Origin of the sequence: Caballeronia sp. BCC1704 (genome assembly GCF_902833455.1) — a bacterium.
Lineage (GTDB): Bacteria > Pseudomonadota > Gammaproteobacteria > Burkholderiales > Burkholderiaceae > Caballeronia.
This window is the reverse complement of sequence record NZ_CADFFT010000001.1, coordinates 1,877,978-1,992,722: the sequence shown is the minus strand read 5'-3', so window position 1 is coordinate 1,992,722 and position 114,745 is coordinate 1,877,978. Positions and strand designations below refer to the sequence as shown.

Annotated in this window: 104 protein-coding genes, 1 other RNA gene and 1 pseudogene (2 of these 106 cut by a window edge); 77 read left to right on the top strand and 29 right to left on the bottom strand. The window is 64.5% G+C overall.

All coding sequences use genetic code 11. The features are described 5' to 3' along the window. From HWX53_RS09305 to trxA, 3 genes are all read right to left on the bottom strand, one after another. Positions 1–633, bottom strand: the 5' portion of a protein-coding gene (locus tag HWX53_RS09305) for a M90 family metallopeptidase (RefSeq protein WP_175940458.1). The gene continues 195 nt to the left of window position 1, outside the view; only the first 633 of its 828 coding nucleotides appear in the window; it begins with the start codon at positions 631–633; the stop codon falls past the left edge of the window. Positions 634–786: 153 nt separating this feature from the next. Next, positions 787–2,052, bottom strand: coding sequence for a transcription termination factor Rho (gene rho, locus HWX53_RS09300; RefSeq protein WP_159836362.1), 1,266 nt, complete (start codon positions 2,050–2,052; stop codon positions 787–789). A 281-nt stretch (positions 2,053–2,333) separates the two neighbouring features. Then, positions 2,334–2,660 carry a thioredoxin TrxA gene (gene trxA, locus HWX53_RS09295; protein ID WP_008349330.1) on the bottom strand — a complete coding sequence of 109 codons (327 nt, stop codon included), beginning with the start codon at positions 2,658–2,660 and terminating at the stop codon, positions 2,334–2,336. A gap of 332 nt (positions 2,661–2,992) precedes the next feature. On the opposite strand from trxA, the gene ffs reads away from it, so the two are divergent. The 9 genes from ffs (at position 2,993) to HWX53_RS09250 (ending at position 11,414) form a co-directional block, all read left to right on the top strand. Next, positions 2,993–3,091, top strand: an RNA gene (ffs, locus tag HWX53_RS09290) — signal recognition particle sRNA small type. Positions 3,092–3,219: 128 nt separating this feature from the next. Beyond that, complete coding sequence (gene dnaX / locus HWX53_RS09285) at positions 3,220–6,024, top strand: DNA polymerase III subunit gamma/tau (RefSeq protein WP_175940457.1); 2,805 nt, start codon at positions 3,220–3,222, stop codon at positions 6,022–6,024. A gap of 135 nt (positions 6,025–6,159) precedes the next feature. Continuing rightward, positions 6,160–6,486 (top strand): YbaB/EbfC family nucleoid-associated protein, encoded by a 327-nt coding sequence (locus HWX53_RS09280; protein ID WP_159836360.1) that lies wholly within the window; start codon positions 6,160–6,162, stop codon positions 6,484–6,486. A 50-nt stretch (positions 6,487–6,536) separates the two neighbouring features. After that, positions 6,537–7,133 carry a recombination mediator RecR gene (gene recR, locus HWX53_RS09275; RefSeq protein WP_175940456.1) on the top strand — a complete coding sequence of 199 codons (597 nt, stop codon included), beginning with the start codon at positions 6,537–6,539 and terminating at the stop codon, positions 7,131–7,133. A 10-nt stretch (positions 7,134–7,143) separates the two neighbouring features. Then, positions 7,144–7,368 (top strand): DUF1653 domain-containing protein, encoded by a 225-nt coding sequence (locus HWX53_RS09270; protein ID WP_175940455.1) that lies wholly within the window; start codon positions 7,144–7,146, stop codon positions 7,366–7,368. Positions 7,369–7,399: 31 nt separating this feature from the next. Next, complete coding sequence (locus HWX53_RS09265; protein WP_175940454.1) at positions 7,400–8,605, top strand: CaiB/BaiF CoA-transferase family protein; 1,206 nt, start codon at positions 7,400–7,402, stop codon at positions 8,603–8,605. A gap of 94 nt (positions 8,606–8,699) precedes the next feature. Further along, positions 8,700–9,737 carry an ABC transporter substrate-binding protein gene (locus HWX53_RS09260; protein WP_175940453.1) on the top strand — a complete coding sequence of 346 codons (1,038 nt, stop codon included), beginning with the start codon at positions 8,700–8,702 and terminating at the stop codon, positions 9,735–9,737. 2 nt (positions 9,738–9,739) lie between these two features. Next, the gene (locus HWX53_RS09255; RefSeq protein WP_175940452.1) at positions 9,740–10,570 is read left to right on the top strand and encodes an ABC transporter ATP-binding protein; all 831 of its coding nucleotides are present in this window, start codon (positions 9,740–9,742) and stop codon (positions 10,568–10,570) included. A 10-nt stretch (positions 10,571–10,580) separates the two neighbouring features. Beyond that, positions 10,581–11,414, top strand: a complete 834-nt coding sequence (locus HWX53_RS09250) for an ABC transporter permease (protein WP_175940451.1) — start codon at positions 10,581–10,583, stop codon at positions 11,412–11,414. A gap of 12 nt (positions 11,415–11,426) precedes the next feature. On the opposite strand, the gene HWX53_RS09245 is transcribed toward HWX53_RS09250, so the two are convergent. Beyond that, positions 11,427–12,401 carry an NADPH:quinone oxidoreductase family protein gene (locus HWX53_RS09245; protein WP_175940450.1) on the bottom strand — a complete coding sequence of 325 codons (975 nt, stop codon included), beginning with the start codon at positions 12,399–12,401 and terminating at the stop codon, positions 11,427–11,429. Between the two features lie 103 nt (positions 12,402–12,504). Between HWX53_RS09245 and surE the strand changes: the two genes are divergently transcribed. From surE to rlmD, 6 genes are all read left to right on the top strand, one after another. Further along, positions 12,505–13,263: a 5'/3'-nucleotidase SurE gene (gene surE, locus HWX53_RS09240; RefSeq protein ID WP_175940449.1), complete on the top strand. Its 759-nt coding sequence runs from the start codon at positions 12,505–12,507 to the stop codon at positions 13,261–13,263. Further along, positions 13,260–14,258, top strand: a complete 999-nt coding sequence (locus tag HWX53_RS09235) for a protein-L-isoaspartate(D-aspartate) O-methyltransferase (RefSeq protein WP_175940448.1) — start codon at positions 13,260–13,262, stop codon at positions 14,256–14,258. Before surE ends, HWX53_RS09235 begins: the two co-directional genes overlap by 4 nt. Positions 14,259–14,263: 5 nt before the next feature. Further along, positions 14,264–15,205 carry a peptidoglycan DD-metalloendopeptidase family protein gene (locus HWX53_RS09230; protein WP_175940662.1) on the top strand — a complete coding sequence of 314 codons (942 nt, stop codon included), beginning with the start codon at positions 14,264–14,266 and terminating at the stop codon, positions 15,203–15,205. 13 nt (positions 15,206–15,218) lie between these two features. Next, positions 15,219–16,325: an RNA polymerase sigma factor RpoS gene (gene rpoS / locus HWX53_RS09225; RefSeq protein ID WP_175940447.1), complete on the top strand. Its 1,107-nt coding sequence runs from the start codon at positions 15,219–15,221 to the stop codon at positions 16,323–16,325. A gap of 60 nt (positions 16,326–16,385) precedes the next feature. Then, the gene (locus HWX53_RS09220) at positions 16,386–17,162 is read left to right on the top strand and encodes a 3'-5' exonuclease (RefSeq protein WP_175940446.1); all 777 of its coding nucleotides are present in this window, start codon (positions 16,386–16,388) and stop codon (positions 17,160–17,162) included. 150 nt (positions 17,163–17,312) lie between these two features. Then, a complete protein-coding gene (rlmD, locus tag HWX53_RS09215) occupies positions 17,313–18,641 on the top strand; it encodes a 23S rRNA (uracil(1939)-C(5))-methyltransferase RlmD (protein ID WP_279612488.1) in 1,329 nt (442 codons plus the stop codon). An 86-nt stretch (positions 18,642–18,727) separates the two neighbouring features. Here the strand turns inward: rlmD and HWX53_RS09210 are convergent, their stop codons facing one another. Next, positions 18,728–19,426 carry a Bax inhibitor-1/YccA family protein gene (locus tag HWX53_RS09210; RefSeq protein ID WP_175940444.1) on the bottom strand — a complete coding sequence of 233 codons (699 nt, stop codon included), beginning with the start codon at positions 19,424–19,426 and terminating at the stop codon, positions 18,728–18,730. A gap of 326 nt (positions 19,427–19,752) precedes the next feature. On the opposite strand from HWX53_RS09210, the gene ndk reads away from it, so the two are divergent. From ndk to HWX53_RS09125, 17 genes and pseudogenes are all read left to right on the top strand, one after another. Beyond that, positions 19,753–20,178, top strand: a complete 426-nt coding sequence (ndk, locus tag HWX53_RS09205; RefSeq protein ID WP_175940443.1) for a nucleoside-diphosphate kinase — start codon at positions 19,753–19,755, stop codon at positions 20,176–20,178. 155 nt (positions 20,179–20,333) lie between these two features. Continuing rightward, a complete protein-coding gene (rlmN, locus tag HWX53_RS09200) occupies positions 20,334–21,476 on the top strand; it encodes a 23S rRNA (adenine(2503)-C(2))-methyltransferase RlmN (protein WP_175940442.1) in 1,143 nt (380 codons plus the stop codon). A gap of 185 nt (positions 21,477–21,661) precedes the next feature. Further along, complete coding sequence (locus HWX53_RS09195; protein ID WP_175940441.1) at positions 21,662–22,774, top strand: helix-turn-helix domain-containing protein; 1,113 nt, start codon at positions 21,662–21,664, stop codon at positions 22,772–22,774. Between the two features lie 146 nt (positions 22,775–22,920). After that, a complete protein-coding gene (ispG, locus tag HWX53_RS09190) occupies positions 22,921–24,237 on the top strand; it encodes a flavodoxin-dependent (E)-4-hydroxy-3-methylbut-2-enyl-diphosphate synthase (RefSeq protein ID WP_175940440.1) in 1,317 nt (438 codons plus the stop codon). Between the two features lie 6 nt (positions 24,238–24,243). Beyond that, the gene (gene hisS, locus HWX53_RS09185; protein ID WP_175940439.1) at positions 24,244–25,593 is read left to right on the top strand and encodes a histidine--tRNA ligase; all 1,350 of its coding nucleotides are present in this window, start codon (positions 24,244–24,246) and stop codon (positions 25,591–25,593) included. Between the two features lie 124 nt (positions 25,594–25,717). Beyond that, positions 25,718–26,347, top strand: a complete 630-nt coding sequence (locus HWX53_RS09180; RefSeq protein WP_175940438.1) for a tetratricopeptide repeat protein — start codon at positions 25,718–25,720, stop codon at positions 26,345–26,347. 136 nt (positions 26,348–26,483) lie between these two features. Beyond that, positions 26,484–27,626: an outer membrane protein assembly factor BamB gene (gene bamB, locus HWX53_RS09175; RefSeq protein ID WP_175940661.1), complete on the top strand. Its 1,143-nt coding sequence runs from the start codon at positions 26,484–26,486 to the stop codon at positions 27,624–27,626. Positions 27,627–27,987: 361 nt separating this feature from the next. Next, entirely contained in the window at positions 27,988–29,328 is a 1,341-nt protein-coding gene (gene der / locus HWX53_RS09170; RefSeq protein WP_175940437.1) for a ribosome biogenesis GTPase Der, read from the top strand. Positions 29,329–29,477: 149 nt separating this feature from the next. Next, positions 29,478–29,714 (top strand): RNA chaperone Hfq, encoded by a 237-nt coding sequence (hfq, locus tag HWX53_RS09165; protein WP_006999489.1) that lies wholly within the window; start codon positions 29,478–29,480, stop codon positions 29,712–29,714. Positions 29,715–29,787: 73 nt separating this feature from the next. Beyond that, positions 29,788–30,870: pseudogene (gene hflX / locus HWX53_RS09160) on the top strand (GTPase HflX); the annotation flags it as partial. 314 nt (positions 30,871–31,184) lie between these two features. Continuing rightward, positions 31,185–32,573, top strand: a complete 1,389-nt coding sequence (gene hflK / locus HWX53_RS09155; protein WP_175940435.1) for an FtsH protease activity modulator HflK — start codon at positions 31,185–31,187, stop codon at positions 32,571–32,573. Between the two features lie 12 nt (positions 32,574–32,585). Further along, a complete protein-coding gene (gene hflC, locus HWX53_RS09150) occupies positions 32,586–33,485 on the top strand; it encodes a protease modulator HflC (protein WP_175940434.1) in 900 nt (299 codons plus the stop codon). A 54-nt stretch (positions 33,486–33,539) separates the two neighbouring features. Beyond that, positions 33,540–33,725 (top strand): DUF2065 domain-containing protein, encoded by a 186-nt coding sequence (locus HWX53_RS09145; protein WP_175940433.1) that lies wholly within the window; start codon positions 33,540–33,542, stop codon positions 33,723–33,725. Between the two features lie 90 nt (positions 33,726–33,815). After that, positions 33,816–34,988 carry an ATP phosphoribosyltransferase regulatory subunit gene (locus HWX53_RS09140; RefSeq protein WP_175940432.1) on the top strand — a complete coding sequence of 391 codons (1,173 nt, stop codon included), beginning with the start codon at positions 33,816–33,818 and terminating at the stop codon, positions 34,986–34,988. 129 nt (positions 34,989–35,117) lie between these two features. Then, on the top strand, positions 35,118–36,464 hold the full coding sequence (locus tag HWX53_RS09135; protein ID WP_175940431.1) for an adenylosuccinate synthase: 1,347 nt from the start codon (positions 35,118–35,120) through the stop codon (positions 36,462–36,464). A 104-nt stretch (positions 36,465–36,568) separates the two neighbouring features. After that, positions 36,569–37,129 carry a phosphoribosyltransferase gene (locus HWX53_RS09130; RefSeq protein WP_175940430.1) on the top strand — a complete coding sequence of 187 codons (561 nt, stop codon included), beginning with the start codon at positions 36,569–36,571 and terminating at the stop codon, positions 37,127–37,129. Between the two features lie 285 nt (positions 37,130–37,414). Next, complete coding sequence (locus tag HWX53_RS09125) at positions 37,415–39,307, top strand: potassium transporter Kup (RefSeq protein ID WP_175940429.1); 1,893 nt, start codon at positions 37,415–37,417, stop codon at positions 39,305–39,307. Positions 39,308–39,384: 77 nt separating this feature from the next. On the opposite strand, the gene HWX53_RS09120 is transcribed toward HWX53_RS09125, so the two are convergent. Beyond that, complete coding sequence (locus HWX53_RS09120; RefSeq protein WP_175940428.1) at positions 39,385–41,727, bottom strand: Tex family protein; 2,343 nt, start codon at positions 41,725–41,727, stop codon at positions 39,385–39,387. A gap of 273 nt (positions 41,728–42,000) precedes the next feature. Here HWX53_RS09120 and HWX53_RS09110 point away from each other — a divergent pair, with 273 nt between their 5' ends. The 3 genes from HWX53_RS09110 to HWX53_RS09100 all read left to right on the top strand — a co-directional run bounded on the left by HWX53_RS09110 (position 42,001) and on the right by HWX53_RS09100 (position 45,424). Next, positions 42,001–42,813, top strand: coding sequence for a colicin transporter (locus HWX53_RS09110; RefSeq protein WP_175940426.1), 813 nt, complete (start codon positions 42,001–42,003; stop codon positions 42,811–42,813). A 64-nt stretch (positions 42,814–42,877) separates the two neighbouring features. Continuing rightward, positions 42,878–43,099 carry a DUF465 domain-containing protein gene (locus HWX53_RS09105; protein ID WP_175940425.1) on the top strand — a complete coding sequence of 74 codons (222 nt, stop codon included), beginning with the start codon at positions 42,878–42,880 and terminating at the stop codon, positions 43,097–43,099. A 96-nt stretch (positions 43,100–43,195) separates the two neighbouring features. Then, positions 43,196–45,424, top strand: a complete 2,229-nt coding sequence (locus tag HWX53_RS09100; protein ID WP_175940424.1) for an ATP-dependent DNA helicase — start codon at positions 43,196–43,198, stop codon at positions 45,422–45,424. On the opposite strand, the gene HWX53_RS09095 is transcribed toward HWX53_RS09100, so the two are convergent. Then, the gene (locus HWX53_RS09095) at positions 45,421–46,014 is read right to left on the bottom strand and encodes a transposase (RefSeq protein ID WP_175940423.1); all 594 of its coding nucleotides are present in this window, start codon (positions 46,012–46,014) and stop codon (positions 45,421–45,423) included. The two genes, HWX53_RS09100 and HWX53_RS09095, sit on opposite strands and share 4 nt — an antisense overlap. Before the next feature lie 204 nt (positions 46,015–46,218). Then, entirely contained in the window at positions 46,219–47,052 is an 834-nt protein-coding gene (locus HWX53_RS09090; RefSeq protein WP_175940422.1) for an outer membrane protein assembly factor BamD, read from the bottom strand. A gap of 231 nt (positions 47,053–47,283) precedes the next feature. Here HWX53_RS09090 and HWX53_RS09085 point away from each other — a divergent pair, with 231 nt between their 5' ends. The 11 genes from HWX53_RS09085 (at position 47,284) to HWX53_RS09035 (ending at position 60,086) form a co-directional block, all read left to right on the top strand. Beyond that, positions 47,284–48,474 carry an RluA family pseudouridine synthase gene (locus HWX53_RS09085; protein WP_175940421.1) on the top strand — a complete coding sequence of 397 codons (1,191 nt, stop codon included), beginning with the start codon at positions 47,284–47,286 and terminating at the stop codon, positions 48,472–48,474. Beyond that, the gene (gene pgeF / locus HWX53_RS09080; protein WP_175940420.1) at positions 48,471–49,313 is read left to right on the top strand and encodes a peptidoglycan editing factor PgeF; all 843 of its coding nucleotides are present in this window, start codon (positions 48,471–48,473) and stop codon (positions 49,311–49,313) included. The genes HWX53_RS09085 and pgeF overlap by 4 nt, the downstream gene beginning before the upstream one ends. A 300-nt stretch (positions 49,314–49,613) precedes the next feature. Next, entirely contained in the window at positions 49,614–51,677 is a 2,064-nt protein-coding gene (phaC, locus tag HWX53_RS09075) for a class I poly(R)-hydroxyalkanoic acid synthase (protein ID WP_175940419.1), read from the top strand. 62 nt (positions 51,678–51,739) lie between these two features. Further along, the gene (locus HWX53_RS09070) at positions 51,740–52,921 is read left to right on the top strand and encodes an acetyl-CoA C-acetyltransferase (protein ID WP_175940418.1); all 1,182 of its coding nucleotides are present in this window, start codon (positions 51,740–51,742) and stop codon (positions 52,919–52,921) included. A gap of 94 nt (positions 52,922–53,015) precedes the next feature. Then, on the top strand, positions 53,016–53,756 hold the full coding sequence (locus HWX53_RS09065; protein ID WP_175940417.1) for a 3-ketoacyl-ACP reductase: 741 nt from the start codon (positions 53,016–53,018) through the stop codon (positions 53,754–53,756). A gap of 161 nt (positions 53,757–53,917) precedes the next feature. Continuing rightward, positions 53,918–54,493: a polyhydroxyalkanoate synthesis repressor PhaR gene (gene phaR / locus HWX53_RS09060; RefSeq protein ID WP_175940416.1), complete on the top strand. Its 576-nt coding sequence runs from the start codon at positions 53,918–53,920 to the stop codon at positions 54,491–54,493. A 174-nt stretch (positions 54,494–54,667) separates the two neighbouring features. After that, on the top strand, positions 54,668–56,005 hold the full coding sequence (gene rimO / locus HWX53_RS09055; RefSeq protein ID WP_206468240.1) for a 30S ribosomal protein S12 methylthiotransferase RimO: 1,338 nt from the start codon (positions 54,668–54,670) through the stop codon (positions 56,003–56,005). A 3-nt stretch (positions 56,006–56,008) separates the two neighbouring features. Then, a complete protein-coding gene (locus HWX53_RS09050) occupies positions 56,009–56,941 on the top strand; it encodes a sugar kinase (protein ID WP_175940414.1) in 933 nt (310 codons plus the stop codon). A 37-nt stretch (positions 56,942–56,978) separates the two neighbouring features. Next, the gene (gene bktB, locus HWX53_RS09045) at positions 56,979–58,163 is read left to right on the top strand and encodes a beta-ketothiolase BktB (RefSeq protein WP_175940413.1); all 1,185 of its coding nucleotides are present in this window, start codon (positions 56,979–56,981) and stop codon (positions 58,161–58,163) included. Positions 58,164–58,230: 67 nt separating this feature from the next. Further along, a complete protein-coding gene (locus HWX53_RS09040) occupies positions 58,231–58,860 on the top strand; it encodes a hypothetical protein (RefSeq protein ID WP_175940660.1) in 630 nt (209 codons plus the stop codon). A gap of 32 nt (positions 58,861–58,892) precedes the next feature. Continuing rightward, positions 58,893–60,086 carry a cystathionine beta-lyase gene (locus tag HWX53_RS09035; protein WP_175940412.1) on the top strand — a complete coding sequence of 398 codons (1,194 nt, stop codon included), beginning with the start codon at positions 58,893–58,895 and terminating at the stop codon, positions 60,084–60,086. Here HWX53_RS09035 and serB read toward each other — a convergent pair whose 3' ends face one another. Continuing rightward, the gene (gene serB, locus HWX53_RS09030) at positions 60,087–60,926 is read right to left on the bottom strand and encodes a phosphoserine phosphatase SerB (protein WP_175940411.1); all 840 of its coding nucleotides are present in this window, start codon (positions 60,924–60,926) and stop codon (positions 60,087–60,089) included. A gap of 772 nt (positions 60,927–61,698) precedes the next feature. Next, a complete protein-coding gene (locus HWX53_RS09025; RefSeq protein ID WP_175940410.1) occupies positions 61,699–62,655 on the bottom strand; it encodes a LysR family transcriptional regulator in 957 nt (318 codons plus the stop codon). Positions 62,656–62,775: 120 nt separating this feature from the next. Here HWX53_RS09025 and HWX53_RS09020 point away from each other — a divergent pair, with 120 nt between their 5' ends. The 11 genes from HWX53_RS09020 (at position 62,776) to HWX53_RS08970 (ending at position 75,480) form a co-directional block, all read left to right on the top strand. After that, positions 62,776–63,792 (top strand): zinc-binding alcohol dehydrogenase family protein, encoded by a 1,017-nt coding sequence (locus HWX53_RS09020; RefSeq protein ID WP_175940409.1) that lies wholly within the window; start codon positions 62,776–62,778, stop codon positions 63,790–63,792. Between the two features lie 148 nt (positions 63,793–63,940). Continuing rightward, positions 63,941–64,495: a DUF6013 family protein gene (locus HWX53_RS09015; protein ID WP_175940408.1), complete on the top strand. Its 555-nt coding sequence runs from the start codon at positions 63,941–63,943 to the stop codon at positions 64,493–64,495. A 199-nt stretch (positions 64,496–64,694) separates the two neighbouring features. Next, the gene (locus HWX53_RS09010; protein ID WP_175940407.1) at positions 64,695–65,612 is read left to right on the top strand and encodes a Ku protein; all 918 of its coding nucleotides are present in this window, start codon (positions 64,695–64,697) and stop codon (positions 65,610–65,612) included. Between the two features lie 42 nt (positions 65,613–65,654). Continuing rightward, the gene (gene ligD, locus HWX53_RS09005; protein WP_175940406.1) at positions 65,655–68,453 is read left to right on the top strand and encodes a DNA ligase D; all 2,799 of its coding nucleotides are present in this window, start codon (positions 65,655–65,657) and stop codon (positions 68,451–68,453) included. A 21-nt stretch (positions 68,454–68,474) separates the two neighbouring features. Beyond that, positions 68,475–68,696, top strand: a complete 222-nt coding sequence (locus HWX53_RS09000; RefSeq protein WP_244140021.1) for a hypothetical protein — start codon at positions 68,475–68,477, stop codon at positions 68,694–68,696. Positions 68,697–68,903: 207 nt separating this feature from the next. Beyond that, a complete protein-coding gene (locus HWX53_RS08995) occupies positions 68,904–69,521 on the top strand; it encodes a biliverdin-producing heme oxygenase (RefSeq protein ID WP_175940405.1) in 618 nt (205 codons plus the stop codon). Then, entirely contained in the window at positions 69,518–71,896 is a 2,379-nt protein-coding gene (locus tag HWX53_RS08990; RefSeq protein WP_175940404.1) for an ATP-binding protein, read from the top strand. The genes HWX53_RS08995 and HWX53_RS08990 overlap by 4 nt, the downstream gene beginning before the upstream one ends. After that, entirely contained in the window at positions 71,889–72,353 is a 465-nt protein-coding gene (locus tag HWX53_RS08985) for a response regulator (RefSeq protein ID WP_175940403.1), read from the top strand. The genes HWX53_RS08990 and HWX53_RS08985 overlap by 8 nt, the downstream gene beginning before the upstream one ends. Positions 72,354–72,427: 74 nt before the next feature. Further along, positions 72,428–74,365 (top strand): response regulator, encoded by a 1,938-nt coding sequence (locus HWX53_RS08980; RefSeq protein ID WP_175940402.1) that lies wholly within the window; start codon positions 72,428–72,430, stop codon positions 74,363–74,365. Between the two features lie 135 nt (positions 74,366–74,500). Beyond that, on the top strand, positions 74,501–74,968 hold the full coding sequence (locus tag HWX53_RS08975; RefSeq protein WP_175940401.1) for a VOC family protein: 468 nt from the start codon (positions 74,501–74,503) through the stop codon (positions 74,966–74,968). Positions 74,969–75,003: 35 nt separating this feature from the next. After that, positions 75,004–75,480, top strand: a complete 477-nt coding sequence (locus HWX53_RS08970) for a VOC family protein (RefSeq protein WP_175940400.1) — start codon at positions 75,004–75,006, stop codon at positions 75,478–75,480. On the opposite strand, the gene fetB is transcribed toward HWX53_RS08970, so the two are convergent. Both fetB and HWX53_RS08960 read right to left on the bottom strand, forming a co-directional pair. Next, on the bottom strand, positions 75,481–76,296 hold the full coding sequence (gene fetB, locus HWX53_RS08965; protein ID WP_175940399.1) for an iron export ABC transporter permease subunit FetB: 816 nt from the start codon (positions 76,294–76,296) through the stop codon (positions 75,481–75,483). Beyond that, positions 76,293–76,991, bottom strand: coding sequence for an ATP-binding cassette domain-containing protein (locus HWX53_RS08960; protein WP_175940398.1), 699 nt, complete (start codon positions 76,989–76,991; stop codon positions 76,293–76,295). Before HWX53_RS08960 ends, fetB begins: the two co-directional genes overlap by 4 nt. Positions 76,992–77,105: 114 nt before the next feature. On the opposite strand from HWX53_RS08960, the gene HWX53_RS08955 reads away from it, so the two are divergent. Next, a complete protein-coding gene (locus HWX53_RS08955) occupies positions 77,106–79,493 on the top strand; it encodes an AsmA family protein (protein WP_175940397.1) in 2,388 nt (795 codons plus the stop codon). Between the two features lie 524 nt (positions 79,494–80,017). Here the strand turns inward: HWX53_RS08955 and HWX53_RS08950 are convergent. The 5 genes from HWX53_RS08950 to HWX53_RS08930 form a co-directional block, all read right to left on the bottom strand. Then, positions 80,018–80,263: a DUF2795 domain-containing protein gene (locus tag HWX53_RS08950; RefSeq protein ID WP_175940396.1), complete on the bottom strand. Its 246-nt coding sequence runs from the start codon at positions 80,261–80,263 to the stop codon at positions 80,018–80,020. Positions 80,264–80,295: 32 nt separating this feature from the next. Continuing rightward, complete coding sequence (locus HWX53_RS08945; protein WP_175940395.1) at positions 80,296–80,556, bottom strand: hypothetical protein; 261 nt, start codon at positions 80,554–80,556, stop codon at positions 80,296–80,298. A gap of 228 nt (positions 80,557–80,784) precedes the next feature. Further along, a complete protein-coding gene (locus HWX53_RS08940; RefSeq protein ID WP_175940394.1) occupies positions 80,785–82,521 on the bottom strand; it encodes a ClcB-like voltage-gated chloride channel protein in 1,737 nt (578 codons plus the stop codon). 148 nt (positions 82,522–82,669) lie between these two features. After that, positions 82,670–83,371 (bottom strand): aldo/keto reductase, encoded by a 702-nt coding sequence (locus tag HWX53_RS08935; protein ID WP_279612487.1) that lies wholly within the window; start codon positions 83,369–83,371, stop codon positions 82,670–82,672. A gap of 142 nt (positions 83,372–83,513) precedes the next feature. After that, on the bottom strand, positions 83,514–84,251 hold the full coding sequence (locus HWX53_RS08930; protein ID WP_175940393.1) for a glutathione S-transferase: 738 nt from the start codon (positions 84,249–84,251) through the stop codon (positions 83,514–83,516). A gap of 221 nt (positions 84,252–84,472) precedes the next feature. Here HWX53_RS08930 and HWX53_RS08925 point away from each other — a divergent pair, with 221 nt between their 5' ends. Beyond that, positions 84,473–85,711, top strand: a complete 1,239-nt coding sequence (locus tag HWX53_RS08925; protein WP_175940392.1) for a cystathionine gamma-synthase family protein — start codon at positions 84,473–84,475, stop codon at positions 85,709–85,711. 216 nt (positions 85,712–85,927) lie between these two features. Here the strand turns inward: HWX53_RS08925 and HWX53_RS08920 are convergent, their stop codons facing one another. Together HWX53_RS08920 and HWX53_RS08915 are read right to left on the bottom strand one after the other, a co-directional pair. After that, positions 85,928–86,182, bottom strand: a complete 255-nt coding sequence (locus tag HWX53_RS08920; protein ID WP_175940391.1) for a hypothetical protein — start codon at positions 86,180–86,182, stop codon at positions 85,928–85,930. A gap of 300 nt (positions 86,183–86,482) precedes the next feature. Further along, a complete protein-coding gene (locus tag HWX53_RS08915; protein ID WP_175940390.1) occupies positions 86,483–87,547 on the bottom strand; it encodes a YeiH family protein in 1,065 nt (354 codons plus the stop codon). A 115-nt stretch (positions 87,548–87,662) separates the two neighbouring features. Between HWX53_RS08915 and HWX53_RS08910 the strand changes: the two genes are divergently transcribed. The 8 genes from HWX53_RS08910 to HWX53_RS08875 all read left to right on the top strand — a co-directional run bounded on the left by HWX53_RS08910 (position 87,663) and on the right by HWX53_RS08875 (position 95,375). After that, entirely contained in the window at positions 87,663–88,553 is an 891-nt protein-coding gene (locus tag HWX53_RS08910; RefSeq protein WP_175940389.1) for a LysR family transcriptional regulator, read from the top strand. Positions 88,554–88,652: 99 nt separating this feature from the next. Then, positions 88,653–89,429, top strand: a complete 777-nt coding sequence (locus tag HWX53_RS08905) for a TIM barrel protein (protein ID WP_175940388.1) — start codon at positions 88,653–88,655, stop codon at positions 89,427–89,429. Between the two features lie 34 nt (positions 89,430–89,463). Then, positions 89,464–90,480 (top strand): sugar kinase, encoded by a 1,017-nt coding sequence (locus HWX53_RS08900; RefSeq protein WP_175940387.1) that lies wholly within the window; start codon positions 89,464–89,466, stop codon positions 90,478–90,480. 76 nt (positions 90,481–90,556) lie between these two features. Continuing rightward, on the top strand, positions 90,557–91,840 hold the full coding sequence (locus HWX53_RS08895; RefSeq protein ID WP_175940386.1) for an MFS transporter: 1,284 nt from the start codon (positions 90,557–90,559) through the stop codon (positions 91,838–91,840). A gap of 135 nt (positions 91,841–91,975) precedes the next feature. Continuing rightward, positions 91,976–92,947, top strand: a complete 972-nt coding sequence (locus tag HWX53_RS08890; protein ID WP_175940385.1) for a D-glycerate dehydrogenase — start codon at positions 91,976–91,978, stop codon at positions 92,945–92,947. Between the two features lie 124 nt (positions 92,948–93,071). Continuing rightward, positions 93,072–94,166, top strand: coding sequence for a LacI family DNA-binding transcriptional regulator (locus HWX53_RS08885; RefSeq protein ID WP_175940384.1), 1,095 nt, complete (start codon positions 93,072–93,074; stop codon positions 94,164–94,166). A 10-nt stretch (positions 94,167–94,176) separates the two neighbouring features. Continuing rightward, positions 94,177–94,995, top strand: coding sequence for a YhfC family intramembrane metalloprotease (locus HWX53_RS08880; protein ID WP_175940383.1), 819 nt, complete (start codon positions 94,177–94,179; stop codon positions 94,993–94,995). 14 nt (positions 94,996–95,009) lie between these two features. Next, positions 95,010–95,375 carry a DUF3022 domain-containing protein gene (locus HWX53_RS08875; protein ID WP_175940382.1) on the top strand — a complete coding sequence of 122 codons (366 nt, stop codon included), beginning with the start codon at positions 95,010–95,012 and terminating at the stop codon, positions 95,373–95,375. A gap of 235 nt (positions 95,376–95,610) precedes the next feature. Here the strand turns inward: HWX53_RS08875 and HWX53_RS08870 are convergent, their stop codons facing one another. Further along, positions 95,611–96,039 carry a PGDYG domain-containing protein gene (locus HWX53_RS08870; RefSeq protein WP_175940381.1) on the bottom strand — a complete coding sequence of 143 codons (429 nt, stop codon included), beginning with the start codon at positions 96,037–96,039 and terminating at the stop codon, positions 95,611–95,613. A gap of 161 nt (positions 96,040–96,200) precedes the next feature. Continuing rightward, a complete protein-coding gene (locus HWX53_RS08865) occupies positions 96,201–96,734 on the bottom strand; it encodes a Spy/CpxP family protein refolding chaperone (protein WP_175940380.1) in 534 nt (177 codons plus the stop codon). Positions 96,735–96,969: 235 nt separating this feature from the next. Here HWX53_RS08865 and HWX53_RS08860 point away from each other — a divergent pair, with 235 nt between their 5' ends. Both HWX53_RS08860 and HWX53_RS08855 read left to right on the top strand, forming a co-directional pair. Beyond that, positions 96,970–97,425 (top strand): Lrp/AsnC family transcriptional regulator, encoded by a 456-nt coding sequence (locus HWX53_RS08860; RefSeq protein ID WP_175940379.1) that lies wholly within the window; start codon positions 96,970–96,972, stop codon positions 97,423–97,425. A 136-nt stretch (positions 97,426–97,561) separates the two neighbouring features. Further along, positions 97,562–98,677 (top strand): saccharopine dehydrogenase C-terminal domain-containing protein, encoded by a 1,116-nt coding sequence (locus HWX53_RS08855; RefSeq protein ID WP_175940378.1) that lies wholly within the window; start codon positions 97,562–97,564, stop codon positions 98,675–98,677. Positions 98,678–98,686: 9 nt separating this feature from the next. Here the strand turns inward: HWX53_RS08855 and HWX53_RS08850 are convergent, their stop codons facing one another. Together HWX53_RS08850 and HWX53_RS08845 are read right to left on the bottom strand one after the other, a co-directional pair. Then, complete coding sequence (locus HWX53_RS08850) at positions 98,687–99,271, bottom strand: ATP-binding protein (protein ID WP_175940377.1); 585 nt, start codon at positions 99,269–99,271, stop codon at positions 98,687–98,689. 392 nt (positions 99,272–99,663) lie between these two features. Beyond that, a complete protein-coding gene (locus tag HWX53_RS08845; protein ID WP_175940376.1) occupies positions 99,664–100,977 on the bottom strand; it encodes a cation:proton antiporter in 1,314 nt (437 codons plus the stop codon). 161 nt (positions 100,978–101,138) lie between these two features. Here HWX53_RS08845 and HWX53_RS08840 point away from each other — a divergent pair, with 161 nt between their 5' ends. Then, the gene (locus HWX53_RS08840; RefSeq protein WP_175940375.1) at positions 101,139–102,521 is read left to right on the top strand and encodes an FAD-containing oxidoreductase; all 1,383 of its coding nucleotides are present in this window, start codon (positions 101,139–101,141) and stop codon (positions 102,519–102,521) included. 223 nt (positions 102,522–102,744) lie between these two features. Here HWX53_RS08840 and HWX53_RS27890 read toward each other — a convergent pair whose 3' ends face one another. The 4 genes from HWX53_RS27890 to HWX53_RS08825 all read right to left on the bottom strand — a co-directional run bounded on the left by HWX53_RS27890 (position 102,745) and on the right by HWX53_RS08825 (position 107,084). After that, on the bottom strand, positions 102,745–102,873 hold the full coding sequence (locus HWX53_RS27890; RefSeq protein WP_279612486.1) for a hypothetical protein: 129 nt from the start codon (positions 102,871–102,873) through the stop codon (positions 102,745–102,747). A 1,098-nt stretch (positions 102,874–103,971) separates the two neighbouring features. Then, positions 103,972–105,210, bottom strand: a complete 1,239-nt coding sequence (locus HWX53_RS08835) for an MFS transporter (protein ID WP_175940374.1) — start codon at positions 105,208–105,210, stop codon at positions 103,972–103,974. A 31-nt stretch (positions 105,211–105,241) separates the two neighbouring features. Continuing rightward, on the bottom strand, positions 105,242–106,411 hold the full coding sequence (locus HWX53_RS08830; RefSeq protein ID WP_175940373.1) for a hypothetical protein: 1,170 nt from the start codon (positions 106,409–106,411) through the stop codon (positions 105,242–105,244). Between the two features lie 91 nt (positions 106,412–106,502). Beyond that, the gene (locus HWX53_RS08825; RefSeq protein ID WP_175940372.1) at positions 106,503–107,084 is read right to left on the bottom strand and encodes an ankyrin repeat domain-containing protein; all 582 of its coding nucleotides are present in this window, start codon (positions 107,082–107,084) and stop codon (positions 106,503–106,505) included. A gap of 301 nt (positions 107,085–107,385) precedes the next feature. Here HWX53_RS08825 and HWX53_RS08820 point away from each other — a divergent pair, with 301 nt between their 5' ends. From HWX53_RS08820 to HWX53_RS08805, 4 genes are all read left to right on the top strand, one after another. Continuing rightward, a complete protein-coding gene (locus tag HWX53_RS08820; RefSeq protein ID WP_175940371.1) occupies positions 107,386–108,018 on the top strand; it encodes a DUF938 domain-containing protein in 633 nt (210 codons plus the stop codon). Between the two features lie 135 nt (positions 108,019–108,153). Further along, positions 108,154–109,311, top strand: coding sequence for an aromatic ring-hydroxylating dioxygenase subunit alpha (locus HWX53_RS08815; protein WP_175940370.1), 1,158 nt, complete (start codon positions 108,154–108,156; stop codon positions 109,309–109,311). Between the two features lie 101 nt (positions 109,312–109,412). Then, on the top strand, positions 109,413–109,685 hold the full coding sequence (locus HWX53_RS08810; protein WP_175940369.1) for a hypothetical protein: 273 nt from the start codon (positions 109,413–109,415) through the stop codon (positions 109,683–109,685). 402 nt (positions 109,686–110,087) lie between these two features. Next, on the top strand, positions 110,088–111,335 hold the full coding sequence (locus HWX53_RS08805; RefSeq protein WP_175940368.1) for a porin: 1,248 nt from the start codon (positions 110,088–110,090) through the stop codon (positions 111,333–111,335). 77 nt (positions 111,336–111,412) lie between these two features. Here the strand turns inward: HWX53_RS08805 and HWX53_RS08800 are convergent, their stop codons facing one another. Next, positions 111,413–112,171: an SDR family oxidoreductase gene (locus tag HWX53_RS08800; protein ID WP_175940367.1), complete on the bottom strand. Its 759-nt coding sequence runs from the start codon at positions 112,169–112,171 to the stop codon at positions 111,413–111,415. Positions 112,172–112,375: 204 nt separating this feature from the next. Here HWX53_RS08800 and HWX53_RS08795 point away from each other — a divergent pair, with 204 nt between their 5' ends. Continuing rightward, entirely contained in the window at positions 112,376–112,786 is a 411-nt protein-coding gene (locus HWX53_RS08795; RefSeq protein ID WP_244140019.1) for a hypothetical protein, read from the top strand. 184 nt (positions 112,787–112,970) lie between these two features. On the opposite strand, the gene HWX53_RS08790 is transcribed toward HWX53_RS08795, so the two are convergent. Further along, complete coding sequence (locus tag HWX53_RS08790; protein ID WP_175940366.1) at positions 112,971–114,014, bottom strand: DUF2235 domain-containing protein; 1,044 nt, start codon at positions 114,012–114,014, stop codon at positions 112,971–112,973. 183 nt (positions 114,015–114,197) lie between these two features. Here HWX53_RS08790 and HWX53_RS08785 point away from each other — a divergent pair, with 183 nt between their 5' ends. Both HWX53_RS08785 and HWX53_RS08780 read left to right on the top strand, forming a co-directional pair. Then, positions 114,198–114,413, top strand: coding sequence for a hypothetical protein (locus tag HWX53_RS08785; protein WP_244140018.1), 216 nt, complete (start codon positions 114,198–114,200; stop codon positions 114,411–114,413). Between the two features lie 164 nt (positions 114,414–114,577). Continuing rightward, a protein-coding gene (locus HWX53_RS08780) for a hypothetical protein (RefSeq protein WP_175940364.1) crosses the window boundary here: on the top strand, positions 114,578–114,745 show its 5' portion. 924 nt of this gene lie beyond the right edge of the window; the window shows 168 of its 1,092 coding nt (coding positions 1–168); the start codon lies at positions 114,578–114,580; the stop codon falls past the right edge of the window.

Genomic DNA, 114,745 nt, shown 5'->3' with positions numbered 1-114,745 from the left:
GCGCTTCGGCACCGCGTCCACGCGCGCGCAGAACTGGTCGTAGGCGTTGTCGAACACGTCGGACCACGCGGCATGGTCGAGCGGCGCGTGCCAGCGTCGAAAGAGCGGCGGATGCCCGTTAGCCTCGCCGTTCACCATGTCGATCTTGTGCGCGAACTCGTGAATCACGACGTTGTACGCGTCCGAGCCGTCCGCCATCTGCGCGTCCTCCCACGACAGCACGACCGGGCCGCCTTCCCACGCCTCGCCGCTCGCGTCGTGCTCGATCTCATGCACCACGCCCGCTTCGTCCTCCACGGTCTTCTTGATCACGAACTCGCCCGGATAGACGATCACGCCGACCCAGCCGTCGTACAGATCGAGGCTCAGGTTGAGCACCGGCAGGCACGCCTGCGCGGCGATCGCGACGATCATGTCGTCGGTCAGTTCCAGTTCGTGCGCGGTGGAAAACGACTTCTGCGCGATGAACAGGCTCGTCAGCTCGCGCAGGCGGTCGCGGTCGGGCGCGCTCAAGTGGCCGAAAAACGGGAAGGCGTCGAGCGTGCGCTGCCAGAGGGCGTCGTCGATGGCGTACTTGCGCAGCGCGCGCTCGCGGCGTTGCGCGCCGAACCAGCGGGTGAAGAGGTTGGGCATCGGTCGGTCGAGTGGTGCACGGGATCGCGCAGGAACAGACGGGATTGTACGGATGCGAGCCCGACGGCATCGTGACCGGGCGCCCACGCGCCAATGAAAAAAACCGCCTGACGATGCAGGCGGTTCCTTGAAAGCGCGAAACAGGACGGAGAATCAACCCCCGCCGCGACGCATCAGGTCGAAGAACTCGGAGTTGCTCTTCGTCTGACGGATCTTGTCGAGCAGAAATTCCATGGCTTCGACTTCGTCCATGTCGTGAATGAACTTGCGCAGCACCCAGACCTTTTGCAGCAGATCCGGCTTGATGAGCAGTTCTTCGCGGCGCGTGCCCGACTTGTTCAGGTTGATCGACGGATACACGCGCTTTTCCGCGAGACGGCGCTCGAGGTGCACTTCCATGTTGCCGGTGCCCTTGAACTCTTCGTAGATCACGTCGTCCATGCGGCTGCCGGTTTCGATCAGCGCCGTGCCAATGATGGTGAGCGACCCGCCTTCTTCGATATTGCGCGCCGCGCCGAAGAAACGCTTCGGACGCTGCAGCGCGTTGGCATCGACACCGCCCGTCAGCACCTTGCCCGATGCCGGCACGACCGTGTTGTAGGCGCGCGCGAGACGCGTGATGGAGTCGAGCAGAATCACGACGTCATGCTTCATTTCGACGAGGCGCTTCGCCTTCTCGATGACCATCTCGGCCACCTGCACGTGACGCGCGGCGGGTTCGTCGAAGGTCGAGGCGATCACTTCGCCCGCGACCGAGCGCTGCATTTCGGTGACTTCTTCGGGACGCTCGTCGATCAGGAGCACGAACAGGACGACATCCGGATGATTGGCCTTCACCGCATGCGCGATGTGCTGAAGCATCACGGTCTTGCCCGACTTCGGCGACGCGACGAGCAGGCCGCGTTGGCCCTTGCCGATCGGCGCGATCATGTCGATGATGCGGCCGGTCACGTTCTCTTCGCCGCGCATTTCGCGTTCGAGCGGCAGCGGCTTATTCGGATGCAGCGGCGTGAGGTTCTCGAACATGATCTTGTGTTTCGAGGCCTCGGGCGGCTGCCCGTTGACTTTGTCGACCTTCACCAGCGCGAAATAGCGCTCGCCGTCTTTCGGCGTACGGACTTCGCCTTCGATGGTGTCGCCGGTATGCAGGTTGAAACGGCGGATCTGCGACGGGCTGATATAGATATCGTCCGTACTCGCGAGATACGAAGTCTCGGGCGAGCGCAGAAACCCGAAGCCGTCGGGCAGCACTTCGAGCGTGCCGTCGCCGAAAATCGTGTCGCCAGCCTTGGCGCGCTTTTTAAGAATCGCGAACATCAATTCCTGCTTGCGCAGGCGGTTCGCGTTTTCGATCTCCAGGCCATTGGCCATCTCGATCAGTGCAGACACGTGCTGAGACTTGAGCTCGGATAAATGCATACGGATTTCCCGCCGGGGAGAAGAGGTGCGACAGAAAGATTTGGGGAAGAGGTGAGCGGAACCGCTCTAGACTTAATACTGCTAGTTAATACTTCTTGAAGTCTTGTGATTCTAGCATAGCACACGCCGCGCAAGCCTCGGATAGGCCGGGGACGGGGCTTTTCGGCCGATGTTGTCGTGCGACAACATCGGCTCTCGCGCTTTTCATTCGAATCGCGCGGAATCGCGCAAAACCGCGCAGAGCGGGCGTCGATGAAAGCCGACGCCCGCCTGTGGTGCAGTTACAGGTTGCTGTCGAGAAATGCGGTCAGTTGCGACTTCGACAAGGCGCCGACCTTTTGCGCGGCGACCGCGCCGTTCTTGAACAGGATCAGCGTGGGAATGCCGCGCACGCCGAACTTGACCGGCGTCGACTGGTGCTCGTCCACATTGATCTTCGCAATCTGCAGGCGATCGCCGTAATCCTTCGCGACTTCGTCGAGGATCGGGGCAATCATCTTGCACGGACCGCACCACTCGGCCCAGAAGTCGAGCAGGACAGGTTTATCCGACTTGACGACGTCCTGTTCGAAAGAAGCGTCGCTGATGTGCTTGATTGATTCGCTCATTGTCTGAATACCTCTATTGATTCGAGGCCCGCGTTGGAATGCTCGCCACGATACACGAAAACTGGAAAAGGATTTCGCCGCTCATTTTGCCGCTGAATCGACAGCTCATGAGCGAACGAATGTCCCGCCACCGCGCCCGCCGATTCGAGCTCGAGCACGCACGGTCACAGGTAAGTCACATGCCATCTTAGCCTACTTTGCTATCCGTTGCCCGTGCCCGATAGCGACGATCTGAGGGCGAAAGCACGAAGCACAAGAGCACGGTCGCGCTTTGCAGCGAGGTTCGCGGCGAGCCTTCCGGGCGGCGCGCGGTGCGTGATACAATTCGTCGTGACGGGCCTCCTCGCATGGTGGCGCGGTCAACCTGGTCAGGTCGGGAACGAAGCAGCCACAGCCGCTTTCCACCAGTGCCGAGGGTCGGGCTCGTCACCTTCCGCTTTTCTTCTTGTCTTCTCCCCAGATTTCCCGGTTTTTCCAGTGCGGCGACAGCCTCGCTGGACGCTTGCCGCGTCCCGCTCTCGCGCGTTTGCCGCAAGTCGTTGCTGATACAATTTCGCGCATGACCTATCAAGTTCTCGCACGCAAATGGCGGCCGAAATCGTTCGAGTCGCTCGTCGGCCAGGAGCATGTCGTTCGCGCGCTCACGCACGCGCTCGACGGCGGCCGTCTGCATCACGCTTATCTGTTCACGGGCACGCGCGGCGTCGGCAAGACGACGCTTTCGCGCATCTTCGCGAAGGCGCTCAATTGCGAGACCGGCGTGAGCTCGAAGCCGTGCGGCGTGTGCCGCGCGTGCCGGGAAATCGACGAAGGCCGCTTTGTCGACTATGTGGAGATGGATGCGGCGAGCAATCGCGGCGTCGATGAAATGGCCGCGCTTCTGGAGCGCGCGGTGTATGCGCCGGTCGATGCGCGCTTCAAGGTCTATATGATCGACGAAGTGCACATGCTCACCAACCACGCGTTCAACGCCATGCTGAAGACGCTGGAAGAGCCGCCGCCGCACGTCAAGTTCATTCTTGCCACCACCGATCCGCAGAAGATTCCGGTGACGGTGCTCTCGCGCTGCCTTCAGTTCAACCTGAAACAGATGCCGGCGGGGCATATCGTCTCGCATCTCGAGCACATTCTCGGCGAAGAGCACATCGCGTTCGAGCCGCAGGCGCTGCGGCTATTGTCGCGCGCGGCGGACGGCAGCATGCGCGACGCGCTTTCGCTGACCGATCAGGCTATCGCCTATTCGGCGAATCAGGTGACCGAGGAAGCCGTGCGCGGCATGCTCGGCGCGCTCGATCAAAGCTATCTGATCCGTCTGATCGACGCGCTCGCCGCCGGCGACGGCGCGGGGGTGCTCGCCATCGCGGACGAAATGGCGCTGCGCAGCCTGTCGTTTTCGACCGCGCTGCAGGATCTGGCGAGCCTGCTCCACAGAATCGCGTGGGCGCAGTTCGCGCCGTCGTCGGTGTTGGACGAGTGGCCCGAAGCCGAAGATATCCGCCGCTTCGCGGACGCGCTGTCCGCTGAGCAGGTGCAGTTGTTCTATCAGATCGCGACGGTAGGCCGAAGCGAGTTGGGCCTCGCGCCGGACGAATACGCGGGCTTCACCATGACGCTGCTGCGCATGCTGGCGTTCGAGCCCGCGGGCGGGCCGGGCGGTGGTGGCGGCGGCCTCGCGGTGAACGCGCCGCAAGCGACGAAGCCGCAGCGCAGCGCGGCGCTCGCCGGCGCGATGGCCGAACGCGCGGTGGCGCCCGCGCCGGTTGCCGCGAAAGCGGCGAGCGGGGCATCTGCGGCGACGGACGAGCCGCACGCGCAGGGCCGTGATCGGAGCGGTGTTTCTCCGGCGCACGCGTCGACTTCTAGTGACGAGGCGTCCGCGACGAACGTCGAACGCGCGGGTGCGTCGCGCGTTGCCGCGACTCGCCCGGAAGACAAAGCCGCCGATGTCGGCAACGCTCCGGCAGCCGCGTCGCTCGTGTCTGCGATTCGGCCGAAAGACGAAGCTGCCGATGTGGGCGATGCGCCACCAGCAGCATCGACCGTGTCGGCGACTCGCTCGGAAGCCAAAGCCGGCGAGAGAGAGAGAGCACTGCCAGCCGCGTCGCGCGTCTTTGCGAATCGGCTGGAAAACAAAGCTGCCGATGCGGGCGATGCGGCACCAGCAGCGTCGACCGTGTCCGCCACTCGCTTGGAAGACAAGCCCGGCGAGAGAGACAGCGCACTGCCAGCCGCGTCGCGCGTCTCCGCGATTCGGCCGGAAGACAAAGCCACCGATGTGGGCGATGCGCCACCAGCAGCGTCGCGCGCTTCCGGGAGTGAGCCAGAAGGCGAAGCTACCGATGTGGGCAATGCGCCACTAGCCGCGTCGCTGACGTCGGCAACGCGGCCGGAAGACAAAGCCGCCAACGAGCCGCCAGCCGCGCCCGCGCCGCTTACCGCGGCCGCGCGACAGACGGTGGACGCTGCTGCATCCGTGGAATCTCCCGCAAATTCCCGCGCCGGAAGCGGAGCTAGCGCCGCGCTCGAGGTGCTGCGCAGCGCAGGCATGCGGCTGTCGTCGGATCGTCCGGGGCGCGGATCGGCGGTGCAGGCGACCGCGCCGGCCGCTGTGCCCAAGCCCGTTGCCAAGCCCACTGTGAAAGTCCAAGTTCCGGAGCCGCGCCGTCCGGCGGTTCAAGCGGCATCCGCGTCGACACCGGCGTCGGCACCGGTAGCCACGTCCGAGCCGCAAGCCAAACCCGCCGCGAAAGTCATCCCGCCGTGGGAGGATATGCCGCCGGACGACTACGCGCCGGCATCGTCGGAAGATGCGTATTTCATGCCGCCCGACGACGGTTATATTCCCGCGTTCGACAACGGCCCCGACGACATGCGCTTTGGCAGCGAACCCGCGCCGAAGCCAGTCCCGAAGGCCGACACCGCGCCGTTGCCGCCCGCCGTGCCGCTCGATGCGCTCGGCGTCGACATGGAATGGCCCGCGCTCGCTGTCGATCTGCCGCTCAAAGGCGTCGCGTATCAGCTCGCGTTCAACAGCGAACTGACCGCTTGCGACGCCAATTCGGTCACGCTCACCGTCGCCGTGCCGATGTACAAGGACGCGGGCCACGTCGCGAAGCTCAAGAGCGCGCTCGCGGAGAAGCTCGGCCGCGCCGTCGAAGTCAATGTGAGCGTCGGTCCCGCGCGCCGCACGGCCGCCGCGCTCGACGCAGCCGAACGCGCGAAGAAGCAGCAGGAGGCCGAGCAGGAAATCCAGCGCGATCCGTTCGTGCAGTCGCTCATCCGCGATTTCGGCGCGAGCATCGTGCAAGGCTCGATCAGACCGCTGGCCGCATCGGGCGGACATACGCCGGGCGCATCCGCCTGACGGGCACGGTACAGTAAGCAGCAAGACACGCCGCACATTCGCCGCATGTGCGGCTTGAATCCCGAAGCGCGCCGCCGCACGTCGCGGCGCGCTCGCCGCCATCCGCATATCCGCTTTTCAGGAAGGAGCCGCACCATGATGAAGAACCAACTCGCCGGGCTGATGAAGCAAGCTCAGCAGATGCAGGAAAACATGAAGAAGATGCAGGATCAGCTCGCGCTGATCGAGGTCGAGGGCCAGTCGGGCGCCGGTCTCGTGAAAGTGACGATGACCTGCAAGAACGACGTGAAGCGCGTGCAGATCGACCCGAGCCTGCTCGCGGACGACAAGGACATGCTCGAAGACCTCGTCGCCGCCGCGTTCAACGACGCCGTGCGCAAGGCCGAAGCCACCACGCAAGAAAAGATGAGCGGCATGACCGCCGGCATGCCGATGCCGCCGGGCTTCAAGCTGCCGTTCTGATCGCGCGCGCCGAAGCGTATTCGGCGCGTTTCGATGCCAACGAAGGACACATGAAACAACCTTCCGCCCTCTCGGCGCTCGTCGAGGCGCTGCGCGCGCTGCCGGGCGTCGGCCCGAAATCCGCGCAGCGCATGGCGTATCACCTGATGCAGCATGACCGCGCAGGCGCCGAGAAGCTCGGCAATTCGCTGCTGTTCGCGACCGAGCACCTGCGTCACTGCGAGAAGTGCAACACCTTCACCGAGGCGCCGGTCTGCGAAGTCTGTCTCGATCCGGAGCGCGATCCGGCTCTGCTGTGCGTCGTCGAGACGCCCGCCGACCAGATCATGCTCGAACAGACGCTCACGTATCGCGGGCTGTATTTCGTGCTGATGGGCAGGTTGAGTCCGCTCGACGGCATCGGGCCGAAGGAGATTCACTTCGAGCGCCTGATCAACCGCGCGCTGGATGGCGTCGTGCAAGAGGTCGTGCTCGCGACGAACTTCACCAACGAAGGCGAAGCCACCGCGCATTACCTCGCGCAGACGCTCAAGTCGAAAGGGCTGAAGGTCACGCGGCTCGCGCGCGGCGTGCCGGTGGGCGGCGAGCTCGAATATGTCGATGCAGGCACCATCGCGCGCGCGATGCTCGACCGGCGCTCCGTATAAGGAAGACTTCATGACAGAAAGCGAAGCTCTCGCGCTCGCCACGCATCGGCATTACAAGGGCGGGCTGTATCGCGTGATCGGCGTGGCGCGTCACTCCGAAACGGAAGAGGCGATGATCGTCTACGAACACCTGTGGCCGCACGAGCGTGGCTTGTGGGTGCGGCCCGCCGCGATGTTCAACGAGACGCTCGCCGACGGCACGCCGCGCTTCAAGCCGCTGGATCTGCCGCTCTGAAAGCCCGTACAAAAACAAAGGAGACGAAAACATGAGCGCAACCGCGGGGCCGCTCGCCGGCGTCAAGGTGCTCGAATTGGGCACGCTCATCGCGGGGCCGTTCGCGGCCCGCTTCATGGGCGAGTTCGGCGCGGACGTGATCAAGATAGAAGACCCGAACGGCGGCGATCCGCTGCGCAAGTGGCGCAAGCTCTATCCGGAAGTCGGCGGGACGTCGCTCTGGTGGGCGGTGCAGGCGCGCAACAAGAAGTCCGTGACCGTGAACCTGAAGGCCGAAGAGGGCAAGGAAATCGTGCGGCGGCTCGCGAAGGAAGCGGACATCGTCATCGAGAACTTCCGGCCCGGCTTGCTCGAAAAGCTCAGTCTCGGCTATGAAACGCTCTCTGCCGAGAACCCCGGCCTCGTGATGGTGCGGCTTTCCGGCTACGGCCAGACCGGGCCGTATCGTGACCGTCCGGGCTTCGGCGCGATTGCCGAATCGATGGGCGGCCTGCGGCACATCACCGGCTACCCGGACTTGCCGCCGCCGCGCATCGGCATTTCCATCGGCGATTCGATTGCCGCGCTGCACGGCGTGATCGGCGCGCTGATGGCGCTGCATCATCGGCAGGTGAACGGCGGCAAAGGGCAGGTGGTCGATGTCGCGCTCTACGAAGCCGTCTTCAACATGATGGAAAGCGTGGTGCCGGAATACGGCGTCTACGGTCTCGTGCGCGAGCGCACGGGCGCGTCGCTGCCGGGCATCGTGCCGTCGAACACGTATCCGTGCCGCGATGGCAGCATCGTCATCGGCGGCAATAGCGATCCCATCTTCAAGCGGCTGATGACCGCCATCGACCGCGCGGATCTCGCGAACGATCCGGCGCTCGCCTCGAACGACGGCCGTGTGCCGCGCACGCAGGAAATCGACGACGCCATCGCCGCGTGGCTTTCGACGCGCAGCATCGACGAGGCGCTCGCCGTGCTGAATGCGGCGGACGTGCCGGCCGGGCGCATCTACAGCGTCGCCGACATGTTCACGGACCCGCAGTACATCGCGCGGCAAATGCTGCAACGCTTCCCCTGGCAGGACGGCCGCGAGATCACGCTGCCGAACGTCACGCCGAAGCTCTCCGAAACGCCCGGCGAGACGCGCTGGCTCGGGCCGCAACTCGGTGAACACACCGATGAAGTCCTTACAACGCTCGGGTATCATCCTGACGATATCGCGCGACTGCGGGCGGCCAAGGTGATCTGAGCGAATCGCGTCACCCGGGCCGGCAGCGCAGACCAGAATGACAAGCAACCGGAGCGCGCTTCATGCGACATCCGGTGGACAGGAGACAACAACGATGAAACGCAGGACGTTCATCGCGAGCGGCGCCGTGCTCGCGGGTAGCGCAGTGACGGGCATGCCGCTCGCGTTCGCGCAAGGCAAGCCGGAACAGACGAAGGTGTCGATCGCCGTCGGCGGCAAAAACCTTTTCTACTATCTGCCGCTCACCATCGCGGAGCGCCGCAACTACTTCAAGGACGAAGGACTCGATATCGAGATCGCCGATTTCGCCGGCGGCGCGAAGGCGTTGCAGGCGGCGGTCGGCGGCAGCGCGGATGTCGTGTCCGGCGCGTTCGAGCACACGTTGCTGCTCCAGGCGAAGAACCAGTATTTCCGCGAATTCGTGCTGCAAGGTCGCGCGCCGCAGATCGTGCTCGCCGTATCCAAGAAAGCGATGCCGAACTACAAGTCCGTCGCGGACCTGAAGGGCAAGAAGATCGGCGTCACGGCGCCGGGTTCGTCGACGTCGATCATGGCGAGCTTCGTGCTCGCGAAGGCCGGTCTCAAGGCGACGGACGTGTCGTTTATCGGCGTCGGCGCGGGAGCGGGCGCAATCGCGGCGCTGGAGTCCGGCCAGATCGACGCGATGGCGAACCTCGATCCCGTGATGACCAAGCTCGACCGCGCGGGCGAAATTCGCATCGTCTCGGACACACGCACGCTCGCGGATACGCGCACCGTGTTCGGCGGCAACATGCCCGCGGGGTGTCTGTACGCCTCGCAGAGCTTCATCAGCAAGAATCCGAACACGACGCAGGCGCTCACCAACGCAATGGTGCGCGCGCTCAAGTGGCTGCAATCGGCATCGGGCAAGGAACTGATCGCGACGGTGCCGGAAGGCTATCTGCTCGGCGACCGCGCGCTGTATCTCGATTCGTGGCAGCACGTGAAGGAAGCCATGTCGCCCGATGGCCTTATGCCGGAAGACGGCCCCGCGACGTCGCTGAAAACGCTTCAGGCGTTCGACGAAACCGTGAAGGGCAAGCCGATCGACTTGTCAAAGACCTGGACGAACGACTTCGTGAAGAAGGCGCTCGCCTCGGTCAAGGCGTGATCGTGGCGACACCCGTAGAAGCCGCGCTCGCATTGCAGGACGTCACCTGCACGTTCGCGTCGCGTGAGAATCGCCGCGACCGCTATACCGCCGTTCGCAATACCACTTTGTCGATTGCGCCGGGCGAGTTCGTGTCCGTCGTCGGCCCGACGGGATGCGGCAAGTCCACGCTGCTCAACATCTCGGCGGGCTTGCTGCAGCCGTCGTCGGGCACGGTGAGCGTGTTCGGCGAACCGCTCAAGGGCATCAATCGCCGCGCCGGCTACATGTTTCAGGCCGACGCGCTGATGCCCTGGCGCTCCGCGCTCGACAACGTGACCGCCGGCCTCGCGTTCGACGGCGTGCCGAAGGACGAAGCGCGCTCGCGCGGCGAGGCGTGGCTGAAGCGCGTGGGGCTGTCAGGCTTCGGCGATCGCTATCCGCATCAACTGTCGGGCGGCATGCGCAAGCGCGTCGCGATGGCGCAGACGCTGATTCTCGATCCCGACATCATCCTGATGGACGAGCCGTTCTCCGCGCTCGACATCCAGACGCGGCAGTTGATGGAAAACGAACTGCTCGAACTCTGGGCCGCGAAGCGCAAGGCGGTGCTCTTCATCACGCATGATCTGGACGAAGCCATCTCCATGTCCGATCGCGTCGTCGTGCTGTCGGCGGGGCCGGGCACGCATCCTATCGGCGAGTTCGCGATCGACTTGCCGCGTCCGCGCGATGTCGCCGAGATTCGCTCGCATCCCCGCTTCGTCGAATTGCACGCGCAGATCTGGGGCGTGCTGCGCGAGGAAGTGCTCAAGGGTTATCAGCAGCAATTGAAGCCCGCCGTCGCAAATTAAGAATACGAACATGTGGAACAAGCTGCGCCCCAATCGTTCAAATCGGGCCAATCTCGCGCTGTGGCAGTGGCTGCTGCTCGTCGCGTGCTTCGTCGTGTGGTACGTGCTCACCAGCCCGACGCTCTTGCCGCCTTTGTATTTCGACGACGCCAACAAGGCCGCGTTCTTCTTCGGCGAGCCGCAGAAGGTGCTCTTGCGCATCTGGGAGTGGTTTAGCGGCGGCGAGATTTATATCCACCTTTGGGTGACTCTGATCGAGACGGTGCTCGCGTTCGTCATCGGCACGGTGTCGGGGCTCGCGGTCGGCCTCTGGCTCGCGCTCGCGCCCACGACGAGCGCGCTGCTCGACCCCTACATCAAGGCGGCCAACTCGATGCCGCGCGTGATTCTCGCGCCGATCTTCGCGGTTTGGTTCGGGCTCGGCATCTGGTCGAAGGTCGCGCTCGGCGTGACGCTCGTTTTTTTTATCGTGTTCTTCAACGTTTATCAGGGCGTGAAGGAAGTGAGCCCGGTCGTGCTCGCAAACGCGCGCATGCTCGGCGCGAACCGCAAGCAACTGCTGCGTCATGTGTATCTGCCGAGCGCGACGAGCTGGGTGTTTTCGAGCCTGCATACGTCGGTCGGGCTCGCGTTCGTCGGCTCGGTAGTGGGCGAGTATCTCGGCTCGGCGCGCGGCGTCGGCTATCTGATTCTGCAGGCGGAAGGCACGTTCGACATCAACACCGTGTTCGCCGGCATTCTCGTGCTGACCGCGTTCGCGCTGGTGCTCGACGGGCTCGTTGCGCTCGTCGAGCGGCGGCTCATGAAATGGCAGCCGAAAACCGGCGATACAGAAAAGCTCTGAGACAGCCGCGATTTACGGCTCGATCACGACCTTGCCCGTCACTCGGCGATTCATCATGTCGTCGAGTGCTTGCGGCGTCTCTTCGAGCGTGTAGCGTTTCGTGACGACGGGGCGCAGCTTGCCCGCTTCGATCCACTGGACCATCGTCGCGAATTCGCGATCCGCAAGCGCGTGCTCGCGGCGCATGTGATCGCCCCAGAACACGCCGACGATGCTCGCGCCTTTCAGGAGCGCGAGGTTGAGAGGCAGCTTCGGAATCTCGCCGTTCGCAAAGCCGACGACGAGATATCGCCCGCGCCACGCGATGCTGCGAAACGCCGGTTCCGCATACGCGCCGCCGACGGGATCAAATATGACATCCGGACCGTTGCCGCCGGTCAGCGCCTTGATGCGCTCGCGCAAGTCTTCCTTCGTGTAGTCGATGACATCGTCCGCGCCGTGCTCGCGGCAAAACGCGAGCTTCTCCGCGCTCGATGCCGCCGCGATCACCCGCGCGCCGACGATCTTGCCGATCTGCACCGCCGCCAGCCCGACGCCGCCCGCCGCGCCGAGCACGAGGAGCGTCTCGCCGGCCTTCAGTTCACCGCGATCCACGAGCGCGTGATACGACGTGCCGTAGGCGAGCGTGAACGCGGCGGCCTGCGCGAGATCGACGTGATCGGGCAGCGCGATGCACGCAGTCTCGCTCGCGCGCGCCTGCTCGGCGAACGCGCCGTGCGCCGTGTACGCGGCCACGCGCATGCCCGGCGCGAAGTGCGTCACGCCCGCGCCCACTTCGCGCACCACGCCCGCCAACTCCGCGCCCGGCGTGAACGGCAGCGGCGGCTTGAGCTGATACTTGTTTTGGATGATGAGCACGTCCGGAAAATTGACGCTCGCCGCCTTCACGTCGATGATGATTTCCCCGGCTCCGGGGTGCAGGTCCGGCAGCGTTTCGATGGTGAGCGTATCGGGTAATCCGTATTGATTGCAGCGAACGGCGCGCATGTCGTCTCCTCGTTGTCGAGGCGGTCAGTGTAGGGCAGCGCGGCGCTCCGGACGAGCCCGCGCGCGCGTTCGCGCGTCATCTTTCCTCGGTTACAATCGTCAGATGCGAATCCTACTCAGCAACGACGACGGCTATCTGGCGCGCGGCATCAACGTGCTGCACGACGCTTTGCAGCCGCTCGGCGACGTGACCGTGATGGCGCCCGAGCAGAACTGCAGCGGCTCGTCGAACTCGCTCACGTTGTCGCGGCCGTTGAGCATCCATCGCGCGCCGAACGGTTTCAACTTCGTGAACGGCACGCCGACCGACTCCGTGCATATCGCGCTCACCGGCATGCTGGACGAGCAGCCGGACCTCGTGGTGTCGGGTATCAACAACGGCCAGAACGTCGGCGAGGACACGCTTTATTCGGGCACGGTCGCCGCCGCCACCGAAGGCTTCATGTTCGGAATTCCGGCCATCGCGTTTTCGCTGGTCGGCCGCGACTGGCTTCATCTGGAGGATGCGGCGCGCGTCGCGGCGGAAATCGTCGCGCATTTTCTCGAGCATCCGATGCCGGGTCATCCGTTGCTGAACGTCAATATTCCAAGCCTGCCGTACGACCAGCTCGGCGAATGGCGCGTGACGCGCCTCGGCAAGCGGCATCCTTCGCAGCCGGTCATCCGGCAGACGGACCCGCGCGGCAATCCGATCTACTGGATCGGGCCGTCGGGCGATGCGCTCGATGCCAGCGAAGGCACCGATTTCCACGCCGTGGCGAACGGTTATGTCTCCATCACGCCGCTGCAACTCGACCTGACGCACACGAAGCTCATGGCCGAGACGCGCGAATGGGCCGCCGCCGGGAGCCGCCGCTCATGACGGACGAGCGCGCCAAGCGCTTTCCGCTGGCGCTCGCGGACCTGGTACGCGAGCCGCGCAAACCCGCCGGCCGCGCGGATGCGTCGCGCGTGAAGCCTGCCGCCGCGCCCGGCGCGTTGCGTTCGGCGGGCGGCGCTCAGAAAGCGGCGTCCGCTTTCGCTGTCAAAACGGCGAACGGGAAGCCGGTTCCCGCAGCGACTTCTCCTTTAGCGCGCAGTCCGGCGCAGGCGCCGCATCCACGAACGAGCGCGTTGCGCACCACGCAGCGTCCCGCTGAGCGCGACCCGAACGCGAACACCAACGCCGCGACGAAGAAGGGCGCGCCGAACGTCGCCCTGACGAGCACGCAGACGCTAACCTCCGAACGCGTGCGCGAGCGCATGGTCGAGCGGCTGCGCGGAAACGGCATCACCGATCCGCGCGTGCTCAACGCCATGTCGGTCGTGCCGCGCCACATGTTCGTCGATCCCGGCCTCGCCGCGCAGGCGTACGAAGACGCGGCGCTGCCGATCGGTCACCATCAGACCATCTCGAAGCCTTCCGTGGTCGCGCGCATGATCGAACTGGTCGCGGCCGGCCGCACGCTCGACAAGGTGCTCGAGATCGGGACCGGCTGCGGTTATCAGGCGGCGGTGCTGTCGCAGGTCGCGACCGAGGTTTATTCGATCGAGCGCGTGCGGCCGCTGTCCGAGCGCGCGAAGCTCAATCTTCGGCCGCTGCGCGTGCCGAACATCCGGCTGCACTATGGCGACGGCCGTCTCGGCCTGCCCGCGGCCGCGCCGTTCGATGCGATCGTCATCGCGTGCGCGGGGCTCGACGTCCCGCAAGCCTTGCTGGATCAACTGGCGGTCGGCGGCAGGCTCGTCGCGCCGGTCGGATCGCAGGCCGCGCAGTCGCAGGTGCTGACGCTCGTCACGCGCGTTTCGGCGACGCAGTGGCGCGAGTCGCAGCTGGATCGCGTTTTCTTTGTACCTTTGAAATCCGGAGTGATTTGACACCGATGAGTATCTTGCGTGCTTGGCGAGTAGGGAGTGCGAACGTTCGCCTGACGGCGGCGCAGCGCAGCGTGTGCGTCGTTGCGCTAACCGTGCTGGCGGCGTGTTCGACGCGCATGGACATGGCGCCGGTGGTGGATAGGACCGGCGCGCCCATCGGGACGGATGCCGCCCAGGCCGCCGCGTCCAACGGTCCGCCGCCGCCGGGCTTCTACCGCGTGAAACCGGGCGACACCCTATATCGAATCGCACTGGAAAACGGTCAGAATTATCACGACATCGCTGCCTGGAACAATCTGACCAACCCGAATCAGATCGAGGTCGGTCAGCTGGTGCGCGTCGCGCCACCGGGAGCGAATGTCGCCGCGGCGACGCCGGGCGTGTCGACCGCGCCGATCGCGGGTGGCGCAGTCGAAGCGCAGCCGCTCAACGGCGGCGCGCAGCAGCCGGGCACGACAACGGGCACGGCTCAGCCGCCGTACTACGGGCCGAGTTCCGGCATGGGAACCGCGCCGGGCGCGGCGGCAGGCGCGGCACCGGGCGTGGCGGCGGGCGTCGACAACAGCGCAGCGGCGGCAGCGCAGCCGGCGTTCATCTGGCCGACGCGCGGCCCGATTCTCGGCACGTTCGACGACGCGAAGAACAAGGGTTTGAACATCGGCGGGGCGGCCGGAGATCCGGTCAACGCATCGGCGGACGGGCGGGTCGTTTATTCCGGAAACGGGCTGCGCGGCTACGGCAATCTCATTATCATCAAGCACGATGCGACTTTTCTCACGGCATATGCACATAACCGCGCTTTGATGGTAAAAGAGGGAGACGCGGTGACTAAAGGGCAGAAAATCGCTGAGATGGGGAACAGCGATTCGGACCGTGTGATGTTGCATTTCGAAGTTCGCCGGCAGGGTAAACCTGTTGACCCACTGAAGTATTTGCCGCCGCAATAAAAGCGGAGCCATCATGCCGAAAACGAAGCGCCGCCTGCCGCAAGCCGAGACTGAGACGATCAGCCGACCTTTGCAAGTGTCGGCGGAAGAGGGCGCTTCTACCCGCGACGAGGACGCCGAGAACATCGACGTCGATGTCGATTCCGACGAAGACGGCGCGGGCCGCGGCAAGCGCGCGGAAGACGGCGCTGAAACCGCCGACGGCGCAAACGATTCCCCGCCCGACGCGGACGACTTCCGCTCGCTGCTTCAGGCCGAACTCACGGCCGACACTATTCAGCATTACCTGAATCGCATCAGCGTGAAGCCGCTGCTCACCGTCGAGGAGGAGCAGCGGTATTCGCGTCTCGCGAAGGCCGGCGAGTTCGAGGCGCGGCAGGTCATGATCGAGCGCAATTTGCGGCTGGTCGTCAGTATCGCGAAGGGTTATTTGAATCGCGGCGTGCCGCTCCTGGATCTGATCGAGGAAGGCAACCTCGGCCTCATGCACGCGATTGAGAAATTCGATCCGACGCGCGGTTTCCGCTTCTCGACGTACGCGACCTGGTGGATACGTCAAAGCATCGAGCGCGCCATCATGAATCAGGCTCGCACGGTGCGGCTGCCGGTCCACGTGATTCGCGAACTGAATCAGGTGCTGCGCGCGAAGCGCCATCTGGAGAAGAATTCCGCCAACGCGAACGATCCCGTGGCGCCGGAGCGCCGCGACGCCAGCATCGACGACATCGCGTATCTCACCGGCAAGACGCCCGAGGAAGTCACCGACATTCTCGCGTTGAACGAACACACCGCTTCGCTCGACGCGCCGCTCGACCTCGATCCGGGCAGCAGCCTGCTCGACCTGCTTTCCGACGATCAAAGCCAGTCGCCGGATGCCGAAGTGCAGCACCGCGAACTCGAAACGCTAACGCGCTTGTGGCTCTCGCGGCTGTCGGACAAGCATCGGCATGTGATCGAGCGACGTTTCGGACTCAATCACATCGAGCCGGCCACGCTGGAAGAGCTGGCCGATGAAATGGGCCTCACGCGCGAGCGCGTGCGCCAGATTCAGCAGGAGGCGCTCGTGAGGCTCAAGCGTTTCTTCGCGTCCAACGGCGTTCGCAAGGACGCCGTGCTTTAGCGCTTACCTGGCGCCCGCGAGGGCGTCGTCGCACTTGTTCTGCCGCATTCCCAGGATTCAATGACACCGATTCTCGTATTCGACATCGAGACGATCCCCGATGTCGACGGCATTCGCCGTCTCGAAGATTTGCCCGCCGATCTTTCGGATCGCGAAGTCGCCGACTATGCGTTCCAGATGCGCCGCGAGCGCGTCGGCAACGACTTTCTGCCGCACCATTTGCAACGCGTCGCGGCTATTTCATGCGTGTTTCGCGACAACAACGGCTTTCGCGTGCGCTCGCTCGGCGCGCCCGGCGACGGCGAAGCGGCGCTGATTCAGTCGTTTTATCGCGTGATCGAGAAATACACGCCGCAACTTGTTTCATGGAACGGCGGCGGATTCGACCTGCCGGTGCTGCATTACCGCGCGCTCGTGCACGGCATCGCCGCGCCGCGGTATTGGGACCTCGGCCAGGACGACCGCGAATTCAAATTCAATAACTACATCAGTCGCTATCACATGCGGCATATCGACCTCATGGACGTCCTCGCGATGTATCAGGCGCGCGCCAACGCTCCGCTCGACGCGCTCGCGAAGCTCTGCGGCTTTCCCGGCAAGCTCGGGATGGACGGCGGCAAGGTGTGGGATGCCTTCTGCGACGGCCAGCTCGACGAGATCCGCAACTATTGCGAGACGGATGTCGTCAATACGTACCTGATGTATTGCCGCTTCCAGCTGATGCGCGGCGGCTTCTCGGCCGATGAATACAGCGACGAAGTCAACTTCGTGAAGAACGCGCTCGCGCAGGAAACGTCGCCGCACTGGGCCGAGTATCTCGCCGCGTTCGGCCGATGAGTTCTTGACGGTTCGTCTACAATCTCGCCTTTGCTATCACGTCAGTCAGGAAGTACGCAGGTGTCTGAAGCCGCTCGAAAAAATCCGCATCGCCGCCGCGCGGCGCCCGCGAAGTCCGTCACGCCCGATCCGTCGTTCGTCGCGCCTGAAATCGAAATCGACGCGCTCGATATGGACGCGCGCGGCGTCGGCCGCACCGTCAACGAGGACGGCGAGCCGGGCAAAGTCATCTTCGTGGAAGGCGCGCTGCCGGGCGAACGCGTGAGTTATTCGAGCTATCGCAAGAAGCCGAGCTTCGAGCAGGCGCAGGTGGTGAAGGTGCTGCGCGAAGCGGTGATCCGCACGAAGCCGAAGTGCCAGTTCTTCGGCACGTGCGGCGGCTGCTCGATGCAGCATCTCGACGTGCGCGCGCAGATCGCGGTCAAGCAGCGCGTGCTGGAAGACAATCTCCAGCATCTGGCCAAATTGCGCGCGGAAACCATGTTCCGGCCGATTCACGGTCCGTCATGGGGATACCGCTATAGGGCGCGGCTGACCGTGCGCCATGTCGAAAAGAAGGGCGGCGTGCTGGTCGGCTTTCACGAGCGCAAAAGCAGCTACGTCGCCGACATGACGAGCTGCGAAGTGCTGCCGCCGCACGTTTCCGCAATGCTCGTGCCGCTGCGTCATCTCGTAGCGGGCCTGTCGATCCGCGATCGCATGCCGCAGATCGAGCTGGCGGTGGGCTCGGACGTGACGGCGCTCGTTCTGCGCATTCTGGAACCCCTGACCGAAGCCGACGAAGCGCTCCTGCGCGCGTTCGCCGACGAGCACAACGTGCAGTTCTGGCTGCAGCCGAAGGGTCCGGACACCGTCTATCCGTTCTATCCGCTCGACCGCGAACTGGCGTACACGCTGCCGGAATTCGACATCCGCATGCCGTTCAAGCCGACCGACTTCACGCAGGTCAATCATCAGATCAACCGCGTGCTCGTGTCCCGCGCGTTGAGCCTGCTCGCGGCGGAACGCACCGATCGCGTGCTCGATCTGTTCTGCGGCATCGGCAATTTCACGCTGCCGCTCGCGCGAGTGTCGCGCGAAGTGGTGGGCATCGAGGGCAGCGAGGCGCTGACGGCTCGCGCGCTCGAGAATGCGAAGGCGAACGGCGTCGATGGACACACGTCCTTCGCGTGCCGGAATCTGTTCGAAGTCACCGCCGACGACATGCGCGCGCTCGGCCGCTTCGACAAGTTCCTGATCGATCCGCCGCGCGAAGGGGCGCTCGCGGTGTCGAAGGCGCTCGCGGACATCGCGCAAAGCGGCGACGACGCGATTCTTCCCAAGCGCATCGTCTATGTGTCCTGCAATCCGGCGACGCTTGCGCGCGATGCCGGCCTGCTCGTGCACGAGGCCGGCTACCGGATGAAGGGCGCGGGCGTCGTGAACATGTTCCCGCATACATCGCACGTCGAATCGATCGCCCTGTTCGAGCGGGACTGATTCGACTGCTCCTCGCGCGTTTTCAGCAGGCAAAGAAAAACCGGCCCGAAGGCCGGTTTTTTCGTCTCAGCGAAGCGTTGCCGCGATCAGTTGCGATTGCCGCCGAAGATGCCGAGCAGCGCCAGCAGGTTCGTGAAGACGTTGTACAGGTCGAGGTAGATGGCGAGCGTCGCGCTGATGTAATTCGTCTCGCCGCCGTTCACGACGCGCTGCACGTCGAACAGCATGTATGCCGAGAAAATCACGATGGCCAGCACGGAGATCGTCATCATCAGCGCCGGCAGTTGCAGGAAGATGTTCGCGAATGCGGCGAGCAGAATGACGATCACGCCCATGAACAGGAACTTGCCCAGCCCCGAGAAATCACGCTTGCTGACCGTCGCGATGGTGGCCATGGCCGCGAAAATCACGCCCGTGCCGCCGAACGCCATCATGATGAGCTGCGGCCCGTTCGAGAAGCCGAGAATGAAGCTCAAGAGGCGCGAGAGCATCAGCCCCATGAAGAACGTGAAGCCGAGCAGGACGACGACGCCCATGCCGCTGTTCTTCGTCTTCTCGATCGCGAACATGAAGCCGAACGCGATGGCCAAGAACGCGATGAAGCTCATTGCCGGGCTCGTGGCCGCGAACAGCGAAAAGCCTGTCGCGACGCCGATGTACGCGCCGAGAACCGTCGGCACCATCGAAAGCGCCAGCAGCCAGTAAGTATTGCGCAGCACCTTGTTGCGCACGTCGACCGAGGTGACGGCGCCAGTGCGGCCGAAGCCGTAGGGTGATTCGTTCATGGTTTCTCCTTGCTCCAATTGTCCGTCGTTCAGTTTTACCGCTACGTTCTGATTACACGGGATCCTAACGTCGCTGCCTTAAGCCAGTATTAGTATCGCAATGGTGCACGGCTGGTCCATTGAGATACCGCGTTTTGCTCCAATATGGCTGCGGCGCGCGCAGAATTCAATGCTTGCCCGCTCTATTTCACAGCCCGCTTGCAGCCAGCCCACGCATGCTTTGATCCTTACGGCGCCGTAAGGTTTCAATCGCAATCATACCTTGCTTCGTGCTACAATTGTCGATTCGTTTTAATCCGTAAACCGTTCATTTTTTGGAGTTTTTCATGGCGATCGAGCGCACCCTGTCGATTATCAAGCCGGACGCAGTGGCAAAGAACGTTATCGGCCAGATCTACAGCCGTTTCGAGAACGCTGGTCTGAAGATCATCGCGTCGCGCATGGTTCACCTGTCGCGCGCCGACGCAGAGAAGTTCTACGCGGTGCACGCCGCGCGTCCGTTCTTCAAGGACCTCGTGGAATTCATGGTGTCGGGTCCGGTCATGATCCAGGTGCTGGAAGGCGAAAACGCAATCGCCAAGAACCGCGACCTGATGGGCGCCACCGACCCGAAGAAGGCTGACAAGGGCACGATCCGCGCCGACTTTGCCGACAGCATCGACGCGAACGCCGTGCACGGTTCCGACGCTCCGGAAACGGCGCGCCAGGAAATCGCGTTCTTCTTCCCGGAAGTGAACGTCTACTCGCGTTAATTCGTGTGCTGGTCGCCGCGCCTGGTTAAGGCGCGGTCAAACGCGCCTCAGCACAAGAATAGCTGCAAAAAATAGTTGTGAATAAGCAGGAATTTGGCGCGAACGGTCCCGGGCAAGCGCCCGGGCTTCGCAATCTGGAAATGGCAGAACTCGACATGACGAGCAGCAGCACCGTCAATCTTCTCGATCTCGACGCCGCCGGGCTGGTCGCTTACTGCGGCAGTCTCGGCGAAAAGCCGTTTCGCGCCAAGCAGTTGCAACGCTGGATCCATCAGTTTGGCGCCGACGACTTCGACGGCATGACGGATCTCGCGAAATCTTTGCGCGAAAAACTCAAGGGCCGCGCCACGCTGGCGATGCCCGACATCATTCGCGACCACGTTTCCACCGACGGCACGCGCAAGTGGCTGATCGACGTCGGCAACGGCAACGCGGTCGAAACCGTGTTCATCCCCGAAGAGACGCGCGGCACGCTTTGCGTGTCGTCGCAGGCGGGATGCGCGGTCAACTGCCGGTTTTGCTCCACCGGTAAGCAAGGCTTCTCCCGGAATCTGACGACCGGCGAGATCATCGGCCAGCTGCGCATGGCGGAGTTCGCGCTGCGCAAGTCGCTCGGGCGCGACGTCGGCGGGCCGGGCAAGGGCGAGCGCGTCGTCACCAACGTCGTGATGATGGGCATGGGCGAGCCGATGCTGAACTACGACGCCGTCGTGCCGGCCATGCGCCTGATGCTCGACGACAACGCCTACGGCCTGTCGCGCCGCCGCGTCACGCTGTCCACGTCCGGCGTCGTGCCGATGATGGACCGGCTCGCGGCCGATCTTCCCGTGGCCCTCGCGGTGTCGCTGCACGCGCCGAACGATCCGCTGCGCGACATGCTCGTGCCGCTCAACAAGAAGTATCCGTTGCGCGAACTGATGGCGGCGTGCCAGCGGTATCTGAAGGTCGCGCCGCGCGACTTCATCACGTTCGAATACTGCATGCTGGACGGCGTGAACGACAGCGAGGCTCACGCCCGCGAATTGCTCGCGGTCACGCGCGACGTGCCGTGCAAGTTCAACCTCATTCCGTTCAATCCGTTCCCGGAATCCGGCCTCACGCGCTCGAAAAACGAGCAGATCAAACGGTTCGCGCAGGTACTGATCGACGCGGGCGTCGTCACGACGGTGCGCAAGACGCGTGGCGACGACATCGACGCGGCATGCGGTCAGCTCGCGGGCGCGGTGCAGGATCGCACGCGGCTCGCCGAGCGCACGAACCGCGCGGGAAGCAAGGTGATCGAGGTGCGCGCGGTCTGACGGCTTCGCGGCTGCGCCCACGCTCCGACATGGCGAGACGGCAACGACCACGAGGCAAGCGCCGCGCGAAGGCGAACATTTTGTTATAAAGCGGTCTGCAACGGCGCCGGAGTTGTATCGTTCAGTGCTTTTGAACCTGACGGCGCAGCAGCGCAATATAAAAGAATCGATGCGAGGAATTTGGGATGAGTGAGCCGCAACACCCGACGCCTTTCGGCAGTCATACCGACGAAATGTCCGGCGATCAGCATGATGCCCGGACGCGGGTCGGAGGGGCGGCATCGCGCGAGGGCCAGCCGGAGACGCTGGACTCGTTGCAGGCAGTCGGCGCGCGTCTCGTGCAGCTTCGGCACGCCAAGGGATGGTCGATCGACGACGTTTCCGCCCGGCTCAAGGTGTCGCCGCAGAAGCTCGCCGCGCTCGAAGAGGGCGATATCAGCCAGTTGCCGGACCGGACGTTCGCGGCGGGCATCGTGCGCAGCTACGCGAAAGTGCTCGGCGCCGATCCGGCGCCGTTCACGCAGGCGTTCCGGCGTGACGGCGTGCCCGTCGAGCACAATCTGAAGGTGCCGGCGTCGTCGGGCGCGGGCTTGCCGCGCGGCCGCGTCTCGGTGCCGCTCGGCAATTCGTCGGGCCGCAAGCGTTCGTGGCTGTGGGGCGTCGCGGCGATCGTCGCGGTGCTCGCGGCGCTGGTGATGTGGCATACCGGCGGCGATTCGTCGGCGTGGCTCGCGCGGCTCAAGTCGACCACCGGCGCGGGACTCGCGTCGACATCCGGCGACAAGCCCGCCGCGTCGCAAGTCGCTACGCCCGACGAAGCCGCCGCCGCGAACACCGGCGAAGCATCGCTGCCGGAAGTGGCGGCCGCGCCCGGCGAGCAGCCGATGCCGCGCCCGCTCGGCACGAACGCGCTGCCGGCGTCGTCGTCCACCATCACGGCGGTGCAGAGCGCGAGCGCGCCGGCAGTCGCCGCGCCGGCGGCGAAGGCGGCATCGGCGGCCGTCGCGACGGCACCGGCTTCGGCCGCGACCGTGGCAACGACGGGCAAGGGCACGAACGCCGTCGAATTGAAAGTGAAGGAAGATAGCTGGTTCAGCGTGCGCGGCAAGGACGGCAAGGAAGTGTTCTCCGGACTGGTGCGCGCGGGCAGCACGCAGCGGGTTCAAGGAGAAGCGCCGTTCAAGGTGACGGTCGGAAACGCGAGGGGCGTCGAGTCGCTGTCCGTGGACGACGAGCCCGTCGACGCCAAGAAGTATTCTTCCGCCCGCGGAAACGTCGCGCGCTTCTCGCTGCCGTAAGGACATCACGCGGGCGGCTTGAGGCTCCGCGCGACGCGCGCGGACAAGTCAGGGGCGCCACGGTCTTTGCCGTGACGCCCATTCGAGGTTCTCATTCAAGCAACTCCGGCTGCCTGTCGGCGCCCCGGTTGCCAAAGGGTTTTTCGATGCAATCCGAAGCTCAATCCCTGATTAGCAGCAAAATCTGTTCGACGGAGCCGGTCTTCGGCGGTCCGTTGCCGCGGCGGTCGTCGCATGCGGTGGACGTGCGCTGGGGCGGCCAGCTCGTGACCATCGGCGGGGATGCGCCCGTGCGCGTCCAGTCGATGACCAACACCGATACGGCCGACGCCATCGGCACGGCGATCCAGATCAAGGAACTCGCGCAAGCCGGATCGGAACTCGTGCGCATCACGGTGAATACGCCGGAAGCGGCCGCAGCCGTGCCGCATATCCGCGAGCAACTTGACCGCATGGGCGTGACCGTGCCGCTCGTCGGCGACTTCCATTACAACGGCCACTTGCTGCTGCGCGATCATCCGGCGTGCGCCGAGGCGTTGTCGAAGTATCGGATCAACCCCGGCAACGTCGGACAAGGCGCGAAGCGCGACACGCAATTCGCGCAGATGATCGAAGCGGCGATCCAGTACGACAAGCCGGTGCGCATCGGCGTGAACTGGGGCAGTCTCGATCAGGACCTGCTCGCGCGCATGATGGACGAGAATGCCGCCCGCGCGACGCCGTGGGAACTGCAAAGCGTGATGTACGAGGCGCTGATCCAGTCGGCGATCGGCTCGGCGGAGCGCGCCGTGGAGCTGGGGCTCGGACGCGACAAGATCATCCTGTCGTGCAAGGTGAGCGGCGTGCAGGATCTGATCGCGGTTTATCGCGAGCTGGCCAAACGCTGCAGCTTCGCGCTGCATCTCGGCCTAACCGAGGCGGGCATGGGCTCGAAGGGCATCGTGGCGTCCACGGCGGCGCTGTCGGTGCTGCTGCAAGAGGGCATCGGCGACACTATCCGCATTTCGCTCACACCCGAGCCGGGCGGCGCGCGCACCGGCGAAGTGGTCGTCGGACAAGAGATTCTGCAGACCATGGGCCTGCGCTCGTTCACGCCGATGGTCATTGCGTGTCCCGGCTGCGGGCGCACGACGAGCACGCTATTCCAGGAACTCGCGTCGCAGATTCAGACCTACCTGCGCAACTCGATGCCCGTCTGGCGCGACCAGTACCCCGGCGTCGAAAAGATGCACGTCGCCGTGATGGGCTGCATCGTCAACGGGCCTGGCGAGTCGAAGCACGCGAACATCGGCATCAGCCTGCCGGGTTCGGGCGAAAATCCGGCCGCGCCCGTGTTCGTCGACGGCGTGAAGGTGAAGACGCTGCGCGGCGAGCGCATTGCCGAAGAATTCCAGCAAATCGTTAGCGACTACGTCGAGCGCACTTACGGCAAGCGCGTCGAAACGTCCGCGGCATCAATCTAAAGACAGATGACTGAACAGAAGAAACGGCTCGCGAAGCTGACGGGCGTGAAGGGCATGAACGACATCCTCCCGCAGGATGCCGCGTTGTGGGACTTCTTCGAAACCACCGTGAAGTCGATGCTGCGCGCATACGGCTATCAGAACATTCGCACGCCGATCGTTGAGCATACGCAGCTTTTCACGCGCGGTATCGGTGAAGTGACCGATATCGTCGAGAAGGAGATGTACAGCTTCACCGACGCGCTGAACGGCGAGCATCTCACCATGCGCCCGGAAAATACGGCGGCCGTCGTGCGCGCGACCATCGAGCACAACCTGCTGTACGACGGCCCGAAGCGCCTGTGGTACATCGGCCCGATGTTCCGGCACGAGCGTCCGCAGCGCGGGCGGTATCGCCAGTTCCATCAGGTCGGCGTCGAGGCGCTCGGCTTCGCGGGTCCGGACACGGACGCGGAAATCATCATGATGTGTCAGCGCCTGTGGGACGACCTCGGGCTGACGGGCATCCGCCTCGAACTCAATTCGCTCGGCCAGGCGCACGAACGCGCGGCGCACCGCGAGAAGCTGATCGCGTATCTGGAACAGCACGTCGATGTACTCGACGAGGAAGCGAAGCGCCGTCTCTACACGAACCCGCTGCGCGTGCTCGACACGAAGAATCCGGCGATGCAGGAGATCGCGCAGAACGCGCCGAAGCTCGTCGACTTTTTGGGCGATGAGTCGCGCAAGCACTTCGAAGGCGTGCAGCGGCTCCTGAAGGCCAACAATATTCCGTTCACGATCAACCCGCGTCTCGTGCGCGGCCTCGATTACTACAACCTCACCGTCTTCGAGTGGGTGACCGACAAGCTCGGCGCGCAGGGCACGGTGGCGGGCGGCGGGCGGTACGATCCGCTGATCGAGCAACTCGGCGGCAAGCCGACCGCCGCATGCGGCTGGGCGATGGGCGTCGAGCGCATTCTCGAACTGCTGAAGGAAGAAAATCTGGTGCCGGAAGCCGAGGGCACGGACGTCTACGTCGTGCATCAGGGCGAGCAGGCGGCAGAGCAGGCGTTCATCGTGGCCGAGCGTTTGCGCGACACGGGACTCGACGTCATTCTGCATTGCAGCCCGGACGGCGCGTCTTCCAGCTTCAAGTCGCAGATGAAGAAGGCCGATGCAAGCGGCGCGGCCTTCGCGGTGGTGCTCGGCGAGGACGAACTCGCGCAGGGCATGATCGGCGTGAAGCCGCTGCGCCGCTCGGGCGACGAAACGTCCGATGCGCAAAAGAACGAGCAGGTGAACGTTCCGGCGGAAGACTTGACCGAATACCTAATCAATGCGATGGTTGCAACCGCCGCGGACGAGGATGCCTAAAGCATAGGCATCGAAGCGAAGCCGTGCGCATCCGGCGGAATCGAGTGCAAGCGCGTGCAAGCGCGTTCCGCCATCGCGCCACGCGAACGAAGGGCCATGAAACGCAGGAAGGAATAGCTGGACGATGAGTTACCACGACGAACAAGAATCGCTGGAAAGTGTCAAGGCCTGGTGGGCCAAATGGGGTAACACCACGACGTGGATCGTGCTCGTGGCGCTCGTCGTTGCGGCCGCTTTCAACGGCTGGAATTACTGGCAGCGGCGTCAGGCTGCCGAGGCTTCGGTGCTGTACGACCAGCTTCAGCAGGCGGTCAACGGCAGCGATCAGAAGCTCGTGGCGCGGGTCGCATCGGACATGGAAGACAAGTTTGGCCGCACCGCTTACGCCGAGATGAGCGCGCTTCTGGCCGCCAAGTCGCTGTACATGGCAGGCGATACGGCCGGCGCGAAGGCGCAGTTGCAGTGGGCCGTCGATCACGCGAAGGACGACGAGTACAAGCAGATCGCCAAGCTGCGCCTCGCGCTCGTGCTCTCTGACGAGAAGAATTACGACGCGGGCCTCAAGCTCCTCGCCGACGCGCCGCTCGATGCGTTTAAGGGCGTGATCGCGGACCGCCGGGGCGATCTGCTCGCTGCGCAAGGCAAGCGCGACGATGCGCGCGCCGCGTACCAGACGGCCCTCGCAGCGCTGCCGGCGAACGACACGTCCGCGCGGCAACTGGTCCAGTTCAAGCTCGATGCGCTCGGCGGCTGATCCGCATCGCTTCCGACGTTCGGCGCTCCGCTAGCGCCGAAGCCGATTCGCCAATCAAGCCGCCGCGCCGCGTGTCGCCCTAAGCGATTCGCGGCCGCGCCGGTCAACCGAATTCACATTCATGTTGCGTCCTCCGATGATCCAATTGAAACGCTACGCAGTGCCGCTCGCCTGCGCGATGACCGTGCTTCTGGCCGCCTGTTCGTCGACCAAGGACGAGCGCCGCGTGCCGACGCCGCTCGTCGAGTTCAAGCCGGTGCTGAACGTCAGCCAGGCGTGGAAGGCCAGCGTCGGCAAGGCCGGCCGCTATCTGTTCTCGCCGGTCGCGGTGGGCGACGCCGTCTACGCCGCGGGCGAGAACGGCACCGTCGCGAAGATCGACGCGAAGACGGGTCAGGACGTCTGGCGCACGAAGCTGAAGGACGACCTGTCCGCAGGCGTCGGCAGCGACGGCAATCTGACGGCGGTTGGCGGCCTGAAGGGCGCGGTCTACGTGCTCGGACCCGACGGCAAGCAGTTGTGGACGGCGACCGCGCCGGGCGAAATCATCTCGCCGCCGCTCGTCGGCAACGACCTCGTGATCGTGCGCACCATCGACGGCAAGGTGGTCGCGTTCAACGCCCAAACCGGCGAGCAGAAGTGGATCTTCCAGTTGCGCGCCGTGCCGTTGAATCTGCGCGTGGCCGCCGGCATGACGTTCGCCGGCAGTCAGGCGGTGCTCGCGGGCTTCCCGGGCGGCAACTTCGCCGCGATCAACCTGCAAACGGGCGATGCCTACTGGCAAGCGCCGGTGTCGTACCCGAAGGGCGTGACCGAAGTCGAGCGCATCAACGACGTCACGGGCGCGCCCGGTCTCGTCGGCGCGCAGACCTGCGCGGTCACGTTCCAGGGCAAGATCGGCTGCTTCGACGCCAATTCGGGCCGTGCGGTGTGGGAGAAGAACTTCTCGAGCGACAGCGGCCTTGCGCAAGACGAGCAGATCGTCGCGGCGGGCGACGACTGGTCGGTCGTCAATGCGTTCCGTGCCGCCGACGGTTCGCCCGTCTGGAAGAACGACAAGCTCAAGAACCGCCAGGTGAGCGTGCCGTTCATCCTCGGGCGCGCGGTCGTTCTCGGCGACTACAAGGGCTTCGTGCATTTCCTGAGCACGGACAACGGCGAACTCGTGGGCCGCATGCCGACCGACGGCAGCGCGATCACCGCCGCGCCGGTGCTGGCGGGCAATACGCTCGTCGTGCAGACGCATGACGGCGATCTCTACGGCTTCCGTCCGCAGTAAGTCTCGAAACGGCGCGTCGGCTCGCCCGAGGCGAAGCGCCGTGGAAAGCCGCGCTGGCGGGTTCGTCCGCGCGGCATGCAAGAAAGAGGGCGCGTCCACCGTACGCGCCCGGCAACAACACTCAGTACGCAGGGCGTGACAGAACAAAGCGCGTCGCGCGGTGACGCGGCGCGAGAATAGCCCTCGGACAGACAGAACAACGGCGCACGGCGCCGGCGCTCGATCGCCACGCACCCTCGCGTGGCTCGGGCCGAATCCATGCTAATTTTCGACAAGCGCAGCCATTGCGCGGCGTAGGCGGGACTGACGTTCGCACCGCACGTTTCGCGTTCGCCTTGCGTTCAACCGTGAACAACATCTGATGAAACCCGTGATTGCCCTCGTCGGGCGCCCCAATGTGGGGAAATCGACTCTCTTCAACCGGCTGACGCGTTCGCGCGATGCGCTCGTCGCCGACCTGCCCGGCCTGACGCGCGACCGCCATTACGGCGAAGGTCGCGTCGGCGGCGAACGGCCGTATCTCGTCGTGGATACGGGCGGCTTCGAGCCGGTGGCGAAAGACGGCATCCTCCACGAAATGGCGCGGCAGACGCGGCAGGCCGTGGAAGAAGCGGACGTCGTCGTGTTCATCGTCGATGGACGCAACGGGCTCGCGCCACAGGACAAGTCCATCGCGGACTATTTGCGCAAGACCGGCCGGCCGCTCTTTCTCGTCGTGAACAAGGCCGAGGGCATGAAGTACACGGCGGTCGCGTCCGACTTCTACGAGCTCGGTCTCGGCGATCCCCGGGCGATCTCGGCCGCGCACGGCGACGGCGTGACCGAGATGATCAACGATGCGCTCGACATCGCTTATGCCGGTCACGCGGAAGAGAGCGAGGAAGAAAAGGCGCAGCACGGCGTGAAGATCGCTATCGTCGGGAGACCGAACGTCGGCAAGTCGACGCTCGTGAACACGCTGATCGGCGAGGAGCGCGTGATCGCGTTCGACATGCCGGGCACCACGCGCGATTCGATCTATGTTGATTTTGAGCGACAAGGCCGCAAATACACGTTGATCGACACGGCCGGCCTGCGTCGACGCGGCAAGGTGTTCGAGGCGATCGAGAAGTTCTCGGTCGTGAAGACGCTGCAGTCGATCTCGGATGCGAACGTCGTGATCCTGCTGCTCGACGCGCAGCAGGACATCTCGGATCAGGACGCGCATATCGCGGGCTTCGTCGTCGAACAGGGACGCGCGCTCGTGGTGGGCGTGAACAAGTGGGACGGTCTGGATTCGCATGTGCGCGAGCGCACCAAGGCCGATCTCACGCGCAAGCTCAAGTTTTTGGACTTTGCTAAATTTCACTACGTCTCGGCGCTGGAGAAAACCGGCATCGGCGCGCTGATGAAATCGGTCGACGACGCCTACGCCGCCGCGATGGCCAAGCTGCCGACGCCGAAGCTCACGCGCGCGCTGATCGAAGCCGTCGAGTTCCAGCAGCCGCGCCGTCGCGGGCCCGTGCGGCCGAAGCTTCGCTATGCGCACCAGGGCGGTCAGAATCCGCCGATCATCGTCGTGCATGGCAACGCGCTCGATGCGGTCACGGATACCTATAAACGGTATCTGGAAGGGCGCTTTCGAGAAACTTTTGGACTGGCCGGCACTCCATTGCGCATAGAGTTCCGCTCGAGCAAGAACCCCTATGCGGACAAGGACTGAGAGCCGCTTCAGTCAAGCGTTGCGGCCCGATTGGCCGGGTGGCCGATCTCTTGCCGAAACGAAAATCGGCTATAGTGTAGCGATTGTCGGCGGATCTCTTTTTCTTCGTCCACAATACTTCTAACCTGCAAAAAAATACGGAGTTTGCTATGAGCAACAAAGGGCAATTGTTACAAGACCCGTTTTTGAACGCGCTGCGTAAAGAGCACGTGCCGGTGTCGATCTATTTGGTCAACGGCATCAAGCTTCAAGGGAACATCGAATCGTTCGACCAGTACGTTGTGTTGCTCAGAAATACGGTCACCCAGATGGTCTACAAGCACGCCATTTCCACGGTCGTGCCGGCCCGTCCGGTGAATTTCCATCCGGACGCCGAATCGTCCTAAACCTCGTCGCGGCCGGCGGCAAGATCGCAGCTAAATGCGACTCGCCGGTCGCTTCAAAAACGAATACATCAATTTGATTAACGCCGCACTCGTCGGCATCGACTTCGGCAAGATCGATTTCGAAGCCAGTCTCGAAGAACTCAGTCTGCTCGCAGAAAGCGCGGGCGCCCATCCCGCCGTTACGCTCACCGGACGCAGGTCCAGTCCGGACGCCAAAATGTTCATCGGCAGCGGAAAGGTCGAAGAACTGCGCCTTTCCTGCGAAGCGAACGACGTCGAACTCGTCATCTTTAATCACGCCCTCGCGCCGGCGCAGCAGCGCAATCTCGAGATGGCGCTGAACCGCCGCGTGGTGGATCGCACGAGCCTCATCCTCGATATCTTCGCGCAGCGCGCCCGCAGCCACGAAGGCAAGCTGCAGGTCGAGCTCGCGCAACTGCAATATCTGTCGACGCGGCTGATTCGCGCGTGGACTCACCTCGAACGGCAGAAGGGCGGCATCGGCTTGCGCGGTCCCGGCGAAACACAGCTGGAAACCGACCGCCGTCTGATCGGCGAACGCATCAAGGCGCTCAAGACGCGTCTTGCCAAACTGCGCCGCCAGCACGGCACGCAGCGCCGGCAGCGCACGCGCAATCGCACGTTGTCGGTGTCGCTCGTCGGTTATACGAACGCGGGCAAGTCCACGCTTTTCAATGCGCTCACCAAGGCGCAGGCGTACGCGGCCAACCAGTTGTTCGCCACGCTCGACACCACTTCGCGCCGCGTATTTCTCGGCGAGGAAGCGGGGCAAGTGGTGGTGTCCGATACGGTCGGCTTCATCCGCGAGTTGCCGCACCAGCTCGTCGCCGCATTCCGCGCGACGCTGGAGGAGACCGTTCACGCGGATCTGCTGCTGCATGTCGTGGATGCATCGAGCCCCGTGCGCCTGGATCAGATCGATCAGGTGAACGAGGTATTGCGCAGCATCGGCGCGGAATCCATTCGCCAGATTCTCGTCTTCAACAAGATCGACGCGGTGCCGGAACTCGCGGCCCGCGCCGAGGCGGTTGAAAGGGACGAGTATGGTAATATTTCGCGCGTCTTTTTGAGCGCGCGCACCGGTCAGGGACTCGACGAACTGCGCGCCGCCATCGCCGAAATCGCTGCGGCCGACGAAGGCGAACCCGAAGAAAGCCTGCCCAGCGTGCTCGCCGAAACACAAGCGCCGGCGGAAACGTCGGAAATGTCGGGAACGCCGGAAGTGTCGGATGAGCCGGAAGTATCGAATGCGCCGGAAGCCACGGACGTCACACAATCCGGGCAACCCGCGCAGTCCGGGCCGAACGAGACACACGACGCCAACGCGCAGCCGGAAGACCACCGGCCAGCCGAACAACGTGACGGCCACCAGGTTCCCGAGCACGGACACTGAACTGCTCCGCAATACCGACGCGGCATCGAACCGGCTGTCTAATGGTGAATCACCGAGTGAACGATTACAACGAGCGGACTAACAGGCAGCGCATGAGCGCCGTCTTTTCCATCAACGATCCGCACTGGGGGCGGGGCGACGCCAATGGTGTAAAGAACGACGCGAAGCGTCCGCAAGACGGCAAGCGCGGCAACGGCAAGGAAGAAGGCCCGCCCGACCTCGATGAGATGTGGCGCGAGTTCAACCGCCGGATCGCGGGCATCTTCGGCCGCAAGCCAGGCGGCGGCATGCCGCGCGACAACGGCCGCGGCACGAAGATCGGTGTCGGCATCGTCATCGGCGTGTTGATCGCCATCTATCTCGGCAGCGGCGTGTTCGTGGTGCAGGACGGGCACGTGGGCGTCGTTTCCCAGTTCGGCCAGTATCGGCAGACGGTGCCGCAGGGCATCCACTGGCGCTTGCCGTATCCGTTCCAGTCGCACGATATCGTCGATACGTCCCAGATCCGGTCGGTCGAGATCGGGCGCGGCGTCGCGCTCGCGCAGGGCAACGTGCGCGATGCATCGCTGCTCACGAACGAGGCCGACATTCTCGACGTGCGCTTCGCGGTGCAGTATCAGATCAAGTCGCCGACCGACTTCCTGTTCCGCAATCTCGATCCCGACCAGAGCGTGACCGAAGCCGCGCAATCCGCCATCCGCGAGATCGCGGGCGCGTCGGCGACGGACGATCTGCTCTACAAGGACCGCGACGCGCTGCGCGCGCGTCTGGCCGAGACCATCCAGCACGCGCTCGACGCGTACCGCACCGGCTTGCAGGTGACGGGCGTCACGGTGCAGAGCGTGCAGGTGCCGACTCAGGTGCAGGCGGCGTTCGAAGAAGCGTCGCGCGTGCGGCAGGACAACGAGCGCGCCCGCGACACCGCCCAAGCCTACGCGAATCAACTGCTGCCGCGCGCGAAGGCCGATGCCGCGAAGATGATCGACGAGGCGACCGCCTACAGCAATCGCCAAGTCACGCAGGCACAAGGCGACGCCGAGCGCTTCAAGCAGGTCTACGCCGAATACTCGAAGGCGCCCGCCGTCATTCGCCAACGCATGTACCTGGACACGATGCAGCAGATCTACTCCCGCACCACGAAGGTCTTCGTGGACAGCAAGGCCGGCAACAACGTGGTCTATCTGCCGCTCGACAAGCTCGTCGAAGCGAATCGTCAGCAGGCGAAAGACGCAGCCGCGAACCCGGCCGACGCCGCGTCGGCCAGCGCGCCCGCGGCGGCTAGCGCCGAAGTGCGCCCGCAAGGCTCCGCCGCCGCTTCAGCCGCTGCGGTCCCCGCCAGCGGCGCGGCAGGCGCGAGCGCGCCGAATGCCGCGAGCGGCGCAGGCGACCCGCTGCGCTCGCGCGATGCGTTCCGCTCGCGCAGCCGTCAAGACGATCTGCAGTAAGGAGCGCTCAACATGAATCGAATCATTGCGCTCGTCGTCGCGGTCGTGGTCGTGCTCTTCATCGGCTCGTCGATGGTCTTTACCGTCGACGAACGGCATGCCGGCGTCGTGGCCGCGCATGGCGACAGCAACCCGCGTCTGGATGGCCCGGGCCTGCACTTCAAGCTGCCGCCGCCGTTTCAGACGCTGACGCTCATCGACACGCGCACGCTCACCATCGACGAGGGCGGGGCGGACCGCTTCACCACGTCGGACAAGAACGAAGTGCTGGTCAACACGGTCATCAAGTATCGCGTGGCGGATCCGCTTAAGCTCTTCGTGAGCAACGAAAAGAACACGCAGAGCGCGCAGGAACGCCTCGCCGCGCTGACCCGCACCGCGCTTGCGAGCGCGTTCGCGAATCGTTCGCTCAGCGATGCGCTCGCCAATCAGCAAGCGCTTGAAACCGAGGCGCAGAAGGCGGTGGAAGGCGTGGCATCGGGATTCGGCGTGAAGCTGGTCGATCTCCAAATGACGCGCGTCGACTTTCCGTCGGCGGTGGCGGATTCCGTCTACAAGCGCATGATCGCCGCGCGTCAGCAAGCGGCCGCGAACGAGCGCGCGAAAGGCACGGCAGAGGCCGACAAGATCAAGGCCGACGCGGAGCGCGAGCAGCAGCAGATTCTCGCCGACGCCTACAGCCAGGCGCAGTCCATCAAGGGCGAAGGAGACAGCAAGGCGGCAGCCATCGCCGCCGATGCCTATGGACGCGACCCGCAGTTTTACCAGTTCTATCAGAGCCTCGAAGCGTACAAGAAGACGTTCAAGCCGGGCGACGTGATCGTGGTCGACCCGAGCAGCGACTTCTTCCGTTTCATGAAGAGCCCGAACGGCGGCGTCGACACGTCCGCCTCCGCCGCGCCGAAGCGCTGACCGCACCCGCGCCGCGCGGCTCTTACGTCGCGCGGCGCTCATCCTCCGTAGACAATGGTCGAGACGATACTGCTCGCTCTTGCGTTGATGTTGATTATCGAAGGCATGTTCCCCTTCGTCTTTCCGACGGCCTGGCGCGATACGTTCCGCCGCATCGCCGAGCGCCCGCCGCATCACATCCGCATCGGCGGGTTGATCGCGATGGTGCTGGGGCTGATTCTGCTCGTTATCGCGACGTAGCCGCGAAGCCGCGTCTTTTCGCCTATCTTTGTCCATATCCTTCCATGCGCGCCGCGCTTTGACGCGTCGCGCCCCGCAGGAAACGTATCGATGTCCACCTGGCTTCTTCCCGAGAATATTGCCGACGTGTTGCCGTCGGAAGCGCGCAAGATCGAAGAACTGCGCCGGCGCCTGCTCGACCGCTTCCGTTCGTACGGCTACGAGCTCGTCATACCGCCGATGCTCGAATACCTCGAATCGCTGCTGACGAGCGGCGGCAGCGACCTCAATCTGCGCACGTTCAAACTCGTCGATCAACTGTCGGGGCGCACGCTCGGGCTGCGCGCCGACATCACGCCGCAAGTCTCGCGCATCGACGCGCACTTGCTGAACCGGCAAGGCGTGACGCGCCTGTGTTATGCCGGCGTCGTGCTGCACACGCGTCCGCGCGGCCTGCACGCCACGCGCGAGCAGATTCAAATCGGCGCGGAAATATTCGGCCACGCCGGCCTCGAAGCGGACCTCGAAATTCAGCAACTGATGCTCGACTCGCTGCATCTCGCCGGTCTGACGAAAGTGCGGCTCGATCTGTGTCACGCGGGCGTGCTGGCGGCGTTGCTGGAACTGGAGCCGGCGGCGGCATCGCTCGGCGAGGCGCTCTACGACGCGCTCGCGAGCAAAGACGTGCCGCGCCTGAACGAACTGACGGCGCATCTCGGTCAGGTGCCGCGCGAGGCATTGCGCGCGTTGCCATCGCTCTACGGCGATGCCTCCGTGCTCGAGACGGCGCGCGCGCGGCTGCCGAATCTGCCGGTGATCGCCCGCGCGCTCGACGACCTTGCGTTCCTCGCGTCTCAGGCGGATGGCGCCGAACTGATGATCGACCTCGCCGATCTGCGCGGCTACGCATACCACAGCGGCGTGATGTTCTCGGCGTACGTCGATGGCGTGCCGAACGCGGTGGCGCGCGGCGGCCGTTACGACGACGTGGGCCTCGCCTACGGCCGGGCGCGCCCCGCGACGGGCTTCTCGCTCGATCTGCGCGAAGTGGCGCGCATTTCTCCCGTCGATGCGCGCGGCAGTGCGATCCTCGCGCCGTGGAAGCACGACGAACCGCTGCGCGCGGCGGTCGCAGCATTGCGCGATGCCGGAGAAGTCGTGATTCAGGCGTTGCCGGGCCACGATCACGACCTCGACGAGTTCGCGTTCGACCGCGTGCTAATCGAACGCGACGGCCGGTGGGAAGTGGAAGAGCGCGTGACGCCGGCGCGCGCAGGCGTCTGATCGGCAAGGACTTTTGCGAAGACGCGCGTGCGCGCGCCGACGTGACGGAGTCGCGAAACGCATCCCGAAAAATTCGGAACGCGCCGCGAACATAGGTAAAATACGTTTTTAACCAGCTAACGAATCAACATGTCTGCCAGTGCAGTGAATGTGAACCCAGGGCGCAATGTCGTCGTGGTGGGCACCCAATGGGGTGATGAGGGCAAGGGCAAGATCGTCGACTGGCTGACGGACCACGCCCAGGGCGTCGTGCGCTTCCAGGGCGGTCACAACGCCGGACACACGCTCATCATCGGCGGCAAGAAAACCATTCTGCGCCTCATCCCGTCGGGCATCATGCGCGCGGGCACGGCCTGTTACATCGGCAATGGCGTCGTGTTGTCGCCCGAGGCGCTCTTCAAGGAAATCGACGAACTGGAAGGCGCGGGCATCGACGTTTCGAAGCGCCTGTTCATTTCTGAAGCCGCCACGCTGGTTCTGCCGTACCACGTCGCCATCGACCAGGCGCGCGAAGCGAAGCGCGGCGCCGGCAAGATCGGCACGACGGGGCGCGGCATCGGCCCGGCGTACGAAGACAAAGTCGCGCGTCGCGGCCTGCGCGTGCAGGATCTCTTCGACCGCGCCGTGTTCGAAGAGCGTCTCTCCGAAGCGCTCGACTTCCATAACTTCGTGCTGACGCAATACCTCGGCGCGAAGGCCGTCGACTTCCAGCAAACGCTCGATACGATGCTCGGCTTCGCCGACCGTCTCGCGCCCATGGTCACGGACGTCTCCCGCCGTCTCTACGACGAAAACCACGCTGGCCGCAATCTGTTGTTCGAAGGCGCGCAAGGCACGCTGCTCGATATCGACCACGGCACGTATCCGTTCGTCACGTCGAGCAACTGCGTCGCCGGTGCGGCGACGGCCGGCGCGGGCGTCGGCCCGCAGAAGCTGAACTACATTCTCGGCATCACGAAGGCGTACTGCACGCGCGTCGGTTCGGGGCCGTTCCCGAGCGAGCTGTACGATGCGGACAACGCGCAGCGTCAGGATCAAGTGGGTCTGAACCTCGCCACGGTCGGCAAGGAATTCGGCTCGGTCACGGGCCGCCCGCGCCGCACCGGCTGGCTGGACGCCGCCGCGCTGCGCCGTTCGATTCAGATCAACGGCATTTCGGGCCTGTGCATGACCAAGCTCGACGTGCTCGACGGCCTCGAAGAAGTGAAGCTGTGCGTCGGCTATACGCTCGACGGCAAGCCGGTCGACATCCTGCCGCGCGGTGCATCGGAAGTGGCGCGCTGCGAGCCGGTCTACGAGACCTTCGGCGGCTGGAAGGAAAGCACCATCGGCATCACGCAGTGGGACAGCCTGCCGGAGAATGCGCGCGCTTATCTCACGCGCGTGCAGGAAGTGGCCGGCGTGCCGATCGACATGGTTTCGACCGGTCCGGACCGCGACGAAACCATTCTGCTTCGTCATCCGTTCAAGGTCTGAGCGCGCGTTAGCCTCGACCTGAACCGGACGCTGTAAAGAATGTGGCCGCTTCATGCGGCCACATTTCGTATATAACCGCAGTATGCAATCGAAAGAGCCTCACCATGATCGCGATGACCGACCCGCGTAACGACGACAAGAATCTCTGGGTCAACTGGGACGAATATCACCGGTTGATCGAACTGCTCGCGCTGACCGTGCACGACTCCGGATGGAAGTTCGACAAGATCCTGTGTCTCGCGCGCGGCGGCCTGCGCGTGGGCGACCAGCTCTCGCGCATCTACGACCTGCCGCTCGCCATTCTCGCGACGAGTTCGTATCGCGAAGCCGCGGGCACGCAGCAGGGCGATCTCGACATCGCGCAGTACATCACCATGACGCGCGGCGAGTTGTCGGGCAACGTGCTGCTCGTGGACGATCTCGTCGATTCGGGCGTGACGCTCGCGCGCGTGCAGGAGCATCTGAAGGAGCGTTATCCGGCGATCACGGCCGTGCGTTCCGCGGTGCTGTGGTACAAGGCGTGCTCGAAGGTGAAGCCCGACTACCACGTTCAGTTTCTCGAAACGAATCCGTGGATTCATCAGCCGTTCGAGGAATGGGACACCGTGCGTCCGCACAACCTCGGCGCGTGGATCAAGCGAGGCATGCAAAACGGCCGCGCGTAAGCCAACCACCGCTTTGTTTCGACAAGAGGCGCCGTTGCGCCCGGGCTTGCGCCCGGCGCAACGGCGTTTTGCATTTCGGGCTGCTTTCACCGCGAACCGCGCATCAAGCCAGCGGAAGGATGCGCGTAAGCATGCACGACCTGCCGACGCGTTTGGGGCGCGATGCTAAACTTCCAGTCGCGCCTGTCGTGGCAAGTGAGCAACATGCGACAGGCCGTTTTTGCGCGCGGCGTTAGATAGAATGGCGTTCGGTTTTTTACCGCTCTGGACGGACATTTCGTTTTTATGACTACCCTGACTCACGCGCAAGAGCGCAAACAGCCGTTGCCTTCGCTTGCGCTCGCGGCCATCGGCGTCGTCTTCGGCGACATCGGCACGAGTCCTCTTTATGCGCTGAAGGAAGCCTTCAGTCCCTCGCACGGCATCGGTCTTTCCGAAGCCTCGATTCTCGGCGTCATCTCACTGCTCTTCTGGGCCATCGTGATGGTGGTCGCGATCAAATACGTGCTGTTCGTCATGCGCGCCGACAACAACGGCGAAGGCGGCGTGTTCGCGATGATGACTCTCGCGCTGCGCAGCGTGAAAGATCCCGGCCGACTCTCCGGCGTGCTGATGATGCTCGGCATCTTCGGCGCGTGCATGTTCTATGGCGATGCCGTCATCACGCCGGCCATGTCCGTCATTTCGGCGGTGGAAGGTCTGGAAATCGCCGCGCCCAAGCTGTCGCCGTACGTGATTCCGATCACGATGATCATCCTCATCATGCTCTTCTGGATTCAGCGGCACGGCACGGCGGTCGTCGGCAAGCTGTTCGGGCCGATCATGCTGCTGTGGTTCCTGACGCTCGCGGTGCTGGGCGCCTATCACATCGCGCTCGCGCCGGGCGTGCTGATCGCGCTGAATCCGTACTATGCGTTCTCGTTCATGGCCGACCATGTGCTGCAAGCGTATATCGTGCTCGGATCGGTGGTGCTGGTGCTGACGGGCGCGGAGGCGCTCTACGCGGACATGGGGCACTTCGGCGCAAAGCCCATCCGCTTCGGCTGGTATGGACTCGTGATGCCGTCGCTCTTGCTGAACTACTTCGGCCAGGGCGCGCTCTTGATGCACTCGCCGAAGGCCATCGAGAGTCCGTTCTTCCTGCTCGCGCCGGAATGGGCGCTGCTGCCGCTCGTCATTCTCTCGACCATCGCTACCGTCATCGCGTCGCAAGCCGTCATCTCGGGCGCGTACTCGCTCACCAGTCAGGCCATTCAGCTCGGCTACGTACCGCGCATGAAGATCCTGCATACGTCGGAACTGGCCATCGGGCAGATCTATATTCCGCTCGTCAACTGGATGCTGCTGTTCATCATTCTGTGCATCGTCGTCGGCTTCAAGAGCTCGGAGAATCTCGCGGCGGCCTATGGTCTCGCCGTGACCGCGACAATGCTGGTGACCACCATCCTCGTGTCGGTCGTGATGACGAACCTGTGGGGCTGGAACCGCTTTCTCGTCGGCGGGATGATCGCCGTGTTCCTCGTGATCGACATCGGCTTCTTCGGGGCGAGCCTGCTGAAGATCGAGCAGGGCGGCTGGCTGCCGTTGTGCATCGGCGGGGCGCTCTTCTTCCTCTTGATGACGTGGTACAAGGGCCGCATGATCGTGAAGGACCGCACCGCCGCCGATGGTATCCCGCTCATGCCGTTCCTTCAGGGCTTGCTCGCGCATCCGCCGCATCGCGTATCGGGCACGGCCATCTATCTGACGGGCAGCGATTCGCTCGTTCCGGTAAGCCTTCTGCATAACCTGAAGCACAACAAGGTGCTGCACGAGCGCACGATTTTCCTGAACTTCCTTACGCGCGATATTCCGTATGTGGACGACTCGCATCGCCTGGACGTGAAGGACATCGGCGGCGGGCTGTTTCTGGTGAAAGCGGCGTACGGCTTCAACGAGACGCCGGACGTGAAGGCCGTGCTCGAGCAGATCACGCGCACGCACGCGATGACCTTCGAGCTGATGGACACGTCGTTCTTCATGGCGCGCGAAACCGTGGTGCCGACGGAGCTGCCGGGCATGTCGGTATGGCGCGAGCGTGTTTTCGCGTGGATGCATCAGAACGCCGCGAAGCCCACCGATTTCTTCAGCATTCCGGCGAATCGCGTGGTCGAACTCGGGACCAAGATCGAGATCTGACCGCGCTCTCGGTCACGGAGCACAAACAAAAAACCCACGCCGCGAAGCGTGGGTTTTTTTCGTTCGAGCTTGCCGAATCAGCGTTTGAGTTTCGCGAACGCCGCGGCCATCGCGCCTGCCGGTTCCGGCTCGCGGCGCTGGTTCGGGCGCGCGTCGCGCCCGCCGCCGCCCGCGCGCCGATCCTGCCCGCCGCGCGCCGGCGCGCCCGCGTTGGCTGCGGATGCCGGCGCGAAATCGTCGTCGAGACGCATGGTCAGCGAGATCCGCTGGCGCTTGACGTCGGTTTCGAGCACTTTGACCTTCACGACCTGACCGGCCTTCACGACTTCGTGCGGGTCCTTGATGAACTTCGTCGACATGGCCGACACGTGGACGAGTCCGTCCTGATGCACGCCGATATCGACGAACGCGCCGAACGCCGCGACGTTCGTCACCACGCCTTCGAGGACCATGCCCGGCGCGAGGTCCGAGATCTTTTCGATGCCTTCGCGGAACGTCGCGGTCTTGAACTCGGGGCGCGGATCGCGGCCCGGCTTTTCGAGTTCCGCGAGAATGTCGCGCACGGTCGGCAGACCGAAACGATCGTCGACGAATTCGGCGGGCGAGAGGCCCGCGAGCGCCTCGCGCTTGCCGAGCACATCGCCGACGTGCTTGTTGATTTTCGCGAGAATGCGCTCAACCACCGGATACGCTTCCGGGTGCACTGACGAGCGGTCGAGCGGATTCTCGCCGTTGTTGATGCGCAGAAAGCCCGCCGCCTGCTCGAAGGTCTTGTCGCCGAGACGCGGCACGCGGCGCAGATGCTCGCGCGACGGGAACGGCCCGTTGGCGTCGCGGTATTCGACGATATTGCGCGCGAGCGTCGCATTGAGACCCGACACGCGGGCGAGCAGGGCGACGGAAGCTGTGTTCGCATCGACGCCGACGGCGTTCACGCAGTCTTCCACCACGGCGTCGAGCGAACGCGCGAGTTCGCGCTGATTCACATCATGCTGATACTGGCCGACGCCGATGGCTTTCGGCTCGATCTTGACCAGTTCCGCGAGCGGGTCTTGCAGACGCCGCGCGATCGACACCGCGCCGCGCAGCGACACGTCGAGTTCCGGAAACTCCTTCGCCGCGAGTTCGGACGCCGAATACACCGACGCGCCCGCTTCCGACACCACGATCTTTTGCAGCTTCAGATCCGGATGCTTCGCGATGAGTTCGCTCGCGAGCTTGTCGGTTTCGCGCGATGCGGTGCCGTTGCCGATCGAGATCAGTTCGGCCTTCGTCTCGCGTGCGATTCGCGCGAGCTTCGCAAGCGAGCCGTCCCAGTCGCGGCGCGGCTCGTGCGGGTAGATGGTATCGGTGGCGAGCAGCTTGCCGGTGCGATCGACGACCGCCACCTTCACGCCGGTGCGCAGACCCGGATCGAGACCGATCACGGCCTTCGGACCCGCGGGCGCCGCCAGCAGCAGGTCTTTCAGATTGCGCGCGAACACGCGAATCGCTTCGTGTTCGGCTTCTTCGCGCAGTTGCGTGAGCAGTTCGTTCTCGATATGCGGCTGCACCTTCACGCGCCAGCACCAGCGGCAGACATCGGAGAGCCACTTGTCGGCCGGGCGGTTGCGGTTCGAGATGCCGACATGGTGCGCGATCATCGCTTCGCACGGATGCGGCACTTGTGTATCGAGTTCTTCGCCGAGACCGAGCTTCACCGACAGCACGCCGGCATTGCGCCCGCGGAAGAGCGCGAGCGCGCGATGCGACGGCACCGTGCGCACCGTCTCGCTGTAGTCGTAGTAATCGCGGAATTTCTCGCCTTCTTCGCCTTCCTTGCCGTCCACCACGCTCGATATCACGAGCCCCTGATTGAACAGATATTCGCGCAGCTTGCCGAGAATTTCGGCGGTCTCGCCGAACTGTTCCGAGAGAATGTCGCGCGCGCCGTCGAGCGCGGCTTTCGTGTCCGCGACGCCTTTCTCGGCATCGACGAACTTCGCCGCTTCGGTGTGCGGATCGAGCGTCGGATCGGCGAGGAGCGCCTGCGCGAGCGGCTCGAGCCCGGCTTCGCGCGCGATCTGGGCGCGCGTGCGGCGCTTCGGCTTGTACGGCAGATAGAGGTCTTCGAGCACCTGCTTGCTGTCGGCGCCTTCGATCGCGCCGCGCAGTTCGTCGGTCAGCTTGCCTTGGTCGTCGATGCTTTGCAGGATCGCCGCGCGCCGGTCTTCCAGTTCGCGCAGATAGAGAAGGCGCTCTTCGAGCGTGCGCAGTTGCGTGTCGTCGAGATTGCCGGTGACTTCCTTGCGATACCGGGCGATGAACGGGACAGTCGAGCCTTCGTCAAGAAGCTGCACGGCGGCGGCGACCTGGCGCGGCTGCACGGTGAGCTCGGTGGCAATGCGCTGTACGATCTTGAGTGCTACGGTTTCCGTCATGATTGCGCTGTCTGCTGGCTCGTCGGAAAGCGGCGCGGGCGTCCTGCATCGCCGCGTCCGGGCGGGCGGCGCTCGAGGCCTCGCGGCGCGCCGCGACGAGCGATGGGCCGGGTTTCTGAGCGGGGCATTTTGCCATAAATGCCGAAGCGCTCCGGCGCGCGGTGATAGAATTTCGGGACCGCGCACGCCCCTTTTTCACCTTCGCGCACCTGATTCCTTATCACGTTGCCGTTCATCAACTTGCTCAATTTTCGCCTTACGAAGCTCGCGCCGATGGCTGTTGCCGCATCGTCGGTCTGCGCGCTTGCCGTCGTCTTGCCGCAGCATGCGAACGCCCAGACGCCGAAGCCGATCGACCCGACGACCGCGGTAAGCACGCAGCCGCTCGATGCGTCCCAAAGCGGCCCGGCGAGCGCCGACAACAGCGCGGACAACAGCGCTGACGCCGCCCTTCGCGCCGGCTTCGAGCGGCGTCAGAAGGCGCTCGACCAGCGCACGTCGGAGAACGACTATCGCTATGGCGTGAAGCAGCACGACTGCTACAGCAAGTTCTTCGTGAACCATTGTCTCGACAATGCGCGCACCGAGATGCGCGAGGCGCGTCAGCAGATCCGGCAGGAGCAACTCGCGCTGAACGACGAGCAACGCGCGGAACGCGTGAAAGAGCGCGACCGGCAGACGGCGTTGAAAGAGGCGCAATACGAAGCCGACGCGCCGCAACGCGCGGCCAACGAGCGCGCGAACCAGCAGGCGTACGAGGACAAGCAGCGCCAGAACGCGCTCGCCGCCGCCCAGCGCAATGCCGAAGCCCCGCAGCGCGCGGCGAACCAGAAGGCTTACGATCAGAAGCAGGCGGACTACCAGAAGAAGCTGGAGGACGCCCGCGCCCGCGGCGTGCAGGAAGCGCAGGAGCGCGAACAGAAGGCGCAGCGATTCGAGCAGAAGCAGCAGGAAGCCGCGCAGCATCGCGCGGAAGTCGAGGCGCGTCAGAAGGAAGCCGCCCGCAAGCAGCAGGAAAAGGCACAGCAAGCGCAACAAGAGCAGTTGAAGCAACAGCAGCAACAACAGCAGCAGCAAGGCAAGTAGCGCCGCGTCGGCGCGAGGACCGGGCCCACCGGGCCGACCGGGTGTCCCGGGACAGGAGGCGAGCATGCAGCAACGCTTGAACGCACCCCGACAAACCGCAGCGGATGCCGCGATGATCCGCGACCGGATCGCGCAATTGCAGGACGAGCATCGCGGTCTGGACACGCTCATCGGCAAGCTGTCCGGCATCGACGACCTCGAGCTGCGGCGCTTGAAAAAGCGCAAGCTCAAGGTGAAAGACACCATCCTGCTGCTGCAATTGCAGCTGGACACGGACCCGCACTGAGCGGCCCCGACGCGTGGCGCAGAGATCGCCGGCGCGTGGCGCTTGCGTGCGTGGCGCACGGCACGAAACCGCAGTATTCGCAGGATCAGGCTCCCTTTGAACTCTCCCGCCCAACCGTCCGATGCCGCGAGCGCGCCGCTCGCGCTGACGAACAAACGCAGCGTCGAACTCGATGCGATCTTTTCCGCCGATGGCCTGCTCGCCCGCGCCATAGACGGCTATCGGCCGCGCGCATCGCAGATCGAAATGGCGCGCTCGGTCGCTGCGGCGATGGAAGCGTCCGGCCGCGCCATGCCCGAGCCCGCGATGTTCGAAGCGCAGCGCCGCCCCGCGCGCAAGCTCGGGCCGTCGGACAAGCCGCATGCACCCGACGACGAGACGGCTGACGACGTCGGCATCGCGACCGCGAAGGCCGCCATCGACGGCGGCGAGAACACGTTGATCGTCGAGGCCGGCACCGGTACGGGCAAGACCTACGCGTATCTCGTTCCCGCGATGTTGTGGGGCGGCAAGGTCATCGTCTCGACGGGCACGAAGCATTTGCAGGATCAGCTTTTCCAGCGCGATATCCCAACCGTGCGCGACGCGCTCGCCGTGCCGGTTTCGGTCGCGATGCTCAAGGGCCGCGCGAACTACCTCTGTCACTACTATCTGGAGCGCACCGCCGACAACGGCCGGCTGCCGTCGCGCCAGGACACGTCGCATCTGCAAGAGATCGTCCGCTTCGCGAAAATCACGCGCACGGGCGACAAGGCCGAACTCGCGAGCGTCCCCGAAAACTCGCCCGTCTGGCCGATGGTCACGTCCACGCGCGACAACTGCCTCGGTCAGGAGTGTCCGCACTACAAGGACTGCTTCGTGATGCAGGCGCGCAAGGAGGCGCAGCAGGCCGATATCGTCGTGGTGAATCACCATCTGTTTTTCGCCGACGTGATGTTGCGCGATACCGGCATGGCCGAATTGCTGCCGATGGCCAACACCATCATATTCGACGAAGCGCATCAGTTGCCCGAGACCGCGACGCTCTTCTTCGGCGAGACGCTTTCCACGACGCAACTGCTGGAACTGGCGCGCGACACCGTCGCGGAGGGGTTGAGCCACGCGCGCGACGCGGCGGACTGGACCAAGCTCGGCGCGGCGCTGGAGCGGGCGGCGCGTGATCTGCGGCTCGCGTTCAAGGAAGATTCGGCGCGCTTTTCGCTCGGCCAGCTTCCGGACGGGCATCCGCTCTTCGAGGCGCTCGACACGCTCGAAACGCATCTCGATGCGCTCGCGGCGGCCTTGTCGTCGCATGCGGAGCGGGCGGAATCGCTGCAGGCGCTCGTGCGGCGCGCGCGCGAGTTGCAGGACTTGCTCGCGGGCTGGACCACGCCGCCGACGCCGCTCGAACGCGCCGTCGCGGACGACGAAGACACCGCGCAACAAACGGCGAAGGACGAGCCGAACGAGATGGTCCGCTGGGTGGAGGTGTTCTCGCACACGGTGCAGTTGCACGAGACGCCGCTATCCGTGGCGCCGATTTTCGCGAAGCAGCGCGCGGGCGTGCCGCGTGCGTGGATCTTCACGTCCGCGACGCTTTCGGTGCGCGGCGACTTCACGCACTACGCGGCGCAAATGGGCCTGAACGCTCGCCGTTCCATGACGCTGCCGAGCCCGTTCGATTATCCGACGCAAGGGTTGCTGTACGTGCCGCGCAATCTGCCGCAGCCGTCGTCGCCCCAGTTCACGGATGCCGTCTTCGAGGCGGCGCTGCCCGTGATCGAAGCGGCGGGCGGCGGCGTGTTCGTGCTGTGCACGACGCTGCGCGCAGTCGACCGCATTTCGGCGCGCCTGCGCGACGTGATCGAGCGGCGCGGCTGGCAGAATCCGCTGCTGGTTCAGGGCGATGCGAGCCGCACGGAACTGCTCGACCGTTTCCGCGCCTACGGCAACGCGATTCTCGTGGGTAGTCAGAGCTTCTGGGAAGGCGTCGATGTGCGCGGCGATGCGCTCTCGCTCGTCGTGATCGACAAGCTGCCGTTCGCGCCGCCGGACGATCCGGTGCTGGCCGCGCGGCTCGATGCGCTCACAAAAAAAGGGCTGAGCCCGTTCGCCGTGCATCAGTTGCCGCAGGCGGTCATCACGCTGAAGCAGGGCGCGGGTCGACTGATTCGCGCGGAAACGGATCGCGGCGTGCTGATGATCTGCGACACGCGCCTCGTCGACAAACCGTACGGACGGCGCATCTGGCAAAGCCTGCCGCCGTTCAAGCGCACGCGCGAGCTCGATGTCGTGCGCGCGTTCTTCAGCGATTCGCGCAGCTCGGCGGTGGAACTGGCCGACTAGCCTTCCGCGACGCTGCGCACGTTGAAGATCGCCTGAGCGAGCCGCGCGGCGCGCTCGGCTGCGGCCTCGTCGGCGCCACGCGCGAGGCGCACGCGCATCGATTCACGGCCGTATGCGCCGCCAAAGCTCGGGCGCGCCGCAGCTTTGCTGGCGACGGGCTTTGGCGCGGTTTCGTCGCGTCGCGTCGGCGCGTCGGCGAAAATGCGGGCGTTGACGATCGCGCCCGGCTTGACGCGGATGCCGTTCGACTCCAGCACGCGGTTGACCTCGGCCGCCAACGGCTGCGCCCGTTCGCGCGACTGCAACTCACCGCGAAACTCACGGATGGCGCGCGCGTCGGGAAAGCCGTCGCGTTCGGCGTCGATACGCGCGAACCGCTGAAGGCCGATGCTGTCGATGAGCGCGTCCGCGCAATCACGGTCGGACAGACCGAACCAGCTTTGCAGCAGGCAAATCCGCAGCATGCGCTCGGTGTGCACCCGCGCCTCGAGGTTCGGCTGAACGATCGCGCATAGCGTCGGCCAGGGCAGCAAGGAATCCATCGTGTCGAGAAATGCGTCGCGCTGGGTGCGCGGAACCGTTACAGCCATGCTGGTCTCTTGCAGAAAACGTGTTGCAGACGAGGGCTCGCTTCGCACGGATGCCTGCGAACGCCTTCAGGATTGCTAAATTTTGTTGCGGGATTCTGTTGCCGGACTTCGTTGCCAAATGGCAAAAATCTGGACGAAAAAATAGGGCGATTCAACGCCCTTGCAAACGAAGCCGGCGCAAGCGCGCCGGCCGTTCGACATGCATTACCAGATCTGATACCAGGGCTTGTCCGTGCCCGGACGACGCTTGCCGGTGACATACGGGCTGTCTGGGAACGTCGCGGCGAGCACGCGCTTGGTGTCGTCGGCGAGTTGCGGCTGATCGAGCCTCTGATACGACAACATCATGATGTGCAGCGCGTCTTCGGTCGCCGGGGCGTTCTTGTATTCGCGAATGGCGAGTTGCGCCCGGTTGATGGCGGCCACATACGCGCCACGGCGGAAATAGTAATCGGCGGCATGAACTTCATGCGAAGCCAGCGCGTTCACGATATAGCGCATGCGCTGGGCGGCGTCCGGCGCGTACTTGCTTTGCGGATACTTGTCGACGACCACCTTGAACGCGTCATACGACTCGCGCAGCGACTTCGGATCGCGCTCGCTCATGTCCTGGCCGGAAAAGCGGCCGAAGAGACCGAGGTCGTCGTTGAAGTGGATCATGCCCTTCAGATAATACGCATACGCGATATCCGGATGATCCGGATGCAGGCGGATGAAACGGTCGATGGCCTGATCCGCCGAGGCGGTTTCGCCGTCCTTCCAGTTGCAGTACGCGACGTTGATCTGCGCCTGCTGCGCGAAGTGGCCGAACGGGTCGCGGCCTTCGAGCGCCTCGAAATACTTGGCGCACTTGCCCCAGTCGCTGCCGGATAGCGCGTCCTGGGCCTCCGTATATAATTTGTTGTTATTCCACGTTGCCGTTTCGTCGGTTTTCTCGGGCAGGCCGTGGCAGGCCGTGACGATGGCGACGCTCGCGGCCAGCGCCAGATACTTGATCGATCGCTGCATCGCGTGATGAATGGTGTTGAAGGCTCGCATCAGTGCTTGCATTTCCTGGGCTGATTTCTGGCTTGCTTCTTAACTGATTCCAACTGTGTGCGGCAGTGCTTCCGGTGCAGTCTTTTGCGCGCGGCGCGCTGCTCGGTCGATCGCCTCGTTTCGCCCCGTTTCGTCATTCGCAACGGTCGCGCGTGATGACTCGTCAGGCTGTCGGCTTCCTGTCGGCTTCGATAGAGACCGCGGTCTGCTTCCCGTCAATCTCTCGTTCACATGACTCGCTCAAGTACTCGTCGTACCAAAGACCAACTCAAAGATTATAGCCCATGCGCCAACGGCGACGACTCGGCTTTCCCCGAATCGGAAGCCGGCGCGGGCCCGCAACAAGGCGCCGACGGGCCTCGCACGGCGCGCGTGCCCGACGAACTCGCGGGCGACCGGCTCGATAAGGTGCTTGCCAAGGTTTTCCCAGAGTTTTCGCGCAGCCGTCTGCAAAGCTGGATCGAAGAGGGCCGCGTGCTGGTCGACGGCGCGAGCGCGAAAGTGCGCCAGCCGGTGCCGCTCGGCGCGACCATTTCGCTCGTCCCGGACCTGTTGCCTGAGCAACTCGCCTTCACGCCCGAGCCGGTGCCGCTCGACATCGTGTACGAAGACGACGCGCTCGTCGTCATCAACAAGCCCGCGGGAATGGTCGTGCATCCCGCGGCCGGCAACTGGAGCGGCACGCTGCTGAACGGCCTGCTGCATCGTTACGGCAGTGCCGCGGCCGGCTTGCCGCGCGCGGGCATCGTGCATCGGCTCGACAAGGAGACGTCCGGGCTGATGGTCGTGGCGCGCACGCTCGAAGCGCAAACGGACCTCGTGCGCCAGTTGCAGGCGCGCACGGTGAAGCGCCGCTATGTCGCTTTCGTGTGGGGCACCATGCCGGAGGACGGCACCATCGACGCGCCCATCGGCCGCGATCCGCGCGAACGCACGCGCATGGCGGTCGTGCAGAGCGCGGCAGGCAAGCCCGCGCGCACGCACTTTCGCACCATCGACCGGGCGAGGTGGCAAGGCCAGCCGGTGAGCGCCATTCATTGCGATCTCGAAACGGGCCGCACGCACCAGATTCGCGTGCATTGCGCGCACGTCGGACATCCGCTTCTGGGCGATCCGGTCTACGGGCGCGCGCGCGGCAAGCGTTCGGTGACGCCGCTGCCGGACGGCTTCGCGCGGCAGGCGCTGCATGCATGGCGGCTCGGCCTGATCCATCCGGTGACGGGCAAGGCCGTGTACTGGCGCGCCGACGTGCCCGAGGATATGACCGCGCTCGCCGCCGCACTCGGATTCGGACGCGAAGACGAAGCGGAATTCGACGACGAAGACGAAGACGAGGAGTTCGTGCAGGTCTACGAGGCGGACGAAGACTGGGAGGAAGACAAGCAAGACGAAGACGACGATTACGAGGACGACGAAGCATGACCGATTCGCACGCGGCTCAGCCACACGCATTGGACCCGAAACACTGCCTCTGGCCGCAATGGCGCGTGGCGCCGCGCGTCCACGCCTTCGTGACGACGCGCGCGGGCGGCGTGAGCGAGGCGCCGTATGACGGCGGCGCGCCGCAAGCGGGCGGTTTGAACCTCGGTCTTTCGACCGGGGATGCGCCCGCCGCCGTGCAGGAGAACCGCCGCCGCGCGCTCGCGCTGACCGGCGCGCGCGACGCCGCGTGGCTCGAACAGATCCACGGCACGCAAGTGGAAGACGCTCACGCCGTCATCGAGGCACGCGCGTCAGGGCCGACGCGCGCCGACGCGAGCGTGACGGATCGCGCGGGCATCGTCTGCGTCGTGATGACGGCGGACTGCCTGCCCGTGCTTTTCTGCGATGACGAAGGCCGCGCGGTTGGCGCGGCGCATGCGGGCTGGCGCGGGCTCGCGGGCGGTATCGTCGAGAAGACGGGCGAGCGCGTGGCGGCGCTCGCGGGCGCGCCAGCATCGGCACTTAACGCTTACCTCGGACCGGCCATCGGACCGAATGCGTTCGAAGTCGGCGAAGACGTGCTCGACGCGTTCGTCGCCGCGAGTCGGGCGCAAAGCCGGGATGCGACCGCCGCCGCGTTCAAGGCGGCCGACACGCCCGGCAAATACTTCGCGGATATTTACGCGCTCGCGCGGTTGCGGCTGGCCGAGATCGGTATCGACGCGGCGCGCATTCACGGTGGCACGCATTGCACCGTGACCGAAGCAACGCGCTTCTATTCCTACCGGCGCGACCGCGTGACGGGCCGCATGGCCGCGATGATCTGGCTCGCCGATTGATCGGAAAAGCCGCATCACCGAACGCCCGAAACCGCGCGGCAAAGAGGCATTTCTTTCATGGGGGAAAACGATAATTATAAAAACATCGCACTGCGGCAAAATCGGGACGAAGCATTGACATGCTTGACGCCCAAGCGCAAGAATGTTCCCAGAATTGTGTTCAATCGGGCACGGCGTAGCGAGGGCGGACTCCCGCCCGGCGCGCAAAGGCGCACCCATACTTTCGCGCGCTGGCCGAGACGGCCCGGCAATGCCTGCATCAGCAATCAGTCTTTCGAGACTCAGAGGTCAAAGGCGGGTATGGCTTCCAAAACATCCTCATCATCTTCCCGCTCCCGTACCGCCGCCGAAGACAGCACCGCGGCGCAGCCAGCAGCCGACAACACGGCAGGCGTACAGCAGGCGTTCGAGCAATGGCTGAATGCGTGGCGCGCGGTCGCCGATCCGGCGCAGTGGGCGAAATTCACTCAACAGACGAATCCGGCGAATCCGCCGGCTGACGGCGCGTCCGCGAACGGCGGCGCTTCGCCTTCTTCCGCGTTCGGCGGCTTCCCGTTCCAAGGTTTCGGCGGACTTCCCGGTGCGCTTCCCGGTGGATTCCCGACCGCTTTTCCGACCGCTTTTCCCACCATCGCGAGCATGCCGCAGATGCCGGACCTCGCGAAGATGAACGGTCTCGCCGAATTCGCGAAGCTCGCGAGCAGCATGCCGGGCTTCGGCGCGGCGATGCAGGGCCTGCCGACGTTGCCGAAGATTCCGACGGCGGCCATCGCGCCCGAGCGCTTGCATCAACTGCAAAGCGACTACACGCGCGACGTCGGCGAACTGATGAAACAGGCGAGCGGACAGAGCATCGATCCGGCCGCGCTCAAGGATCGGCGTTTCAAGGACACCGCGTGGCAATCGACGCCCGCATTCGCATTCACGGCCGCATGGTATCTGCTGAACGCGCGCTATCTTCAGGAACTCGCCGACGCCGTGCAGAGCGACCCGAAGACGCGCGAGCGCATTCGCTTCGCCGTGCAGCAGTGGGCCGCCGCGGCCGCGCCGAGCAACTATCTCGCGCTGAATCCCGAGGCGCAGAAGGCGCTCATCGAAAGCAAGGGCGAAAGTCTGCGCCAGGGCATGCTGAACCTGCTCAACGACATGCAGCGCGGCAAGATCTCGCAGTCGGACGAATCGGTGTTCGCCATCGGCAAAAACGTCGCGACGACCGAAGGCGCGGTCGTGTACGAGAACGAGCTCATGCAGCTCATTCAGTACAAGCCGCTCGCGCCGAAGGTGTATGCGCGGCCGCTCTTGATCGTGCCGCCGTGCATCAACAAGTTCTACATCCTCGATCTTTCGCCGGAAGGCTCGCTGGTGCGTCATGCGCTCGAATCCGGCCAGCAGGTGTACATGATCTCGTGGCGCAATGCGGACCAGTCCATTGCTCACAAGACATGGGACGATTATGTCGGCGAAGGCGTGATGCAGGCGATGAGCGTCGTCTCCGACATCTCCGGCGCGGACAAGATCAATACGCTCGGCTTCTGCATCGGCGGGACGCTGCTCGCAACCGCGCTCGCCGTCGAGAAGGCGCGCGGCAACGAGCCGGCCGCGTCGATGACCTTGCTCACCTCGATGCTCGACTTCTCCGACACGGGCGTGCTCGACGTCTTCGTCGACGAGGCGCACGTGGCGATGCGCGAGCAGACCATCGGCGGCAAGAACGGCGCGCCGCCGGGACTCATGCGCGGCATCGAGTTCGCCAACACGTTCTCGTATCTGCGCCCGAACGATCTGGTGTGGAACTACGTCGTCGATAACTACTTGAAGGGCCGCACGCCGCAAGCGTTCGATCTGCTCTTCTGGAACAGCGATTCGACGAATCTGCCCGGTCCCATGTGCGTCTGGTATCTGCGCAACACGTATCTGGAGAACAAGCTGCGCGAGCCGGGCGCGGTGACGGTGCTGGGCGTGCCCATCGACTTGTCGACCATCACGACGCCGACATTCATCTACGGTTCGCGCGAAGACCATATCGTGCCGTGGAAATCGGCGTATGCTTCGGCGCCGCTGCTCTCCGGGCCGCAGACCTTCGTGCTCGGCGCTTCGGGGCATATCGCGGGCGTGATCAATCCGCCGTCGAAGAACAAGCGCAGTTTCTGGATGCTGGACAGCGCGGGCGAGCGCCTGCCGGAAACCGCCGACGCCTGGTTCGAGGCCGCGAGCGAGCATCCCGGCAGCTGGTGGCCGACGTGGACGCAGTGGCTCGCCAAGCAGTCCGGCGAGCAGCAGAAGGCGAGCGCAGGGCTCGGCTCGAAGGATTATCCTGTGATCGAGGCGGCTCCGGGCCGTTACGTCCTCAAGCGCGACAGTTGACCGACGCGAACGGATCGGCCGCAGCCACACCGCTCTAACATTCGATGCCAAAGGAAACGGAAATGACTGACGTAGTGATCGTATCGGCCGCGCGCACCGCGGTCGGCAAATTCGGCGGCTCGCTTGCGAAGATCGCAGCGCCGGAACTGGGCGCGACGGTGATTCGCGCGGTGCTCGAACGCGCGGGTCTGAAGCCCGAGCAAATCAGCGAAGTCATTCTGGGTCAGGTGCTGACCGCGGGCTCGGGCCAGAACCCGGCGCGCCAGTCGGTCATCAAGGCCGGCTTGCCGGAGATGGTCCCCGGAATGACGATCAACAAGGTCTGCGGCTCGGGCCTCAAGGCAGTGATGCTCGCGGCCAACGCGATCATCGCGGGCGATTCCGAGATCATCGTCGCGGGCGGCCAGGAGAACATGAGCGCCGCGCCGCACGTGCTGCCCGGCTCGCGCGACGGCTTCCGCATGGGCGATGCGAAGCTCATCGACTCGATGATCGTCGATGGCCTCTGGGACGTCTATAACAACTACCACATGGGCACCACCGCAGAAAACGTCGCGAAGGAATACGGCATCACGCGCGAAGCGCAGGACGCGTTCGCGGCGCTTTCGCAGAACAAGGCGGAAGCCGCGCAGAAGGCCGGCCGCTTCAACGACGAAATCGTGCCGGTGTCGATTCCGCAGCGCAAAGGCGAGCCGATCCAGTTCGCCACGGACGAATTCGTGCGCCACGGCGTCACCGCCGAAGCGCTCGCGGGACTGAAGCCCGCGTTCTCGAAAGAAGGCACGGTGACGGCGGCGAACGCATCGGGCATCAATGACGGCGCGGCGGCTGTGGTCGTGATGTCGGCGAAGAAGGCCGAAGCGCTGGGGCTCACGCCGCTCGCGCGCATCAAGGCGTACGCGAGCGCGGGCGTCGATCCGAAGATCATGGGCATGGGTCCGGTGCCGGCATCGAAGCGCTGTCTGGAACGCGCGGGCTGGAGCATCGACGATCTCGACCTGATGGAGATCAACGAAGCGTTCGCCGCGCAGGCGCTGGCGGTGCACAAGCAGATGGGCTGGGATCAGGAAAAGATCAACGTGAACGGCGGAGCGATTGCAATCGGGCATCCGATTGGCGCATCGGGCTGCCGCATTCTGGTCACGCTGCTGCACGAAATGCAAAAGCGCGACGCGAAGAAGGGCCTGGCGTCGCTGTGCATCGGCGGCGGCATGGGCGTCGCGCTGGCGGTCGAGCGGCTGTAACACGGCAAGCGGCTGCAAGCCGCGTCGTAACAAAGCAAGGGACAAGCGGGCGGCGCCTTCGGGCGCGCACCGCATAACGAAAAGGGAGTCGAGCATGACGAAGCGCGTAGCGTATGTAACGGGCGGGATGGGCGGCATCGGCACCAGCATTTGCCAGCGGCTCCACAAGGACGGCTTCACGGTCGTGGCAGGCTGCGGGCCGAACTCGCCGCGCCGGGTGAAATGGCTCGAAGACCAGAAGGCGCTCGGCTTCGACTTCATCGCCTCCGAAGGCAACGTCAGCGACTGGGAATCGACCAAGAACGCGTTCGACAAGGTGAAGGCCGAAGTCGGCGAGGTCGATGTGCTCGTGAACAACGCGGGTATCACGCGCGATGTCGTGTTCCGCAAGATGACGCACGAGGACTGGACCGCGGTCATCGACACCAATCTGACGAGCCTCTTCAACGTCACGAAGCAGGTGATCGACGGCATGGTCGAGCGCGGATGGGGCCGGGTCATCAACATTTCGTCGGTGAACGGGCAGAAAGGCCAGTTCGGCCAGACGAACTATTCGACGGCCAAGGCCGGCATTCACGGCTTCACGATGGCGCTCGCGCAGGAAGTGGCGACCAAGGGCGTGACGGTCAACACGGTCTCGCCGGGCTATATCGGCACGGACATGGTGAAGTCCATTCGCCCGGAAGTGCTGGAGAAGATCGTCGCGACCATTCCGGTGCGGCGTCTCGGCACGCCGGACGAGATCGGCTCGATCGTCGCGTGGCTCGCGTCGGAGGAATCGGGTTTCTCCACCGGAGCGGATTTCTCGCTCAACGGTGGCTTGCACATGGGCTGACGGGCCGCGATCGCCGGCGGGGCGCATGGGGCGCCCGCGCCGGCGAATGCCGCCTGCCGGATACATCAACGATGCGGCGAACCCGCAGCAACGCTTTTTTGCGACAACGCAAGACATGCTTGCTGCCATCGCAGTAAAGTCTCGCGTTTTGAAGGCGTTCAATGACCACCACGACTACTACAAAGAAATCCGCCGAACGACTCATCAAAAAATATCCGAACCGGCGGCTCTATGACACGGAGACGAGCACCTACATCACGTTGTCCGACGTGAAGCAGCTCGTGCTCGATCAGGAAGACTTCAAGGTGCTCGACGCCAAGTCCAACGACGACCTGACGCGCAGCATCCTTTTGCAGATCATTCTGGAAGAAGAGAGCGGCGGCTTGCCGATGTTCTCCTCGGTGATGCTCTCGCAGATCATCCGCTTCTACGGCCACGCCATGCAGGGCATGATGGGCACGTATCTGGAGAAGAACATTCAGGCGTTCATCGACATCCAGCAGAAGCTCTCGGAGCAAAGCAAGGGCATCTACGACGGCAACGCGCTCAATCCGGAAGTCTGGTCGCAGTTCATGAACATGCAGGCCCCGATGATGCAGGGCATGATGACGAGCTACATCGAGCAGTCGAAGAACATGTTCGTGCAGATGCAGGAGCAGATGCAGAATCAGGCGAAGACGATGTTCAACACGTTCCCGTTCCCGACGCCGACTGCGCCGTCAGGGGACAAGAAGTAGGCAAGCCGGGCGTCCTCGCTTCGGGCGAGCCGGCCCGGAAGGGCTTTCACGGATGCTCCGGGGTAAAATACGGGATTGGCCTCGTGCGTCCGGCGACGCCCCTCATCCGACCGTTTCCCCGTGAAAAATTCCCCAGATTCAATCGTCAAGACCCACTCCGCGCCGAAGATCGGCATGGTCAGCCTCGGCTGCCCGAAAGCCCTCGTCGATTCGGAGCAGATCATCACCCAGTTGCGCGCCGAGGGTTATCAAATCTCCGGCAGCTATGACGGCGCCGACCTCGTCGTCGTCAATACGTGCGGCTTCATCGACGAAGCGGTGCAGGAAAGCCTCGACGCCATCGGCGAGGCGCTCAACGAAAACGGCAAGGTCATCGTGACCGGCTGCCTCGGCGCGAAAAAGAGCGCGAGCGGCAGCGGGCTCATCGAAGAAGTGCATCCGAAGGTGCTGGCCGTGACCGGCCCGCACGCGACCAACGAAGTGATGAACGCGGTGCACGCGCACTTGCCGAAGCCGCACGATCCGTTCGTCGATCTCGTGCCGCCCGCCGGCATCAAGCTCACGCCGCGCCATTACGCGTATCTCAAGATTTCCGAAGGCTGCAACCATCGCTGCACGTTCTGCATCATTCCGTCGATGCGCGGCGATCTCGTATCGCGCCCCGTCGCCGAAGTGATGCTCGAAGCCGAGAATCTCTTCAAGTCGGGCGTGAAGGAACTGCTCGTCATCTCGCAGGACACGAGCGCGTACGGCGTCGACGTAAAGTACCGCACCGGCTTCTGGAACGGCAAGCCGCTCAAGACGCGCATGACCGAACTCGTCGGCGCGCTGGGCGAACTCGCCGCGCAATACGGCGCGTGGGTGCGCCTGCATTATGTCTATCCGTATCCGAGCGTCGATGAAGTCATCCCGATGATGGCGGAAGGGCCGCTCAAGGGCCACGTGCTGCCGTATCTCGACGTTCCGTTCCAGCACGCGCATCCCGAAGTGCTCAAGCGCATGAAGCGCCCGGCCAACGCCGAAAAGGTGCTGGAGCGCGTGAAGGCATGGCGCGCGATGTGCCCCGATCTGACGATTCGCAGCACGTTCATCGCAGGTTTTCCGGGCGAGACGGAAGAGCAGTTCCAGACGCTGCTCGACTTCATCGAGGAAGCGGATCTGGATCGCGTTGGCTGCTTCGCGTATTCGCCGGTCGAAGGCGCCACCGCAAATGAGCTCGACGGCGCGCTGCCCGACGACGTGCGCGAGGAACGCCGCGCGCGCTTCATGGAACTGGCCGAGGAACTGTCGGCGAAGCGCATGAAGAAGAAGGTCGGCAAGACGCTGAAGGTGCTTGTCGATGAAATCAGCGCGGAAGGCGGCATCGGGCGCACGGCGGCGGATGCGCCGGAAATCGACGGCGTCGTGTATATCGCGCCGCCGACGAAGGCGTCGAAGCGCTACAAGGCAGGCGACTTCGTCTCGGTGAAGATCACGGGCGCGGACGGGCACGATCTCTGGGGCGAGGTCTGATCGATGACCCCGAAGACGCCCCACGCGCCGCACATCCTCGCGCTCGGCGAGGCGATGATCGAGTTCAATCAGGCGAGACGCGACGAGCCGACGTATCTGCAAGGTTTCGGCGGCGACGTATCGAACTTTCTGATCGCGGCGGCGCGGCAGGGCGCGGCGACGGGCTTCGTTTCGGCCGTCGGCAACGATGGTTTCGGGCAACTGCTGCTCGATCTGTGGCGCGCGGAAAACGTCGATACGTCCGCCGTTCGCGTCGATCCGGACGCGCCAACGGGCGTCTATTTCGTGTCGCACGGCGCGAGCGGGCATCGCTTCGACTATCTGCGCGCGGGGTCGGCGGCGAGCCGCTATGCGCCGTCGCATTTGCCGCTCGACATGATCGCGGCGGCAAAAGTCGTGCATCTGTCGGGCATTAGTCTCGCCATCGGTGTGAGCGCGTGCGATGCCGCGTTCGCGGCCATCGACCATGCGCGCAGCAACGGCGTGCGGGTCAGCTTCGACACGAACCTGCGCCTGAAGCTCTGGCCGCTCGCGCGCGCCCGCGCGGTGATGCTCGAAGCGATCCGCCAGAGCGATATCTGCCTGCCGAGCTGGGACGACGTCACCGTGCTCACGGGCCACGAAGACAAAGACGCGATCGTCGACACGCTGCTCGCGCTCGGTCCGACCATCGTCGCGATGAAGCTCGGCCCGGAAGGCGCGTATATCGCGACGCCCGACGAGCGGCGCGTGGTGCCGGGCCGCGTCGTGAATGCGGTCGATGCGACCGGCGCGGGCGATTGCTTCGGCGGCGCGTTCATCGCGCGGCTCGTCGCGGGCGACGATCCTTTCGCGGCCGCGCACTACGCGAACGCGGCGGCGGCCTTGTCGACGCAAGGCTTCGGCGCGGTCGCGCCGATTCCGGACCGGGCGGCCGTCGAACGCGCGCTGGCGTGAGCTTTCGAAACATCACTCGATAGGAAAAGGAGACGACATGGAACGCGAAGTGGTTGTGGCAAGCGGCGTACGGACGGCAATCGGCGACTTCGGCGGCGCGCTGAAGGATTTCGCGCCGACCGATCTCGGCGCGCGCGTGGTGCGCGAGGCGCTGTCGCGCGCGAGCGTCGCGGGCGAGGAAGTCGGACACGTCGTGTTCGGCAACGTGATCCAGACCGAGCCGCGCGACATGTATCTCGCGCGCGTCGCCGCGCTCGACGGAGGGGTGTCGCAGCACGCGCCCGCGCTCACCGTGAACCGGCTGTGCGGCTCGGGCTTGCAGGCAATCGTGTCGGCCGCGCAGTCCATCCTGCTCGGCGATGCGGACATCGCCATCGGCGGCGGCGCGGAAAGCATGAGCCGCGCGCCGTACGTGATGCCCGCCGCGCGCTTCGGCCAGCGCATGGGCGATGCGCGCGTCGTCGACATGATGCTCGGCGCGCTCAACGACCCGTTCCACAAAATTCACATGGGCGTGACGGCGGAGAACGTCGCGAACAAGTACGGCATCACGCGCGAGGCGCAGGACGCGCTCGCGCTGGAATCGCACCGTCGCGCGGCCAACGCCATCGAATCCGGCTACTTCAAGGAGCAGATTCTGCCGATCACGCTGGCATCGAAGAAGGGCGATACCGTGTTCGACCGCGACGAGCACGTGCGCATGAACGCGACGGCGGAAGACTTCGCGAAGCTGAAGCCGGTGTTCGCGAAGGAGAACGGCACGGTGACGGCGGGCAACGCGTCGGGCATCAACGACGCGGCGGCAGCCGTCGTGCTGATGGAACGCGGCGTCGCGGAAAAGCGCGGCGCGCGGCCGCTCGGGCGGCTCGTCGCGTACGCGCACGCGGGCGTCGATCCGACCATCATGGGCATCGGCCCGGTGCCGGCCACGCGCAAGGTGCTGGAGCGCGCGGGGCTTTCCGTCGACGATCTCGACGTGATCGAAGCCAACGAAGCGTTCGCCGCGCAAGCGTGCGCGGTCACGCAGGAACTGCGGCTCGATCCCGCGAAGGTGAACCCGAACGGCTCGGGCATTTCGCTCGGGCATCCGATCGGCGCGACGGGCGCGCTCATCACGGTGAAGGCACTGTACGAACTCCAGCGCATCGGCGGGCGCTACGCGCTCGTGACCATGTGCATCGGCGGCGGGCAGGGGATCGCCGCGATCTTCGAGCGTATCTGACGTGGTATCGAAGGAAAGAAGGATGACAGAAGCAACGAAGCGGCCGGGCTTGCGGGCCGCGCTGACGATGACCGCCGCTGTGTTCGTCGCGCTCGCGCTCGCGGGCTGCAATTCGCCGATGCCGCCGGATGCATCGGCGTCGGCGTCCGCGAGCGCCCGGAGCGCGCCGAGCGGCGAATCATATGGCGCCGACAAGGCGATCCGGACGCTCGCGCTGCCGCCGCAAAAGCCGCTCGCGCCGAATCCGGAGTACGCGCGCTTCCCGCGCTACGTGGGCACGCTCGGCGGCAAGCAGATCGAGATGAAGCTCGGCGCCAAGACCGACGACGCGTCCGGCGTGCACGGCGAGTATCGCTTCGCCGGCAGCCCGACGGTGATTCTCGTGGCGGGCGACCGCGACGGCGAAACGCTCGAAATCGAGGAGTCGAACGACGGGACGCACATCACCGGCAACTGGGTCGGCAAGTTCGAGGCGGACGGAAGCGTCTCGGGCGAACGCATGGACCCGGACGATTCGAACGCGCAGCCTTTCGAAATGCGGCCTGCCGTCGCTGGCGTGACGCTGCCTCGCGCGCCGGTCAGCACCGGCGCCGCCGCTGCGCCCGCCGCGCCTTCGCTCGAACCCGCGCCGCCTGCGTTGCCTTCCTCGCCGCCGAACGCCGTGGGCGGCACGACGAACGTCATCATCGGCGAATAACGCCTTCTTTCATCCACGCTGACAGCCAGCCCATGACCGATTTCAGCAGCAAGGACCGAGACCTGCAAACGCGCATCGTCCAGCCGGACGACCGCATCACGCCCGGCTTCGAGTCGTTCTCCGTGCCGGTGGCGCGGGCCTCGACGGTCGTTTTTCCGGATCTCGCGACCATGCGCGCGCTGGTCTGGAGCGACGACTCGAAGTGGCGCTACGGCCTGCACGGCACGCCGACGACGATCGCGCTCGCGCAGCGCCTCGCCGCGATCGAGGGCGGCGAGCATGCGCTCTTGCAGCCGTCCGGCCTCGCGGCGATCTCCAACGTGTACTTTGGCCTCGTGAAAGCGGGCGATCACGTGCTCGTGCCGGACAACGCGTACTCGCCGAATCGCGAGCATGCGGACTGGCTCGCGAGCGACTTCGGGCTCGAAGTCAGCTACTACGATCCGATGATCGGAGCCGGCATCGCCGATTCGATCCGTCCCAACACGAAGCTCATCTGGCTCGAAGCGCCCGGCTCGGTCACGATGGAAGTGCAGGACGTGCCGGCCATCGCCGCGGTCGCGCGGGCACGCGGCATCGTGACGGCCATCGACAACACGTTCTCGGCGGGACTCGCGTTCAAGCCGTTCGATCACGGCGTCGATATCTCGGTGCAGGCGCTGACGAAGTATCAGTCGGGCGGCAGCGACATTCTGATGGGCGCAACCATCACGCGCGACGTCGAATTGCACAAGAAGCTCAAGCGCGCGCGCATGCGACTGGGCGTCGGTGTGTCGGCGGACGATGCATCGCTCGTCTTGCGCAGCCTGCCTTCGATGAAACTGCGTTATGAAGCGCACGACCGCTCCGCGCTCGCGCTCGCGCGGTGGCTTAAGACGCGCACAGAAGTGGCCGCGGTGTTGCATCCCGCGCTCGACGATTGCCCCGGCCACGAGTTTTTTGCACGCGACTTTTCGGGCGGCGCGGGCGGTCTGTTCTCGATCGTGTTGGATGCCCGATACAGCGCCGAACAGGTCGATGCGTTCGTCGAGGCGCTCGAACTGTTTTCGATCGGCTGGAGCTGGGGCGGCGCGCATAGCCTCGCGATGCCCTACAACGTGCGCTCGATGCGCACCGCGTCGCAATGGCCGCACGAAGGCGTGCTCGTGCGGCTCTACGTGGGACTCGAAGACGAAGCGGATTTGCGCGCGGACATCGAATCCGCGCTCGGCAAGGCGTTCGCGTAATTAGAACAGGCGAAGCAGGCCGTCCAGTCCGACGAAGTTGAACGCGACGCTCGCCGACTCGCGCACGACGGGCTTCGCGCGAAACGCCACGGACAGGCCGGCTTCGGCCATCATCTTCAGATCGTTGGAGCCGTCGCCCATTGCAATCGCCCGCTTCGGATCGATGCCGATCTTCGTGCACGTCTCAAGCAGCGTGCGCGCCTTAACATCGGCATTCACGATTTTACCGATGACCTTGCCGGTCAGCTTGCCATCGACGATTTCGAGCGTGTTCGCGCGCGTGTAGTCGAGTCCGAGGCGCGTCTTCAGGCGCTCGGTGAAGAACGTGAATCCGCCGGATACCAGCAGCGTCTTCAGTCCCGCCGCGCGCGCGCCTTCCAGCATGCGCTCCGCGCCCGGCGACAGTCGCAGGCGTTCTTCATAGACGCGTTCGAGCGCCGTGGCGTCGAGCCCCTGCAAAAGCGCGACGCGGCGCGTGAGGCTTTCATTGAAGTCCTTGATCTCGCCGCGCATCGACGCTTCCGTGATGGCGGCGACTTCGGCCTTCAGCCCGCAAAAGTCCGCGATCTCGTCGATGCATTCGATGGTGATCAGCGTCGAGTCCATGTCCATGGCGACGAGACCGAAATCGGAAAGCTGCGCTTGCGGCTCGATGTAGGCGTAGTCGAGCGCGTGCGTTCCGCAATAGGCATCGACGTCGGGACGTTGAAGCGGATCGGCATCGACGAGGCGCAAGAGCGTGTCGTCGATACGTGAAGCCGTGCGCGAGCGGGCGAGGGCGGCAAGCGGCCGCAAATGCGAATCGGCGATCGGGGCGGGGCTTTGAATGACGAGGTTCATCGGAGCGGTTCGTTGTCGAGCGATGGCGCGGGAAGCAGGTATTGTACGGGGCGGGTGTTGTTTCGACGCCGTGCGGTCATCCTCGGCATTTTGCATGCGGCATAGGGCGTGCGGCATGCGGCACGCAAAACGCGAACCTCGCTACCGCATGACCGCAGCCGGCTCGACTTGCCAATACGGCACCTCGCCGAACCGCTTCGCGAGATGTACGGGCGGGGCGCTACCTCACGCCGGGCGAGCAGCGTTGGCATCTTGCATGGGGCATAGGGCATGCTGCATGCAAATCGCGGAACTCCCTACCGCACGACCGCAGCCTACTCGACGTCTCAGTACGGCGGGTGACCGAACCGCCTCGCGAGCAGTATGCGAGGGGCGCTACGTCGACGCCGCGCGGGCATCCTTGGCATTTTGCATTCGGCATAGCGCGTGAGCCATGCAAAACGCAAGACTTGCTACCGCATCACCGCAGCCGGCTCGACTTGCCAATAAGGCGGCTCGCCGAGCCGCTTTGCGTGATGTACGGGCGGGGCGCTACCTCAACGCCGGGCGAGCCGCATTGGCATCTTGCATGCCGCATAGGGCACGCAGCATGCAAAACACAGAACTCCCTACCGCACGACCGCAGACTATTCGACGTCTCAATACGGCGGCTGGCCGAACCGCCTCGCGAGATGTACGCGCGCGAGGCGCTACCTCGACGCCGGGCGGCATACTTGGCATTTCGCATGCGGCATGACGCATGCGGCATGCAAAAGGCAATACACAAAACTCGCTACCGCATCACTGCCGCCGGCTCGACGTCCCAATAAGGCGGCTCCCCGAACCTTCCCGCAAGAAACTCGATGAACGCCAGCGTCTTCGGCGGAACGAACGCGCGACTCGGATACACCGCCCAGATCGCGACCGTCTGCGCGATCGGATAATCATCGAGCACGGTGACGAGTTCTCCGCTCGCCAGCAACGGCGCCACGCTCCACGTCGACTTCAGCCCGATGCCGATGCCCGCCGCGAGCGCATCGCGAATCACTTCGCCGTTGTCCGTGACGAGCCGGCCGGACACGCGCACATCGATCACGCCCGTCGGCGTCACGAAACTCCAGTCGCGCTGATCCGCGAGAATCACGCATTCGTGCTGTGCCAGATCGGCGGGATGGCGCGGCGTGCCGTGTTTCTCCAGATAAGCGGGCGACGCGCATAGCACGCGGCGATTGCTGGCGAGCTTGCGCGCGACGAGCGTCGAGTCCTTCAACGCGCCGATGCGTATCGCGAGGTCGATGCCTTCATCCACAAGATCGACGATCTGATCCGTCATGCGCAAGTCCATCGTCACGCTTGGATACTGCGCGAGGAATGCCGGAATCAGCGGCGAGATGTGCTGACGGCCAAGCGATGAGGGCATCGTCACGCGCAGCCTCCCGTGCGGTTCCGCGAGCGCCCGGCCGACCGACGCGCGCGCCGCATCCGCCGCGTCGAGCAACTGGCGCGCATGCGCCGCGAAAATCTCGCCTTCCTGCGTGACGCTCACGCGCCGCGTCGTCCGATGCAGCAGCCGCGCGCCCAGCATTCGTTCCAGGCCCGCGATGCGCGCGCTCGCCACGGCCGGCGACAAGCCGAACTCCCGCGCGGCCGAGGACAGGTTCGAGAGCGCCGCCGCCCGCACGAAAAGGCTCACGTCGAGCAAATCGAGCCGGTCTCGCGCGTGTCCTTCAACCCAAGCGTCGCTCGCCATTTGATGGATTCCACGAAAAATGTTTCATGCATTATCGCGGTTTTCCGATAGCGTGGCGCACGCTACGATGCAGTCACCGTTTGCATTAAGAATCCAAAGTCACCTCAACAAGGACACATCATGAAAGCCATCGGTCTGACACGTTACTTGCCCATTTCGAATCCCGAATCGCTCATCGACATCGAACTCGACAAGCCCACGCCGACCGGCCGTGATCTGCTCGTCAGAATCGAGGCCATCGCGGTGAATCCTGTCGACACGAAAGTGCGCGCGCCGAAGGACAAGGTCGAAGAAACGCCGCGCGTGCTCGGCTGGGACGCGGCCGGCGTCGTGGAAGCCGTCGGTCCGGACGTCTCGCTCTTCAAAGTGGGCGATGCCGTGTACTACGCCGGCGACATCACGCGGCAAGGCGCGAACAGCGAATTCCATCTGATCGACGAGCGCATCGTCGGCGCAAAGCCGAAGTCGCTCGACTTCACGCACGCGGCCGCGCTCCCGCTCACCACGCTCACGGCATGGGAAGCATTGTTCGACCGGCTGAAGGTGTCCGCCGAAGGCAAGGACGCGGGCAAGACCGTGCTCATCATCGGCGGCGCGGGCGGCGTCGGTTCGATCGGCATTCAGCTCGCCAAGCAAGTGGCGAAGCTGCACGTCATCGCGACGGCGTCGCGGCCCGAGTCGGCGAAATGGGCGACGGAGCTGGGCGCGGATCGCATCGTCAATCACTTCGAGGACATTCCGGCGCAACTGAAGGACGCCGGCATTCTTCAAGTCGACTATGTGCTCATCTTCAACGACACCGACAAGCATTTCCCGGCCGCGGCCGAAGTCGTGAAGCCGCAGGGCAGCATCTGCACGATCGTCGAGAACGCGGCGCCGCTTCCCGTCGAACTGCTGAAGGCGAAGAGCGCGGCGTTCCACTGGGAGTTCATGTTCACGCGCGCGATGTTCCAGACGCCCGACATGATCGAGCAGCACAAGCTGTTGTCCGAAGTGGCGCGGCTGATCGACGCAGGCACCATCCGCACGACGCTCGGCAAGAACCTCGGAAAGATCAACGCCGCGAATCTGCGAGAAGCGCATCGCCTTCTGGAAGAAGGGCGCGCGATCGGCAAGCTGGTGATGACCAGTTTCTGAAACGCTTCGGCGCAATTTTTCCGGCATGCGCGGGCTCGGGTTTTCCCCGACGAAGCCCGCGCATCCTCGGCGCTAGACTGACTCCGCCTTAAGCCGATCCGGCGCCCGCCGCGCCGGATTGCTCTCGCGCTTATTCAGGAGATGCCGGATGAATCGACTCTCGAACGCAGTGCGCGGCGCGTGTGCAGCCGTGGTCGCTTGCGGGCTGCTTGCGACGGCGCACGCCACGCCCGGCATCCGCGTGTTGTCCGAAGCGCCCAACGACGGGCCGATCAAATACACGGTCAAGATGACGTCGAAAACCTTCGGCAACGAGCAGGAGACGCGCACCATCCGCTCCGGCGAGAGCGACGACTTCACCTGGCAGGCGTCCGCGCCCAAGGGCGCGCAGGCGGTGCCGGACGGGTGCCCTCAGCTTTCGTCGATCCCGCGTGGCGCAGACGGCGCAGCCGTGCGTCAGGTGCAGATTCGCTTTGCGCCCGTCGTCGCGGACAACGGCTCGGCCAACGTGCAGTTGAGCTTTCGCGCGTACGCGCCGAAGGGCACAAGCAAGGTCACGGTCGCAGGCAAGGCGTTGCAGTGTCCCGTCGATTCCCGCGTCAGCCAGATCGTGCGTTTCAGCATGCCGACGTCGACCGGCTCGAAGAAGACCGTCACGCTCGACGACGGCACTCAGTTGACCATCACCGCGAGCCGGAAGTAAGCCGCTCGCGCCGCGTATCTACGCGGCACGCCGTCACGCAACTAACGGTCTTTGTCACCCACCGGCGCGAATGACAGGCGGTGCCCATCGTTGGCATCCTTCCTGCTACCAGAACCGATGCGCATGGCGTCGCGCCCGATCGCGCCGCCGACATGCCAACCGCCAACGCATCGACCGTTCCGTCAGCGAGGTAATCGCGATGCCGCACATGATCTGGAAAGGCGCGATCAGCTTCGGGCTGGTCCACGTGCCTGTGCAACTCTATCCGGCCACACAGTCGGAGAAGGTCGGCTTCAATCTGCTCGATAAACGGTCGATGGATCCTATCGGCTACAAGCAGATCAACAAGAACACCGGCAAGGACGTCACGCGCGACAACATCGTGCGAGGCTTCGAGTACGAGAAGGGCAAGTACGTCGTGATGACCGACGCCGAAATCCGCGCGGCCAATCCCGAATCGACGCAGACAGTCGATATCCTCTCGTTCGTCGATGCCCCCGAGATCTCGTTCCTTTCGCTCGACACGCCGTATTACCTCACGCCCGACCGCAAGGGCGAAAAGGTCTATGCGCTCCTGCGCGACGCGTTGAAGGATACCGGCAAGGTCGGCATCGCGAGCGTCGTGCTGCATAACAAGCAGCATCTTGCCGCGCTGATCCCGGTCGGCCCCGCGCTTGCGCTCAACACGCTGCGCTGGGGCGACGAAGTGCGCGACTTCAGCCAGTTCACGTTTCCGGACGAAGACACCAAGAAGGCCGGCGTCACGACGAAGGAACTGGACATGGCCAAGCGTCTTATCGACGACATGAGCGACTCGTGGGACCCGACCAAGTATCACGACACCTTCCGCGACGACATCATGGCGCTCGTCGAGAAGAAGGTGAAGGAAGGCAAGGTCGCCGAAGTGATGAAGTTCGAGGAAGGCGGCGAGGCGAAGGCGAGCGCAGACATTCTCGACTTGTCCGAACTGCTCAAGCGTAGCCTGAAGAAAGGCGGCGCAACGAAGCGCGGCGGCGGCTCAAGCAATGCCGACGACGGCGGCGACGACGCGGGCAAGGACGCCAGCGAGGAACCCGCGCGCCCGGCGCGCAAGACGGCGCGTCGCAAGCGCGCTTAGCGCGAGATAAGCGCCATCGGACGACACAAGGACTTCACGACGATGACGGGCAAGCTCGAAACCTATCAGCGGATGCGGCGTTTCAACGAAACGCCCGAGCCTTCGGGCGAAAAGACCGCCGCGCGCAAGACGGCGCGCCGCAAGAAGGCGCCCGCGCAGGCGCTTTCTTTCGTGATTCAGGAACACGACGCGCGGCGGCTGCACTACGACTTCCGGCTCGAACTCGACGGCACGCTGAAATCGTGGGCGGTGCCCAAAGGACCGAGCCTCGATCCGTCGGTGAAGCGGCTGGCGGTGCATGTCGAAGATCACCCGATCGACTACGGCTCGTTCGAAGGCGCCATTCCCGAGGGCAACTACGGCGCGGGCAGCGTCATCGTATGGGATCGCGGAACGTGGGCGCCGCAGACCGGCACGGCCGAAGACGCCGCTCGCGAGTACGAGAAGGGCAAGCTCAAGTTCACGCTCGACGGCGAGAAGCTGCACGGCGGCTGGACGCTCGTGCGCAGTCACATGCGCGGCAGCGGCGACAAGGAACAGTGGTTCCTCATCAAGGAACGCGACGAGGAAGCGCGGCCCGAATCCGAATACAACGTACTCCTGAGGAAACCCGGCAGCGTGCTGTCCGACTCGCTCGGCGCGCGGCTCGAAAACGGCGAACTGCGCGATCGCAACGAGCGCAAGGCGAAACCGGCGGCGCGAAGAACGGTGCCGCGCCCGCCGAGCGACGCATCGAACGGTCACGCGCATCCGGATATCGTCGCGACGCGCAACAGCGAATCGCTGCGGGCGCTGTCGCACGATCCGGCCATAGAAGGCGCCGAAAAGGCCAAGCTCCCCGCGCTCCTGAAGCCGCAACTCGCCACCCTGGTCGATGCCGCGCCGCCCAGCGACGAGTGGTCCTATGAGATCAAGTTCGACGGCTATCGCGTGCTCGCGCGCATCGAGCGGACCAAGGGCAAGAGCGATATCCGCATCTTCACGCGCAACGGCAACGACTGGACGGCCAAGTTTCCGAAGCAGGTGAAGGCGCTGGAGAAGCTCGATATCGACAGCGGCTGGCTCGACGGCGAAGCGGTCGTGCTCGACGACCGCGGCTTGCCGGACTTTCAGGCGCTGCAGAACGCGTTCGATGTCGGGCGGCCGCAGGGCATCGTCGTGTACTTCTTCGACCTCGCGTTTCTGAACGGCTACGACCTGCGCAACGTGCCGCTCGTGCAGCGCCGTGCGCTATTGAAAGCGATCGTCGAACCGGTCGACGACCCCGCCTTGCGCTATTCCGAAGACTTCGCCTTCAGCGCCGACGACCTGCTCAAGAGCGCGTGCGACATGGCGCTCGAAGGGATCATCGGCAAGCGGATCGACTCGACGTATGTCTCCGGGCGCAGCAACTCGTGGATCAAGCTCAAGTGCCGGCGTCGGCAGGAGTTCGTCGTCGCGGGTTACTCGGAGCCGTCCGGCAGCCGCGGAGCGTTCGGCGCGCTTCTGCTCGGCGTGTACGACGCGAAGGGCAAGCTGCAATACGCGGGGCGCGTGGGCACCGGCTTCGATCACGCAACGCTCGTCGCAATCAAGAAGGAGCTCGACAAGCGCGAGACGGATCGCATGCCGTTCGAGAAAGAGCCGCAGGAACGCAGCCGCACGCCGGTGCATTGGGTGAAGCCCGAACTCGTGGCCGAGTGCAATTTCGCGGAATGGACCAAGGAGCGCATCGTGCGACAAGCATCGTTCGTCAGTCTGCGCGACGATAAACCCGCGCGGCAGATCGTGAAGGAAGAGCCGGCATCGGCCGAAAAGGTCGATGCCGAGGAAGAGAAGACAGTGACGCCCAAAGCGCGAAAGACGGCGGCGAAGACCGCGGAAAAGACAGCGGCCAAAACAGCCGCCAAAACGGCCGCCACAACGGCCGCCACAACGGCCTCGAAGTCCCGCGCGAGCGCGACCGAAATCGAAGGCGTGAAGATCAGCCATCCGGACCGCGTCATCGACAAGTCGACGGGCCTGAGAAAGATCGATGTGGTCGAATACTACGCGTCGATTGCCGAATGGATGCTGCCGCACTTGCAGGATCGGCCGGTTTCGCTCGTGCGCGCGCCCGACGATATCGGCGGCGAACTGTTCTTTCAGAAGCACAGCGCGCGGCTCGCGATTCCGCATATCACGCAGCATCCGGACGTCGATCCCGGGCATCCGCCGCTTCTCACGGTCGAATCGGCGCAGGCGCTCGTCGGCACCGCGCAGATGGGCACGATCGAACTGCATACGTGGAACTCGGTGGCGTCGAACATCGAGAAGCCGGATCGCATGGTGTTCGATCTCGATCCGGGCGAGGGCGTCGGCTGGGATCGCATGGTGGAAGCGGCGAAGCTAACGCGCGACTTGCTGGAAGAGCTCGGGCTAACGTCTTTCTGCAAGACGAGCGGCGGCAAGGGGCTGCATGTGGTCGTGCCGCTCGCCAAGCAGGCAGGCTGGGACGAGATGAAGGGCTTCTCGCAGGCCGTCGCGCAGTTCATGGCCAAGACGCTGCCGAAATTTTTCTCGGCGAAAATGGGCATGCAGAATCGGCAGGATAAAATTTTCGTCGATTATCTGCGCAACAATCGCGGGTCCAGCACGGTCTGCGCGTTCTCGCTGCGGGCGCGGCCGGGCATGGGCGCGTCGATGCCGATCAGTTGGGACGAACTCGACGACACCACGCGCGGCGACCAGTGGAACATCGGCAATGCGCGCGAGCGGATGGACGCGCTCACCGCCGATCCCTGGGAAGGCTATGCCAAGGCGCGCCAGCGGCTCACGGCGCAGATGAAAAAGCGCCTGGGCATCGACGGCTCGCGCGGGTGATTCACAAAACCGGAGCGCATCATGAACCAGGCGAAGGACGAACCCAAAAGCACGCCCGAAGCGCCTCGGGACGACGAGGCCAACGCAGCGAGCGACGACCGCGCGAAGCCGCCGCTGCCTCACGAGACGGATCAGAGCGTGCTGTCGCAAGATGAGGAAACTCCGCGCGATGTCGGCAAGCAGGCGCATGAGGACGTCGAACGCGGCCTCGTCGATACGGACCGCAGAAGCAGCGAACCGTGAAGCGGAAAATGGGCTGACGCGCGGCCGATGCGCCGATGTCCATGACAATGGAGGGGCGCGTTGCGTAGAATGGTCGTCTGTCTCGAAAAAAACAGGTGACAGCCCCTTTTTACCGGCCGCCACGCGCAACGCCTCCCGGTCCGGTAAGACCTTCCAGTCAGCTTGCCTTTTGCCGCATATCCGGCGCAACAAGCCACACAACCGAACATGCGACACGACCTTCTGTCCCGCCTGAAGCAAGAAACCGCTGCGTGTCATTCCCGTCTGGAGCATACGCTCGACCTGATGCGGGACGGCTTGCAGCGCGACGAATACATCGCGCTGCTCGAACGTTTCTATGGCTACGTTGCGCCGTGGGAAGACGCGGTCGGCGCATGCCTGCCTGCGTCGCTGCACGCGTTCTTCGATGAGCGCCGCAAGACGTCGCTGCTTGCCGCCGATCTCGTCGCGCTCAGTGGCGATCCCGCAGCCGCCGAGTCCATCATGATCGCGAACGCGCGGAGCTTGCCGCCGATCGACGATCTCGGCAGCGCATTCGGCTCGCTCTATGTGATGGAAGGCTCGACGCTCGGCGGGCGCTTCATCGCGCCGCACGTGGCCGAGCAACTGGGCCTCGCGCCGGGCGTCGGCAACGCCTACTTCGACGGCTACGGCGCGCGCACGGGCAGCATGTGGAACGCGTTCCGCGAAACCGCCGTCTCGGTCGTCCCGGAAACGGGATACGACGCCGCAGTGAGCGCCGCCATAGGAACGTTCGATAGTCTGCAGGCGTGGCTGTGCGTGGATGCGCCCGACGCGCGAGCGATTTTGGGAGCCGCCGCATGAGCAACCCAGCGAATCCTTTGAGCGCAAGCCACGTCGCCGGTCCGCCAGACGCAGAAGCGCGCCGCCGCACGCTCGATTCGGGCGTGGTGAGCAAGGACTGCGACGCCGAGCCGATTCACATTCCCGGCGGCATTCAACCGCACGGTTATCTGGTCGTGCTGGCCGAAGAAGCCGGCGATCAGGCCGGCCCGCGCATCACGCAAGCGAGCGAGAATATCGCGGCGCTGACCGGCGAAAGCGTCGAGGCGCTGCTCGGCAAGCCGCTCGACGCGCTCGTCGGCGAAGACGCCGCGCGGCGCGTCATGCGCGCCGCATCCACGATGCAGGTGGAGGACTCGCCGCTCTACGTCGGCGCCACGGACAAGCCCGCGCGGCTCGATGTCACGGTTCATCGGCACGACGGCGTGCTGATCGTCGAAATGGAAGCGACCGCCGAGCCCGGCGAAGCGGCGTTCTCGTCGATGTATCCGCTCGTGCGCACGTTCGCCCGCGATCTGCAGGACGCCACCACGGTCGAGGAACTCGCGGCGCTGGCCGTGCGCGAGGTCCGCGCGATTTGCGGTTTCGGCCGTGTGATGCTCTACAGCTTCGACGCGGAAGGCCGGAGCCACGTGCTCGCCGAAGACCGCGACCCGCGCTATCCGTCGTTCCTGCATCAGTTCTTCCCGGCATCCGACATTCCGGTTCAGGCGCGCGCCTTGTACCTGCGCAACCGCATCCGCCTCGTGTCGGACGTGAACTACGTGCCCGCGCGCCTCGTCCCGGCAGTCAACCCGGTCACCGGCCGCCCGGTTGATCTCACCTTCGCCACGCTGCGCAGCTTCTCGCCGGTGCATCTGGAGTACATGCGCAACATGGGCACGAACGCGTCGATGTCCGTGTCGATCGTCGTGCGCGGGCAGCTCTGGGGCCTCATCTCGTGCCACGATCAGGACGCGCGCCGCGTGCCGTTCAGCACGCGCGTGGCGGTCGAGCATCTCGGGCACATGCTGTCGCTGCAAATCGAGGCGAAGGAGGAGCGCGAGCAGGGCGAATATCTCGCCGAATTGCGCCGCACGATGGCCCGTCTCATCGCCGCGATGAGCGAGCACGAGAGTTTCGTCGCCGGGCTGCAAGACGTACCGCGCGATTTGCTCGGCTTCACGCGGTCCGAAGGCGCGGCCATCGTGATGAACGACCAGATCACGCTGATGGGCAAGACGCCCGACGAAGAGACGGTGCGCGCGCTCGCGCTCTGGCTCGCGGAGAACACGTCCGGCGTCTGGTCGACGGATTCGCTCGCGCGCCAGTGGCCGCCGGGGCAGGCGCATCAGGACACGGCGTGCGGCGTGCTCGCCGTGCCGGTGTCGCAGATTTTCCGGAACTATCTGCTGTGGTTCCGGCCGGAGGTCATGCAAACCATCAAATGGGCCGGCGAGCCCGTGAAGATTCGCGGCGAGGACGGCGCGAGCGCGCCCCGCACGAGCTTCAGTCCCTGGCTCGAAACGGTGCGCGGACATTCGGTGTCGTGGCGCCAGGCCGAGCTCGAAGTCGCGAGCGAATTGCGCGGCGCGCTGCTCAACATCGTGCTGCGTCGCGCGGAAGAGCGCGCCGAGATGGCGACGGAACTCGCCCGCGCGAACAAGGAACTCGAAGCCTTCTCCTATTCCGTGTCGCACGACCTGCGCGCGCCGCTGCGCCATATCGCCGGGTACGGAGACCTGCTGCGCGAGCTGGAAGCCGAGCGCATGTCCGACAAGAGCCGCCGCTTCCTCAACAACATGCTGGAATCGGCGCGCTTCGCGGGCACGCTCGTCGACGATCTTCTGACGTTCTCGCAGATGGGCCGCGCCGCGCTGCGCCCCGCGCCGGTCGACCTCGGGCAACTGGTGCGACTCGTCGTGCGCGAGTTCGACTCGGAAACCGTCGGACGGCACATCGAATGGGTGATCGGCGAGCTGCCGCGCGTCACCGGCGACGCCGCTTTCCTGCAACTTGCCGTGCGCAATCTGATCTCGAACGCGGTGAAATATACGCGGACGCGGGAATCGGCGAAAATCGAGATATTCGCGACTCGCAGTGGCGACGAGCACATCATCGGTGTGCGTGACAACGGCGTCGGGTTCGACATGAAGTACGAAGGCAAGCTCTTCGGCGTGTTCCAGCGGCTGCATCGCGCGGAGGAGTTCGAAGGCACGGGAATCGGCCTCGCGAACGTGCGGCGTATCGTCGAGCGGCATGAGGGGCGCACGTGGGCCGAAGGGCGGCTGGGCGAGGGCGCGGTATTCTATTTCTCGTTGCCGGTCGAGTTTCACAGCGTGACGGGCCGGGAGGCCGGCAAGCCGAAGGCCGCATCCGCAACGTCAGTGACAAAATCAAGACCAGACCATGCTTAAACCGATACTGCTCGTCGAAGACAATCCGAACGACCTCGAGCTCACCCTCGTCGCGCTGGACAAAAGCCAGCTCGCCAACGAAGTGATCGTTGCGCGCGACGGTCAGGAAGCCATCGACTATCTCACGTGCGAGGGCCAGTGGAAGGAACGCGCGCCGGGCAATCCTGCCGTCATCCTGCTCGATCTGAAGCTGCCGAAAATCGACGGCCTCGAAGTGCTGGACATGGTGCGGTCGAACGCGGGGCTCAAGAGCATTCCGGTCGTCATGCTGACGTCCTCCCGCGAGGAGCAGGACCTCGTTCGCAGCTACGAGCTCGGCGTGAACGCCTATGTGGTGAAGCCGGTGGAATTCGCGGAATTCGTCGAGGCCATCAGCGATCTCGGCGTCTTCTGGGCCGTGCTCAACGAGCCGCCGCCCGGCTCCACGCGTTTTCGTCGTCCGTCGGCGGGGCAGTGAAGGTTGTGCCCATGTTCGCCGTCGTGACTTTCTCAGCGCCCGCGCGCCCGCTTTCGAGCGAGGCCGCCTAGACCATGCAGCCCCTGCATCTGCTTCTCGTCGAAGACAACGCACTCGATGCGGAACTGACGATCGCCCAGCTCGAACGCGCCGACTACATCGTGGACGCGACCATCGTCTACGATTCCGCGAGCTTCAACGCCGCGCTCGACAGCCAGCGCTTCGACGTGATTCTCGCCGACTTCGTGATGCCGACGTTCTCGGGCATCGAGGCGCTGTCCATTGCGAGCGAGCGCACGCCGGACACGCCGTTCATCTTCGTGTCGGGTCTGCTCGGCGAAGAACACGCCGTCGACATGCTCAAGCGCGGCGCGACCGATTACGTGCTGAAACAGCGTCTGCAACGCCTGCCTGCGGTGGTGCGCCGCGCGATGCGCGAAAGCGCGGAACGCGAGCAACGCATCGCGGTGGAGCGGGCGCTGCGCGAGACCGAAACGCATTTTCGCCTGCTGATCGACGCGCTGAAGGATTACGCCGTCATCACGCTCGATCCCGATGGGCGCATCCGCACGTGGAACGCGGCCTCCGAGCGCATTCTGGGCTTTCCGGCGCAGGACGTGCTCGGGCAGAGCGCGAGCATCTTCTATAGCCAGGAAGACCGCGAAGCCGGCGTGTACGACAACGAACTGGAAACGGCGCGGCGCGAAGGCAGCGCGAGCGACGATCGCTGGCTGTGGCGCAAGGACGGGCACTCGTTCTTCGCATCCGGCGTGACGACCGCGATCCGCACCGAGCATGACGAGTTGATCGGTTTCTCGAAGATCGTGCGCGACGCGACCGATGCCCACATGGCCGCCGACGCGCTGCGGCTCGCGAAGGATCAGGCCGAATCCGCGAACCGCGCGAAGGACCATTTCCTGGCGGTGCTCTCGCATGAACTGCGCACGCCGCTCACGCCGATTCTCGCGGCTGTACGGCTGCTCGAAATCAAGCATCCGCTGCCGCCCGACGCACATCCGACGCTCGATCTCATTCGCCGCAACGTCGAATTGGAAGCGCGGCTGATCGACGATCTGCTCGATCTCACGAGCATCGCGCGCGGCAAGCTGAGCCTGAACTTCGCGAACGTCGCGCTCGATACGCTGCTCACGAGCGCGGTCGACATGTCGGAGGCCGACTTGCGCGCGAAGCAGCTCACGCTCGAAACGCGGTTCGAGGCGGAGCGTTTCGTCGTGCTCGGCGATGCGGCGCGGCTTCAGCAGATCATCTGGAATCTGATGAAGAACGCGGTCAAGTTCACGCCGGCGGGCGGGCGTATCGAAGTGCGCACGTGGAACCCGGACGACCGGACCATTGCGGTGTCGGTGACCGACAGCGGCATCGGCATCAGCGCGGAGGCGTTGCCGCGCATCTTCTCGGCGTTCGAACAGGCCGACGATTCCATCACGCGCTCGTTCGGCGGATTGGGCCTCGGTCTTGCCATCGCGAGCACGCTCGCGCAGAAGCACGGCGGCACGCTCTCGGCGCATAGCGACGGCCGCGACATGGGCGCGCGTTTCACGCTGACGCTGCCGCTCGCGCGCGTGCAGCCCACGCACGAAGCCGCGCCGCTGCCCGAAGCCGCGCGCCACGAGAAGGGCCGGGCGTTGCGCGTGCTGCTCGTCGAAGACAACGAGCAGACGTCGTCGGCCATGGCGGAAGTGCTGGAGATGCTCGGCCACGATGTCGCGGTCGCCACGACCGTCGCGGCGGCGTTGGAACGGGCGAGGAGCGCGCCGTTCGATCTGCTCGTGAGCGATATCGGCTTGCCGGATGGCAGCGGACTCGATATCGCCCGCGCATGGCGCGAGCTTCAGCCGGACAAGCCTTCTGTCGCCATCACGGGATACGGCATGGACGAGGACATCCGGCGCTGCCGCGAGGCAGGCTTTCGCGATCATCTGACGAAGCCCGTCAACTTCTCGCGGCTCGAAGCGCTGATTCGCTCGCTCGCGGAGCAGCTTTCGCAGTAGCGCCTTCGGTGCGCGCGCGTCTGCAAAAATTTGCGCCGGCTGCACGGAACGATGTCGATTGGCGGCATGCTTGCACGTCGTAGGACAGAGAGCGGGTGAGCCCGCTCGTCCACCACGTTCAATCACGGAGCCACCATGTCGCACAGTCCCGTCAAAGCCATTCCCGAAGGCATGCACTCGCTCACGCCGCACCTCGTCTGCGCGGGCGCGGCCGAAGCCATCGAGTTCTATAAGCGCGCGTTCGGCGCCGTCGAGATGGGACGCCTGCCCGGCGACGACGGCAAGCTCATGCACGCGATGGTCAAGATCGGCGATTCCATGCTGATGCTCGTCGACGAGCACCCGGACTTCGGCATGCTCGGCGCGAAGTCGCTAAAAGGCTCGCCCGTCACCATTCATCTGTACGTGGAAGATGTCGACGCCACGGTGAAGCAGGCCGAAGCCGCCGGCGCGCGCGTCACGATGCCCGTCGCCGACATGTTCTGGGGCGACCGCTACGGGCGTCTGGAAGACCCGTTCGGGCATCAGTGGTCGGTCGCCACGCATAAGCGCGATGTGAGTCCCGCCGAAATGCAGCAGGGCAAGTGCGCGCCCCGCGAATGACGTCAGGCGGTATCCGAATCCCAAGGAGAAAGCTCATGCAGAAGATTTCGCCCTGCCTGTGGTTCGAGGCCGACAATGCGCAGGAGGCCGTCGACTTCTACCTCACCGTGTTCAACAACGCGCGCATCGTCGAAACCATGCGCCACACCGAAGCCAGCCCCGGCCCCGCGGGCAGCGTCCTTGCCGTGCTGTTCGAACTCGACGGCGAGGAGTTCATGGCGATCAACGGCGGCTCGCAGTTCAAGTTCACGCCCGCCATTTCGCTTTTCGTGAACTGCGAGAGCCAGGACGAGATCGACCGGTACTGGGACAAGCTGCTCGATGGCGGCCAGGCGCTGGCGTGCGGCTGGGTGACGGACCGCTTCGGCGTGACGTGGCAGATTGCGCCGTCGCGCCTGCGCTCCATGCTTCAGGACCCCGACCCGGCCAAAGCCAACCGCACCATGCAGGCGATGATGGGCATGATCAAGCTGGACATCGCGGCGCTGGAGCGCGCTTACCACGGCGCGTGATCACGCGCGGCGCTTCTTCGCCTTGCGCTCGACGAGCTTCGACGCATTGAAGCGGTGGTCCGGCGAGAAGAGCCGCCGGTACGTCATCACGACCGCGCCGACGACGCCCAGCCCCGACGCCGCCGCGATCAGGAACATGATGACGATCTGATAGCGCACCGCCTGCAAAGGCGACTGCCCCGCCAGCACTTGCCCGGTCATCATGCCGGGCAGGCTCACGAGACCGACCACGGCCATCTGGTTGAGCGTCGGAATCATGCCCGCGCGCACTGCCTGGCGCGCGGGACCTTTGGCCGCTTCCCAGCGCGTCGCGCCGAGCGCGAGCGACATCTCGACCGCGCCGCGTCCGGCGGTCAGTTCTTCCGTCATGCGTTCGATGCCGAGCGACACGCCCGTCAGCGTATTGCCGAGCACCATGCCGAGAATCGGAATCGTGTATTGCGGCTCGTACCACGGATGAATGCGGATCACGACGAAAAGCCCGAACGCGCCGATGAGCCATGAACTGCCCCAGATCGACACGATGCTGTCCGCGCGCTGACCGGCATACGTGCGCCGCCCGCGATCGGACGCCGCGAGCCCCGCGATCACCGTCATCAGCACCATGAGCGGCAGCACGACATACCAGCGGCTGAACGCGAACACCCAGCCGAGCACGTAGCCGATAAAGAGCAATTGCACGACGGTGCGCACCGCCGCGATCAGGAGCCGCCGCTCCAGCCCGAGGTCGAGCGCGACAGAAAGCGCCCCGTTCACGACGATGAGCGCCGCCGCGAGCCCGATATCGACGAGGCTCAGATTCTGGTAACCGTTCACGCGGCCTCCGCAGTTTCGGTGAGCGTGCCCGCCGACATCGCAAGATGGCGCGTGGCGACGCGGCGAGCCTGCTCCGGATCATGCGATACCCAGATGCAGGCGCGCGCTTGCATTCCTTGGCCCCCGTCGAACCACGCGCCAACGAGCGCTTCGATCGCGCGCACGGACGCGGGATCGAGCGAGGCGGTCGGCTCGTCGAGCAGAAGCACATCGGGCGCGAGTTGCAGCACGCGCACGAACGCCGCGATTTGCGCTTCGCCGCCCGACAACTCGCTTGCGAGCTTGTCGAGGAAGTCGGCGCTGCGTCCTGCTTCGCGCGCGAGGCGCGCGGCGGCGTCGCGATCGAATTGCGCATCGCGATAGGTCTTCAGCGTGTACGGATAGCGCAAGTTGTCCTCTACCGTGCCGTCGAGCATGGCGGGCCGCTGCGCGATATAGGCCACGCGCCGCCGATACGCCGGAATGCCCGCGCGTTCGATGCGCTCGCCGCGCCACGTGACGACGCCCGCATCGAAGGGATCGAGCAGTGCGAGCGTGCGCAGGAACACGCTCTTTCCCGACCCCGACGGCCCGGTGATGGCGACGCGTTCGCCCGCGCGCAGCGTGAAATCGGTGGGATGCAGCAGTACGGTGCCGCGCAGCGCATCGTGGCGCGCGACGCCTTTTGCCGCCACGAGCGGTCTCTCGTTGGTCATCTGCGAATTCGTGGGGAATGTGTTGTGGCCGTCATCTTACGCGGGCTCGTGGACATGAACCGGGCACATCTCATGCTGGCGCGAAGTGAATCAGAAAAAACGGATGGAGAGGTCATGGCGCAAGCCCGAACCGCCGGAAAAATCGGAAAGATCGCAGCATGGTTCTTCGCCATTCTCGCGGTCCTGATCGCCGTGCTGGTGATCGTGTTCCTGACCTTCGACTGGAACCGGCTGCGGCCCTGGATCGACGACAAGGTGTCGCAGGCGATCGGCCGTCAGTTTCAAATCACGGGCGACCTGAAGGTCGGCTGGCGCCGTCCGCCGAACGAAACCGGCTGGAAGCGGTGGGTCCCGTGGCCCCGCTTTTCCGCCGAGAAAATCACCATCGCGAACCCGGACTGGGCGCGCCAGCAGCACTTCGCGACGCTCGATGAAATCGACTTCCAGGTCGCCGTGCTGCCGCTGCTCGCGCATGACATCGTGATTCCGAACATCAATCTCGTGAATCCGGCGATCGACATCGAACGGCTGAAGGACAATCGCAACAACTGGACGTTTAAGTTCAAGCAGTCGAGCGAGCCTTCGACATGGAATCTGAAGCTCGGCGACATTTCGCTCGCCAAAGGCACGATCGGCGTCCATGACGAAGTGACCAAGACGCAGATGGACATTGTCGTCGATACGCTCGGCCAGGCGGTGCCCATCGGCGAAGTGATGAAGCAGCAGGAAGCGGCATCGACGAAATCGTCGGCGGAGATGGTCGGCAAGGGCGGGGCGGCCAAGCTCAGCAAGCAGGCGGATGCGGCGGCGGCATCGGAAGCGTCGGCTGCATCGGCGGCGTCGGCAGCGGCAGCGGCGAATGCATCGGCGCCGAATCCGGCGAGCACATCCGCGAACAAGAGCATCACGACCAAGGACGCGCCCAAGCCGCCGATTCCGCCGTATGCGTTCGGCTGGACCGCGAAGGGCACGTACAACAACGGCAAGGTCTCGGGCGAAGGCAAGCTCGGCGGCGTCCTCGCGGTGCAGGACGCGCAGCGCCCGTTCCCCGTTCAGGCCGATGTGCGGCTCGGCGATACGCATATTGCATTCGTCGGCACCGTGACCGATCCCGCGCATCTTGCCGCGGTCGATCTGCGGCTCTGGGTGCAGGCGGTCAGCATGGCGCATTTGTACACGTTCACCGGCGTCACGCTGCCGGAGACGCCGCCTTTCGCAACGGAAGGACGCCTGACCGGTCAGTTCAGGGAAGAAGGCAACGTCTTCCACTACGAGAACTTCACCGGGCGCGTGGGCGGCAGCGATATCAACGGTTCGCTCGTCTATGCCGCCAGGAAGCCGCGGCCGCTCCTGCAAGGCGAACTCGTATCGCACCTGCTGCAGTTCTCGGATCTTGCGCCGATCATCGGCGCGGACTCCAACGCCAGCAAGGAGAAGCGCGGCGACGCGAAGAAACAGCCGTCCGCCAAGGCGCTGCCGACCGAGGAATTCAAAACGGACCGCTGGAAGGCCATCGACGCCGACGTGAAGTTCACCGGTCAGCGCATCATCAAGGACCCGAAGCTGCCGATCACGGATCTCTACACGCATGTGGTGATGAAGGACGGCGTGCTCTCGCTCGAGCCGCTCAAGTTCGGCGTCGCAGGCGGCACGTTTGCATCCAATATTCATCTCGATGGCAGCGACGCGCCGCTGAAGGGCAAGGTGTCGGCGGAGGCGCGGCATCTGAAACTGAAGCAGCTGTTTCCGACCAACAAGACGATGCAATCCGCGCTCGGCGAAGTGAACGGCGACGCCGCGCTGTCCGCGACCGGCAATTCGCCTGCGGCGCTTGCCGCGAGTTCGAACGGCGAAGTGAAGGCGCTCATCACGGAGGGCACCGTGAGCCGGCTCTACATGGAAGCGGCGGGCCTGAACGTGGCGAACGTGGTCTACGAGAAGCTCTTTGGCAACCGGGACGTGAACATCAATTGCGCGGCGGCGGACTTCGTGGTGACGAACGGCGTGCTGGATTCGCGCGTCTTCGCGCTCGATACCGACGATGCGGTGATCAACGTAGATGGCACCATCAACCTGAAGACCGAGGACATGGATCTGGGCATTCATCCGCACACCAAGGGCTTCCGGATTTTCTCGCTGCGCTCGCCGTTGTACGTGAAGGGTACGTTCAAGGAGCCCAAAGTCGGCGTGAACGTCGGGGCGCTGGCGGTGCGCGGAGGCGCGGCGGTCGGGCTCGGGCTGATCAATCCGTTTGCGGCGCTGATTCCGCTCATCGCGCCAAGCAACAACAAGCCGCTGCCGTGCGGGCAGATGCTCGCGGACATTCAGAAGCCGCCGACCGCGCCGCCCGCCGGGCAGAAGCAGAAGGCGAAGGCTGCGCCGGCGTATATGTCGTCGGGCGCAGCCGCCGCCGGCGCGGGCGCGGGTGCCGCCGACAAGAAGGCGCCGAAGAAGCCGGCGGTGCCGGGGGCCGCGAGTGCGGGGCAGTATCGGGGGAGTTGAGTCATCTGCGACGCCGTGGCCCGCGCGTCTGTTGCGTGACGATGCGGCTGCGGCGATGTTGGAGTCGGCGTTCGCCGTTGACACCACGTTGACCTTCCGTTGGATGGAGCGCGACGACGCTCGCTTCTTCGCGGACGATAAAGAAGCCCCGGGCAACACGACAACGAAGATTCACATCTGCATGTGCGCGACCCCGCCGGTCAGGCCGACGAGGCCGAAGCACGAAAACACCACGCGTACGAATAGCCCGCCGCCAGCAACGTTCAGCCGAAGCGTGACGCATTCCGACGCGCGCGTGGGTTTCGCTTCGGCGTCAACGACTTAACGCAGTTCTAGGCAGGTTATCAACAGGGTGATGCACGGTCTATGTGGATAGACGCCGCGCTGGCTCGTCATCGTCATTCGGAGGAGGGCTTGCAGCGAGATCGCGCCGATCATGCTGCCGATAGGCGTTCGGTGCGGCGCGAGCGGAACTCGCGCTTGCAGGTACGCGTGCGAAGCGACGTTCGTCCGCCCTTTGCTCTTCAACCAGCGATCCCCGGCCCGCCATTACTCCCCAGCAACTGCTCGACCGAATCCGCATCCGCGTAATCCTGCTCCGGAAGGCCGTCGAACACGTTGATCACATCGTTGCTCGCGCCCGCCTGCCGCGCCGCTTCGACTAGCGCGTCCTTGTTCGCGGGAAACTGCACCATGCGCAGCGTCTGCGCGATCTCATCGTCGATCGGCTCGTCGTTCAGGAAGTGGTTTTCTGCGGGCTTGTCGGTCATCGTCGAATCCGTTGTTATGAATGGATGAGCGTTCAGGTCAGCACTTGAATCGGCTGGCTCGCCATGCCGTGCCTCGGGGCGCGCGACTTTGGTAGCGGCACTTGACGCCAGTGCGCGTGATCGAGGTCCTGCGCGCTCACTTCCGGCGCGGGCGGCGACACCGGCCCGGCGTTGACGCGCAGCGCAGCGCGGGTCGCCGACGCGACCGCCGAATCCGTCGAACTGGTATGCAGCGGCGCGGCGTAGCACGACACCGAGACCAGCGCCATCGACAACAACGTTGAGGTCTTCATCGGGCAACCCCTCCTCACGTAAGCAGCCAAGAGCAACAAGCAAAGCCTATGCCGAATTTCCTCACGCGTGCGTTTGGCGCACCGTTAGCGTCGCGCCAGGATGCGCACGGGCGCGCCGAGCGGGCGTCGCGCGACCATAGTTCGAGTGATGCGTGAACTTGCGCACGCACGCCTCGGACGCGCATTCTTCCGAAGCGGCGAGCCACGAAATTGCACGGCCGCGCAGTTTCAGCGCGTGGTCGGGTTCAGACGGAAGTATGCGTCCAGAAGCGAGGTCTTGTACACGACGCCGAGCAGGAGCGGCGCGGACTTGCGCTCGATCACCGGCAGCCGTTCGCCCTGAAACGCGAGGAAGTGCTGTAGCGCCTCGCCGAGCGACATGTCGGGCGTTAGCACGTCGAATTGCGGCTGGAGATAATCGGCGGCGGTCTTCGTCGCCGTGTCGTGGGCGTCGAGCAGATCGGACGTGATGTCCTTCAGCGCGACGACGCCGCGAAAGCGACCGGCTTCATCGATCACATAGAGGTACTTCACCGGATACTCGAGGAACACGCGCGTCATGTCCTTCACGTTCGCCGTCAGCGGCACGACCGTATCGGCGGGCTTGACGAGCTCGCGCATCTGCGTCGCGGCGAGGCGCAGTCGCTCCTTCTCCTCGCGCGTGCGGCGCAGCGTGACTTCGTACATCGAGGTCTGCTCCGACGTCCGCGCGATGAAATACGCGACGACGCACGAGAGCATCAGCGGTAGCACGACCTGGTACGAGAGCGTCATTTCGAAGATCATCAGGATCGCCATGAGCGGCGCGTGCGTGGCGGCAGCGAGAAAGGCGCCCATGCCGACCATCGCGTAGGCGAACGGCGCGGACGTCGAATGCGGCCAGATTCCATGCACGCCGAGCCCGAAGAGACAGCCGAGCACCGCGCCCACGAAGAGCGTCGGCGTGAAGATACCGCCGACCGCGCCGGAGCCCGCGGTCGCCGCCGTCGCGATGGTCTTGAAGACGAGCACCGTGAGCAGCGCCGTCCAGGTCCACGGTTGATGCAGCAGCGAGTTCACGACCTCATAGCCGTTGCCCCAGACTTCCGGCCACCATACGGAGATGATGCCGACGATCAGTCCGCCGAGCGCGAGCCGCACCGGCAAAGGCAGCGGCAGCAGCGCGAAGCGGCGTTTCGACGCCGCGAGCAGCCGCAGAAAATGCGGCGCCAGCGCGCCGCACAGCAGGCCGAGCACCACGAAAAGCAGCACTTCGACGCCCGCGATGGTCGGGAACACCGGCATCTCGTAAGGCGGCCGATAGCCCGCGAACTCGCGCATCGTGATATTGGCGACGACCGACGACACGACGATCGGTCCGAAGCTCTCCATCGCCATCGAGCCGAGCACGATCTCGGTGACGAAGAACGCGCCGGCGATCGGCGCGTTATACGCCGACGTGATGCCCGCCGCCGCGCCGCACGCGACGAGCAGACGCAGGCGCGGCGGATCGAAGTGAACCCATCGGCCGATGAGCGACGAGGCGAGCGCTGCGAGCTGCACCATCGATCCTTCACGGCCGATGGAGCCGCCGCTCGTGATGGTGAACAGCGACGACAGGCTTCGCCAGACCGTTTGCGAGACCGGCACCGCACCGTCGCCGATGGTGACGGCTTCCATGTAATCAGCGTTGGCCTGCTTCTTCGCATGCCGCCGCGCCGCGATCAGGCAGAAGCCCGCGACGAGTCCGCCGGCGGCCGGCAGCGCGATGCGCGCGGGCCACGGCAGCATGGTCGCCAGCGCGACGAGTCCTTCGGAGTGATTGCCCAGAAGCCGCTGCGAGAGCGCGATGCCTCCGCGAAACACGGTCGTCGCAAACGCGCCCGCCACGCCGACGACCACCGCCCAGATGAGCATCGTGTGCGAGTCGGACAGCCGAAAGAGTCGTTGCGCGTGCGTGCGCAGCTTGAGCAGGAACGAGAGCACGGGTCGATTAGCTGTAAGCGTGGATAGCTTAGAAGCAAAAGGAATAAAGCGCCGCAAGGATAGCATTGCGCGAGGGCCCCGCAGACCGTGCGCGCGCAAAAAAGCCCGGCGCGCGAACGCGGGCCGGGCTCCATCGTGCGCGGGCTGGCTACCACTTCGGCGCGAACGACGGATTCGCGTTGCGCTTGCCTTCGTCGAGCTTGTCGATTTTGGCGATGTCGTCGGGATCGAGCTTGAGCTTTTGCGCGTCCCAGTTGGCTTGCTGGTGCTCCGCATTGGTCGATGCCGAGAGCACGACGATGTCGCGCGACAGCAGCCATGCGAAGGTCACCTGCGCGGGCGTGGCGCCGTGTTTCTCGGCGATCGCCTTGATGGTCGTGTCGTTGTGCGCGCGGCCTTCACCGAGCGGCATGTAGGCGGTGACCTTGACGCCGAGCCGCTGCGTCGCTTCGACGAGCGGGCGGTTGGCGAGGAACGGACTTACCTCGATCTGGTTCGTGACGATCTCGCGCCCGCCCGGCGCATTCAACGCTTCTTCGAGCAGCGGCGCGGTGAAGTTCGACACGCCGTAGTGACGGATCAGGCCGAGCTGCTGCGCTTCCTGCATCGCGGCGAGCGTTTCGGCGATGGGCACCGCGCCATCGGGCGACGGCCAGTGCACGAGCGCCAGGTCGATGGTGCCGATATCGAGCTTCGCGTGACTGTCCTTCAGGCTCGCGATCAGCTTGTCGTGCGCGAGGCGATCCCACCAGACTTTCGTCGTCACCCAGACGTCGTCGCGCGCGATGCCCGATTCGCGCACGCCCCGGCCGACGGCGGCTTCGTTGTTGTAGAACTGCGCCGTGTCGATATGGCGTTAGCCGATTTGCAGCGCGCTATTGACGGCTTGCGTGGTTTTGTCGGCATCGACGCGAAACGTGCCGAGACCGAAGGAAGGAATCGTTTCGACCATGCTGGCTCCTTTGTTGAGGTAGGTAACGCCAGGACGCAGTTCAATGCGCGCCCTGATCGAGTTCGGGGTAGTGCCGGAAAATGCCGGATTCGTTGAACGGAATGCGCCGCTCCGAATCGACATACGCCGCGATGTTCGGCCGTTTGAGCACGGCGTCATGCAGCGCCGACACGCGTGGATAGAGCCTGGCGAAGGTCTTCATCGCGCGGGGGAATGCATAATGCAATCCCTCGACGATCTGGAACATAGACAGATCGACATAGGTGACCGTGTCGCCGATCATCTGCGTGTCGCCGTGCGGGTTCTGCTTGAGCACGCGCTCGAAATAGCCGATGAACTTCGGCACGCGCTTCTCGATGAAATTCTTCGTGCGAATTTTCGCGGCGTCTTTCTGGTCTTCGTAATACAGATCGGTGGCGAGCGGATGATGCGTGTCGTGTACCTCGGCGACGAAATCCGCGATGGTCAACTGCAAACCATGCGCAACGTAGCGTAACGCTTCGTCCTTTGGCGCAAGGTTCAGCTTCGGGCCAAGATAAAGCAGGATGTTCGCCACGTGCGGCACGATGAGTTCGCCGTCTTTGAGGAACGGCGGCGCAAACGGAATATGCGGCTCCGTCTTGCTGTTCAGCAGCTTCATCATGGCGTCCAAGCCATAACCGCTCTTCTTGGATGCGCGCGCGACATCGATGTACTCCGCACCGGCATCTTCCAGCGCAAGCCGCACGAATTCACCGCGGCCCTGCAAGCCGTCCCAGTAATACAGTTCGTAAGCCATGCGTGAACTCCTCATCGATCGGCCGCAAGCGGCGAAGCGCGTCGTTGCTGCTATTGAAGCACGATGCGCGCGGCGTGAAGCGTGACCGCAGCAACACCTATACCCGCGCGTGGAGCGGCGATTGGCTGAAAAGCTGCGGTGTAGAATGGCCTTTTGCATGCGGTCTACATAACGCCGCATGCAGCACGCAAGCGATACATCGACAAGCAAGCGGAGAAGGGATGGACAAGCAAGGCTTCACCACGAGCATCGTTCACGGCGATCGCAACGCGGGCGTCGAACATGGCGGCCTGCGCCAGCCGATACATACATCGGTGCAGTACGGGTTCGAGCGCGTCGAAGACCTGATCGGTGTGTTCCAGGGCACAAAGAAGGGCGGCTATAACTACGCGCGTCAGGGCACGCCGACGACCGCGGCGCTGGAACGCAAGCTCACGATGCTGGAAGAAGGCGTCGGCTCGATCTGCTTCAGCACCGGCATGGCCGCGATCACGGCGGTGTTCCTGACGCTGTTGCGCGCCGGCGATCATCTCGTTGCGAGCCGTTACGTGTTCGGCAACACGAACAGTCTCTTCAATACGCTTCGCACGCTCGGTATTGAGGTGACGACCGTCGATGCCGGCAAGACGGAACATGTCGCCGAGGCCATCACGCCGAAGACACGCATGGTCTTCGTCGAAACCATCGCGAATCCGGGCACGCAGGTGCCGGACCTCGCGGGTATCGGCGAACTTTGCCGCGAGCGCGGGCTGGCTTATGTCGTCGATAACACGATCACGTCGCCCGCGCTTTTCAAGCCGAAGCACGTCGGCGCGAGCCTCGTCGTCAACTCGCTGACGAAGACCATCGCGGGCCATGGCGCGGCGCTCGGCGGTGCGGTCACGGACACGGGGCTCTTCGACTGGAGCCAGTATCCGAACATCGCCGACGATTACCGACGTGCCGGTCCGAAGGAGCAAGGGCTGTTGCAGATCCGCAAGAAGGGGCTGCGGGACATGGGCGCCTCGCTGTCGTCCGAGCAGGCGCATCAGATCGCGCTCGGCGCCGAGACGCTCGCGCTACGCGTCGCGAAGTGCAGCGACAACGCGCTTGCCCTTGCGCGCTTTCTGGAAGGGCACGAGGCCATCGGGCGCGTCTTCTATCCGGGGCTGCAGAGTCATCCGCAATATGGCATCGCGAAGTCTTTGTTCAAAAGCGGCTCGTGGCTGCTTTCGTTCGAGTTGCGCAATCCGGACAAGATGATCGACGTCGTCAACGCACTGCAACTGCCTGTGAAGGCTACGGGTCTGGGCGATACGCGCACGCTCATCATTCCCGTCGCGCCGACGATCTTCTTCGAAGCGGGCGCGCAGACGCGCAAGGCGATGGGCATTTCCGACGGCATGATCCGGCTGTCGGCGGGCATCGAAGAGAGCGACGATCTGATCGCGGATTTCGAGCAGGCGCTTCGGCTTGCTTGATTTTTTCGGGCGAGCGATCGATTTGTAGAGGGACTGCCTTCGGGCGGTCTTTCTGATTTCGTTAGGTAATCTAACTAAAAATGGATTGCCTGCTCGTATGGTAGCTTTTGCAATGGGCAAGCGTTGACCCGAGTTTGGAACTGGCGACGCGCAAGTGGAGCCGAAACGTCCGGGAGGCTCGGTCACTCGACAAGCAACCGAGCCGAAGCGAGCGGCTTAGCGATGGTGCTCTGCGTAGTAGCCCGCAGCCTGGTCGAGCTCGGCCTGAGCCTGCTTCAACAACTGCTTGGCCTTCTCTGCGTGACCGCCGAACTGACCGTGACCGGCCGATCGCGCGGCCTCGATGTGCCGGTATCCCTGATCGACGAGCTGGTGCGCGCCTTCGATGTCGTGATTGACTGCACCGCCAGCAGCCATCGCAGTGGTAGCGGCAAATGCGAGGGCAGCAGCAGTGATGATCGAGCGTTTCATATGTCTTTCTCAGTTACGTTGTTGAGCAGCAGACGACACGGTAAGAGACGGTCTCTTCGTGTCGTTGACGGCGAATCGCGCTGCTGTGCAGATATTCGCTGAGGCGTACAACGTTACTGAAGCACATGCTGCTGACTTCGCAGAATCTCCTTTTAGTAACCGCGGATTACGAGATAAGTCGGGTCTGCATTGGTGAAAGCAAAAGGAAGTTAGCACTCCGGCGCATTGCACGAGCTTCGTCGCTCAAAAGCAAGGGCGTCTCAGTACATTGGACGCCGCATTCGCACACTTACGAGCAGATCAACCGAAGAGGCGTTCGACGCCGTACGTGATCGCCAGCCCGCCGCCCACCAGCCACACGTAGAGGATCGCGCCGGTTGCGATCGCGCGCGGGCCGGCTTCACGAATCTGCGCGATGCGCGTCTCCATACCGAGCGCGGTCATTGCCATCGTGAGAGCGAAGGTGTCGAGCGTGTTGAGCGTGCTCGTGGCGCTTTCCGGCAGGATATGAAGCGAATTCACGACGACGAGCGCGAGGAATCCGAGCGCGAACCATGGCACCGCGAGCTTGCCTTTTGCATTGTTGGCTCGCGTTGCCGCATCGCCGCGCGTCCGGTTGATCCATACGCCGACCACGAGCAGCACCGGCACCAGCAACATGACGCGCGTCATCTTGACGATCGTCGCGATGTGCGTCGCCTCCGGGCTCACGTTGCTCGCCGCGCCGACGACCTGCGCGACTTCGTGGATCGTGCCGCCGAAGAATAGCCCAGCGCCGAGCGTATCGAGATGCAGCCATCCTGCGTGCATCGCGATCGGATAGAGGAACATCGAGAGCGTGCCGAACAGCACGACGCTTCCGACCGCCATCGCGCTCTTGTGCGGCTTGGATTGCAGCGTCGACTCAAACGCGAGCACGGCGGCCGCGCCGCAGATCGCGCTGCCGGCCGCAGTGAGCAGCGCCGTATCGCGGTCGAGCTTCATGAGCTTCATGCCGACCCACGTGCCGATAATGAGCGTGCTCACGACCACGAGCGCCGATACGGCGAAGCCCGGCAGGCCGACTTGCGCGATCTCCTGAAGACTTACGCGCAGTCCAAAGAATGCCACCGCGATGCGCAGGAGCTTGCGCGCCGAGAAGTTGACGCCGGCGGCCCAACTCTGCGGCATGCCGTCCTTGAGCGCATTGCCGTACAGCGCGCCTGCCACGATGCCGACGATCAGCGGGCTGATCCCGAGCCCGGCGATGGCAGGAAGCGCGGATAGCCGCGTGACTGCGGCGGCGAACAGCGCGACGAACAGGATGCCGTTGAGTTGACCACGGGTGGACGAACCGGAGGCAAGCGAGGCGGGGGCGGTGGACATATGCGGCGTCCTTCGATGAGCATTTGAGCGATGTCGCTATCCTAGTTCGGATATATGCATATGAGAAATCGTGATTTAGAATGCAACATATCCGTTTCGCTGATACTTCTGCGCCGTGACCCCCGACCAGTTGATAACGTTCGCCACCGTAGCGGAGCACGGCAATATCAGCCGGGCGGCGGTCGCATTGCATCTTTCGCAGCCCGCCGTGTCGGGCCAACTCCGTTTATTGAATGAAGAATTCGGTGAACCGCTGTATCAGCGCGACGGACGCGGCATCCGACTCACGCCTGCTGGCGAAGGGCTGCTCGGCTACGCGACGCGCTTGCGGGAGGCGTACCAGCAAGCGCACGCGCTGCGCGACGCGATGCGCGGGCTGGAAAGCGGCACGTTGCGCATCGGCGCGAGCACGACGCCCGCGAGTTATCTGCTGCCATACCTGATCGCGGCGTTTCGCAAACGCTACCCGGACGTCGTCGTCACGACCATCGACGGGAACACGGCGGAAATCGTCGCGGCGCTCGGCTCGCTCGATGTCGCGATCATCGAGGGACCGGCCGGTCTTGGGCTGCCGCCAACGGCGGGCGTGACCCCTTGGCTCGACGACGAAATCGTGGCCATCGTGCGCGCCGGGCATCCGCTTGCCGATGGCCGTGCCGGCGCGACGCTCGAAGTAATCGGCGAGCATTCGCTGGTATTGCGCGAGCGCGGTTCGGGCGTGCGCCAGATCGTCGAGCGGGCGTTCGCCGAAGCTGGGGTGGAGATGCGCGTCGCGCTCGAGATCGCAGGCGTGGAGGGCGTGAAGGAAGCGGTGCGAGCGGGCATGGGCATCGGCTTCGTCTCCGCGATGTCCATCCGTCACGAGGACGATGCGCTACGGCGTCTGCATATCGCGCCCGAGCCGCTCATGCGGCGTTTCTCGCTTCTGGTGCCACATGCAGCCGCACCGTCGCGCGCCGCCGCGCGTTTTGTCGAGATTTGCGAAGACCGCGCCGCGATCGGCTAGGGAATTCCACTATGGCGCGAGCGCCTGGTCAGGGCGCAGTATCCGAACTCAGTCAGGCGCTTCGGCGTCTTTTTTGAATGCCATATTGGAACCGGTTCCATGAGACAGTCGAGCAGCAGCGCGAGAACCGAAATCGTGATCGTCGCGAGCGCGTTCGGCGTGGATGCGATCCGCCGCGACGGTCATGCCGCGTGGGCGGAGAAGGCGTCGCTCTCGGGCGCGGACGGTTTCGAGGTACGTCGGGAACTGTGCGAAGACACCAGCCTGGACGCACTCACGCGGCTCGGTGAGTGCATTCGGGCCGCTGGTTTATGGGCCGTGCATTCGACGCCTGCCACGCTATTTTCTGCTGACGGCTCGCTCGACCATGAAGCGCTTGCGCTCGCAATCGATGAAGCGCGGGCATTGGGTGCGCGCATCGTCAAGCTGCAACTAGGCGGCGACGAGCGCGGCGTGGCGACGGATTCCGCGACGCTGGAGGCGCTCACACGCGCCATCGACGGCTCTCCGGCCCGGGTGTTGGTCGAGAACGGCCAATTGCGGGCGGGCGGTTTGCCGGATGCATTCGAAATGCTATTCGCCGCGCTGCCGGCCGAGAGCAATCTTGCAATGACCTTCGATACCGGCAACTGGCGCTGGGCCGACGTCGATCCGCTCGACGCTGCCAGGCGGCTCGGGCGATACGTCGGCTATATACACTGCAAGGCGACGCAAGGCGAGGGCGCGCGGCGCTTCGCCGTGGCCCCGGCCCACGACGACACGCAGTTCGCCGCGCTTCTCGCGCATTTGCCGTCCGATGCGCCACGCGGGATCGAATTTCCGTTCCGCGACGAAGCCGACGCAGCGACTCAGGTGGCGCGCATCGCGGCGTTCTGATTTGAATTCTGTACGCAAAAGACAAGGATCGAACATGCAGGTTGAGCACGAAGCTCTGGACGTCGTCACTTACGGCGAAGCGATGACGATGTTCGTCGCCGCGGAAACGGGCGATCTCGCGTCGGTCGGCCACTTCACGAAGCGCGTCGCCGGGGCGGATCTGAATGTCGCCATCGGCTTGTCGCGGCTCGGCTTCAAGGTCGGCTGGATGAGCCGCGTCGGCCGCGATTCGTTCGGCCGCTACGTGCTCGACGTGCTCGCGGCGGAAGGCATCGACGCGCGCTGCGTCAGCATCGACGAACGCTATCCGACGGGCTTCCAGCTGAAGGGCAAATGCGACGACGGCAGCGATCCCGCAGTCGAGTATTTCCGAAAAGGCTCGGCGGCAAGCCATCTTTCGGTGGACGATTACGTCGCCGACTACGTGCTCGGCGCGCGTCACCTGCACCTCACGGGCGTCGCGCCGGCAATCTCGGCAAGCTCGCGTGAACTCGCATTCCATATGGCCCGCGAAATGCGTGCCGCAGGCAAGTCCATCTCGTTCGATCCGAACCTGCGTCCGACGTTATGGCCGTCTCGCGAAGCCATGGCCGAGTCGCTGAACGCGCTCGCCGCGCTCGCCGACTGGGTTCTGCCCGGCGTGAGCGAGGGCCTCGTGCTTACCGGTTATGCCGCGCCCGAGGACATCGCGGCGTTTTATCTCGATCGCGGCGCGAAAGGCGTCGTGGTCAAGCTCGGCGCAGAGGGCGCGTACTTCCGCACTGCCGATGGCGACTCCGGCGTCGTTGCCGGCGTGCCGGTCGCGAACGTGGTCGATACCGTCGGCGCTGGCGATGGCTTCGCAGTCGGCGTCGTCAGCGCGCTGCTCGAAGGGCGCAGCGTGCGCGATGCGATCGCGCGCGGCAATCGCATCGGCGCATTGGCGATTCAGGTGATCGGCGACAGCGAAGGCCTGCCGACGCGCGAGGCGCTCGATGCGCTCGAATCGCGGGACCAGAGCGGCAGTAACGACAAGAACGACAAGACGGCCCAAGCCGCGATCATCGTCTGACATCGCGAGACGACACCGAGGCGAGCTCGATCACGACCTCGCCCTAAACACCCGACACTCAGCGTTCGGAGACAACATGCACACATCCTCGACACCCAAGCTCGCCGTGCGCCGCTGGTGGGCGATCATGCCGATCGTCTTCATCACGTACAGCCTTGCGTATCTCGACCGCGCGAACTACGGCTTCGCTTCGGCCGCCGGCATCAATCAGGACCTCGGGATCAGCAAGGGACTGTCGTCGCTGATCGGCGCGCTCTTCTTCCTCGGCTATTTTTTCTTCCAGATTCCGGGCGCGATCTACGCGGAACGCCGTAGCGTCAAGAAGCTCGTGTTCTGGAGTCTCGTGCTCTGGGGCGGATGCGCGGCGGCGACGGGCATGGTCAGCAACATTCCGTCGTTGATGGCGATTCGCTTCGTGCTCGGCATCGTCGAAGCGGCAGTGATGCCCGCGATGCTCGTCTTCATCGCGAACTGGTTCACAAAGTCCGAGCGGTCGCGCGCGAATACGTTCCTCATTCTCGGCAATCCGGTGACGGTGCTGTGGATGTCGGTCGTATCCGGCTATCTCGTGAATTCGTTCGGCTGGCGTCATATGTTCGTCGCCGAAGGTCTTCCGGCGATCGTGTGGGCGGTGATCTGGTGGTTCATCGTCAAGGACAAGCCCGCGCAGGTGAGCTGGCTTTCAGATCAGGAGAAGCGCGATCTCGACGCGACGCTGCGCGCGGAGCAGGCCGCGATCAAGCCGGTGAAGAACTATCGCGAAGCCTTCAAATCGCCCGCTGTCATGAAGTTGTGCGCGCAGTATTTCTGCTGGAGCATCGGCGTGTATGGCTTCGTGCTGTGGCTTCCGTCGATTTTGAAGAGCGGCTCCACGCTCGGCATGGTCGAGACAGGGTGGCTTTCGGCGGTGCCTTATCTCGCGGCCACCATTGCGATGCTGCTGGCCTCATGGGCATCCGACAAGCTCCAGGCACGCAAGGCGTTCGTGTGGCCCTTCCTGCTGATCGGCGCGGTCGCGTTCGCGGGTTCGTATCTGCTTGGGACAACTAACTTCTGGGCTTCGTACACCTTGCTCGTGATTGCCGGTGCCGCCATGTATGCGCCGTACGGGCCTTTCTTTGCGATCGTGCCCGAGCTGCTGCCGAAGAACGTCGCAGGCGGAGCGATGGCGCTCATCAATAGCATGGGCGCGCTGGGCTCCTTCGTGGGTTCTTATGTGGTCGGTTATCTGAATGGGGCGACTGGTTCGCCGGCAGCCTCATATGTGTTCATGAGCGTTGCGCTCTTGCTTTCTGTTTGGTTCACGTTGGCTGTCAAGCCTCAGGCGGCCGTTCCGGCTTCGGGGGTATTGCGGTCTTGATGTATGCGGTTTCGTGCGACTGGCTTCGTCGGTATGTTGGCGCTGAATCGCACAACGGATGAATTGACACGTTAAGCTGAAGCAAGAACCGCAAAGAGAACTCATCGCTCACAGGGCGCAACCTGAATTCCGACCATGACCCAGAAAAAGATCGTAGCCTACAAGCCCCTACCGCCCGACGTGGAAGCGTACCTTCGCACGCACGCGGAAGTCGTCAACGTCGATCCGAAAGACCACGCCGCGTTCGTGGCGGCGCTCAAGGACGCCGACGGCGCCATCGGCGCAAGTGTGAAGATCACGCCCGACATGCTCGAAGGCGCGACGCGCCTGAAGGCGTTATCGACCGTATCGGTGGGCTTCGACAACTTCGATGTGGACGACCTGACGCGTCGCGGCATCGTCCTGACGCACACGCCCGACGTGTTGACCGAATCCACCGCCGATACGGTATTCGCGCTGATCCTTGCGAGCGCGCGCCGCGTTGTCGAACTCGCCGAATGGGTGAAGGAAGGCAACTGGAAGGGAAGCATCGGCGAAGCATGCTTCGGCGTCGATGTGCAGGGCAAGACGCTCGGTATCGTCGGGCTCGGGCGCATCGGCGGGGCAGTCGCGCGGCGCGCGGCGCTCGGCTTTCGCATGAACGTGCTCTATACGAACAGGCAGCCCAACGAGCAAGCCGAGCAGCAATACGGCGCGAAGCGCGTGCCGCTCGACGAACTGCTCGCGCAGTCCGATTTCGTGTGTCTGCAAGTGCCGCTCACGCCCGAGACGCGTGGTCTCATCGGCGCCAATGAACTGAAGAAGATGAAGCCGAACGCGATTCTCATCAACGCGTCACGCGGGCCGACCGTCGACGAAGCTGCGCTTATCGAAGCCCTGAAAAACGGCACGATCCGCGCCGCCGGTCTCGATGTGTTCCAGCAGGAGCCGTTGCCAGCCGATTCGCCGCTTCTGTCGATGAAGAACGTCGTCGCGTTGCCGCACATCGGCTCGGCCACGCACGAAACGCGGCATGCAATGAACCGCAATGCCGCGGAGAATCTGATCGGCGCGCTCGACGGCACGCTCACCGAAAACATCGTCAATCGCGAAGTGCGCATGCGCTAACAGCGATGGGATCGGCGCGTCGCATGCGATAACATGCGCTTGGGCGGCACGCTTGCACCGCCTCGCATTTTGCATGCAACGCGCATCGGCGCTTGACGAGTACGAGCCAGCCTCACGACACATCATGTCCGACGATCCCAACAAGCAGACTTCTCGCCCGCTGACCTTTGCCGCACGACGCGCGACGATCACCGATGTCGCGCGCGAGGCCGGCACCGGCAAGACCAGCATTTCGCGCTATCTGAACGGCGAGACCGGCGTGCTCTCGCTCGAATTGCGCGAGCGCATCGAAGCGGCCATCGCGAAGCTCGACTATCGGCCGAATCAGATGGCGCGCGGCCTGAAACGCGGGCGCAACCGGCTGATCGGCATGTTGCTCGCCGACCTCACGAATCCCTATTCGGTCGAAGTGCTGCAAGGCGTCGAAGCCGCTTGTCATGCGCTCGGCTACATGCCGCTCATTTGCCACGCCGCGAACGAGGTCGACATGGAGCGGCGTTATCTGCAACTGCTCACCACCTACCGCGTGGAAGGCGTGATCGTCAACGCGCTCGGCGTGAAGGAAGAACTGCTGCAGGGCTTCACGCAAGGCGGCATTCCGGTCGTGCTCGTGGACCGCACGGTCGAAGGCATCGTCACGGATATGGTCGGGCTCGACAATCCTGCGGCCGTGGCGCTTGCGACGCGTCATCTCGTCGATGAAGGTTTCGATGAGATGCTTTTTATCGTGCAGCCGGTGACGCACGTGAGTTCCCGGCGCTTGCGCGAAGCCGCATTTCGCGAGACGGTCGCGGCGCTCGGCGCAAGCGGTTCCACGCTCGTGCTCGATCTCTCGGATGCTGCGTTCGCGCTCGCCGAAATGGACCGGCGTGTCGATGCGGCGCGCTCGTCCGGCAAGCGCGTCGCGCTTTTCGCGGCGAACGGGCCGGTTGCGCTGCGCGTCGCGGTGCACCTGAAGGAGCGGCACGGCCCAGACTGGCAGGCGAGCGTCGCGCTGCTCGCCATCGACGATTCGGAATGGGCGGAACTCGCAGGCATGACGGCGGTTCGTCAGCCGACCTACGACATCGGCCGGCGCGCGGTCGAGTTTCTGCACGAGCGGCTCGGTGGTGCGTTGATGCCGGCGCGCGAGTGCCTTCTGCCGGGCGAACTCGTCGTGCGATCCTCGACGCAACGCTCGGCCGGCATCACGCAACAGCCGGCGACTCACGGACTCTGAAGGAACCTGAATGGTCAGCATCCCGACGCTGGCGGGCCTCGTATTCGTGACGCTCGTCGTCGCGGCCATGCCCGTCGTGTTGTACCGAAAGCTGCGCACGCGTTTTCGGCTGGTGCCACGCGAGCCGATCCTCGGCATCGCGGTCTTCGCGCTCTTTGCGATGGTCATCGAGCGCGCGCTGCACGGCTTCGTGCTCGGCAATGCGGTGACGTCGCATTGGCTGTCGAATCCGGTGGTGTTCGTCGTGTACGGCGCGCTCGCGGCAGGCGCATGCGAGGAAGCGGGGCGCTTCGCCGGCATGAAGTGGCTGATCCGGCGCGAGCCCGGCGCGCTCGAACGACACGGCCCGGCGCTCGGCTACGGCATCGGTCACGGCGGGGCGGAGGCGTGGATCGTCGGCGCGCTGGTGCAAGCGCAGTGGATTCTGTATGCGATTCTTGCGAATAGGGGCACGCTCGACGCGCATTTCGAAAGCGCGCCGCTCGACGCCCTCGCGCGCATCCACATGATCCTCATGAGCTTGTCGCCGGTGTCGGCGGGCATCTTTCTGGTCGAGCGCGTGAGTGCGTTCGTCTTCCAGCTCGGCTTCTCGGCGCTCATGTGGCAACTGCTGCGCGAGCGCTCGCGTGCTGCGCTTGGCGTGCTGATCGCCGCTCATGCGCTCGTCGGGCTGCCCGCTGCGCTGTTTCAGGCGCGCCTGATTCCGCTCGTCGCGGCGGATGCGGTGTATCTCGTGCTGGGCGTGATCGTCGCGCTCGCGCTCGTGCGCTACTATCGCCGCGCCGCCGAAGCCGACAACTCAACGTCTCCCGCCGCGCACCAACTCTGAACGACCAAGACCAAATGGACGATTACCAATACGACTGCGCGAGCGCGGATATCGACATGCTCGCGCACGTGATCAGCGATCTCTTCCCCGAGCAAACGCAATTCGCCGAGCGCATCGACGACGACGGCCGCACTTCGCTGATGATTCACTACATCGCGATGCGCTTCGGCTCGACGGCGCGGCGCATCACCATCGACGTGCGCTTCGATCCTGGCGCGCTCGCGCGATACCGCGCGCTGCCGCCGCGCTTGCAGGCGCGCAGCTACGCGGTGCTGCGGGCCTATGTCGAGGCGACGCTCGGCTCGCTGGAAGAACGTTATGCGAACGGGGAGGCGGTGCCGCGCGAGCTTGAGATCGAAATGGGCGATGACTTTGCGTGAGCGCGCTTAGGGCTGCGCGTGGAGATCGAGGGTGTCAAACCGCTCGAAGCAGTTCGAGCGACCAAGGCACCTTCACGCCATCGAGGCGTATGGATTTCGTCTACCCGTTGAACGTATGGCGCTTGCAGCGTTGAAAGCGCACGCCGTTGCTTGCGCTCAGCGGTATTTGCGAAAGAGGGGCTCTTGCAGATGCCGAGGCGTTCACGGTTCATCAGAAACCCTTCAGTCGAGAAGCTCAAGCGTCGCGATACACCTTCGCGAATCGCGCCGCCTTGACCACGCCGTAATCGCCCGCTGCATACTGCATTACCCAGTCGCCGGGCTCGCCTGTCAGCACGTCGCCCGCAGCGGAGCGCGCGATGCTGAACGGCTCCTGCATCTGCTTCGCGAGCACGACGCTCGGCCGGTTCCGATACGTGCCCGGCTCGCCATGCGCGATGCCCCCTTCAGGCGCGTACTTCGCGTCGAAACGTTCGCGCGACACGACCCAGCGTTCGCCCGATGCGCCTGTCACGATGGCGTCGCCCGTCGCATAGCGGTTCGGTCCTTCGAGACTCATCAGTTCACCGGCGGCAGCCGCGAATTCTACGGTAACGGCCTCATTCTTTACGACGCGGCGCGCGAGAGGATCGACGGAGAGGTCGGGTTGAGCGAGTTCGAGCATGGGAAAGATGAAGACATGAAGACGAGGTGAAGACCGCGATGCTAACGGCTATCGCGGCATTTTGCATCCATCATGGCGCACGCAGCATGCCGCATGCAGAATGCAAAAAGGCCCGCATCGATGAGATGCGGGCCTCTCGTTCCGCCGCAATCGCCGCTTACTCAGGGCTTCGTCGTCGATGCAGCGTCTGCACCCGACGCGCGCGGATGCCGCGACCCATGTTCACGGCGACCGTGGTGTTCCCCTTCCTGACGGAAGCTCGTGTCGGCGAGCTTCTTCTGTTCCGGCGAGAGGCTCGCGTACAGCGGCTCGAATGCGTCGACCAGACGCTTCGTACCGTCTGCGTTGGCTTGCGTGATCTGCTGATACTGCTTCATGTCGTCCAGCGCGGACATGGTGTCGCGTTGCGCGATGCGTTGGCGATACAGGTCCGCCATCGTGCGGGCGTTTTCACGCATGGCGTCGGCGAACGGCGCCCACTGTGCTTCCTGCGCGGACGTGATCTTTAAACTCGAATGCAATTGGGCGATGCGTTCTTCGACGCGCGCTTCGCGCTTCGAGCCTGCGGGCGCGGACGCCGACGCGGGTTGGGCGGCGACGGCAGGAGCGGATGCGCTTGCCGCAGGCGCGGACGATTGTGCGAAGACCGCCGTGACGGCGCAGGATGCCGCCAGTGCGACGAGTGTTTTTTTCATTCGTAAGCCTTTCGATCAATGGAAAAGTGGCGAGCCGCGTGGCCCGGCCCCCGTTCTGACAACAGGGCCGGCTCGACCGCGAGAATGACGCCATCGCCCGATATTAGTATCACGAATGAGCGACAATTCGCCTGCATTGCCACAACTGCTTACATTCGATACGTCTCTGGAAAAATGCCATCGAATAAAGAATGCAAAACAAAGCCATGCAAAGCCAAGCGAAGGGGATGACGACATGAGACCACCGCGCCTCGATCAACTCGATGACATCGACCGCAATCTGGTCGCGCTGTTGCAGACCAATGCCCGCGACAGCGTCGCGAATCTCGCGCGGCAACTGGGCGTCGCGCGCACGACGGTCATTGCCCGCATGGCGCGGCTGGAGAAGAACAACGTGATCGCGGGCTACGGCGTGCGGCTCGGGCAAGACGTGCTCGACGCAAGCATTCAGGCGTACGTTGGTATCAAGCTCGCGCCGAAGTACGGCCGCGACGTGCAGAAGCGTCTCGCGCGCATGCCCGAAGTCCAACTGCTATGCGCGGTGAGCGGCGAATTCGATTACGTCGCGTGGCTGCGCGCGGATTCGCCCGACCGTCTCAACGACATGCTGGACGAGATCGGCGCGCTCGAAGGCGTCGAGCGGACGACGACATCGATCATTCTGGCGCGCAAGATCGACCGCACCGGATAAGGCATGCAAAATACAAATCGCATCGAACGGTGGTCATAGTGACGAAAACCATCGCCACTTCGCATCATTTTGCGTCTAGGATCAATATTCACGGGCTCCTACACTGAGGCGTTCATGCCCCAACAAGGAGACAAAGATGAAAGTGGCACTCGTCGGCGCCGGATTGATCGGTCAAAGCATTGCGCATCTGCTGCGTGGAACGGGCGACTTCGAGGTCGTCGCTTTTGATCGCGACGAACACGCGCTCGCGCAACTCGACGCGCAGGGCATCGCGACGCGCCGCGTCGATTCGGCCGATACGCCGGCCTTGCGTCACGCGCTCGGCGGTTTCGATGCGCTCGTGAACGCCCTGCCGTATTACCTCGCGATCGGCGTGGCATCCGCGGCAAAGTCGGCGGGCGTGCACTACTTCGATCTGACCGAGGACGTGCGCGCGACGCACGCGATTCGCGCCATCGCCGACGGATCGCATACTGCATTCATGCCGCAATGCGGGCTCGCGCCGGGTTTCATCGGCATCGTCGCGCACGATGTCGCCGGACGGTTCGACAACTTGCGCGAAGTGAAGATGCGCGTGGGCGCGCTGCCGCAGTTCCCGACCAACGCGTTGAAGTACAACCTGACGTGGAGCATCGACGGCCTCATCAACGAGTATTGCCAGCCGTGCGAAGCAGTACGCGAAGGCCGCACGCAATGGGTGCAGCCGCTGGAAGGCGTTGAACATTTCTCGCTGGACGGCATCGAGTACGAAGCGTTCAACACGTCGGGCGGACTCGGGACCTTGTGCGAAACGCTTGCGGGAAGAGTCGAGACGCTGGACTACAAGTCGGTGCGCTATCCGGGGCATCGCGACCTGATGAAGTTCCTGCTCGACGACCTGCGCATGTCCACCGACCGCGACGGCCTCAAGGCGATGCTCAAGCGCGCGGTCCCCTCGACGGCGCAGGATGTGGTGCTGATCTTCGTCACGGTGACCGGCATGCGCAGCGGCAGCGATCAACTGGTCCAGCAGGTTTTCACGCGCAAGATCGTGGCGAAGGATGTATGCGGTGTTCCAATGAGCGCGATTCAGATCACGACGGCGGGCGCCGTGTGCGCCGAACTGGATCTGTTCCGCGAAGGCATCTTGCCGCAGAGCGGCTTCGTGCGGCAGGAGCAGGTTCCGCTGGATGCGTTCCTCGCGAACCGCTTCGGCAAGCTCTACGAAGGGGCGAACGCGCTGGAGACGACGCGCCGCCTCGCGGTCGCATAGCACGCTTGGTCATGTGTGAGCGACGAGGCGCGCTAGCAAACGCGCCTCGTCGTCCGCGGTCGAGGCCGTGTTGTCGAACATTAGCAGATCGGCGGCGAGCGCATCGTCGGGAAAGAAAAGACGCTGCCGGTAGTCCTCCCAGTGCGCGAGTTTGTATGCATCATGCGGATCAGCGCGCGCGGCGATGCGCTCGCGCGCCACGTCCTCTCCGACATGCACCCACACGACGCGAATCGTCACATCGTCGTCGATGCCGAGCCATGCGCGATCGAAGAGCCGCCGCTCGCGCACTTCACGCGATAGCGGCGCGACCACGACCACGCTCACGCCGAGCGCGAGATTTTCCGCGGCCGTATCGACGAGACTTCGATACTCCGGGTCGCGCAGATGCTTGATGAAAAGCGGGCTGTCGCGGTCGTGCGGATCGCCCGTCAGCGCGCCGATGGCCGCCGCGCTGTACGCGCCGTAAAGCGTGTCCTTGTCGAGCAGGCAGAACGGCTCGCCCGTTTCGCGCATGAGCGGCGCGAACAGGCGTTTCGCGAGCGTCGTCTTGCCGGTTCCCGCGTGACCGCAAAAGAAAAGCAGATGCTTCATAAGATCGTATCTTGTATGCAATCGTCATCATGCGCGGTGATAGCGAATTATCAGCGGTGTCGACGGGTACTTGGTGAGCGTCGTGTTACCAATTCCCGCGTGACCGCAAAAGAAGAGCAAATGCTTCGTGGAATCGTATCTTGAATTCAACTGTTGTCATGCTCGCGTTGATAGCGGTTCATGAGCGGTGCCAACACGTGCTTCGTGAGCGTCGTCTTGCCGTTCCAGCGTGACCGCAAAAGAAAAGCAGACGTTTGATGAGATCGTATCTTGTATCCAACTGTCGTCAGGCGCGCTGAGCAGTGCCAACAGGTGCCTCACAAGCGTAGCGTTGCCGTTTTTAGCGTGACCGCAAAAGAACAGCAGATGCTTCGTGAAATCGAATTTTGTATTCAGTCGTTGTCACGCGCCCGCTGATAGCGGTTCATCAGCGGCGTCGATGTCACGCCGTGGACGATGACCGACGCCGTTATCGCCGCGATGATGATGGGCGTGAGCGGGGCGGCGACCTGCTTCGGAGCGTGCTCGATCGCGTAAAGCAGATAGTAGAACGATCCGACTCCGCGGATGCCGAACCAGCTCATTAATAGCCGCTGCCCGCGCGACGCACACGACCCGACGAGCGACGCCTGCACCGCCAGCGGCCGTATCACGAGAAAGAGACCGCCGATGACGATGACCGCGCGCCACGTGAAGATATCGCGCCACATCGTCGCGAGAACGGAGCCGACGAGCAGCATGATCGCCACTTCGGCGATGCGCTCGAGTTCGATCGTGAAGCCGTGCACGCGCTCGGCCATGAACGCGTACGCGCGGTCGGGATCGGCTGCGGTCGCGCTGAGATCCCCGACATCCACGGTGCCGACGGCTTCCCGCGCGCCCTTGTCGCCGCTTTCGCGATGCTCGACGCGCCGCATCGCAAGTCCTGCCGCGAACACAGCGAGGAACGAATACGAATGCAGCAGTTCGGCGACGCCGTACGACAGTGCGATCAAACCGAGCGCATAGAAGCCTTCCGAGCCCAGCGCTTCCCCGTGACGCGTGCGCAAGTAGCCCACCACGCGCACCGTCAGTTCGCCGAGCAGCCAGCCGCTTACAAGCGCCGCGAGCGTGCCCCACACGGCTTGGAGAACGAAGCTCCACTGCAGCGCATCGTGCGGCGATGCTTCGAAGCGGCACACCGCGATGCCGAGCAAGGCAAAGGGCAGCGCGATGCCGTCGTTCAGGCCGCCTTCAGCGGTCAGCGAGAAGCGCAGCAGATCGGTGTCGCCGGGGGCTTCGACCTGTACATCGTGCGCGAGAACGGGATCGGTCGGCGCGAGCATCGCGGCAAGCAGCAGCGACGCGCCCCACGACATGCCGAGCCCATACGCGCAGAGCAGCGTGAGCGCGCCGATGGTCAGCACCATCGCGAGGAAGCCCAGACGCAACGGCAGCAGCCAGCGGCGGTCGGTGGGCGGCACGCGCAGGCGCAGTCCGATGGCGAAGAGGGACACCAGCATGCCGACCTCGGTGATGAGGCGCAGCACCGCCGTGTCGCCGTCGAGCCGGATATGCAGCAGATTCGTGACGCCCGGCCCGAGCAGGAAGCCGATGGCCAGATAGCACATCGCGGTGCTGATCGGCAGGCGTTTGAACGTCGAACTGGCGAGCGCCATCAGAATGAGCACGCCGCCGACGACGAGAAACCAGATCGTCTCGGTCATGAAAGCCTTGAGGCGGTGAATCGGTTCGAGCCGGGCGAGAGGCCAATGGGGTGGGGCGAGCACGGAACATGCCCGTGCGCGGCGATCGGCGTAAGATGGCCGGGCATCGCCATCGGCTCGTCTTTGTCTTCGCGTTACGTACAACGGTCAGGGAGGCCAGCATGTCACAGCACTTCGATGCAGTCGTCGTCGGTACAGGGCAGGGCGGCTCGCCGCTTGCCGTGCGACTCGCGCAAAGCGGCAAGGGCACCGCCGTCATCGAGCGGCATCTGTTCGGCGGGACCTGCGTGAACTTCGGCTGCACGCCGACCAAGACCTATGTCGCGAGCGCGCGCGCGGCGCACGTTGCGCGCACGGCGGCGAAATACGGCGTGAATATCGGCGGACCCATTACGGTCGACATGGCGCGCGTGAAGGCGCGCAAGGACGAAGTGATCGGCGCGTCGCGCAACGGCATCGAGCAGTGGCTCCATGAAACGCCGAACGTGACGGTATTCAAAGGACACGCGCGCTTCACCGGTCGGCATGCGCTCTCGATCGAAGGCAGCGACGGCGAAACGTACGACATCGACGCCGGGATGATCTTCATCAACACCGGCACGCGCGCCGCGGTGCCGGCCATCGACGGGCTCGACAGCGTGCCCTACCTCACCAATTCGAACGTTCTCGAACTGACGGAAGTGCCCGAGCATCTCGTGATCGTCGGCGCAAGCTATATCGCGCTGGAGTTCGGCCAGATGTTCCGGCGCTTCGGCAGCCGCGTCACGCTGCTCGTGCGCGGCGAGCGCATTCTCACGCGCGAGGACGCCGATATCGCTCGCGCGATACAGGACGTGCTCGTGCGCGAGGGCATCGAATTTCGCTTCGGCGCGGAGCCGCAGCGCGTCGAGCGGGCGAACGAAGGTGTGCGTATTTCGCTGGGTGGCGAATCCATCGACGCGTCGCATCTTCTCTTTGCGACGGGACGCACACCGAATACCGACGATCTCGGACTCGACAAGGCCGGCATCGAGGTGAACAGGCACGGCATAATCGACGTGGACGGCCAGCTGCGCACGAAAGTGGATGGCGTCTGGGCAATCGGCGACGTGAACGGACGCGGCGCATTCACGCATACGTCGTGGAACGACTATGAGATCGTCGCGGCCAATCTGCTCGATGGCGAATCGCGCAGTGTGGATACGCGCATCATGACGTACGCGGTGTTCGTCGATCCGCCGTTCGCTCGCGTCGGCATGAGCGAGGAGGACGTGCGGCGAGACGGCCGGGATGCGCTGATCGCGACGATGCCGATGTCGCGCGTCGGCCGGGCGCGGGAACGCGGCGAGACGGACGGCTTCATGAAAGCGCTCGTCGATGCTAAGACGAAGCGCATTCTCGGCGCGGCGATTTTCGGCATTGAGGGCGACGAAGTGATTCATACCTTCGTCGACATCATGAATGCGGACGCGCCGTACACCACGCTGCAACGCGCGATGCATATTCATCCGACGGTGAGCGAGCTTGTGCCGACGTTGTTGGGTGACCTGAAGCCGCTGCGGTGAGGGCGATGGCCGCGGCTGCATATAAGACGCGACGGCATTTTGAATGCCAAGGCGCCGAGCGGGGCGCGGCGCGCAGGGTGACCGAGGTGGTCGTTGACTTCGTCGGGCCACCAGACGCCGCTGGCACAGCAGGCCCGCGGTATTTTGCGTGCTGGACCACGCATTATGAATGCCAACGGGCGACGTAGGACGCGCCACTCAGGTTTAGCCGATGGTGAGCGAGTTAGCGTTCACTTTCGTCCGGCCAGTCGCGATCGAAGCCTTCGATGACCTCGCCCACGAAGTTGTTCATCGTCTTGACGCCGCTGGCACCACCGAGCCCGCCGGCATCTTGCGTACTGGGCGACGGCATTGAGGATGCCAACGCGGCAGACACCGCGCTGCACCCGGTGCACGTTGAACCGACGGTGAGCGAGCTTAAGTAGCTGCTGTTGAGCTTCTCAGTTCGCCGGCACGACCGCGCTCGTCGCGTTTCGTGTACAGCGCGGCGGCCTTGTGTATGCCGACGCGCGATGCACGACGCGCCATGCGGCTTCCGCCGATGGCGAGCGCGTTGGCGTTAGTTTTGTCGGACGGTCTGACGCCCCAAGGCACAAGCGAGCCCGTCGAAATCTTGCGTACTGGGCGACGGCATTATGAATGCGAACGCGGCATACACCGTGCTTCGCGCGATGCACGTTGAACCTACAGTGAGCGAGCTGAATCAGCCGCTTTTGAGCGATATTGATCCGCCTGCACGACCGCGCTCATCGCGTTTTCTGTAGAACGCGACGGCATCATGAATGCTCTCCCGCGACGCGGGACGCGCCATGCGGCTCGAGCCGATGGTGAGCGAGTCACCGTTTTCTCGGACGACCTGGCGCCGCTGGCCCAACACAGCTCGCCGGGAATTCAGCGTACTGGACAACGGCATTATGAATGCCCACGCGACATACCCCGCGCTGCACCCGATGCACATTGAACCGACGGTGAGCGAGCTGAACTAGCAGTTGTTGAGCGGCCTCGATCCGCCGACACAACGGTACCGTTCGCGTTCCCGCCAGAGCGCGACGGCACCTTGAATGCCAACGCGCGACGCAGGGCACGCCACGCAGCTTCAACCAATGCTGAGCGAGTCGGCGTTGACTTTGCCGGACGACTTGACGCTGCCAACACAACCCAGCCCAATTACGTCCCGGAAACACGGCACGGCGAGCATTATGAATGTTGAGACCGCATGCACCCCGCCGTAACGCACGACGAACAACGGTTGGACGGTGGGCGACGAAATCGCCCCGACATCGTCCGGCGTGCTAAAGCCGCCTTCGCTCTCGCGCACTCGGTTGCAGGCGCTGGACTAACCGCCGCCGCGCCGCCCGTCTCTGGCATTGAATACAGACGCGCCTCACAGGCGCTGCCGTACAACTCAGTCGCCAACGCTCGAAACGCGGAAGTAACGCCGACCCACGTCTCAAGCCTCCACCGGCGGCTTCTGCACATTCTTCGCCGCGACCCCAGCCCCTCGCGTTTCGGGCATCGCGAGCCAGACGAGCGCGACCGCGATCGCGCCCGCCGCCGCCAGCCCGAAGAAGCTCATCGCCGTGCCGAAGCGGTCGGCGGCAAAACCGGCCGCCGCCGTCGATAGCGTCGCGCCGACGCCCGCCGCGAGGCCAAAGAAACCGATCGTCAGGTTGTAGTGGCCGCGTCCGCCGGCGACATCGGCGGCAATGAGCGGCAGCATCACACCGAACACGGCGGCGCTGATGCCGTCGAGCATCTGCACCGGCACGAGCAGATACGGACTGCTGACGCCCGCGAACAGCAGCGCGCGCACCGGCAACGCACAGAAGCCGAGAATCAACACCGGACGGCGTCCCCACTTCTGCGCCTGTCGTCCGACCCAGGGCGAAAGGGCCGCCACGATGAACTGCGGCACGATAATGCACGCTGCGATCACGAGTTGAACGTTGTCGCCCATGTGCGCCGTGACTTCGCCGGCGGCGAGATTCAACATCGCCGCGTTCGAAAGGTGGAACAGCACGACGCACGCGGCGAAGATCAGCAGGCGCTTGTCTTTCAGTAGTTCGCGCAGCGATTCGCGCTCCTCGCCCTCCGGCGTGAGCTTCGGCTTGCCGGGCGTGCGCGGCACTGCGGGCAGCGGTTCGTAGTGAATCATCCGCAGCGCGAAAATGGCCGGCAGCGCGAGCGCCGCCGTCAGGAAGAACACCGAGCGCAGCGACAGATACTCGCCGAATGCGCCCATCAGCGCCGCCGTGAGCGCGCTGCCGATCGACGCCCAGCGCGCATTGCGCCCGAGCCGGTCGCCGAGATCGGCGCGCGAGACGAGCGCGAGCGAGATCGCGGCCATCGCCGGGACCAGCATGCAGCTCGCGAAGCCGTGCAGCACTTCCGCCGCGAACACGGGGACGAAGGTCGGACTTGCGGCGAGCAAGAGCGCGCTCGCGATGATCGCGACGATCGCCGAAAGGGCCGCGAACTTCTTGTTGCGCATGGCGTCGACGAGCGCGCCCGCGGGAAGCTGGCTCGCCATCGCGCTGATCGTGCCGACGGACAGCATCAGGCCGATCTCGCCCTGCGTCCACTTGTTGGCCGCAAGGTACGAGGCGATGAACGGGCCGAAGCCGGTCTGCACGTTGGCGACGAAGAAGTTCAGCCAGTCGAGCGCGCGCAGACTGCGTGCAATTACCATGTCGTGAATCGGTTATCCATGTGGTGTTCCGTTATCGGGCCGGGCGCGCGCCGGACGAGGGCGTTTGCGCCGCGACCGCGCCCGAGGCGGTCGTGCCGCCGGAGTTGGCCGAGCCTGCTCCGCTCGCCGCGCCGCCCGCCGCCGCCGCCGAAGCCGGCGCGGCAACGACCGGCGACACGATCTTGATCGGCTGCTCGGGCGCGTAGGTGGGCGCGGCTTTCAGTTGCGCGTCGTTGAAGTCCATTTGCAGCGCGAGTTGCTTGTTGCGCGACACCACCTGCAGATCGCCCCAGTTCACCGCGACGTGGCGCTTGTCCGCGGCGAGCGAGCTCGACAGATCGACGACGAGCGCCTGCGGTTGCGCCTGCGAATCGACGAGCACGTCGACCACGCGGCCGATGCGCGCGCCGTTTTTCTGCGTCACCGTCGAATCGACGAGCTGCATGAAGTTCGACGGCGCCTCGCTGACGGGCTGCGGCTTCGGCACCGGGTCCGCTGCCGGCTTGCCCTTCGCGGGCGGCGGCGGTGGAAGGAAGGTGATCGGCGCGGTCTTCGAATTCGGCGTGAAGCGAAACGCCGTCCACGGGAAATTGACCTTGCGATCGCCGATGCCCATGAAACCGGACAGGTTGACCATCAGCAACTTGGGTTTCGCCGACGGATCGACGTACAGATCGACCGCGCGGCCGACCACCTTGCCATCGGGACGCTGAACTTCGGCATCGAGCAGGCCGTGAAGCTGGTCGTGCTGCATGAGGCGCGTCGAGATGATCTGCGGCGGGGGCGGCGGCTCGGGCGGCTCCGGCGGCGGCGTCACGACCGGCTCCGGCGGCTTCGGTTTCACGACGCGGCGCTTCGGCTTCGGCGCGGGCGGCGGCTTCACGGCCGACGCGGGCTCCGGCACGGTGACGACCGGGGCCGGTTCTTCCGGCTCGTTGGTTTCGGTCTCGCTCGGCCCCGGAATGTACGAATGCTCGACGATGGGCGCGGGCGTCTGCTGCTGAAAGATCCCGCAGGCCGACAGGCTGCACGCGCCGAGCACGACGAGCACCGACGATAGCCGCAGCGCGCGCATGCGTTGGACGAGGGCGCTTACCAGAGCGAACAATCGCGCCGCCGCGCCCCCGATCGAAAGAGCCGGCGCAAAGGCGGCCGCGCCGACCGACGACGCATCGCCCCGATGCGAGATACCGCCTGCCATCACAAACGCTCCATGTGTCCGGGCCGCCTTCCAGTTTTTGTTGGTGTCGATGAACGCGCTGCGCGCGCGCGTCCCTGTTCGTTCGATGCGCTCATGCGCCGCGCGCCGCCGGGTTGTCGCCAGCGTCCCCGGCGTCCGCGTTCTTGGCGAGGCGCGCCGCCGTATCGGCCGCGCCCATTCTCGCGGCGGCTTCACGCGCGGACAAGCCGCCCTGATCGCGGGCGTCCGGATTCGCGCCGCGAGCGATCAGCAAATCCAGAATCTCGACGCGGTTGAACATGGCCGCGATCATCAGCGCGGTGCGGCCATCGGGCGATGCGCCTTCGACATCCGCGCCGTGATCGAGCAGCGTCTCGGCGACATCCTTAAAACCCTTGAATGCGGCTCCGGCGATCGGCGTCTGGCCGTTGTCGTTGCGCATGTCGGGATCGGCGTTGTATTCGAGCAGCACGCGCACCGCGTCGGCGTGGCCGTGATAGCTCGCGAGCATCACGAGGCTGTCGCCTTTGTCGTTGCGCAGGTTCGGCGGCAAGCCCTTCTGAAGCCAGACTTCGAGCAGGGCGGCATCGCCCCGGCGCGCAGCGTTGAAGACTTCGTTCGCGAACGCGATGGTCTCTTCGTCGGGGCCTTCGCGCCCCGGTTGTTCCGGGTTCTGATTGCTGTCCTGCTGCATGTTTGGCTCCGTGTCGGGCGCTCTGCGGCGCGCCGTTTCGTCGTGATGCATTCGATGATGCGCGTGGACTTGCGCAAACGCTCGAAAGAGGCGAGCGCGCGCCGGCTCATCGGGAGCATACACAGGTTGATGATGCTCCGCGCCTGAGTGCGTGCCTGCGGCGATGGTCGATGGAGAGCCCGGGCAGCACGTTTTGCGCCAAGGCTTTCGCCGCTCGCGACGGCTTGACGCCGCAGCGCGCGCGCCCTTAGTCTCGATGCCACCATTCGCAACTATCGACCGCCCGCGCGATCACCGTTCGATGCAAGCTCCATCCAATACTCAAGCCAGCGTGCGCCGCCGCGCGCCCGCCGCCGAACGCAATCGCGATGCGATTCTAACGGTGCTCGCACGCGTGCTGCCGCCAGGCGGCACGGTTCTCGAAATCGCGAGCGGCACCGGCCAGCATGCGGTGCATTGCGCGGCGGCGCTGCCGCACATCGTCTGGCAACCGAGCGATCCGGACGCCGCCGCGCGCGATTCCATCGCCGCGTGGCGCGCGCATGCGGGCCTCTCCAACCTCGCCGCACCGCTTGCCATCGACGTGACCGAGAGCGACTGGGGCATCGGCGACGTGGCGGCGGTCGTTTGCATCAACATGATCCATATCGCGCCGTGGCAGGCGGCCGAGGCGCTCTTTCGCGGCTCGGCGAAGCGGCTGGCTGCGGGCGGCGTACTGTACCTCTATGGGCCGTATCGGCGCAAAGGGGCGCACACCGCGCCGAGCAACGAAGCATTCGATGCCCAGCTGCGCGCCATCGATTCGCGCTGGGGCGTGCGCGACATGGAGGCGGTCGAGGCGCTCGCGCGTGACGCGGGATTCACGCTCGCCGAAGCCGTTCCGATGCCGGCGAACAACTTCAGTCTCGTGTTCGTGAAAGACGCGAAGCCGTAGGCGCGGCTGCGTGCGGCTTTCCGCTTGCGCCGAAATGCGCGTCGCCGTGTAGACTGCGGAGGTCGTTCGTCGTGTCGTTTTTTGCGCCGCTCCGACGGCGCGTACCCCGATCTCCCTCTACCGGAGGCGTTCTACATGCACGCAGCGTTGCCGCAAGGCGATGAGGATGGCGCTCTGACCGATACGCCGGGAAGCCCGCGCGACTTGCGCCGCACCGACATTCATCCCGATCACTGGTATCCGCTCGCGTGGTCGGGCGAAGTGAAGCGCGGCCGCGCGCACGCGGTGCGCTTTGCCGGCGACCCGATCGTGCTCGTGCGCACGGACTCGGGCAAGGTGTTCGCGCTCGAAGACCGCTGCGCGCATCGGCAAGTGCCGCTTTCGGCCGGCGTGGTCGACGGCGAGTCGATTCGCTGCTGCTATCACGGCTGGACCTACGACTGCACCGGCCGCTGCACCGACATTCCGTATCTCGGCCGCGAGCGTCTGCCCAACGGCGTGCGCGCATATCCGTGCCGCGAGGAAGCGGGGCTCGTCTTCGTCTTCACGGGCGACCCGCAGCGCGCAGCCGCCGCGAAGTTTCCTTCGCTCGTGAGCGCGACCGACAAGGCCTACAAGACGCGCCGCTTCGGCCGCGAAGTGAAGTGCCATTACACGTTCATGCACGAGAACCTGATGGACATGAACCATCAGTTTCTGCATCGCCGGCAGATGGGCAGCATGCGGGCGCGCTCGCTCGGGCGTCGCCGGGGCGAGGACTGGATTGAAGTGGATTACACCTTCGCGCGCGAAGCGGGCAAGCAGCCGATCGGCGAGGCGCTCGTGTTCGGGCAGAAGCGCGGCGAGAAGCCGGACGCCTCACAGAAAGACGTGATGACCATCCGCACGGACTACCCGTACCAGACGCTCAAGATCCGCACGAAGGACGACACCATGGTGATGGACCTGTGGATCGCCTACGTGCCGCTCGACGCCGAGCAGCGCACCAACCGCACCTTCGGCCTGTTGTCGATCCGCCGCCCGAAGATTTCCGGCCTGCTCGACGTCGCGTGGCCGCTGCTCGTGTGGTTCACCGAGCGCATTTTCAAGGAAGACCGGTGGATCGTCGAGCGCGAGCAGGAAGCGCACGACCGGCAGGGCGCCGACCACAATCACGAAGTCTTTCCGGTCATCAACGAACTGCGCGCGCTTCTGATGGAGCACGGCGTGCCGCATCGGGCAGCCGGCGCGCATCCGGGCGACGGCCGGCGCGTGCATCGCATCGTGCCGGTGCAGGAAGTGCCCGCGCCGTAGGCGACACGGCGGCGCGACACTGCGGCGCGGCGGGCCCGGATTGCGGCCGTCGCGCGGCGGCGTTATACAGGAAGCGTGCACAGCTACGAAGGCAGACCATCATGAACGACGACCCGACCGATCCGCGCCCGCCTTCCCCAAACGTCGACGAAGCGCATCCGGATGTCGAGCATTTCGATGCGGCCATCACGCACGTCGATGAATCCGTCGCCGCCGGACGAATGGCCGCAGGCGCGGCAAAGGGCATCTTGTACAGCCTGATCGAGACGCTCGGCACGCTCGTCGGCGATCCCGATCTGCCTTCGCACGCCCGCTCGGGCTATGAAGGGCTGCTGGAGACTGCTCGGGAACTGCGCGCGAAGATCGAGCAGTAGTGTTCTCGCTTCGCGCTTTTCGGAAGGAGCGCAGGCGAGCGGGCTGCTCGCCCGTTGTGGGCTTGCCTGCGCTTGCGACTCGCTGTCGCGCGGGTTTCAGCGTTCTCTGTCTTCTTTTTCCTTGGCAACCGCCGCGCGGCTTGCCAGCCGGCGCACGCGCGCCCGTCGTGCGTTGGTTTTCTGTCAGTTTCGTGCCTGGTTGCCAAATATTTGCGCGCTAGCAAATACTGGTTAACCACACGGTGAAAAAAAAAGACACCAGTACGCGCGATTCTTTCGAATTCCATCCGCAAGCCATACACTTGCCAGCGATAAAAGTTGCGCTCGCGGCGCGATAGCGCGCCGGTTTCAGCGTCAACGACGAAGAATCCGCTCATACCGCACAAAGCAAGAGGAGAAGAAATGAAAGGCTTCAGACTGACCAAGGCCGCCGTCATCGCCGCGACCGCGTTCGCAGCCGCCGCGCCGGCGTTCGCTCAGAGCAGCGTGACGCTGTACGGTATCGTCGACGATTCGATCGTCTATCAGAACAGCCAGACGAATCTGGCGCGCAGCCAGCCGGGCCGCTCGAACGTGAAAATGGCGTCGGGCATCTGGGCGGGCAGCCGCTTCGGCCTGAAGGGCGCGGAAGATCTGGGCGGCGGCTACAAGGCCATCTTCCAGCTGGAATCGGGCTTCGATATCAATAGCGGCACCCAGCAGTTCACCAACGCGATGTTCGGCCGTCAGGCCTGGGTCGGTCTTACGAACGCGAACTACGGCACGGTGACGTTGGGCCGTCAGTACACGTCGTACTACACGCTGCTTTCGCCGTATAGCCCGACGAACTGGCTGACCGGCTATTTCGGCGCGCACCCGGGCGATATCGACAACATGGACACGATCTACCGGGCCAACAACTCGGTCGTGTACACCTCGCCGAAGCTGTACGGCTTCACGGTGAGCGGCTCGTACTCGTTCGCAGGCGTGCCGGGCAGCGCGTATCAGGGCTCGGCGTGGTCGGCGGCGGTGCAGTACGCGCAAGGTCCGGTCGGCATGACGGTCGCATTCGAGCGCTTCAACAATGCGGCCAACGGCGGCGGCATCTATAGCGGCAGCTCGGCGGTGGTCAACAACACCGCGGCCACCGACGGCACCGGCCAGCCGGGCGTCTCGGCGCTCACCGCGGGCTATCAGCGCGCGCAGGCGCAGAACCGCTTCGCCGTCGCGGGCGGCTACGCGTTCAACAGCGCGTGGGACATCTCGGTGACGTACTCGAACGTGCAGTACATCCCGGGCGTCAACTCGCTGTTCACGGATGAAGCCATCTTCAACACGGCGGGCACGGTGCTGCACTGGAAGGCATCGTCGGCATGGGACTTCGCCGCAGGCTACAGCTACACGTGGACGAGCAAGGCGAACGGCATCACGAGCGCGGCGACGTACCACCAGTTCAACCTGTCCCAATACTACGCGCTCTCGAAGCGCACGGGCTTCTACGCGCTCGAAGCGTTCCAGCGCGCGAACGGCAACACGCTGTCCGCGCCGACGGGCAACACGCCGGGCCGTCAGGTGACGGCGAACGCGACGCTCGGCGACGGCTTCCAGAATGCGCCGTCGGCCACGCGCAACATGTTCGGCGCGGGCGTGGGCATCATCCACCGCTTCTAAGCTACACCTGCTTCACAGCGAAACCGGACGCCTCGGCGTCCGGTCTTTTTGCCTTCACATTGCGCGAACGGTTTGCGTCAGATAAACATCCCGCCCGACACCTCGACGCGCTGGGCCGTCATCCAGCGGTTGCCGTCGGAGAGCATCGCGGCGATCGCGCCGCCTATGTCGTCCGGCAGGCCCACGCGCCCGAGCGCCGTGTTCTGCGCGACGAATTCGTTCACTTCCTGATCGTCGCGCACGACGCCGCCGCCGAAATCCGTTTCGATCGCGCCCGGGGCGATGGCATTGACCGTGATGCCGTGCGGTCCCAGCTCCTTCGCCAGATAGCGCGTCAGCACTTCGACGCCGCCTTTCATCGCCGCATACGCCGCGTAGCCCGGCAGCGCAAAGCGCGTCAGTCCGCTCGACACGTTCACGATGCTGCCTTCCTCGTGCAGAAACGGCAGCAGCGCCTGCGTCAGAAAGAACGGCCCCTTCAGGTGTGTGTTCACGAGCTGGTCGAACTGCTCGGGCGTCGTGTCGGCGAAAGCCGCGTGTATGCCGATTCCAGCGTTGTTCACGAGAAAATCAAAGTTCGTGCGATCGAACGATTGTTCGAGCGCCTTGCATACTTCGTCCGCGAAGGCGCTGAAGGTTTCGCTGCGGGAGACGTCGAGCTGCAGCATCGCGCACTTGCAGCCGAGTTCCTCGATTTCGCCGGCCACGGCTTCGGCCGCGGCCGCGTCGCTATGCCACGTACCGATGATGCCGACGCCCTGCTGCGCGAGCTTGAGTGCCGCGCTGCGCCCGAGCCCGCGGCCCGCGCCCGTGATGACTGCGACTTTCGCGCTCATGGTTCCGTCCACTGGCTGCTCCTTTAGGTTCGTCCTGCGAGTTGCGTTCCGCGAGTCGTATTTCGTATTGCATCGGGTGACTACAGCACTTTAGGACGACGCGGTCCGCAATGGAAACGTTGCGCCACTTCGCGCGGGACGGCGCGTCTCGGGCGCATGGCTTGCTTCCAGAAAACGACCTTAAGCATCCGAGGAGAAGCAGCGATGACAGCGCAAACGAATTCGAATGCAAAAGACCAGACCGGCTCGACGTCGGGCTCGGGCGACTCGATCGGACTCGAGCGGCCTTTTCGCCTGTTCGCCGTGGAGCAGCGCGTGCTGGCGCAGAACGTCGATGGCAAGGTGATCGACATCGGCGCCATGGAATCGAACGGCGGTGAGTACTGCGCGCGCCTGGACGTCGACGACATCACGGTCGAGCCGAAGCGCAGCCCCGAGCTCGCGCTGAAGGCGCTGGTCGATAAGCTGACGTTCGATTATCTCGACGGCCTTTTCACGAGCGAAGGCGAAGCCGAGGTGGCCGGCCGCTTGCAGGATTTCCCGAGCGTCGAGTTCGAACTGGAAGAACCGCTGCCGCGAGATATGGTGGATCGGACGCCGCCGCATTTGTTCTAGCGAGCGCTCGTTGTTCGGACCAGTGCCGAAAACGCATACAGAATACCGGACGGTCGGAGCTGGTCCGCAAGGCCAAGGTTGAGCGGCTCCTGAGCGCGTCCCGGCGACGCGCGCTTCTTTCTAGCAGACGTGCTGTATCCGCAGATACATCGTCATGAATTCTGTATGCAGGAGGATCTGGCCCTCACGTTCCGACTGGGAGCGCGCATAACTGGTCACGCAGGGAAGGGAATGCATCCAAAAAACCGGGTGTGCTGAGGCGATTCGCGAGGCTCGGATCGACCGTCTCGTTGAGCGCAGCCCCGGCGACGCGCGGCTCTTTCTTGCAGACGTCTTCGAGCAACGGATTCATTTTCGTGAATTCTGAATACGAATCGATGGGCTCGCACGAGTAAGCCTCTTTCGGGATCTGGATCGGCCGGTCGAACGTAAGGCCGTGCAGTTGTCCCTTCTGCCGTAGCCATTCCGCCGGAATCAGCGGTAGCAGATCGGCGGGATCGCGCGGCGGGCTCAAATAGCCGCCGCCCACGTTCGCGTGCGCGCCCGCGAACCATCGCTGTTCGAGCGGCAGCGTGCCGCGTTCCTCGGTGCCCTTCGTCCAGAGCGTCGGCTTGTAGAGCGAGCGGAACTCGTTCGCCGCTATCGCGTGGTAAGCCGCGCGCGTGGTATTGGCGAGCGTGGTGTCGTGGAAGTTGTAGTAGCTGGAGAAGCCTGGCACCGGCAGCCCGCCGATAGGAATACCCAGTTCGCCGACCGTATCCCACACGCCGATGAACGCGACATCCACCTCGCGCGCGAACTGCTTGCGGTACGCCTGCACGGAGTCGTCGGATGGCCCGACGCCCTGGTCGCGATAAATGCCGTACGCCTGATCGATGGATGCATCGCTCCAGTCATTCGACAGACCGCATTTTCGGATGAGCCCGGCCAGGCTGCGTGCGGAGTACGCACCGCGCGAGAAGCCGAAGATATAGATCGATGCATCGGGCTTGTACCGCTGGCACAGCCACGCATAGCCGCTCTTGATGTTCGCGGAGAGGCCGTCGCCGAACGCGCCGCCGAGAAACTTGTTCGCCAGCGCAAACAGGCCGTTGCCCTGCGTGCCGACGCCCGGCACGTAAAGCGTCTCCTGATCGTCGGTCTCGGGCGCGAGCTTGTAGAGCAGGTAGGCGTTGGTTCGGTCGTTCGGCTCGTTCCAGGTGCCGTCGAAGAAAATGGCGAGTCTCATGGCGGGCGTCTCCTGAACGTAGCGTTTCAGCTAACAGATAGGAGATCGCTGCGCCGCCCGCAAGGCCGCCTTTGCATGCAGCATGCAGCATGCAGACGGCGCGGCGACGCTGTATTTTGGCGGATACGGGAGAGGCTCGCGATCGCGCGTCGACGCACGCATCCCGTCTTCCTGCGGAGGTGAATGATGAATACCAAGCGCCTGAAGGCCATCGCCCTGATCGCGGGCGCCATGCTCGCGAGCGCAACGGCGCACGCACGCGACGATGGTCCGCGTTTCGCGCAGGATCGTCTCGATGCACTCGTCGCTCATCATGCGGAGGCGAGTCGGCACATATCCCATGGGCCTAGACAGGCAACGCCGCCCGAGGGCCGCGACGCACCCAAAGACGCGTCCTGAACGTTCTGCGTGGCTGGCTAGTCCCGTTGCTTCTTCCGACGCAATGGGCGGGAAGACTCGTGCCTGCGCGTCCAACGTTAAAAACGGTATGAGAATTGCTGCCGGCCCCGAGGCTCGCGGTCACCGCGCCGACGATCCTCCTCGCTGACCTCACTCAAGGCCATATGAACCGGACGACACCGACCCAGAAATCAACGAAAGCCCTATCCATCGCTCTCATCAGCGCGACCTTCCTCGCGGCGGGCTGTTCCGGCATCGGCCCTACGCGGCTCAAGGCCGATCAAGTGGACTATGCCCGCGCGCTCGGCGACGCGCAGAAGCGCGAGATTCTC

Excerpts from the sequence above, each read along its gene's own strand:
- rho (WP_159836362.1), bottom strand. The coding sequence starts at position 2,052 with ATGCATTTATCCGAGCTCAAGTCTCAGCACGTGTCTGCACTGATCGAG.
- trxA (WP_008349330.1), bottom strand. The coding sequence starts at position 2,660 with ATGAGCGAATCAATCAAGCACATCAGCGACGCTTCTTTCGAACAGGAC.
- dnaX (WP_175940457.1), top strand. The coding sequence starts at position 3,220 with ATGACCTATCAAGTTCTCGCACGCAAATGGCGGCCGAAATCGTTCGAG.
- HWX53_RS09280 (WP_159836360.1), top strand. The coding sequence starts at position 6,160 with ATGATGAAGAACCAACTCGCCGGGCTGATGAAGCAAGCTCAGCAGATG.
- recR (WP_175940456.1), top strand. The coding sequence starts at position 6,537 with ATGAAACAACCTTCCGCCCTCTCGGCGCTCGTCGAGGCGCTGCGCGCG.
- HWX53_RS09270 (WP_175940455.1), top strand. The coding sequence starts at position 7,144 with ATGACAGAAAGCGAAGCTCTCGCGCTCGCCACGCATCGGCATTACAAG.
- HWX53_RS09265 (WP_175940454.1), top strand. The coding sequence starts at position 7,400 with ATGAGCGCAACCGCGGGGCCGCTCGCCGGCGTCAAGGTGCTCGAATTG.
- HWX53_RS09260 (WP_175940453.1), top strand. The coding sequence starts at position 8,700 with ATGAAACGCAGGACGTTCATCGCGAGCGGCGCCGTGCTCGCGGGTAGC.
- HWX53_RS09250 (WP_175940451.1), top strand. The coding sequence starts at position 10,581 with ATGTGGAACAAGCTGCGCCCCAATCGTTCAAATCGGGCCAATCTCGCG.
- HWX53_RS09245 (WP_175940450.1), bottom strand. The coding sequence starts at position 12,401 with ATGCGCGCCGTTCGCTGCAATCAATACGGATTACCCGATACGCTCACC.
- surE (WP_175940449.1), top strand. The coding sequence starts at position 12,505 with ATGCGAATCCTACTCAGCAACGACGACGGCTATCTGGCGCGCGGCATC.
- HWX53_RS09235 (WP_175940448.1), top strand. The coding sequence starts at position 13,260 with ATGACGGACGAGCGCGCCAAGCGCTTTCCGCTGGCGCTCGCGGACCTG.
- HWX53_RS09230 (WP_175940662.1), top strand. The coding sequence starts at position 14,264 with ATGAGTATCTTGCGTGCTTGGCGAGTAGGGAGTGCGAACGTTCGCCTG.
- rpoS (WP_175940447.1), top strand. The coding sequence starts at position 15,219 with ATGCCGAAAACGAAGCGCCGCCTGCCGCAAGCCGAGACTGAGACGATC.
- HWX53_RS09220 (WP_175940446.1), top strand. The coding sequence starts at position 16,386 with ATGACACCGATTCTCGTATTCGACATCGAGACGATCCCCGATGTCGAC.
- HWX53_RS09210 (WP_175940444.1), bottom strand. The coding sequence starts at position 19,426 with ATGAACGAATCACCCTACGGCTTCGGCCGCACTGGCGCCGTCACCTCG.
- ndk (WP_175940443.1), top strand. The coding sequence starts at position 19,753 with ATGGCGATCGAGCGCACCCTGTCGATTATCAAGCCGGACGCAGTGGCA.
- rlmN (WP_175940442.1), top strand. The coding sequence starts at position 20,334 with ATGACGAGCAGCAGCACCGTCAATCTTCTCGATCTCGACGCCGCCGGG.
- HWX53_RS09195 (WP_175940441.1), top strand. The coding sequence starts at position 21,662 with ATGAGTGAGCCGCAACACCCGACGCCTTTCGGCAGTCATACCGACGAA.
- ispG (WP_175940440.1), top strand. The coding sequence starts at position 22,921 with ATGCAATCCGAAGCTCAATCCCTGATTAGCAGCAAAATCTGTTCGACG.
- hisS (WP_175940439.1), top strand. The coding sequence starts at position 24,244 with ATGACTGAACAGAAGAAACGGCTCGCGAAGCTGACGGGCGTGAAGGGC.
- HWX53_RS09180 (WP_175940438.1), top strand. The coding sequence starts at position 25,718 with ATGAGTTACCACGACGAACAAGAATCGCTGGAAAGTGTCAAGGCCTGG.
- bamB (WP_175940661.1), top strand. The coding sequence starts at position 26,484 with ATGATCCAATTGAAACGCTACGCAGTGCCGCTCGCCTGCGCGATGACC.
- der (WP_175940437.1), top strand. The coding sequence starts at position 27,988 with ATGAAACCCGTGATTGCCCTCGTCGGGCGCCCCAATGTGGGGAAATCG.
- hfq (WP_006999489.1), top strand. The coding sequence starts at position 29,478 with ATGAGCAACAAAGGGCAATTGTTACAAGACCCGTTTTTGAACGCGCTG.
- hflC (WP_175940434.1), top strand. The coding sequence starts at position 32,586 with ATGAATCGAATCATTGCGCTCGTCGTCGCGGTCGTGGTCGTGCTCTTC.
- HWX53_RS09145 (WP_175940433.1), top strand. The coding sequence starts at position 33,540 with ATGGTCGAGACGATACTGCTCGCTCTTGCGTTGATGTTGATTATCGAA.
- HWX53_RS09140 (WP_175940432.1), top strand. The coding sequence starts at position 33,816 with ATGTCCACCTGGCTTCTTCCCGAGAATATTGCCGACGTGTTGCCGTCG.
- HWX53_RS09135 (WP_175940431.1), top strand. The coding sequence starts at position 35,118 with ATGTCTGCCAGTGCAGTGAATGTGAACCCAGGGCGCAATGTCGTCGTG.
- HWX53_RS09130 (WP_175940430.1), top strand. The coding sequence starts at position 36,569 with ATGATCGCGATGACCGACCCGCGTAACGACGACAAGAATCTCTGGGTC.
- HWX53_RS09125 (WP_175940429.1), top strand. The coding sequence starts at position 37,415 with ATGACTACCCTGACTCACGCGCAAGAGCGCAAACAGCCGTTGCCTTCG.
- HWX53_RS09120 (WP_175940428.1), bottom strand. The coding sequence starts at position 41,727 with ATGACGGAAACCGTAGCACTCAAGATCGTACAGCGCATTGCCACCGAG.
- HWX53_RS09110 (WP_175940426.1), top strand. The coding sequence starts at position 42,001 with ATGGCTGTTGCCGCATCGTCGGTCTGCGCGCTTGCCGTCGTCTTGCCG.
- HWX53_RS09105 (WP_175940425.1), top strand. The coding sequence starts at position 42,878 with ATGCAGCAACGCTTGAACGCACCCCGACAAACCGCAGCGGATGCCGCG.
- HWX53_RS09095 (WP_175940423.1), bottom strand. The coding sequence starts at position 46,014 with ATGGCTGTAACGGTTCCGCGCACCCAGCGCGACGCATTTCTCGACACG.
- HWX53_RS09090 (WP_175940422.1), bottom strand. The coding sequence starts at position 47,052 with ATGCGAGCCTTCAACACCATTCATCACGCGATGCAGCGATCGATCAAG.
- HWX53_RS09085 (WP_175940421.1), top strand. The coding sequence starts at position 47,284 with ATGACTCGCTCAAGTACTCGTCGTACCAAAGACCAACTCAAAGATTAT.
- pgeF (WP_175940420.1), top strand. The coding sequence starts at position 48,471 with ATGACCGATTCGCACGCGGCTCAGCCACACGCATTGGACCCGAAACAC.
- phaC (WP_175940419.1), top strand. The coding sequence starts at position 49,614 with ATGGCTTCCAAAACATCCTCATCATCTTCCCGCTCCCGTACCGCCGCC.
- HWX53_RS09070 (WP_175940418.1), top strand. The coding sequence starts at position 51,740 with ATGACTGACGTAGTGATCGTATCGGCCGCGCGCACCGCGGTCGGCAAA.
- HWX53_RS09065 (WP_175940417.1), top strand. The coding sequence starts at position 53,016 with ATGACGAAGCGCGTAGCGTATGTAACGGGCGGGATGGGCGGCATCGGC.
- phaR (WP_175940416.1), top strand. The coding sequence starts at position 53,918 with ATGACCACCACGACTACTACAAAGAAATCCGCCGAACGACTCATCAAA.
- rimO (WP_206468240.1), top strand. The coding sequence starts at position 54,668 with ATGGTCAGCCTCGGCTGCCCGAAAGCCCTCGTCGATTCGGAGCAGATC.
- HWX53_RS09050 (WP_175940414.1), top strand. The coding sequence starts at position 56,009 with ATGACCCCGAAGACGCCCCACGCGCCGCACATCCTCGCGCTCGGCGAG.
- bktB (WP_175940413.1), top strand. The coding sequence starts at position 56,979 with ATGGAACGCGAAGTGGTTGTGGCAAGCGGCGTACGGACGGCAATCGGC.
- HWX53_RS09040 (WP_175940660.1), top strand. The coding sequence starts at position 58,231 with ATGACCGCCGCTGTGTTCGTCGCGCTCGCGCTCGCGGGCTGCAATTCG.
- HWX53_RS09035 (WP_175940412.1), top strand. The coding sequence starts at position 58,893 with ATGACCGATTTCAGCAGCAAGGACCGAGACCTGCAAACGCGCATCGTC.
- serB (WP_175940411.1), bottom strand. The coding sequence starts at position 60,926 with ATGAACCTCGTCATTCAAAGCCCCGCCCCGATCGCCGATTCGCATTTG.
- HWX53_RS09025 (WP_175940410.1), bottom strand. The coding sequence starts at position 62,655 with ATGGCGAGCGACGCTTGGGTTGAAGGACACGCGCGAGACCGGCTCGAT.
- HWX53_RS09020 (WP_175940409.1), top strand. The coding sequence starts at position 62,776 with ATGAAAGCCATCGGTCTGACACGTTACTTGCCCATTTCGAATCCCGAA.
- HWX53_RS09015 (WP_175940408.1), top strand. The coding sequence starts at position 63,941 with ATGAATCGACTCTCGAACGCAGTGCGCGGCGCGTGTGCAGCCGTGGTC.
- HWX53_RS09010 (WP_175940407.1), top strand. The coding sequence starts at position 64,695 with ATGCCGCACATGATCTGGAAAGGCGCGATCAGCTTCGGGCTGGTCCAC.
- ligD (WP_175940406.1), top strand. The coding sequence starts at position 65,655 with ATGACGGGCAAGCTCGAAACCTATCAGCGGATGCGGCGTTTCAACGAA.
- HWX53_RS09000 (WP_244140021.1), top strand. The coding sequence starts at position 68,475 with ATGAACCAGGCGAAGGACGAACCCAAAAGCACGCCCGAAGCGCCTCGG.
- HWX53_RS08995 (WP_175940405.1), top strand. The coding sequence starts at position 68,904 with ATGCGACACGACCTTCTGTCCCGCCTGAAGCAAGAAACCGCTGCGTGT.
- HWX53_RS08990 (WP_175940404.1), top strand. The coding sequence starts at position 69,518 with ATGAGCAACCCAGCGAATCCTTTGAGCGCAAGCCACGTCGCCGGTCCG.
- HWX53_RS08985 (WP_175940403.1), top strand. The coding sequence starts at position 71,889 with ATGCTTAAACCGATACTGCTCGTCGAAGACAATCCGAACGACCTCGAG.
- HWX53_RS08980 (WP_175940402.1), top strand. The coding sequence starts at position 72,428 with ATGCAGCCCCTGCATCTGCTTCTCGTCGAAGACAACGCACTCGATGCG.
- HWX53_RS08975 (WP_175940401.1), top strand. The coding sequence starts at position 74,501 with ATGTCGCACAGTCCCGTCAAAGCCATTCCCGAAGGCATGCACTCGCTC.
- HWX53_RS08970 (WP_175940400.1), top strand. The coding sequence starts at position 75,004 with ATGCAGAAGATTTCGCCCTGCCTGTGGTTCGAGGCCGACAATGCGCAG.
- HWX53_RS08960 (WP_175940398.1), bottom strand. The coding sequence starts at position 76,991 with ATGACCAACGAGAGACCGCTCGTGGCGGCAAAAGGCGTCGCGCGCCAC.
- HWX53_RS08955 (WP_175940397.1), top strand. The coding sequence starts at position 77,106 with ATGGCGCAAGCCCGAACCGCCGGAAAAATCGGAAAGATCGCAGCATGG.
- HWX53_RS08950 (WP_175940396.1), bottom strand. The coding sequence starts at position 80,263 with ATGACCGACAAGCCCGCAGAAAACCACTTCCTGAACGACGAGCCGATC.
- HWX53_RS08945 (WP_175940395.1), bottom strand. The coding sequence starts at position 80,556 with ATGAAGACCTCAACGTTGTTGTCGATGGCGCTGGTCTCGGTGTCGTGC.
- HWX53_RS08930 (WP_175940393.1), bottom strand. The coding sequence starts at position 84,251 with ATGGCTTACGAACTGTATTACTGGGACGGCTTGCAGGGCCGCGGTGAA.
- HWX53_RS08925 (WP_175940392.1), top strand. The coding sequence starts at position 84,473 with ATGGACAAGCAAGGCTTCACCACGAGCATCGTTCACGGCGATCGCAAC.
- HWX53_RS08920 (WP_175940391.1), bottom strand. The coding sequence starts at position 86,182 with ATGAAACGCTCGATCATCACTGCTGCTGCCCTCGCATTTGCCGCTACC.
- HWX53_RS08915 (WP_175940390.1), bottom strand. The coding sequence starts at position 87,547 with ATGTCCACCGCCCCCGCCTCGCTTGCCTCCGGTTCGTCCACCCGTGGT.
- HWX53_RS08905 (WP_175940388.1), top strand. The coding sequence starts at position 88,653 with ATGAGACAGTCGAGCAGCAGCGCGAGAACCGAAATCGTGATCGTCGCG.
- HWX53_RS08900 (WP_175940387.1), top strand. The coding sequence starts at position 89,464 with ATGCAGGTTGAGCACGAAGCTCTGGACGTCGTCACTTACGGCGAAGCG.
- HWX53_RS08895 (WP_175940386.1), top strand. The coding sequence starts at position 90,557 with ATGCACACATCCTCGACACCCAAGCTCGCCGTGCGCCGCTGGTGGGCG.
- HWX53_RS08890 (WP_175940385.1), top strand. The coding sequence starts at position 91,976 with ATGACCCAGAAAAAGATCGTAGCCTACAAGCCCCTACCGCCCGACGTG.
- HWX53_RS08885 (WP_175940384.1), top strand. The coding sequence starts at position 93,072 with ATGTCCGACGATCCCAACAAGCAGACTTCTCGCCCGCTGACCTTTGCC.
- HWX53_RS08880 (WP_175940383.1), top strand. The coding sequence starts at position 94,177 with ATGGTCAGCATCCCGACGCTGGCGGGCCTCGTATTCGTGACGCTCGTC.
- HWX53_RS08875 (WP_175940382.1), top strand. The coding sequence starts at position 95,010 with ATGGACGATTACCAATACGACTGCGCGAGCGCGGATATCGACATGCTC.
- HWX53_RS08870 (WP_175940381.1), bottom strand. The coding sequence starts at position 96,039 with ATGCTCGAACTCGCTCAACCCGACCTCTCCGTCGATCCTCTCGCGCGC.
- HWX53_RS08865 (WP_175940380.1), bottom strand. The coding sequence starts at position 96,734 with ATGAAAAAAACACTCGTCGCACTGGCGGCATCCTGCGCCGTCACGGCG.
- HWX53_RS08860 (WP_175940379.1), top strand. The coding sequence starts at position 96,970 with ATGAGACCACCGCGCCTCGATCAACTCGATGACATCGACCGCAATCTG.
- HWX53_RS08855 (WP_175940378.1), top strand. The coding sequence starts at position 97,562 with ATGAAAGTGGCACTCGTCGGCGCCGGATTGATCGGTCAAAGCATTGCG.
- HWX53_RS08850 (WP_175940377.1), bottom strand. The coding sequence starts at position 99,271 with ATGAAGCATCTGCTTTTCTTTTGCGGTCACGCGGGAACCGGCAAGACG.
- HWX53_RS08845 (WP_175940376.1), bottom strand. The coding sequence starts at position 100,977 with ATGACCGAGACGATCTGGTTTCTCGTCGTCGGCGGCGTGCTCATTCTG.
- HWX53_RS08840 (WP_175940375.1), top strand. The coding sequence starts at position 101,139 with ATGTCACAGCACTTCGATGCAGTCGTCGTCGGTACAGGGCAGGGCGGC.
- HWX53_RS27890 (WP_279612486.1), bottom strand. The coding sequence starts at position 102,873 with ATGCCGTCGCCCAGTACGCAAGATGCCGGCGGGCTCGGTGGTGCCAGC.
- HWX53_RS08835 (WP_175940374.1), bottom strand. The coding sequence starts at position 105,210 with ATGGTAATTGCACGCAGTCTGCGCGCGCTCGACTGGCTGAACTTCTTC.
- HWX53_RS08830 (WP_175940373.1), bottom strand. The coding sequence starts at position 106,411 with ATGGCAGGCGGTATCTCGCATCGGGGCGATGCGTCGTCGGTCGGCGCG.
- HWX53_RS08825 (WP_175940372.1), bottom strand. The coding sequence starts at position 107,084 with ATGCAGCAGGACAGCAATCAGAACCCGGAACAACCGGGGCGCGAAGGC.
- HWX53_RS08820 (WP_175940371.1), top strand. The coding sequence starts at position 107,386 with ATGCAAGCTCCATCCAATACTCAAGCCAGCGTGCGCCGCCGCGCGCCC.
- HWX53_RS08815 (WP_175940370.1), top strand. The coding sequence starts at position 108,154 with ATGCACGCAGCGTTGCCGCAAGGCGATGAGGATGGCGCTCTGACCGAT.
- HWX53_RS08810 (WP_175940369.1), top strand. The coding sequence starts at position 109,413 with ATGAACGACGACCCGACCGATCCGCGCCCGCCTTCCCCAAACGTCGAC.
- HWX53_RS08805 (WP_175940368.1), top strand. The coding sequence starts at position 110,088 with ATGAAAGGCTTCAGACTGACCAAGGCCGCCGTCATCGCCGCGACCGCG.
- HWX53_RS08800 (WP_175940367.1), bottom strand. The coding sequence starts at position 112,171 with ATGAGCGCGAAAGTCGCAGTCATCACGGGCGCGGGCCGCGGGCTCGGG.
- HWX53_RS08795 (WP_244140019.1), top strand. The coding sequence starts at position 112,376 with ATGACAGCGCAAACGAATTCGAATGCAAAAGACCAGACCGGCTCGACG.
- HWX53_RS08790 (WP_175940366.1), bottom strand. The coding sequence starts at position 114,014 with ATGAGACTCGCCATTTTCTTCGACGGCACCTGGAACGAGCCGAACGAC.
- HWX53_RS08785 (WP_244140018.1), top strand. The coding sequence starts at position 114,198 with ATGATGAATACCAAGCGCCTGAAGGCCATCGCCCTGATCGCGGGCGCC.